Source organism: Nocardia sp. NPDC055002 (assembly GCF_053608825.1).
This window is the reverse complement of record NZ_JBSGWE010000010.1, coordinates 1-113,145: the sequence shown is the minus strand read 5'-3', so window position 1 is coordinate 113,145 and position 113,145 is coordinate 1. Positions and strand designations below refer to the sequence as shown.

Genomic DNA, 113,145 nt, shown 5'->3' with positions numbered 1-113,145 from the left:
GAGGGCGACGGCATCGGCGGCGGGGGAGGTGGGTAAACCGCAGGTGGCGCGGATGTGCCGTGGAATGAGGGCGAGGCCGACGCGGGCGAGGACGGGGTACGCCTGGAACAGGGAAGCTTTGGTGAGGCTGCCGTCGAGGGCGCGTGGATGCAGGATGGCATCGAGCGCGCCGCGGGTCTGGGCGTTGACGCAGATCAGGTGGCGGGAAGCCGCCCATAGCCTGCGGTATTCCTCGCGACTGGCGGGGAGGTGATCGAGATCGAGGGCGTCGGCAGAGAGTCCGTGCTCGGCGGCGGAGGCGCGCAGGGCGTCCTCGTCGACGCCGAGGGTTTCGAAAGCAATCGCTGCTTCTCGGAAGTAGCGATCGGCATCCTCGGGGGTGAGTCCTCCGACCAACGTTTGGTAGGCGTAGTAGACCGAGTGCCAGCTGAGCATGTGGTTGCCCAGTTGCAGGTACGGGTCGAGGGCGCTGTATCGGTTTCCGGTCATGGGTTCGGTGCCGACGATGCGGGCATGTAGCCGGTCGAGACGGAGATTGGCCTTCGCGACGGTGTCGGTATCGGCGAATACGACGGTCAGGAAGTAGTACATGGTCCGGTTGAGGCGTCCCAGGGGATCTTCCCGGTAGCGGCTGTGCTCCTCGAGTGCGGCGGCGCCGTGCGGGCTGGCGACCATGTCGAGCACGAACGAGCGCATGACGCCGGGGATCACGGCCGGGTGCGACCACACCTTCCACGACACCGAATCCGGGCCGAACAGGCCGTCATCGACTCGGGCAGTCGGGACCTCCAGATGAAACTGCTGCTCCACCGCTCGGCCGGCCGACTCGGCGATGTGCCCGCAGGTCGGGGTCGCGCGCTGGGTGTGGTTCGTGGCCACGTTGCCACTCCTCTCGACAAACACAATCAGAAACGCAATGATTCTCTATATGAGAGTACAGCATGTTTCTAGATTGGGTAGGTGGTGGATGTGAGCATCCGCAGGCCGCTGATCGGCTTCGCAGTCTTCGCGCTGACATCGATCCTTGTGACCGCAGTTGTATGGAACACCCTGTCCCGCAACGTGAAAGGTGAAACGGGCACCTATACGGCGACGTTCTCCGACGTCTTGGGTTTGCACGAGGGCGACGACGTACGGATGGCGGGCGTGCGGGTCGGTAAGGTCGTGCGCATCGGGCTCGACGAACACAATCGAGCACTGGTTACTTTCGTCGTGCAACGCGAGCAGACGCTCTACAGCGACACCAAGGCGTTGGTGCTCTACCAGAACCTGATCGGGCAGCGGTATGTAGGTCTGGCGCCGGGCACGGAGTCCGAGGGGGCCCGTATACCCCTGGGTGATCGCGCATCCATCCCGCTCGATCGCACCGAACCGTCGTTCGATATCTCCGGGCTGCTCAACGGATTTCAGCCACTGTTCCAGGCCCTGGCCCCGGAACAGGTCAACGCCATGGCAGAGACCCTGATTCAGGCTTTGCAGGGTAACGGGGTGTCGTTGAGCGCGTTCATCATTCAAGCCGCGACCCTGGCCAGCGACTTCCAGCGTCGAGACGCTGTGCTCTCCGACGTCATCACGAATCTGTCGTCGGTGATGACGGGTCTGGCCGCACGGGGTGACGAACTCGAAACGCTGGTCACCCAGACCCGGGCGCTGATCGGCGGGCTCGCCGAGCAAGGGCAAGCCCTCCAGGCATCGTCGGCCCAGATAGCCGATGGCACCACGGAGTTGTCCGCCATGCTCGGCCGCATCCAGCCACGCATCGCATCGGCGCAGAACAGCACCAGCCTCGCACTGACGCTGCTGCTGACCAACGGCGCAAAACTCGACCAGGCGGTAGTGGATCTGAACTCCGTACTGGCGGGCATCGGCGGAGCCTTCCAATACGGCACCCACGCCACCGGTCACCTGTGCGGCGTCGACATCTCCCTCTACGGCGTGCTGTTCCCCCGTGGAACATTCAGCCAGATCGGCGGAAGCGCGCACTCACCAGAATGTCGGTGATGATCACGCCACCGTTCGCTCACCGCAGCACCGACTACTGTGGCGCTATGCGCAGTACCGATGCCACGGTCTCGCCGACGACCGCCGCCATCGTGTTGCAGTTGCTCTCCGGGTCCACCCCCACGCCGCTGCCGCGGCACCGGCACGATCTCTCCCGCGAAGACGTCAGGGAAGCACAGCGTGCTCGTGTGGTCGCCGCGGCGATCGAGCTGTTCGCCGATCTCGGGTATTCCCAGACGAAGGTGCAAGACATCACCAACAGTGCCGGCGTCTCCCGCAAGACCTTCTACGAGCTGTATGCCAACAAGGAGGACGTCTTCCTCGACGCCTACCAGGCGGTCGGAGTACTGGTCGGCGAGTCCGGTGTCGGGGGAGACGGTGCCGAGGACGTGATCGTCACGCCGGAGACCATGATCGAGTACGCGCAACGCTTGTTGCTGGTGATGGCCTTCGCGCCCGCGGCTACCCGGATGTTCTTCCTCGAAGCACTCGGGGCGGGCCCGCGGGTGCGACTTCGGCGCAACCAAGCGATCGACGAGTTCGTCACCGCCACCGCGCCGACATTGCAAGAATTCCGCGCCCGATACGAACCCGATCTGCCGCCATTGACCATCGAGCAATGCCATGTGGCCGTGGCAGCCTGCATCGAACTCATCACCCAGTACCTCGCCGATCACGAGGCAGCCACCCTCGCACTTCTCGCCCCCCGGCTGGTCGATGCCGTACGTGACATCGTTGTCCCCAACTACCGCCCCGAGTAACTGAACGGCCGACCTCTTTGCGCAGCAGCGCCGGCCGGTCGCCGTGGATGCGTTCCTGAAGTGGGGCTGGGCGAGGTGACCGGCTCGATCGCCGGCCTTCACCGCGCTCTGCGTCCGAAAGTGGCACGTATGCCACAAATCTGTGCGCGAGAGGGGACTTGAACCCCTACGTCCGTGGACACCAGAACCTAAATCTGGCGCGTCTGCCAATTTCGCCACTCGCGCTTGGATGTGTACGACCGTCCAAACTCTACCGGGCGAATCGGGCTTCGCGAAGCGTTGGGGCGGCGTGGCGTACTCGTGGGTAACACGACCTGGGGTTATAACGATTCGGTAACCCTCAATATGAGGGGCACTCATGTTTGAGAACTCGGGTAACAGGCCGGACCTGCGCGTTCAAACATGAGGCTGCATCATGTTTCAGAAGATTTTGGTACGGACGTACAGAAATACTGGGGAGTAGCCCGCTATCGGGCCGGAAACGTGAGGCTTTCCTCATGATTTTGTGCGATTGTGGCTCTCAACAGGCCCGAGGGGCTGCCGGAAACGTGTGCGTGCCGTCGGTGGGCGACACGCCAGGAGAAGGAAGTCGAGCGTCTTGACGATCAACGAGAGCACCGAAATCGGCATGGGAGCGACCGCGAGCGCCAATGGTCGTGGCCAGGCGAGAGGTGTCCGCGCGGCGCTGCTGGAGCAGCTGCGCACCGGGGCGGGATACGCGTTGGCGTTCGGTGGACAGGGTGCGCAGTGGCTGCGCGAGCTCGAGGAGATCGGGCGCGACAGCGCGCTGGAGCCCGAGCTGACCGCGCTGGTCAATGACGCGGCCGTGCTGCTCGAGCCGGTTGCGACACAGTTGCTGGTGGTGCGCCCCGGCGGTTTCGACCCGATGGGCTGGGTGCTCGAGAGCGAGCTCGACGAGCCGGAGGAGCCGTCCTCGGCGCCCTCGGAGTCGGTGCTGCGCTCGGTGGCCGTCTCCATGCCCGGCGTACTGCTGGCCCAGCTGGCCGCGACCAGGGCATTGCGTTTGCAGGGTCTCGACCCGGCCGAGCACGCGCCCGTCGCGATCGTCGGACACTCACAGGGGCTGTTCGCCGCCGCCGCGGTCGAAGCGGGCGGCACGCGTGACGCGGAACTGCTGGCCATCGCCCAGCTCGTCGGCGCCGCTGCCGGGCTCGTCGCGCGCAGGCGTGGACTGATGCCGGTGGGCGAGCGCTCGCCGATGGTGGCGGTGTCGAACGTGGACCCCGAACAGCTGCGGGCGATCGTCGCCGAGGTGGCCGAAGGAGTCGACCCGGCGATCGCCGCGGTCGTGTCGATCCGCAACGGACGCAGGCGCGTCGTGCTCTCGGGTGCGCCCGCGCAGATCGATCGAGTGCGCACGCGTTGCGCGCAGCTGCACGACGAGCAGACCCGTGAGCGCGAGAGCAAGGCCCGCGGTGGCGCGGTCTTCGCGCCCGTGTTCGAGGACATCTCCGTCGACGTCGCCTTCCACCACCCGGCACTCGCCGAGACCGTCGAACTGGTCGCGGGCTGGGCCCGTCAGTGCGAGATCGACGCCGACCTCGCCGCCGCCCTGACCCAGCAGGTGCTCGTCGACCCGATCGACTGGGTCGCCACCGTCGACGCCGTGGTCGACGCGGGCGCGCAGTGGATCCTCGACCTTGGCCCCGGCGACCTGCTCTCGCGGGTGACCGGCGGCTCGCTCAAGGGCACCGGTGTCGGTGTGATCGCCGCCGCCACCCGCGCCGGTCAGCGCAGCCTGCTCACCCCGGGCGCCGCGCCCGAGGCGTCAACGCCGTGGTCGGCGTTCGCGCCGAAGCCGGTGCGTCTGCCCAACGGCCGCATCGTCGTCGAGACCGCGTTCACCAAGCTCACCGGTCGCTCGCCGATCCTGCTGGCCGGCATGACCCCGACCACCGTCGACGCGAAAATCGTCGCGGCCGCGGCCAATGCGGGCCACTGGGCCGAGCTGGCCGGTGGCGGACAGGTCACCGAGCAGATCTTCGCCGACCGGGTGACCGAGCTGCGTCAGCTGCTGCAGCCGGGCCGCGCGGTGCAGTTCAATTCGCTGTTCCTCGACCCCTACCTGTGGAAGCTGCAGCTCGGCGGCAAGCGCCTGGTGCAGAAGGCACGGGCCGCGGGTGCGCCGATCGACGGCGTGATCGTCACCGCGGGCATCCCCGAACTCGACGAGGCCGTCGCCCTGATCGGTGAGCTGTCCGAGGCCGGCATCAGCCATGTCGCGTTCAAGCCGGGCACCGTCGCCCAGATCAAGGCCGTGCTGCGCATCGCCGACGCGGTCCCGGACTACCCGGTGATCATGCACATCGAAGGCGGCAAAGCGGGCGGGCACCATTCCTGGGAAGACCTCGACGACCTGCTGCTGGCCACGTATGCCCAGCTGCGCGGCCAGGCCAACGTGGTGATCTGCGTCGGCGGCGGCATCGGCACCCCCGAACGCGCCACCGACTACCTCACGGGCACCTGGTCCACCGGCTACGGCTACCCGCTGATGCCCCTCGACGGCGTGCTCGTCGGCACCGCGGCCATGGCGACCCTGGAAGCCACCACCGCCCCCGCGGTGAAGCAGCTGCTGGTCGACACCCCCGGCACCCCCGATTGGGTCGGTGCGGGCACGGCCAGCGGCGGAATGGCCTCCGGACGAAGCCAATTGGGCGCCGACATCCACGAGATCGACAACGCCGCCTCGCGCACCGGCCGCCTGCTCGACGAGGTCGCGGGCGATGCCGAGGCCGTGGCGAGCCGTCGCGCCGAGATCATCGCGGCGCTCGACGCCACCGCCAAGCCCTACTTCGGCGACGTCGCCACCATGACCTACCAGCAGTGGCTGGAACGCTACGTCTCGCTGGCTGTGTCGAGCGAGGTGCCGATCTCGTTCGACTGCGGCAGCGATATCGGCGACGCGATCCGCGACGCCACCCGCTCGGACTGGCTCGACATCAGCTGGCGCGACCGGTTCGCGGAGATGATGCGCCGCACCGAATCCCGGCTCAACCCGGCCGACCGCGGCGAGATCGAAACCCTGTTCGCCGACGACGACGCCTTCGAGCACCCGGTGCAGGCGTTGTGCGAGCTGAAGAAGCAGTACCCGACCGTCGCGGACACCGTGCTGCACCCGGCAGACGTGCCGTTCTTCGTCTCCCTGTGCAAGACGCCGGGCAAGCCGGTGAACTTCGTGCCCGTCGTCGATGCCGATGTGCGTCGCTGGTGGCGTTCGGATTCGCTGTGGCAGGCCCATGATCCGCGCTACTCGGCCGATCAGGTGTGCGTCATTCCCGGCACCGTCGCCGTCGCGGGCATCACCCGCGTGGACGAGCCGGTCGGCGAACTGCTCGACCGCTTCGAACAGGACACCGCGTACAGCCTGGTCAGGGCCGGTGTCGTGCCCGAGCCGGTGGACGCGCGCCGCGTCGCCGGTGTGGTGGCGGGAGCGATCGACACCGTGCTCGCCGCCCCCGACGTGCAGTGGGCCGGTCGCACCACCGTCAACCCGGTGCACCGCCTGGGTGACATCTCGGAGTGGACCGTCGAGCAGGGGAGCGCGGTGCATCAGAGCACCGGTGCCACGCTGACCGAAACCACCGGTCCCGAAAGCGAATTCAGCTACGTGGAGCTGTCGGTGCCGCTGGCCCGCGACTCCGTGCGGATCCGCATCACCGTGCCCGCGAGCGTGTACTCCGGTGGCGCGCCGGTGATCACCGACGCCGACGCCGAAACCGCGATGTCGGCACTGCTCGGCGTCGCCGCCGGGAAGTCACTGCCCGAGGTGAAAGCCGGTGTGGCACACCTCAACCTGGCGTGGATGCCGGACCTGATCGCCGACCACGCCGGTGTCACCGGCTCCGGCCTGCCCGACACCCTCAGCACCCTCGGCCGCACCGCCCCCGATGTGCTGGTCGGCGCCTGCTGGCCCGCGGTCTTCGCGGTGCTCGGCGCGGCCCGCACCCCGGTGGGTGGCTGCGTCATCGAGGGGATGCTCGACCTGGTCCACCTCGATCACCAGATCGAACTGCTGAACGAATTGCCCGCCGAGACGAGCATTCTCGTCGTTCGCGCCGAAGGCGGCGCGGTGGTCGACACCGACATGGGCCGTGTGGTCGAGGTCGTGGTGAACATCGGCCTGATCCTGGACCAGGGACTCGACGCCACCCCGCTGGCCCGCCTCGTCGAACGCTTCGCCATCCGCGGCCGCAACGGCGCGGGCGAGCTCACCGATCCGCCGCGTGCGGCCGGTGCGGTGTCCGGCACCGCCACCGACACCCCGCGCCGTCGTCGCCGCGACGTGCAGATGGCCGCCCCGCGCGCCATGCACGCCTTCGCCGCGGTCTCCGGTGACCACAATCCGATCCACACCTCCGACGCCGCCGCCAAGCTGGCCGGCCTCGGCAGCCCGATCGTGCACGGCATGTGGCTCTCGGCCGCCGCCCAGCACGCGGTGGTCGCCGTGGATCCCGAAAGCTCCGTTCCCGCACGCACTCTCACGGCATGGACCACCCGGTTCCTCGGCATGGTGCGCCCCGGCGCGACCGTGGACGTGCGGGTGGAGCGGATCGCGGTGGACGCGGGCGCCGAGATCGTCGAGGTCTCCTGCCGCGTCGACGGTGACCTGGTCATGACCGCGACCGGGCGCACCGCCGCCCCGAAGACCGTGTACGCCTTCCCGGGCCAGGGCATCCAGCGCAAGGGGATGGGCCTGGACGCGCTGACCCGCTCGAAGGCGGCCAAGCGGGTGTGGGAGCGTGCCGACGCGCACACCCGTGACGCCCTCGGTTTCTCGATCCTGGCGGTGGTGCGCGACAACCCGGCCTATCTCAAGGCGCGCGGCGTCGAACACCGGCACCCGGACGGCGTGCTGCACCTGACCCAGTTCACCCAGGTCGCCATGGCCACCCTCGGTGTCGCCCAGGTCGCCGAGTTGCGGGAAGCGGGCGCGTTCGTCGAAGGCGCGATGCTGGCCGGCCACTCGGTCGGCGAGTACAACGCCCTCGCCGCCGTCGCCGGTGTGCTGCCCCTGGAGGCCGTGCTCGAGGTGGTGTTCCAGCGTGGCTCGGCCATGCACGAGCTCGTGCCGCGTGACGCGCAGGGCCGCAGCGACTACCGGATGGCCGCCATCCGTCCGTCGCAGATCGGGCTGCCCGACGCCGAGGTGATCGACTTCGTCAACGGCATCGGCGAACAGACCGGTGAATTCCTCGAGGTGGTGAACCTGAACCTGCGCGGCTCCCAGTACGCCATCGCGGGCACGGTCGCCGGGCTCGAAGCGCTCGAGACCGAAATCGATCGCCGCCGTGCCGAATACGGTGGCAAGCGGGCCTTCATCCTGGTGCCCGGCATCGACGTGCCGTTCCACTCCTCGGTGCTGCGCGACGGTGTGCCGGAGTTCCGGCACAAGCTCGAACAACTGCTGCCCGCCGAGGTGCACCCGGAAGTCCTGGTCGGACGCTACATCCCGAACCTGGTGCCCCGCCCGTTCTCCCTGGACCGCGCGTTCCTCGCCGAGATCGCCGAACTCGTGCCCTCGGAGCCGCTTGTTGCCGTGCTGGCCGACTTCGACAGCTGGGCCACGCGCGATGCCGAGCTGTGCCGCGTAGTGCTGATCGAGCTGCTGGCCTGGCAGTTCGCCAGCCCGGTGCGCTGGATCGAGACCCAGGATCTGCTGTTCACCGATACCGCGCACGGCGGTCTCGGCGTCGAGCGCTTCGTCGAAATCGGCCTCGGCGCCACTCCGACGGTGGCGAACCTGGCCTCGCAGACGCTGAAGCTGCCCGCGTTCGGCGGGGCGACCGTGGAGGTCGTCAACGTGGAACGTGACGCGGCGGTCGTCTACTCCACCGATACCGATCCGGCTCCGGTCGACGACATCGACGAGACTCCGGTCGAAGCCGCGGCCGCGCCGGCCGCGGCGGCACCCGTCGCCGCCGCCGCTCCGGTGGCGACCGGCGGCCCGCGACCCGACGACATCGCCTTCAGCGCCGCCGACGCCACCCGTGTGCTCATCGCGCTGTGGACGAAGCTGCGGATGGACCAGATCGGCCCGGTCGACACCATCGAAGGGCTCTGCGACGGCGTCTCCTCGCGCCGCAACCAGCTGCTCGTCGACCTCGGCGCCGAACTGTCCCTCGGTGCCATCGACGGTGCTGCCGACGCCGACATGGGCGCGTTGGCGGCCACGGTCGAACGCCTGGCCCGCACCTACAAGCCCTTCGGCAGCGTGCTCACCGACTCCATCGGCGACCACCTGCGCAAGGTCTTCGGCCCATCGGGCAAGCGGCCCGCCGCCATCGCCGACCGGGTCAAGAAGGTCTGGGAACTCGGCGACGGCTGGGCGAGCCACGTCACCGCGGAGGTCTCGCTCGGCACCCGTGAAGGCGCCAGCGTGCGCGGTGGTGACCTCGGCGGTCTCGCCGGTGGTGCGCTCAGCGATGCCGCCTCGGTCGACGCCGCCATCGACGCGGCCGTGCAGGCCGTGGCAGCACGGCGCGGTGTCTCGGTCTCGATGCCCTCGGCGGGTGGCGCGGCAGGCGGCACCGTCGACGCGGCGGCGCTCGGCGAGTTCACCGAGCAGATCACCGGACGCGACGGCGTGCTCGCCACCGCGGCGCGGGTGGTGCTCGAACAACTCGGCCTCAGCGAGAAGATCAGTGCTCCCGAGGCGACTCCCGACACTCTCGCGGACCTCGTCTCGGCCGAATTGGGTTCGGACTGGCCGCGTCTGGTCGCCCCCGCGTTCGACGCCCGCAAGGCCGTCCTCATCGACGACCGGTGGGCCACCGCCCGCGAGGATCTCGCGAAGATGTGGCTCGGCGACGACGCCACCACCGCGGAACAGTCGATCGACGGATTCGCCGGCGCGGGTGAAGCCGTGGCCGCCCAGGCGAACTGGTGGCGGCAGCGGGCCATGCACGAGGCCCGTTCGGTGCTGGCCGGGGTGTACGCGCAGATCGCGAAGGCCGCGCTCGACACCACCGAGCCCGGTCTGTGGTCCGACGACCTCGCCGTGATCACCGGCGCCAGCAAGGGCTCCATCGCGGCAGCGGTCACCGGCAAGCTCCTGTCCGGCGGCGCGACCGTGGTGGTCACCACGTCGGGTCTCAACGACGAGCGGCTGCGGTTCTACCGCTCGCTCTACCGCGACAACGCCCGCCACGGCGCGGCGCTGTGGGTGGTCCCGGCGAACATGGCCTCCTACCAGGACCTCGACGCGCTGATCGAATGGGTCGGCACCGAACAGGTCGACAACGCGGGCGGCGCCAAGATCAAGGTCAAGGACGCGATGACCCCGACGATGCTGCTGCCGTTCGCGGCGCCGCGTGTCGCCGGAGACCTCGCCGACGCGGGCGCCCGCGCCGAAATGGAAATGCGCGTGCTGCTGTGGTCGGTGGAACGGCTGATCGGCGGCCTGTCCGCCCTCGGCGCCGACCACGACGTCGACGCGAAACTGCATGTGGTGCTGCCGGGTTCGCCCAACCGTGGCCTCTTCGGCGGCGACGGCGCGTACGGCGAGTCCAAGGCCGCCCTCGACGCGGTGGTCTTGAAGTGGAAGGCCGAGAAGTCCTGGGCCGAACGCGTCACCCTGGTGCACGCGCTGATCGGCTGGGTGCGCGGCACCGGGCTGATGGGCCACAACGACCCGATGGTCGAGGCGGTCGAGAAGGCGGGCGTGCACACCTGGTCGACCGACGAGATGGCCGACGAACTGCTCAAGTGGTGCACCTCGCGCGCGCGTCAGGTGACGATCACCGGCCCGCAGCAGATCGACCTCACCGGTGGTCTGGCGCGTGCCAAGCTCGACCTGCCCGCGCTCGCCAAGCAGGCGCAGGAGGCCGCGGCCGAGAAGGTCGAAGAAGCCGCCACCGCCGCGACGATCGCCGCTCTGCCCGCCCCGCCGACCCTGAGTTCGGCACTGCCGGTGCCGGAGTGGGCCCCGGTCACCGCGGAGCTGAGCGACATGGTCGTGATCGTCGGCGCCGGTGAGCTCGGGCCCTACGGCTCCTCGCGCACCCGCTTCGAGATGGAGGTCGAAGACGAACTGTCGGCCGCCGGTGTGCTCGAGCTGGCCTGGACCACCGGTCTGATCCGCTGGGAGAACGAACCCAAGCCCGGCTGGTACGACACCGAATCCGGTGACTTCGTGCCGGAATCGGAAGTCGCGGAGCGGTACCACGACACCGTTGTCGAACGCTGCGGTGTGCGCCGCTACGAAGACGACGGCGCCATGCTCGACAACGCGGCCCCGCTGCTCACCTCGGTGTTCCTCGATCAGGACCTGTCGTTCACCGTCGCCGGCGAGGCGGAGGCCCGCGCCTTCCACACCGCCGATCCCGAGCACACCGTCATCGCGCCGGTCGCCGATTCCAGCGACTGGACCGTGACCCGTCAGGCGGGCACCGAGATCCGGGTGCCGCGCAAGGCGAAGCTGTCGCGCGTGGTCGGCGGTCAGATCCCGACCGGCTGGGATCCCACCATCTGGGGCGTCTCGGCCGACATGGCCGCCTCGATCGACCGGGTCGCGCTGTGGAACATCGTCTGCACCGTCGACGCGTTCGTCGGCGCGGGCTTCAGCCCCGACGAGCTGATGAGCTGGGTGCACCCGAGTCTGGTGGCCAACACTCAGGGCACCGGCATGGGTGGCATGTCTTCGATGCGCTCGCTCTACGTCGACAACCTGCTCGGCGAACCACGCCCGAACGACATCCTGCAAGAAGCGCTGCCCAACGTCGCACTGGCGCACGTGGTGCAGTCCTACGTCGGCAGCTACGGCGCCATGGTGCACCCGGTCGCGGCCTGCGCCACGGCGGCGGTCTCGGTCGAGGAAGGCGTCGACAAGATCCGGCTCGGTAAGGCCGAGGTCGTGGTCGCCGGTGGCTTCGACGATCTGGGTATCGAAGGCATCGTCGGCTTCGGTGACATGTCGGCCACCGCTGACTCGGCGAGCATGCGCGCCAAGGGAATCAGCGACCGCTACTTCTCCCGCGCCAACGATCGTCGCCGCGGCGGGTTCGTCGAATCGCAGGGTGGCGGCACCGTGCTGCTGGCCCGTGGTGACGTGGCCGTGGAGATGGGTCTGCCGGTGCTGGGCGTCGTCGCCTTCGCCCAGTCCTTCGCCGACGGCGTGCACACCTCCATCCCGGCACCGGGTCTCGGTGCGCTGGGTGCGGGGCGAGGCGGGCGCGAGTCGCGACTGGCGGCCGAACTGCGCAAGCTCGGCGTGACCCCCGACGACATCGCGGTGATCTCCAAGCACGACACCTCCACCGCGGCCAACGACCCCAACGAGTCGGAGCTGCACGAGCGGCTGGCGGGCGCGCTGGGTCGCACCGAGGGCGCACCGCTGTTCGTGGTCTCGCAGAAGAGCCTCACCGGGCACGCCAAGGGCGGCGCGGCGGCGTTCCAGCTCATCGGCCTGTGCCAGGTGCTGGAAAACGGTGTGGTGCCGCCGAACCGGAGCCTGGACTGCGTCGACGAGAAGATGGCGGGCTACCCGCACCTGGTGTGGGCGCGTGAGCCGCTGCGCTTCGGCGAGAAGTTCGCGCTGAAGGCGGGTCTGGTGACCTCGCTCGGCTTCGGTCACGTGTCCGGCCTGCTCGCGGTGGTGCATCCGCAGGCGTTCCTGGCCGCGATCGAACCGGCCGCGCGGGCGGAGTACCAGGAGCGGGCGCAGACGCGTCAGCTCGCGGGCAGGCAGCGGTTCGCCGAGGCCATGTGCGGCGGGTCGGCACTGTACGAGAAGCCGGCCGATCGCCGACTGGGCGCCGACGGCACGCCGGCCAAGCAGATCCGTCAGCTCGAGGCCGACATGCTGCTCTCGCCGCAGGCGCGGCTGGACAGCGACGGCGTCTACAGCGCGAGCGGATGGGGTTGCGGCACCGGGCAAATCACCCCGCAGCCGACCGAAGCGTCGTAGGCTGCCGCTTCGTGACGATTCTCGGTATCGGCTTGGACTTGGTGACCATCTCCGAGTTCGCCGAACAGCTGCAACGGCCCGGGTCGACCATGCTCAGGGAGACATTCACCGCTGGTGAGCGTCGCTACTGCCAGAGCAAGCAGACCGACCCGGCCCGCAGCTTCGCCGCACGCTGGGCCGCGAAGGAGGCGGTGCTCAAAGCCTGGGCATCGTCTCGTTTCGCCCGCAGTCCGCAGATCGGCGACAACCCGTATCCGCTCATCGAAGTCGTCAACGACGCGTGGGGCAGGCCCAGCATCAAACTCCACGGTCTCGCCGCGGAGTTCCTGCCCCGCGTCCGAGTGCACCTCTCCCTGACCCACGACGGTGATACCGCCGCGGCGATGGTGGTGCTGGAGGATCCGGGCGAACTGGCCGATCTGATCGACGGCCGGGGCTAGAAATCGCGAACCGCTACTCTTCGTCGGCGGTTCGCGATTCTTTTTCCGCCACCAGCAGATACGCCACCATGAGGCGCTTGAGTTCGGCGACCGCGTCGGTATTCGACTGATTTTCCTGCACCGAGAAATTCAGCATCGAATACACGACGTGCACCAGCACTTCGGCCATCATCGTGCGCCGGGCGCGTGGGGTGCGCGGTGTCAGCGGCCGCAGCATCTGCGAGACGACCGCGGCGAATTCCTTTTCGTGCAGCGCGCCTGTCGCCCGTGTGGACGGGGTCGACTGCATCGCCAGCCACACTTCGCGCCGTGACGGGTCGGTGGTCCACAGATTCGCCATGTGGTCGACGAACTGGTTCATGTGCCGCAACCAGTCCAGCGAGGGCACTTCACCGTGGAAGTCGGCCAGCTCGCGGGAAACCGCAACCAGGTCTTGCCGATTGAGTTCACAGACGATCACGTACTTGTTGGCGAAGAACTGATACAGCGTGCCGATGGGCACCTCGGCGCGCTGGGCGACCTCTTCACAGGTGAACGACTCGAAACCCACTTCGACCAGCAACTCGCGCGAGGACGCCAGCAGCGCGTCGAATTTGCGCTTGCTGCGCTCCTGCGTCGGCCGCTTGCGCGGCATCAACTCCTGGGGGTCGTCCTGCAATTCCAGCGCAGGGTCCGGACGGCTCTGCGGTGACCGGGCCTGCGCGTGTACTTCCACCCATCCAGGCTAGCGGTATACACAGATCCGCGACACGCCTCTACCGACAGCGTGTCAACAACTGGCCGAAATCCCGACCCATCCATGCCCTGACCGGTGACGAATCATCAGATAAGTGTGCGTCTATCTGCACGCCTATTCGCGGCTAGCCAGCTCACGCCGCACCAGACCTACCGCGAAGTGACGGACCCTGCGTGGTCCCGTCCCGCACCGTTTCGCACAGGGGAAGGCAAGACTTGTGGCAGCAGGATCTGTGGTAACCCTCGGCGTCAGCACCGAACGGGGAGCCGTGCACGCGGTGGCGTTCGCCGAATCGGGCGTCACTCTCACGGATCGGATGCTGCTGCGGCGCACCGTCCGTGCCAAGGGAGACGGTAAGGCCGAAGTGGCGGCAGCGGTACACACCGCCCTCGACGCGATCGCGGCCGAGCTCGATGACGAGCACGAGATCGCCGGGGTGGCAGTGAGTTACCGCGACGCCGTCGAACGGCGCGCGATCGTGACCCGCCTCGCGGAGACGGAATGGCGCACGGCCTCGCTGGTTTCGGCGAAATCGTCGCATCTGTTCGTCGCGGGCGCGATGACCTGGCTCGACGAGTTCGACAATCTGCTCGTCTACGAGGCGGTGCCCGGCTACCAGGCGATGACACTGATCGACCAGGGTCGTCACCGTGTGCTCGCCGCCTACTCGCAGACCGGCGCACCCACACCCGACGCATTGCGCGCCGGTGTGTCGGCGGCGTGGGATCAGTTCGAGGCGGCGTCGGTGAAGCCGGCCGCGGTGGTGCTGGTCGGCTCGTCGTCGGACGCACCCGCGGTGCGCGACGCGGTCGCCGGATTCGGGGTGCCGGTGCTGCCGTGCCGGTTGGCGCCGTTCGCGCCCGCCGCCGGTGCCGCGCTGGTGGCGCTCGGCGATACGGTCGTGGTGCCGATCTCGACCGGGTCGCGGTCCAAGCGGGGGACGGCGATGGTCGCCGCGGCGGCGAGTGTGCTCGCGGGCGGGCTCGTCGCGGGTGGTTCGTACGCGGTGATCAACAGCGGGCCGCCCGCGGTCGACAACACGGCCGTGTCGTCGGAGCCCGGTGCCGCGTCGGCGCCGGTCATTCCGCAAGCCCCCCAGACACACGAAGCCGCCTCGGTGGAGTCCGGGTCGAGCGGCGGTGTGGGTTCCGGTAGCGGGTTGCAGGTGAGCCCGGCGGAAGAATCGCCCACTTCGCCGTACGAAACCGTGTCGCCCAATCCGCAATTGGTGAACCCGGGCGAGTTCCCGCTCGACTACCCGACCCAGCTGTACGGGGACGCGCCACAGGAAGACCCGCTTCCGCTCGAACCCGCCGTTCCCGTGGTTCCGCAGATTCCCGCCGCCGCACCGACCCTGCCCGGCACCGGCATCCCGCTCGGGATGCAGCCCGCGCAGGCGCCCGTGCCCGACGGTCCGCACACGGCGTCCGCCGACTGATCGTCTCCACACCGAAGGGGCAGCGCACGCGCTGCCCCTTCGGTGTTCTCAGACGTTGGTCTGTCGACGGAACAGCGCCCCCGCCGCGATGTACCCGACAAGCCCGATACCGGCACACCACAGCACCGCGAGCACCCAGCTGTCGCCGATCGGTGTGCCCATCAACAACCCGCGCAGCGTCTCGATCACCGGGGTCACCGGCTGATTCTCGGCGTACCAGTGCAGCCACGTCGGCATCGACGAGGTCGGCACGAACGCCGAACTCACATAGGGCAGGAACATGAACACGAAGGTGAAGCCGTTGGCCGCCTCCGGGTTCGGGGCGAGCAGGCCCAAGGCGGCCGCCAACCACGACAGCGCGAACACGAACATCGCCAGCACGCCGAAAACACCCAGCCAGCGCAGTGGATCGGTGGTCGGGCGGAAACCGAGCACCACCGCCACGACGATCACGATCGCGGAGGTGATCAGATTGCGGATCACGCTCTCGGCGACGTGCCCGGTGAGTACCGCCGATCGGGCGATGGCCATGGTGCGGAACCGGTCGATGATGCCCTCGGCGACGTCGGTGGACAGTGCGAGCGCCGTGGTGGACGCCCCGAAGCTCGCACACAGCAGGATGATTCCGGGGACCACGTAGTCGATGTAGGCGCCGGGACCCACGTCCATGGCGCCACCGAAGACGAACACGAACATCAGCAGGATCATCACCGGCAGCACGACCGTCATGACCATGGTGTCGGGGCTGCGCAGGGTGTGGCGGATATTGCGGTCCAGCATGGTGGCCGAATCCTGCAGTGTGCGCGTGGCGTTCATGCCGCGACCTCGGTTCGTCCGGGCTGACCGGTCAACGCGAAGAACACGTCGTCGAGGTCGGGGGTGTGGACAGTGAGCTGCTCGATCGCGATGTCGAGTTCGGCGAAACGGTCGAGTAGCCGCTTGATCTCGTCGGCGCTGCCGTCCGAGGGCACCTGCAGGGTCAGCTGTTCGGGATCGGGGTGGGCACCGGCCGCGGTGTCGAGTGCGTTGGTCGCGGCGGTCAGCAGTCCGCGATCGGCGAAGCGGAACAGGATGTGCCCGCCCGGCACGAGGCGTTTGAGTTCGGCCGGGGTGCCGTCGGCGACGATCCGGCCGTGGTCGAGTACGGCGATCCGGTCGGCGAGCTGATCGGCCTCCTCCAGGTACTGGGTGGTGAGCAGGATGGTTGTCCCCTCGGCCGCCAATTCCCTGATGGCGGACCACAGGTCGCGTCGGCTCCGTGGATCGAGGCCGGTGGTGGGTTCGTCGAGGAAGACCATGCGTGGCTCGCCCATCAGGCTCATCGCGAGGTCGAGCCTGCGCCGCATGCCACCCGAGTAGGAGGCGACCGGCTTGTCGGCGGCGTCGACGAGGTCGAACCGTTCCAGCAGTGCGTCCCCACGGCGTCGGGTCTCGTCCTTGCCGAGGTGCAGCAGTCTGCCGGTGAGGCGCAGGTTCTCGGCGCCGGTGAGGACCCCGTCAACGGCGGCGTACTGACCGGTGACGCCGATCAGGCGCCGGATCGTATCGGGGGCTTGCGCCAGGTCGTGTTCGAAGAGCCTGATGTCGCCGCGATCGGGCCTGCTGAGCGTGGCCAGGATGCGGACCAGCGTGGTCTTGCCCGCACCGTTGGGTCCGAGCAGGGCGAAGACGGTGCCCGCGGTGATGTCCAGGTCGAGGTCGTCCAAGACGACGTGGGAGCCGTAGGTCTTGTGCAGCCGGCGGATCGAGAGGGCGGGCGGTGGTGGGGATGTCATGAGTTCTCTCCGATCGAGAAACTGTTTATGTAATAAACACAGTTTATAGGCTAAACAGTTCTTGAGCGCAAGAGCGCGCGGGTTAGAGTCGAGACGAGCAGAGGAGGCAGATGACGACGTCCGGCGACATGGCGCTACCGAAAGCGGTCGAGCTGATGTGGGGGCGCGAGCAGCCCGGCGGCAGGGGGCCCAAGCGCGGGCTCACCCTGGATCAGATCCTCGACGCCGCGACCGAAGTGGCCGATGCGGAGGGTTTCGCGGCGCTGTCGATGAATCGGGTCGCCAAGCAGCTCGGCTTCACCGCGATGTCGCTGTACCGGTACGTCGACAGCAAGAACACGCTGGTCGACCTGCTGATGGATCGCGTGGTGGGGGCCCCGCCCGAGATCGCCGCGGGAACGCCGTGGCGGGTCGGTCTCGAGCAGTGGGCGCTGGCCGAGTTCGAGCGGCTCGGCCGTCATCTGTGGTGGTTGGACATCCCGCTGAGCCGGCCGCCGATGGGGCCGAACAACATGGCCTGGCTCGAAACCGCGCTGCAGGTTCTCGCCGAGGCGGCCGTGCCGGAGCCGATCAAGCTCCAGCTGGTGATGAACGTGTCGATGTTCGTGGTCGGTAAACGGCGGTTTCTCCGGGATCTCCAGGAGGAAGAGGGCGGCGACTTCGCCTCGGTGATGGCCAGGGTGCTCGACCCGCAGCGCTTCCCCTCGGTGTCGGCCGCCCTCTCCAACGCCGCGTTCGACGATGACGATATCGACTGGGAGAGAGCCGACTTCGAGTTCGGCCTCGCCCGTTTGCTCGACGGTTACGAGGTCTTCATCGCCACCTTCGGCGACTAGACCGACAGGTCGCGGCGCAACTTCGCGACGTGCCCGGTGGCGCGGACGTTGTACTGGGCCACCTCGATCTTGCCCTTCTCGTCGACCACGAACGTCGAGCGGATCACGCCCGTCACGGTCTTGCCGTACATCATCTTCTCGCCGAAGGCGCCCCATTCTTTGAGCACCTCGCGCTCGGGGTCCGAGAGCAGCGGGAAGGTCAGGCCCTCGTTGTCGCGGAACTTGGCCAGCTTGGCGGGCTTGTCGGGAGAGATGCCGAGCACCTCGAGGCCCGCGCCGCCCAGCTCGGCCAGATTGTCGCGGAAGTCGCAGGCCTGCTTGGTGCAGCCGGGGGTGCTGGCGGCGGGGTAGAAGTAGACGATCACCTTGCGGCCGCGGTAATCCGACAGCGACACGTCCTTGCCGTCGGCGTCGGGCAGCGTGAATTCGGGGGCGGTGTCTCCGGGGGAGAGGCGATGGTTGTCGGTCACCACCGCACGGTAACCGACCGGGTCCGCCAGGCGCATGGATAGACTCGGTGACGAGCAGCAGACATATACCTGGAGGTGACGGTGGCCAAGGACGACACCGACCGGATCGAACGCGAGATCGAGATCGCGCGTACCCGGTTGGCGACCACGCTCGACGAACTGGCGGTGCGCGCGGATCCGCAACGGATCGCGGAAGACACCAAGACGATGGTGGTCGCCAAGTTGAACGAGCCGAAGGTCAAATACACGCTGATCGGAGCGGGCGCCCTCGTGGCCGGCCTGGTTCTGATCAAGATCTTCCGCCGCTGAATCAGCCGGCCGGACAACAAAAAACACCCGATGTGCCAACGAGTCACATCGGGTGTTTTTTCTGTCTTTACTGCGTGGGGCAGGCCAGGCCGTCGCCATCGGGATCGAGGTGCGGCGAGTAGCCCGGCTCGCCACGGAACAGCGGCGCGCGTCCTGCGGCCATCGCGTCGTCGCAGCTGCGGAACGCGCCACCGGCCGAGCCGGACTGGACCAGGTTGGCCGAGCCGGTCGCGCCGAGGATGGAGTCGAAGCTGGACGAACCGGTGCCCGCCGAGCCCGATACCGGGTCGGCGTGGGAGACGGGAGCGGCGATCAGGGCGAGCCCTACGGCGGCAAGGCTGACGGTGAGCCGACGAACGTTCATGAATTCCTCTATGTCTGCTGCGGTTCGGGTGTGGTCACGGCCACGATGTGGCCGGTAGCCCCGTCCACCTTTGTGACGGGGCGACCGATTGTCAACCGCACGCGACCCGAGGATTCGCCGGGAGTCTCGGTCGGTTATTCACCCAGTCTGCGCCCGGTCAGGTGTTCGGCCGGGATGGTGCCCATGCGACCCGCGTTGAAATCCTCCATCGCCTCGATGATTTCCTCCCGAGTGTTCATCACGAACGGCCCGTATTGAATCACCGGTTCGCGCAACGGAGTTCCGCCGAGTAGCAGGACCTCGAGGTCGCCGGTGGTGCTGTGCTGGGTGAGATCGGCGGTCAGGGTGAGGGCGTCGCCCTTGCCGAAGACCACCAGCTGCCCGGCGCTGATCGGCCTGCGATCGACGCCGACCGTGCCGCTGCCCGACAGCACATAGGCCATCGCGGTGAAGTCCTTCGGCCACGGCGTCTCCAGCTGGGCGCCGGGGACGAGCGAGGCGTGCGCGTAGGCGATCGGGGTGTAGGTGGAACCGGGACCGGAGAAACCGGCGAACTCACCCGCGATGACGCGCACGAGCGCGCCGCCGTCGTGCGAGCTCACCAGGGTCAGTTCGCTCGCTCGCAGGTCCTGGTAGCGCGGGGTGGCGAATTTGTTCGCCCGCGGCAGGTTCACCCACAGCTGGATTCCGTGGAACGTGCCGCCGGAGATGACGAGCTTCTCCTCGGGCAGTTCGTCGTGCAGCATGCCGGAGCCCGCGGTCATCCACTGTGTGTCGCCCTCGCCGATGACGCCGCCGCCACCTTGGGAATCGTGGTGGACCATGGTGCCGTCGAGCATGTAGGTGACGGTTTCGAAGCCGCGGTGCGGGTGCCACGGCGCGCCCTTGGCCGCATACGGCTCGTAGGCGACCGGGCCCATCTGGTCGAGCAGGATGAACGGGTCGGCCGAGCGCAGGTCGACGCTGGGGAACGGCCGGGTCACCTCGAATCCGGCGCCCTCCTGCTGGCGCGCGGCGGTGACGATCTGGCGGACCGGTCGCTGGGTCTCGGTGACATCGGGACGGGGCAGCCGGGGCAGCACCATGATGTCGTCGACGGTGATAGCTGGCATGGGGTGCCTCCTGGGAGCTTCGACAGGCAGTTGGTTTCCATGTCAACCAACCGAGTCCTAGAATCATTCCCGTGCCCAGATGGTTGTCCGAAGAAGAGCAGCAGACATGGCAGTCCTACATCCTCATGCGTCAGCGACTCGACGCCGTCCTGGCCGCGGGCCTGGGCGAATACGGACTGTCGATGGCCGACTACGAGCTGCTGGTCCCGCTGTCGGCGGCGCCCGACGGATGCCTGCGGGCCAAGGAGCTGGCCGCCCAGGTCTGCTGGGACAAGTCCCGGTTGTCCAAGCATGTGGCCCGGATGGCCGCTCGCGGACTCGTCGATCGAGTGCAGGCCGAGGACGACGCGCGCGGAATCGTCGTGTCGCTGACCGAGGCCGGACGCACGGTGTTGCGCGAGGCCGCGCCCGAGCATGTCGAATTGGTGCGGGAGCTGTTCGTCGACCGGATGACCGACGCGGAAAGCACGGCGATCCGCTCGCTGGCGGGCAAGGTGATCGCGGCGAGTGAGGCCCGAAGCGATTCGGCCGGTTAACGATTCAGGCCACCGACCCGATGCGCAGTAGACAGGGCTCGAACTTCGCACGCAGGGGTGGTGGCATGAAGGCAGCCGGATTCATCGTGTCAATGGGCATGCTGTGTGCGTTGTCGGTCGCGGGATGCTCGACCGAAGACGGCACCGCGCAACCGGCGACGACGACCGCCCGAGGTGGCTCGTGGGGTTCGGGTGTGCCCGCCACCGAACTGCCCGGCACGGGCGGTCCGACGACCGCCCCGGTTCAGCCGCCGGTGATCACCGTCGACCCGACGACGCCGGGCCCTCGCCCGACCGGTCAGGGCGCACCGAGCAGCCTCCCCGGCACCATCGCGCCCCGGCCACCGGTCGCGACCGATGTCGTCTCGCTGGTCGCCGTCGACGCCGCGGGTCAGCCGGTCAACGGTTTCACCTTGACCGACCCCACGCCGGTCGGCGTCCTCGACTGCTCCCACATGTCGCCGAGCCGCTCGGCCACCACCGCGGGCGTCTACGAATGCGGTGCGTCCGCCGACTCGGCCAACGTGTGCTGGGCGGCCCCCGACAAGGCATCCCTGCTGTGCGCGAACGATCCATGGCAGCGCGGACTGCGCCGGTATACCGTCGACCCACCGGTCGCCGATATCGGCGAAACCGCGTCGCCCGAGCCGTGGGCACTCGAACTGGCCGACGGCCGCCACTGCCGCATCCGCGTCGGCGGCGCCTGGGGCGGTCGCTCCGACGGTCTGGTCGGGGCCTACTCCTGCGACGGCGGCAACGACGTCGTTCTCCAGCCGTCCACCGCCCGCACCGCCATCGACACCTCGACCAGCACCTGGCTGGTGAAGATCGGGCCACTCGGATCCGGCGCACCCGACTTCCCCGCTCCCGCGATTGTCGCCGTTCGCACCGCCTACTTCGCCGCGGTGAACTGAGGCGGTTGCGTGGCGGTACGTTGAGATATGCCCATCGCCTCGCTCAACGGCATCCAGCTCAGCTACGACGTCACCGGTTCGGGACCGCTTGTCCTGCTCGTGATGGGTAGCGGGAGTCCTGGACGTGTCTGGCGCACCTATCAGGTGCCTGCCCTGGTCAAGGCGGGGTTCACCGTCGCCACTGTCGACAATCGGGGGATCGCGCCGTCATCGGAGTCCGCTGCGGGGATCACCATGGCGCAGCTGGTCGGTGATACCGCCGCGCTGATCGAGCACCTCGGGGAGCCGGCGCATGTGGTCGGCACCTCGATGGGGTCGCGGATCGTCGCCGAACTCGCGCTGGCTCGGCCGGAGTTGCTGCGCCGGGCGGTCATGTTCGCCGCCACCGCGCGTCCGCATCCGGTGACGAGCACCCTCAGCAAGGGCGAGCAGGCGTTGTTCGACAAGGGGATTCAGCTGCCGCCGGAATACGCGGCCGCAGTCAAGGCGATGATCAATCTGTCGCCACACACCCTGGCCGATCCGGCCAAGGCGCAGGAGTGGCTCGATATCTTCGAATTCACCTCGGGGAAGGGAACTCCCGGCACCCGGGCGCAAGCGGGAATGGATCGGTCGCAGGACCGGCGGCAGGCCTATCGGGGGATCTCGGTGCCGAGCTTGGTGGTGGGGTTCGCCGATGATCAGATGGTGCCGCCGCGGTTCTGCCGGGAGGTCGCCGAAGCGATCCCGACGGCCACCTATGCCGAGATCGAACGGTGTGGGCACTACGGGTATCTGGAGCGGCCCGATGAGGTCAACCGCATCCTGATCGAATTCCTCTCCGCTGCTCGCTGATTCACCACTCACAAGGATCTTCGATGACTGATTCGCCGAACTGCCCCGCCTGTGACGACAAGTTCACCTATCGGGAGATGAACGGAACGTGGGTGTGTACCAACTGCGCCAATCAGTGGGGACTGAGCCTGGTCCCGGATCTCGACGACGCGTGAGCCGGTCAGTTCGTCGCCAGCGCTGACGCGGCGGCCGCGGCGATCGCGGTGGCGACGGCGGCGAGGGCGGGGGAGTGCAGCTTCCACTGCTGCCAGTACAGCGGGACATCGATGTGGGAATCACCGTCGATGTTGACCAGAGTGCCTGCGGTGCGGTCTTTCCCGGTTTGCAGGTCGGGCAGCATGCCCCAGCCGAGGCCGAGCCGCACCGCGTCGGCGAACGCGCTCGACGAGGGCACGTAATGACCCGGCGGATCGACCTGGCGCCGGGTGCGCCGGCGTAGCTGGCGGAACTGGAGATCGTCTTTGCGATCGAAGTGCACGACGGGCGCGTGGGCATACGCGGCGGCGGTCGGGCCGTCGGGGAACCAGGTGCGGACGAACCGCGGTGTCGCCGTGGGGCGGTAGCGCATCGCGCCCAGCGGGGTCACCGTGCAGCCCTGCACCGGTGTGGCGGTGGCGGTGATCGCGGCGGTCACCGTGCCGTCGCGCAGCAACCGGGTGGTGTGTTCCTCGTCTTCGCGGTGCAGGTCGAAGGTGATCCCGGCGGGCACGCTCGCGAGCGCGGGCATCACCCACGATTCGAGGGAGTCGGCGTTGACGGCGATCGGGATGCGAATCGGCCGGTCGGCGGGGCGGTCGGCATCGCCGAGCTCGCGCGCGGTGTCGCCCGCGAGCAATTCCATCTGCCGGGCCAGGCGCAGCACCGCGAGACCGGATTCGGTGGGGCGCACCGGTTTCGAGCGTTGCACCAGCACGCGTCCCGCCGATTCCTCCAATGCCTTGATCCGCTGGCTGATGGCCGACGGGGTGAGATTGAGCCGACGGGCGGCCGCGTCGAACGTGCCCTCGGTGAGGACGGCGTTGAGGGCGCGCAACTGGTCCAGCTGGAAATCCACTTAAGTGACTCTAATGGTTGTGAAGAATCATTAGCTGGACTGAAAATTGACGGCCTCTTAACGTCGAGAGCTGTGACGGCATCATCGGCGGCGTCGGCCGCCCTCTCCGGATTGGGCTTCGGGCTCTCGCTCATCGTGGCCATCGGCGCGCAGAACGCGTTCGTGCTGCGCCAGGGGGTGCGTGGGCAGCACGTGTTGCCGGTGATCGCGGTGTGCGCGGTGTCCGACATCGTGTTGATCGGCGCGGGCGTGGCCGGGTTCGGGGCGGTCGTCGAGTCGTTTCCGGCGGTGCTGACCATCGCCCGGTACGCGGGGGCGGCCTTTCTGGTCGGCTACGCGCTGCTGGCGGCCCGGCGTGCTCTCGGTTCGTCGACCCTGATCGCCGACGCGGCGGGTGCCTCGGTGGCCGTGGGTGCGTCCGTGCTCACCTGTCTGGCGCTGACCTGGCTCAATCCGCACGTGTATCTCGACACGCTGGTCCTGCTCGGTTCCTTCGCCAGCACCTACGCGACGCCCGACCGCTGGTTCCTGGCCGCGGGGGCCATGCTCGCCAGCGTCCTGTGGTTCGGCGCCCTCGGCTACGGTGCCCGTCGGCTCGGTCCGCTCTTCGCGCGCCCGAGCGCGTGGCGTGTCCTGGATTCGCTGATCGCTGTGGTCATGCTCGCGCTGGCCGTCGGGCTGCTGCTCGCCTGAGGCGCGGCGCTAGGACTCCCACGGCTTCACCGGGGGCTTGACCCACAGCAGCTTCTCGTCGGCGTGGGTGCGCACCGCGGCGGCGTGCTCGGGGTTGCGGGCCGCCCAGGCGTCCTTCTGGTCGAGGAGGTCGGCGACCACCTGCCAGGTCTCGCCGGTGCTCGGCGGATTGGTGTCGGCGGCGCGGGCCAGCTTGCGCAGGGTGGCGGCGGGCAGGGCGAGCAGTTCGGCGCTGCGGATATCGCGTGACCACACGTAGGCGGCCATGCGGCGGGCCTTGGCGACGCGGCTGGCGGTGGCCGCGTCGGAATGCGCGTGATCGGGTGCCTGATCGGCGCTGTCTGGCACGACGGCGATTCTACGACGGAACGCCCGCGCTCCGGTCGGCGATGACCGGGGCGCGGGCGTTCACCCGTCAGGTTGCTCAGTAAGCGGAGTTGACGTTGTCCATGGAGCCGTAGCGCTGCGCCGCGTAGTTGCAGGCCGCGACGATGTTGGCCACGGGGTTCCAGACGTCGAAGGGGGTGCCCTCGACGTGGTAGGTCGCGAAGGTGGGGTCGATCACCTGGAGCAGGCCCTTGGAGGGGATGCCCATCGCGGCGTTGGAGTCCCACAGGTTGATCGCCTGGGGGTTGCCGGTCGACTCGCGCATGATGTTGCGGTGGATGCCCTCGTAGCTGCCGGGGATGCCCTTGGCGGCCATGATGTCGAGCGCTTCGGTGATCCAGCCGTGCAGGTTGTCCTCGTAGGACTTCACCTCGGGCATCGGGGCCGGAGCGGCCTCGGGAGCCGGGGCGGCCTCCGGTGCCGGGGCGGGAGCGGCCTGCGGCGCGGGCGCCGGGATGGCCTGGATGGCGGGGGCGGCGCCGACGGCGGGGATGTTCTCCGCCTGCTCGACGACCATGGCGGCACGCTCGGGAACGCTGTCGTCGGCGAACGAGACGGCGGAGGACGCTGCTACGGCGACCAGACCGACCGCGGCGACTGCCACGGTGAACGCCTCACGGCGCGAGCGACGGCCGATAACGGTGCTGAGCTTGTCTTTGTTGAGCATTGCTTTTCTGTTCCTTCATCTCTGTCTGGCGACGCAGGCCCTGCATCAGGGCGCGATGGATCGCGCAGCGCGCACGGGAGTACACGCCGGTCAGGCGATGCGTTGTTTCTGTCTGTATGGGAAGGTGCGACACTGTCGGGGGACGAACGCTCGATGGCAGTTCATCGCTGGCGCCGCACGGTGCTCCACAGCTGGCTGCGGGGAGACCACGCGCTGTTCGGTGCTATCGGAGGTTGGATACTTCCGGGCTAACCAAACCGCAGGTCCGTTTGTGACCTGATGACAGAATGGTCACGACGGGTTAACGCAAGGTGAACGAAACCTGAACGGCAAACGTTGCCGATCTTGGTTCATTGCCGGGCAGTTGCAGAATCGTTATGTATGCAGGAGGTTTGCGACTCTGATCTGCGTGGCGGCCGTCACAGAAAAAGTTTGCCCGAATCAGGTTTTGCGGGGGTTTGCGCAGCTCGAGGCGGTTCGAATCGGGGCCTGAGCGCTAATCTGCCGGATTGTCCATGGCGGTCCGATAACGACGTCGTGACCGTTGCCCGGCGACCGTGGCTACCACCTCTCGCAGACCGGCCATGCGGGGCTCGTCCGCCTCGCTCGAACGCCATACGATGCCGAAAGTGCAGTCGGCAAGTGCGTCGACCGGCACGAAGCGCAGGTCGGGGCGTGGGTACAACTGCGCGGCAGAGGCAGGGACGAAGGCGACCGCGCCGGTCAGTGCGACGGTCGCGAGCATCGACTCGAACGTCGTGCCCGTGGCCGTGGCATAGCGAACCGCTCGGCCGTCGGGCCGCGGGTCGGCGGTCCAATACGCACGTCCCTCCGGGAACGACTCGGGCACCATCGTGACGACCGCATGGTGTGCGAGATCGGCCAGGCGTAGCGACTCTCGTCGCGCCAGCGGATCCGTAGCGGCCAGGCAGGCAACCCGGCGCTCGACCACGAGTGGCACGACGTGCAGATGCGACGGAACAGGCACGTGGACGAACGCCGCATGAATTTCACCGCGCTCCAGCGCTGCCAACTGCTCGGTGAACGTGTCGATCACCTGCACACGAGGGCCCAGTTCCGGAAAACGTGTCGATATTCCATCGATGATCTGGCGGGTCGGGCCGAGTGCCGTAAAACTCTCACATACCCCGATCCGCAATATTCTCGCCTCTGCCGAGGCGTGATTCGCCATTTCTCTCAACTGCTCCGAGGAATCCACTATCGAACGAGCCAGCGGTAGCAATTCCAGCGCGATAGGAGTGAGTTCTACCCGTCTGCTGGTTCGATCGAAGAGCCGAACTCCCAATCGTTGCTCCAGTGCCCGGATTTGCTGGCTGAGTGCGGGCTGGGTCAGGTAGACGCGGCGCGCTGCCCGGCCGAAATGCAGCTCCTCGGCGAGAACCAGCAGCAGGCGGAGTTGGTGGGGTGTGGGGTCGTCGCCCTGCAAGCTCGAGCCTGTCCCATCCATAACCCACACTCTATCGATGACGGCGAGATCCTGATAGTTACACCATTGTGAGGCATCGCCCAGGCTGGCAAGGTTTATTTCGCTGCCGCCACCGATCGATTACCAGAAACAGGAATCATGCGACAAAGTCTTGCCGCACTCGTATTGTGCGTCTTCGGTATTACGACCGGTGAATTCGTGATCGCGGGAATCCTTCCCGACGTCGCGGCTGAACTAGGCGTCTCTATTTCGGCGGCCGGGCTTCTGGTGACCGCTTATGCCGTCGGAATGATCTTCGGTGGACCGGTCGTCACCGCGCTCACCGCGCGTTACTCGCGCAAACCGTTGATCAGCGTGCTGCTCTTGATCGCGGTGGCGGGCAACGTCGCCTCCGCGCTGGCGCCCTCCTATGAGTTCCTCTTCGTTGCCCGCGTTGTCACCGCGTTGGTCACCTCCACGTTCTTCGCGAACGCGATCGTCATCGCGACCTCGACCTCGCCGCCGGACAAGCAGGCGTCCACGGTCTCGAAGCTGGTCTTCGGGATGAACATCGCCATGGTGCTGGGTGCACCGATCGGGACGCTGCTGGGCAATCGGTTCGATTGGCGTACACCGTTTTTCGCGATTGCGGTGGTATGTGCTCTCGGCTTGGTGCTGGTTCTGCGCTCGGTCCCGGAGGTGGCGAACGCCGGCGGGTCGGCGTGGTCGGAATTGCGGGTGTTCCGCGATCGCGACGTTGCGCTGGCCATTGCCGTCACGGCGATCGGCAGTGCGGGCGTGCTGATGGTGTTCGTCTATTTCGCGCCGTTGCTGACCGATGTCGCGTCGTTCGCCTCCAGTGCTGTGGCGGTGATGCTCCTCGTCTACGGCCTCGGCGCCACGGTGGGCAACGTCGTCGGCGGCAGACTGTCCGACCGCTCACCGAAACGTGCGCAGCTCGGTCTGCTCGCGTTGCTGGCGTGTGCGTTGCTGCTGATGTGGGCCGTGAGCGGCCAGATCGTGCTCATCGGCGTGATGGTGTTCCTGGTGGGCGCACTCGGCTTCTCGGTGATCCCGGGAATGCAGGCCCGTGTCCTGAACACCGCGAGGCAGGCCCCGACGCTCGCTATCGCGGTCAACGCCTCGGCGTATCAGCTCGCCGCGGCCTTCGCGGGCTGGTTCGGCGGGCGGGTGATCGACTCCGCCGGACTGCGCGCCGTGTACCTGGTCGCCGCCGCTGTCACGGTCCTCGGTATCGCTGTCAGTGCTGCCGCATGGCGCCGTGACACTGCCGAGAGCAAGCGTGTCGCTCCAGCGGCGACCTCTGCCCCCTCGTGAGAGAGATCACCGAACGGTGACGGCCTATCCCTGGCGGTGAAACGAACGAAGCCTCTGACCGTTGGACCTGGTCAGAGGCTTCGTTGTGGTGCGCCATCAGGGACTTGAACCCCGAACCCGCTGATTAAGAGTCAGCTGCTCTGCCAATTGAGCTAATGGCGCATGTCTTTGTTCTTTGCCCCGTCTCCGGTGCGGAACAAACATTAGCAGGCCGTGGGGCGGAAAGTGAAATCGGGCGCTGACCAGCAACAATGCCGCACATCTGGCGTTGTTAACACCGACGACCTCCGGACCTATCTAACGATTGTGACTTGGTCGTGTCGCGGGGGCTTTCCCGTTGGAACCGGCCGGGCCAGCTGGCAGAATGGGCGAGACGTCGAGTTCGTAACGCCCCCCGCCTACACGGATGGCTCTAGCGATTCGGGTCGGTGGGATCTGCGGCGCACTGTAATCGCGTCGGTACGGAAACGGGGTTGACATGGGTAAGAAGCGGGGGCGACCTCGGTCGCTACGGACGATCGTTCCAGTGGTGCTGTTGGCGGTGTTCGCGCTCGGCGCGTCGGCCTGCTCGGCCGCGGAGGGCACCGGGGTGGAGGTGGCGATCGATCGCAACCCCCTCGCCGAGCTCATCAAGCCGAAGCTCGTCTCGACCATCAAGGACGGGCAGGTCGGCGTCTCGCCCGGCATGCCGATGGCCTTCCAGGTCGAGGACGGCAAGTTCACCGATGTCACGCTGACCAACCAGCAGGGCACCGCGGTGGCGGGTCAGCTGGCCGCGGACGGGCGCTCCTGGTCGACCGCCGAGGTGCTCGGCTACGGCAAGACCTACAAGCTCACGGCCTCGGCCATCGGGCTCGGTGGCGCGAACTCCTCGACGCTGAGCTTCACCACCAGCTCGCCGAAGAGCCAGACCAAGCCGTACCTGCTGCCCGGCGAGGGCGAAGTGGTCGGCATCGGTCAGCCGGTCGCGATCCAGTTCGACGAGAACATCCCCGATCGCCGTGCCGCCCAAGAGGCCATCAAGATCACCACCGAGCCCGCTGTCGAGGGCGCCTTCTACTGGGTGAACAATCGCGAAGTGCGGTGGCGCCCAGAGCATTACTGGACACCGGGCACCAAGGTGACCGTAGACGTGAACGTCTACGGCAAGGACCTGGGCAAGGGCCTGTACGGCCAGGACAACATCCATTCGTTCTTCACCATCGGTGACGCGGTGGTCTTCACCGCCGACGACAACACCAAGCAGGTGGTGGTGGAGAAGAACGGTCAGGTGATCATGACCATGCCCACCTCGATGGGTAAGGACAGCACCCCCACCGACAACGGCGTCTACATCGTCAGCGACCGGCACGAGAAGATCATCATGGACTCCTCGACCTACGGTGTGGCGGTGAACTCGTCCGACGGGTACCGCACGCCGGTCGACTACGCGACGCGAATCTCCTACAGCGGCATCTTCTTCCACTCGGCGCCGTGGTCGGTGGGGCAGCAGGGCTACTCCAATGCCAGTCACGGCTGCCTGAACCTGAGTCCGGCGAACGCGCGCTGGGTGTACGAGAACGCCAAGCGCGGTGACATCACTGTCATCAAGAACACGGTCGGCGGCACCCTGTCCGGTGTCGACGGGCTGGGTGACTGGAACATCGCGTGGCCGGAATGGAAGGCGGGCAACGCCGACGCTCCGTAGGCACGCGACGTACGAAAAACGAAGGGGCACCGGATTTTCCGATGCCCCTTCGTTGTGTCCGTGGACCGCTCAGAGCGGGGTGGGGAGTTCGCTGCAGTCCATCATCGCCTCGCCCGCGACCGCGAGCGCGCTACCGAAGGCGCCGCACAGAATGCGGCCGCCGAACAGCAGGCGGTCGAGGTTGGGCAGGCCGGCCGAGCCGGTACCGGAGGACCCGGTGGTTTCGACGCCGGTGGTGGAGCCGCTCTGCGCCGAACCGGATTCGGGCTGATCGCTCGGCAGGCCGAAGTCGCCGATGGGGGTCTCCGCCGTGAAGTCGGTGAGGGGCAGGCCGGGCGAGGCCGCGGCGGTCCCGGCGACGGGGCCGAGCACGGTGACGGCCGCGAGGACGGCGACGACGGTGGAACGCTTCATCAAGGGGTCTTTCCGGTCGAGCGCTGACGCGATGGCGAGATCTGCCCCACATCTGGGCAGCGGTCCAAAGTGTAGCGGTCAAACGTGACGTTCGTCATGGTGGTGCGAGTTATCCGGCGGCGGCCAGGCCCGGTTCGTCGCGATGGATCTCGGACGCGACGCTCAGGTGGTCGACGACCACCCTGCGCGCGCCGCAGCGGCAGCGTTGGTAGGCCACGACGCCCTCGCTGGTCCGGTGGCGTGACTCGATCTGCCAGGTGTGTGCGGGGTGGCTGTTCATGGTTCGAGTCTGATGTAATGGCATTGTGCATTACAACCATTACGGGCGTGAGCCGGTGCTGCTGGGCGTCGACCTGCTCAACGATCCGTGTTCGAACGCCGCGGAGTTGGCGCGACGCTGCGCGGCGGCGGGCTTGGTGCTGTCCACGCCGGTGTCCGACGGCGATCTGGCGTCGGTAACGGCCTTCCTGGGCCGCTGGCGGGGTGTGGTGGAGTGCGCGGATCGCACCGAACGTGCGGCCCGGCTCAACGTGTTGCTGGCCGAGTACGCCTCCGCGCCCCGCCTGACCGACCATGTGGGCGACGGCTGGCATCTACATTTCCGCGACCCGGGGGTGGCGACGGACCGCCAGATCGCGGCGTTGATCACCGTCGGCACCGCCTTGCACCTGACCGGGCTCGGGATGGACCGTCTGGGCGCCTGCGAGGCCGACGGGTGCGCGCAGGTGTACGCCGACATTTCACGCAACGGCAGACAGCGCTTCTGTAGCCCGGCGTGCGCGAACCGGTCGGCCGTCCGACGGCACCGAGCGAACCGCGCAACCGCCTGACAACCGTCCAGCGGCGTTCACTCCCGTGCCCTTCGCCACTCCGGCGAACACCCTCGACCTGCGCCGTCGGCTGTGGACGGCGCGGATCGGTGGTCAGTTGTGGACGGGGAAGTTGGCGCGCACGACGTTTCGCGGGTCGCGGTTTCGCTTGATCTCGCGGAGGCGGTCCAGGGTGGCAGTGTCGAAGGCGGCCTGGGCCGATTCACCCGGAGCGAGGAAGGTGTACGGCTTCTTGCCGGTGACGTGGGCGCCGAGGTTGTCGACGATAGTGCAGAAGGCTGCCTTGACGTCGTCGATGAGGGGGGGGAGGCCGAGGCCGAGCAGGTAGAGGGCGTAGGGCTCGGTGATCGGGCCGCGTGCTCCATGTTCACCGGTAGGTTCGGCTATCGCGCCCCCGAGGCCGCGGATCTGGATATTGAGCAGGGGCGCGACCGGGGCGTCGATGATCGTTTTGACTACCGCGTCACCCAGGTCGGTGAGCAGTTCGCCGCGCGAGAGCGACGGGCCGGGTTCGGTGGGTTCGGCGGTGATGGTGCCGATCCGGTCGGGGGTCATGGTGGCGCGGGTGTCGACGAGTGCGCCGGTGACAGTGTCGAGGCGGCTGGTCAGCTCGCGGCCACGCGCTTCGTCGCCGAGGTAGGCGAAGTCGATGGCGACTGTGGGTGCGGCGCCGGGGATCTGATAGCGCTGTAGCCACACCGACAGTTCCGGCGGTGCGTCGGTGGTGAGTTCGGTGAACACGTCGAACACCTCGCGGGTGCGCTCGGCCGGCCAACTCACCCGGCCGCCGTAGAGCCGTGGCAACTCGAACAGGTCGATGTCGAGCGCGGTGACGATCGCGAAGTCGCCACCACCGCCGCGTAGTGCCCAGAACAGCTCGGGGTCGGAGTCGGCGCTCACCCGGCCACGCTTGCCGTCGGCGTCGACGATCTCGAACGCCCGGACCGCGTCGGCGGCCCAACCGTGTTTACGGGCCAGCCAGCCGAATCCGCCGCCCAGGGTGTATCCGGTGACACCGACCACGGGGTTGCTGCCTGCCAGGCCGCTCAGGCCGTGTGCGGCGGCCGCTGCCTGGACGGCGCCCCACTGGGCGCCGGAGCCGATGTGGGCCACCCGCTGGGCCGGGTCGATGGCGACGGCGTTGAGTTCGGTGGTGCGCACGAGAATCGCGTCGTCGATGTCGCCGGTCGCGCCGTGGCCGGTCGGCTGGGTGACCACCGCACGGCCCGCGCGGTTGGCGTAGCGCACGACGGCCGCGAGGTCGTCGGCATCGGCGACCTCGACGACGGCGGCGACCGACTGGGCGATCGCGGTGTTCCAGGGACGGGTGGCGAGATCGAAGGTGGTATCACCCGGTAGGAGAACGTTTCCCCGGATATCGGTACGCAGGTCGTTGATGCTCATAGCCAGTAGACGATGCGGGAGCCGCGAGTGTGACATGTGTCCGGATAGCAAAGAAGGCCCGGTCCTTGTGGACCGGGCCTTCTCTTCGGGGTGACCGACGGGACTCGAACCCGCGACATCCAGGATCACAACCTGGTGCTCTACCAACTGAACTACGGTCACCATCACCGGTGAATCACCGGCGCCGTCGATATTAGCGTGTGTGGAGTGTCAACCCCTAATCCGCTGGTAGATGGCTCGAACCGGTGACATCCACGGCCTCGGTGGCCTCCTGGGCGGCCGCCGCGATCTCGGTGGTCGACGGCCCGGGCAGCGGCACGAAGGCGGTACGGCGGTAGTACTCGAGTTCGCGGATGGATTCCTTGATGTCGGCCAGCGCGCGGTGGGCCAGGCCCTTCTCCGGCTGACCGAAGTAGATGCGGGGGTACCAGCGTCGGCACAGTTCCTTGATCGAGCTCACGTCGACCATCCGGTAGTGCAGGTGCGCGTCCAGCTCCGGCATGTCGCGGGCGATGAAACCGCGATCGGTGCCGATGGAGTTACCGCACAGCGGCACCGTGCGCGCGGTGGGCGCGTACTCGCGGATGTAGTCGAGTACCTGCTGCTGGGCCTGCTCGAGAGTGACGGTGGACCGCCGAACCTCTTCGGTCAGACCGGACTTCGCGTGCATGGTGGCGACGACCGGTGGCATGCAGGCCAGGGCGGCGTCGTCGGCGTGGATGACGATGTCGACACCGTCACCGAGAATGTTGAGGTCGCTGTCGGTTACGAGCGCGGCGATCTCGATCAGCTTGTCGCTGTCGAGACGGAGCCCCGTCATTTCGCAATCCATCCAGACCAGGAGTTTGTCTGACACGGGAGCCACCCTAATGGTGGGCCCGTGAACCCGGTCGGCAGGTGTGTCGCGCGGGCGAGGCGGACCGGGTTTGCCGACGACATCCCCGGATGTCTGCCGACCGGGTGACGTGCCCGGATACAGTTTGCCTGGAATTGACCGCAGACGTTTCGAGCATTTCTTGCGTACGTGCCAGTGAGCAGACGGAGGACGCGCGAATGACCACCCCACAGGAGAAGGCGGCAGCGGCACGCAAGGCGGCCGAAGACGCGGCCAGAGTCGCCGCCGAGGCCATGGCGGCCGCGGAGGCCGCCGAGCAGGAAGCCGCGGCGGCGAGCGCGACACCGGCCACGGACAGTCAGCCGGCCGCCGAGGGCAGCGAATCCGATTCTGCGGGTGAGGAATCCGCCTCGAAGCCGGCGGCGTCCGGCGCGGCCGCGCAGATCGCCGAGGGCTACGCCTTCAGCGGACCCGCACTGGAACTCGGCACGGTGATGGTCGACGGCGTGGCTGATCCCGGTGCGCGCGTGCGTATTCCGGTGCGGATGATGAACCGGCACGGCCTCGTCGCGGGTGCGACCGGCACCGGCAAGACCAAGACCCTGCAGGGCATCGCCGAACATCTATCCCGCGCGGGCGTTCCCGTGGTGATGGCCGACGTCAAGGGTGACCTGTCGGGCTTGAGCGAGCCGGGGGCCGACACCGAGAAGATCCGGGCGCGCGCGGCCGAGACCGGCGCGACCGACTGGGCGCCCGGTGCGTTCCCCACCGAGTTCGTCTCACTCGGCACCGGCGGCATCGGGGTGCCGATCCGGGCGACGATCACCTCGTTCGGACCGATCCTGCTCAGCAAGGTGCTCGGCCTCAACGACACCCAGGAATCGACGCTCGGCCTGATCTTCCACTGGGCCGATCAGCGCGGCCTCGCGCTGCTGGACCTGAAGGACCTGCGGGCGGTGATCACCCACCTCACCAGCCCCGAAGGCAAGGAAGACCTCAAGGGCATCGGTGGGGTGTCCTCGCAGACCGCCGGGGTGATCCTGCGGTCGCTGGTGAATCTGGAAGCCGATGGCGGCGACACGTTCTTCGGCGAACCCGAACTCGACCCGGCCGATCTGCTGCGCACCGCGGGCGGGCTCGGCGTGATCACGCTGTTCGAGCTCGGTCAGCAGGCGGCGCGGCCCGCGTTGTTCTCGACGTTCCTGATGTGGGTGCTGGCCGATCTGTTCCAGACGTTGCCCGAGGTGGGTGACGTGGACAAGCCGAAGCTCGTGTTCATCTTCGACGAGGCGCATCTGCTGTTCGCCGAGGCGTCCAAGGCGTTTCTGCAGCAGGTCGAGCAGACGGTGAAGCTGATCCGGTCCAAGGGCGTCGGCGTGTTCTTCTGCACCCAGTTGCCCACCGACATCCCCAACCCGGTGCTCTCCCAGCTCGGCGCCCGCGTGCAACACGCTTTGCGCGCCTTCACTCCCGACGATCAGAAGGCGCTGTCGAAGACGGTGCGCACCTACCCGAAGTCGTCGGTGTACGACCTGGAAGAGGCGCTCACCTCGCTCGGCACCGGTGAGGCCATCGTCACCGTGCTCTCCGAAACCGGTGCGCCGACGCCCGTCGCCTGGACCAAGATCGCGCCGCCGCGCTCGCTGATGGACACCATCGGCGACGAGGCGATCAAGTCCAAGGCCCTGTCGAGCGCGCTGCAGGGCAGATACGGGCAGAGCATCGACCGGGAATCGGCCTACGAGATGCTGCTCGCCAGCGTGGCGGCCGCCGAGCCGGTACCCGAATCCACCCCCGCGCCAGGGCGCTCGACGGCCCAGCAGGACGAGGATTCGGCCGCTGAACGGATCATGGCGAATCCGGCGGTGAAGAGTTTCCTCCGTTCGGCGGCGAGTGCGGCCGGGCGCGAGATCAGCCGCAGCATTTTCGGCACCCGCCGCCGGTGAGCGAGTGCGGCCCGTCGATCGGCGGGCCGCACTCCACGACTCCCGGGTCAGCCAGTCACCGCGCCAGCTCACGCATCAGCAGGTCGGCGGTCGTCTCGCGGCGGAGCAGCTGCTCGGTGCGGCCGTGGGCGACCGCGACCACCGGCGGCCTGCCCGCTGTTCGATATCCGGCCGCGCACGGGTGATAGGCACCGGTGCACGGCACCGCGAGGACCTCGCCGGCACGGAGATCGGCCGGAATCCGGACCTCTGCGGCGATGAGCCGGCCCGCGGCACCGTGCCTGCTCGCGACCGATGCGGCGAGCTGGGGTCCGGCCGGATGCCGGTTGACCACGAGCGCACTCACATCGTCGCGTCCGGCGGTATCCCCGTCGACGATCACGCACCTGCCGCCGGCGACCTCGGTGACGGCGAGCACCCGGTAGAGCGTGACACCCGCCCGCGCGACGATCGCGCGCCCCGGTTCCATCGCGAGGACCGGGCGGGGGAAGTGGTGTCGGGCACAGCCCGCGTCGAGCGCGTCATCGAGGATGTCGGCGAGTTCGCGCAGGTTGAGCTCGGCGTCGCCGCCGCGCAGAGCAACCGCGTGCCCACCGCCGATATCGAGATGGGTCAGCAGGGCGCCGTGTTCGGCCTGGATCCAGGCCATCTCGGCGATCATCCGGCGGATCGCCTCGCCGTACAGGTCGGGGTCGTGGATCTGTGCGCCGAGGTGGCAGTGCAGTCCGGTCAGGATCAGCTTCGGCTGCGCGATGATCCGGGCCACAGCCGCCGCGCAGGAATCGCTGCCGAGCGGGAACCCGAACCGCGAGCTGCCCGGCACCTCGATTCCGGGCGCCACCCGCAACAGCACCTGCTGTGGGCGGGTCACGAGCGAGGCGAGCAGGGTGATCTCGGTGAGCGTGGAGACCACGATGCGGCCGACCCCCGCGCCTACCGCGGCGCGGAGCTCGTCGAAGGGAGCCCCGTTGCCCTGCAGGACGATCCGGCGTGGGTCGATGCCCGCGGCGAGCGCCACCTCGAGTTCACCGGTCGAACCGACCTGCACGGCGAGGCCCTCCTCAGCGACCCAGCGGGCCACTGTGCGCAGCATCAGCGCGGTTCCCGCGTAGACGATCTCGGTGTCGGGGAAGTGCTTGCGGTAGGCGCGGCAGCGTTCCCGCACCTCGGTCTCGTCGATCACGCGCACCGGTGTGCCGTACTGGTCGGCGACGTCGTGCAGGGCCACGCCGCCGAGGGTGATCCGGCCGTCACCGTCGTAGTGGGTGTCGGCGGGCCACACCGCCGGGTCGAGTCGGGGGACCGCACTCGCACGCAGGGACGGGAAGATATCGAGCAACGTCACGGTGGTCTCCTCCAGGAGGACGCCCCCGCACTCGGACGGCGGGGCCACCTCAAGGACTACGCCGCTCGCGGCCGGCCGAACTCGGTCTTTACGGGTCCTTGACCGCCCGGCGACCGTTCCTGACGACTTGCTGACGTAGGTGTCAGCCGCCCAGCTTCTTGTAGAACGCGCCCGCGATCGGTGCGGTGAACGACCGGGGGCCGTAATTGCCCGCGACGCTCATGCCCTTGCTGATCAGGCCGGGGACGATGCGCATCTTGTTGCGGGCCAGCGCGTCGATGGAGACCTTCGCGGTGTACTCGGACGACACCCAGAGGAAGTCGGGGACCATCTTGTCGACGATCGACTGGTCTTCGGGGGCCGGGGTTTCGGTGCGGACGGGACCGGGCGCCAGCAGGGTGACGTTCACGCCGCTGCCCTTGAGCTCGCCGCGCAACGACTCCGAGAAGGTGTTCGCGAACGCCTTGGATGCCGCGTAGGTGGCGTTGTTCGGGATCGGCATATTGCCCGCCGCCGAACCGCTGATCAGGATCCCGCCCGCCTTGCGCTCGATCATGCCGGGCAGCACCGCCAGGGTCAGGTCGTGCACGGCGGTGGCGTTGAGTTCCATCTGCATGCGCTCGTAGGCGAAGTCGAGCTCGGCGACCGGCCCGAACGTCGCGATGCCCGCGTTGTTGCAGAGAACGGCGATATCGCGAACCGCGAGCTCGTCGACGAGGCCGGCCCGCTGGGTGCGATCGGCCAGGTCGACCGCGCGGACCTCGGCGGTGATGCCATGGGCCAGGGTCAACCGCTGGGCCAGCTCGGTGAGGATCTCACCGCGGCGCGCGACCAGGATCAGCGAATAGCCGCGCCCGGCCAGTTCGGCGGCCAGCGCGGTGCCGATGCCGGAGGACGCGCCGGTGACGACGGCACGATTGTCTGCAGTGGGGGAGGGCAAGCTCACGAGGGGAGCTTAGGGGATCGGCTCAGGCCATGCGGTGCCCGCGTCGACGGGGTGGTCGCGGGCCGGGGCCGTCGATACTGGGGCCATGGCTGACGCGCAGGTGTTCGGGATGGGTGACGATCCGCTGGCCGAGCCGACATGGCCCGCGCTCACCGACGACGAGATCGCCCGCGCGGTCGCGGCGACCTGGGGTGGGTCGCCTGCCACGATCGAATGGCGGGGTACGCGACCGTTGTCGTCGACGGTGGGGGTGCGGTTGGACGGTGGGGAGCGGCTCGTCGTGAAGCGGATGCCGGTGCGATTGCGCGACGTGACGGCCTTGGCCGAGGAACACCGCTTCATGGCGCATCTGCGGGATCGGGGTATTCCGGTGCCCGAAGTGCGTGCGACCGTGGGTGATCGGGCTGTGCCACCACCCGGCCACCGCGACGGCGAGCTGAGCCCTGGCTCCGGGGGCAGCGATGAGTTCCGCCGTGTCGATGATCGTGTGCGGGGCGATATGGGTGAGTTCGTCTACGAAGTGCATCGGGTGGGGGCCGGGAAGGACCGGTATCGCGCGGACTTCTCCTGGTCGCCCTACCGCGACAGCGACGATGCGGCTGGTGCCGGGGTGATGCTCGGTCGATTACATTCGGCCGCAGCGGATTTCGATGCGCCCGCTCGACCGGCCAGGCCGTTGCTGGCGAGCATGCACGGTGACGTGGTGAGCGCGTTCGAATGGCACATCGCGCGACGGCCGTCGGTAGCCGGGTTCCTGGGCGAAAGGGACTGGCGTGCTGAGGTTCCCGAGTTCCGGGCTGACTTCTCCGGTGTCGCACCACTGTGGACGCATGGGGATTGGCACGCGACCAACCTGCTGTGGACCGGCCACGAGGTGACCTCGGTGATCGATTTCGGACTGGCCGACCGGACCACCGCCGTCTTCGACCTGGCCACCGCCATCGAACGCACCGCCGTCGACTGGATTTCCCTGCGCGACGGCGGTCCCGCCCACGTGCGCGCGGACCAGGTCACCGCGCTGATCCAGGGATACCGATCCGAGCGAACACTGTCGGCGGCCGAACGCAACCTGCTTCCGAGCCTGCTCCCGCTGGCCCACATCGGCTACGAACTCTCCGAAATTGACTACTTCCTGACCATCGCCGACGATCCACGCAACGCCGAAATCGCCTATCAAGACTGGCTTCTCGGCCACCTACGCTGGTACCAGACAGCAGAGGGCCACGACCTACGCGATGTGATTCGCGACGCCTCCCTACCTTGACCGCGCCAACCATCCACCCGCGGCTACACCCCAAATCCGCCATGACCGCATTCCCGGCCCCGCACGACCCGACCTCGAGGAGGGTCCGCCGCGAAGCGGCGTAGCGGCCCGGCCGCGAGTTAGCCGCCGTTGCGTCCGAGGCGCAGCCTCCAGCAACGGTGGCTAACTCGCGGCCCCCAGGGGCCGCGCTCGAGCGCGCCAGCGCTCCAATAAACACAGCCAGCGCGTCCCGGACTACAAAAACCTCGTGCACCCATGCCGGCTGCCGCACTGGCCATCGCCGCGGCGGGTGGCGTGTGGTGGACCTCGCAAATACCTCACCCCCACAACGAAACACCGCCCCACGCCGGATGCGAGTTCGGCGCGGGGCGGTGCGGGCGGTCATCCGTCGCGTCGGATGACCGGGTCTGGAAGGACTACAGGCGGGCCGCCAGGCGAGTGCCCTGGTTGATCGCCCGCTTGGCGTCGAGTTCGGCGGCCAGGTCGGCACCGCCGATGAGGTGCAGGTCCACACCCGCCGCCCGCAACGGCTCTTCGAGCTCACGCACCGATTCCTGTCCGGCGCAGACGATCACGTTGTCGACCTCGATCACCCGCGGATTCTCGTGCTTCTCGCCGAAGCTGATGTGCAGGCCCGCGTCGTCGATGCGGTCGTAGTTCACGCCGCCGACCTGCTCGACACCCTTGGCCTTGAGGGCCGCGCGGTGCACCCACCCGGAGGTCTTGCCGAGGTCCTTGCCGAACGGGGTCGACTTGCGCTGCAACAGCACCACGTCGCGCGCCGCGGGGGAGGGCTTGGGCTCCTTGAGCTGGCCGGGAGCCTGCTCGTTCTCGGAATCGACGCCCCACTCCTCTTTCCACTCGTCGAGCTTGAGCGTGGGATGTCCTTCGACGGTGAGGTATTCGCTCACGTCGTAGCCGATACCGCCCGCGCCGATCACCGCGACCTTCTTGCCGACCGGCTTCTCCTCCTTCACCAGTTCGGCGTAGGAGAGCACCATCGGGTGATCGATACCGGGGATGTTGGGGATGCGCGGACGCACACCGGTCGCCAGGATCACCGAGTCGTACTTGCCCGCGATCAATTCCTCGGCCGTGACCCGCTTCTCGAGATGCAGGGTGACGCCGGTGACGTCGATCTTGCGGCGGAAGTAGCGGATCGACTCGTCGAACTCCTCCTTGCCTGGGATGCGGCGGGCGATGTCGAACTGGCCGCCGATCTTGTCGTCGGATTCGAACAGGTCGACGTGGTGGCCGCGCTCGGCCAGACTCACCGCGGCCGACAGCCCGGCCGGACCCGCGCCGACGACGGCGACTCGCTTGGCGCGCCGAGTCGGCAGCAAGTTCAGCGTGGTCTCGCTGCCCGCACGCGGGTTGACCAGGCACGACACCTTCTTGTTGCCGAAGGCGTGGTCGAGGCAGGCCTGGTTGCAGGCGATGCAGGTGTTGATCTCGTCGGCCCGATTCTGCTCGGCTTTGTTGGCCCATTCGGCGTCGGCCAGCAGCGGGCGGGCCATGGAGATCAGCGCCGCGTCGCCGCGGGTCAGGATCTCCTCGGCGACCTCGGGCATATTGATCCGGTTCGAGGCGCAGACCGGGATGTTCACCTTGCGCGCGATCTTCGCGGTGAACTCCACGAACGCCGCGCGCGGCACCGAGGTGACGATGGTGGGCACCCGCGCCTCGTGCCAGCCGATATCGGTATTGAGGATGTCGACGCCGACGGCCTCCAATTCCTGTGCCAGGGCGACGATCTCGTCGAACGTCTGGCCCTTCTCCACGAGCTCGGCCATCGACAACCGGAACACGATGATGAAATCGGGGCCGACCTCGGCGCGGATGCGACGGGCGATCTCGACGGGCAGCCGACGCCGGTTCTCCGGGGTGCCACCCCACTTGTCGGTGCGCTTGTTCACCCGCGGTGCGAGGAACTGGTTGAGGAAATAGCCCTCACCGCCCATGATCTCGCAGCCGTCGTACCCGGCGAACTTGGCCAGGCCCGCGCAGCGCGCGTAATCGTCGATCGTGCTCTCGACGCCCTTCGACGACAGTGCCCGAGGCTTGAACGGGTTGATCGCGGACTTGATCGCCGACGCCGAAACGCTGGTCGGCATGTAGGAATAGCGCCCCGCGTGCAGGATCTGGATGGCGATCTTGCCGCCCTCGGCGTGCACCGCCTTGGTGATCGTGCGATGCCGGTACGCCTCGGTCTTGTTGGTGAGCTTGCCGCCGAGCGGCAGCAACCAGCCGGTGCGGTTGGGGGCGTAGCCGCCGGTGATGATCAGGCCGACTCCGCCGCGGGCCCGCTCGGCGAAGTAGGCGGCCAGCTTGTTGGTGTCCCAGGCGCGGTCCTCCAGGCCGGTGTGCATGGAGCCCATGACCACGCGGTTGCGCAGCGTGGTGTGGCCGAGGTCGAGGGGCTCGAACAGATGGGGATAGGCAGTCATGGGCGGTCGTCACCTTTTCGCGGTCGCAGGGCCTGCAGTACTTCGTCGCACCATTCGAGGTAGCCGGACTCCGCGCGGATGCCCGCGCGAAGCACCAGATACTGGTGCAGAGCGGTGCCGGAGAGCTGGTCCGGCACCGGGAAGAATTTCTTTTCGCTGAGTCGGTACTCGTCGAGGCGCTGGGCGTGCTGGCCGCGATGGCGCTCCACCTCGGCGCAGACGGCATCGATGTCGCCGTACGCGGCGGCGCGGATCTTCACGCCCAGTTCGTCGCGGGCGGGGGTGGCGTCGGTGGGCTCGGCGAGCCAGCGGGCGATCTCGGCCTGACCGGCCGGAGCCACCGAGTACACCTTCTTGTCGGGTTTGCCCTGCTGGTTCACCGATTCGACGGTGACCCAGCCGGAGGACTCCATCCGCTTGAGCACCCGGTAGATCTGCTGGTGGGTGGCACTCCAGAAGTAGCCGATCGACTTGTCGAATCGGCGAGCGAGCTCATAGCCCGACCCGGCCCGCTCGGTGAGCGAGACCAGTAGCGCGTGCTCCAGTGCCATGGCACGAGAGTATCCGGAACACTGGGTACTATGCAACCAGGTTCATATGAACTGACGGCGCGGATGTAATAGACGGCGTGGGTGCCGGTTCGCCGTTACTCTTCGGCGTATGACCGAGGTGAACGCGGCCGAAACCGTCGGCGAGGCGGCCGGACGCGGGCAGGTGCTGGCGTGGGGACTCTGGGATTGGGGATCGTCGGCGTTCCAGGCCGTGACGCTGACCTTCGTCTTCTCGGTGTATCTCACCGACAAAGTGGGCGAGGATCTGCCGGGGACGACACCGGCCAGTGCGTGGCTGGGCTGGGCGCTGGCGGGGGCGGGACTGATCGTCGCGCTGACGGCACCGGTCTGCGGGCAGTACTTCGACGCGGTCGGTTCCCGTAAACGGGCCTTGGCGACCCTGACGGCGCTGACGATCGGCGCGATGTCGCTGATGTTCTTCGTCCGGGACGACTATCACGACCTCTGGCTCGGCCTGGCACTGCTCGCGTTCGCCTCGGCCACCTTCGAACTCGCCGGCGTCCCCTACAACGCGATGATGCGGCAGGTGTCGACACCGGCCACGGTCGGGCGGGTCTCCGGATTCGGCTGGGCGATGGGCTATTTCGGTGGCATCGTGCTGCTGCTGATCTGCTACGCGGGGTTCCTCGCCGGGGACGGTGACACCCGCGGCCTGCTCGCGATGCCCACCGATCAGGGCCTCAATGTCCGGCTCGTGATCGTGCTCGCGGCGGTGTGGTTCACCGTGTTCGCGCTGCCGGTGCTGTTCGCGGTGCCCGAGATGCCGCGCACCGGCGCCGACCCCGGCGCCGCGAAAGTCGGCTTCCTCGGTTCCTACCGGGTGCTCGCGCGTGACGTGCGGGAGCTGTGGGGTCAGGATCGGCACACGGTGTACTTCCTGCTGGCCAGCGCGGTGTTCCGGGACGGTCTGGCAGGCGTGTTCACCTTCGGCGGGGTGCTCGCGGTGACGGTGTACGGGTTCGCCGACGCCGATGTGCTGCTGTTCGGGATCGCCGCGAACGTCGTCGCGGGGGCGGCCGCGGTCGTGGCCGGGCGGTTCGACGACCGGATCGGGCCCAAACGGGTGATCGTGGCGTCACTGGTCGGGATGCTCGGGTGCGGCCTCGCGCTGCTGATGGTGTCGGGCTCGACGATGTTCTGGATCTTCGGGCTCGCGCTCACAGTGTTCGTCGGCCCCGCGCAGGCCTCGGCCCGGTCGTTCCTGGCCCGACTCGCACCGCCGGGACGAGAGGGTCAGCTGTTCGGCCTGTACACCACGACCGGGCGGGCGGTGTCGTTCCTGGCGCCCGCCCTGTTCGGGGTGTTCGTCTCGACCTTCCACAGCGACCGCGCCGGCATCGCCGGACTTCTGGTCGTGCTGGCGGTGGGTCTGCTGGTGCTGCTGCCGGTGCGTGCGCCGTCGCGCGCGGTATCCGCCGATATGTGACACCTCACCGGTGGGGCGGCGTCGAATTGTGTGTACGCCCGTACTCTGAGTTCAATCCGCGTTTTTGGGTACCCAGCCCGCGATGCCCAACGCGATCAGGCGCATCTGCATCACGGTGCGCTCCACGATCGCCGATTCCTCACGGGGGGTGGACGCGACGAACGCAGCGATACCGTCGGTCACGGTGGTGACCAGTAGATCCGCGGCGATCTCCAGCTCGGTGGTGCTCCACGAATCCAGTGCACGCAGGCGCGACAGATCGGCGACGATCTCGCGCACGATCAGCTGCATCTCCATCGCGATCGCCTGACGCAGCGGAGCAGGCCCGCCGTGACGCTCGCGAATGAGGAAGCCGAACAGGGCGCGTTTGGCGCGCACCTGCTCGAAGACGAAGCGGACCGTATCGGCCAGATGCGCGTCCGGTTTCCGCCTGACCTCGCGCAATGCCAGCCGCAGCGCGGTGACGCCCTCGTCGACGATCGTCGCGCCGAGGTCGTCGAGCGAGGCGAAGTGGCGGTAGAAGGCGGTCGGCACGATGCCGGCCGAACGGGCGATCTCACGCAGGCTCAATGCCGCGAATCCGCGCTCCGAGGCCAAGGCCAGGGTGCCGTCGAGGAGGGCTGCCCGGGTATGCGCTTTGCGCTCGTTGCGGGTTCCTGCCTGCTCAGTCACATCGGTGAGCATACATCCGTTCACCATAGCGGCCTTCGTCATGATGTTGTCCGCCTCACATTATTGCCGGTTGACAGTGGCCCGGGGTCATCGGGCACACTGGTGAGTGTACAGACGTGCACTGAAATTTGGAGCGTACGTCGAAGGACTTCTCAAAGGGGCAACGCGACATGGTGGGACTGATCGACCTGGTGCAGACGTTGACGACGCCGCACCCGCTGGACCGGTACCTGGAACTCGTCAACCCCGGGCTCACCGCCCGGGAGCTGCGCGCCGAAGTCACCCATGTCTCGCACGCGGTGCCGGGCTCGGTGACCCTCACCCTGCGCGCCTCGCGGCAGTGGCGAGGCCATGCCGCCGGTCAGTACGTGCAGATCGGCGTCTCGATCAACGGCGTGCGCCACACCCGCTGCTACTCGCCGATCGACCCCGAGAGCCAGGGCGAGCGCTACCTGCAGCTCACCGTCAAGGCGCACCCGGGCGGGCTGGTGTCGAACTACCTGCACGCCAATGCCAAGCCCGGCATGGTCGTCGACCTGGCGCCCGCTTCCGGTGTGTTCCACCTACCGCAGCAGCGGCCCGACAAGGTGCTGCTGGTCAGCGGCGGCAGCGGCATCACGCCGGTACTGTCGATGTTGCGGACCCTCGACGCCGAGGGTTACACCGGGCAGGTCACCTTCCTGCACTACGCGCGTCAGCCCGAGATGGTGCCGCATCGGGCCGAGCTGTCCTCGATCGCGCAGCGTCGCGCCAACTTCCGTATCGAGTACCGCTACCCGGTCGAGCCGGGCACGGTGATCGACGGTGAAACCTCCACCGGCAGTGGTTTCTTCGACTACGAGGAGCTCGAGCGGGTCGCACCCTGGTACGCCGATGCACAGACCTTCGTGTGCGGGCCGCCGCCGCTGATGCGGGCGGTCAAGACGATCTTCGAAGCCGAAGGTCTCGAAGACCGGGTGCTCAGTGAGGAATTCACGCTCACCACGGTCCCGACCGATCCGTCCGAGGCCACCGGCACCGTCACCTTCTCCGGCAGCGACGTCGCCGCCGACAACACCGGAGCAACGCTGCTCGAGCAGGCCGAAGCATCCGGCCTGACCCCGGAATACGGCTGCCGCATGGGGATCTGCTTCTCCTGCACCGCGACCAAGGTCTCCGGCTGCACCCGCAACGTCCGTACCGGCGAGCTCGACGCCGACCCCGACAAGCCCATCCAGATCTGCATCAACGCCCCTGTCGGCGACGTCGACATCGCGCTCTAGACCACCGATACCCAGAACCAACAAGGGGAGATACAGCCATGACGATCCTCACCGAAGGCAAAGACGGTCCGGTCATCCTGAGCCCGGATCAGGTCGAAGAACTCGGCGCCGCGCTCGACGCGATCCGCGCCCGCGTCGTCGACGATCTCGGCGAACGCGACCGCGACTACATCTACAACATCATCAAGACCCAGCGCGGCTTCGAGATCGCCGGCCGCGGCCTGATGTACCTGGGCTTCCTGCCGCCGTTCTGGCTGGCCGGCGTCGCCGCCCTCGGTGTGTCGAAGATCCTCGACAACATGGAGATCGGCCACAACGTCATGCACGGCCAGTACGACTGGATGCGTGAGCGCGGCATCAACTCCCGCGAATTCGACTGGGACACGGTCTGCCCGGCCGACCAGTGGAAGCACTCGCACAACTACATGCACCACACCTACACCAACATCGTCGACATGGACCGCGACATCGGTTACGGCATCCTGCGGATCGACGAGGCGCAGAAGTGGAACCCCTACTACCTGGGCAACCCGCTCTACGCCTTCCTGCTGATGACGTTCTTCGAGTGGGGCGTGATGCTGCACGACCTCGAAGCCGACAACATCATCAAGGGCAAGCGCAAGTGGTCCGACATCAAGCCGCTGCTCAAGGGCCAGGGTAAGAAGGCGGGCAAGCAGGTCCTCAAGGACTACGTGATGTTCCCGGCGCTCACCGGCCCGCTGTTCCTGTCGACCCTGGCGGGCAACGTGGCGGCCAACCTGGTGCGCAACGTTTGGACCTACTCGATCATCTTCTGCGGTCATTTCCCCTCGGGTGTGCAGACGTTCTCCAAGGAGGAGACCGAGGTCGAGACCCGCGGTGAGTGGTACGTACGCCAGATGCTCGGCTCGGCCAACATCAACGGCTCGCGGCTGTTCCACATCATGTCGGGCAACCTGTCGCACCAGATCGAGCACCACCTGTTCCCCGATATCCCGGCAAACCGGTACCCGGAGATCGCGCCCGAGGTGAAGGCGCTGGCCGAGAAGTACGGCCTGCCCTACAACACCGGTCGCTTCTCCAAGCAGATCGGTTCGGTCTGGGCCAAGATCTTCCAGCTCGCGCTGCCCGATCGTTTCGTGAATCGGGCGCCCAAGCCCGGTGTTATCGTTATGCGTAATCGGAAGGCAACCGAAGTGGGCGTGTAAATGGTCGGCAAATTCGAAAGCAATAAGGATCTGGTCCAGGAACTGACGTCCTCCGGTGCCCAGCGGGTCGGCAAGATCGCGACTCTGATCACCGGAACGGTCGCCGAGGTCGCTCGGGAGATCGGTGAGTTCGTCACCGACGCGATCGAGATGCGAGAAGCCGCGGCTGCCGCTCGTCGCGATGCGGCGCAGGACCGGGCCGAGGCGGAGTTCGCGAAGGCGCGCGACGTCGAGACCGACCCGGTCGATCTCGACGCCGCGGCCGAGGGCGATCTCGATCCGGCGCCCGTGTTCGCCGAACCGGGCGACAAGGCCTGACGATTCACCACACCGGCAACCGCCTGCGGTGTTCGGTGACATCGGTGATCAGATCCCGGTAGCCGTCGGTCAATTCGGCAAGACGACACCACTGCAGATGGGTGCGAGCCTCCCGCTGCCGTGGTGTCGTTGTCGTTGGGGCCGGTCCTGCGATGGCCTGCTGGGCGGCGATCCATTTCGCCGCCATCCGGTCGATCACCGCGCCGAGGGTCTCGGTGTGCAGCGAGGCGCCGTCGCGGTGTTCCACATGGGCGGCGACCCAGTCGTCGATGCGGGCGATCAGCGCGCCGCGGTCGTTGTCGATATCGTCGACCAGGCGCGCGCACGCCGCGCCGGTGCTGCTCGACGCGGCGGGGTCGCGTGCCTGCTCCAGCACTCTGCGCCGGCGATCGTGACAGCTCGCGAGCCCGCGGGCGGCGTCGAGAACCCGGTGCGGTGTCGGGTCGGGGTGGTCGGTTTCCAGAAAGGCCCGCAACAGCGCTGAAGGAGTCGGCAGCTGTGCGGCATCCGAACGGTGGCCGTGATCGATCGGCATGGGCACGCCCCCTGATAACGCTGTTGTGCATGGATACGCCAGAGCCGAGGAGGACGGGTGTGGGGGTGCACTCCCCGGCACCGGCGTAGCCCCGCCCGGACGTCGACAAGAGTCCGCGACGCTGCGGGTGGAGAAGACGGCCCGGGGGAAATCGGGACCCTTTCAGGAAAGCGCGATTCGGCGCCGACGCGCAATAGTATGGTGTACAAACCCGGTGGTCGGCGGAAATTGTTATCGACCATTACGGCCGGGTCTCCCCGCGAGCACTCCCGGGTAACCGCGGTGGCACATTTCCGGCAATCATTTCGGGGCCGAATGCACTAACCTCGATAATTGTGCCCGCTTACGTCTCATCGCCCGAGCTGACCTTCGGGTTCCTGTTCGCTCTGGAGGACCCAGAGCGCATCGCCGATGTCGTGCGCGGCCTCATGGAACGCCGTGCGGTGTCGGTGTTCCGGCTCGCGCGCCTGTCCGACGACGACGGACCCCCCGAGCGCTACGTCGTGAACTGGGCTGCCATCCCGCAGATTTCGATCACCACCGGCGCCCCGGACGACGAGGAACTGCGCGCGCAGCGGATCATGCTGGTCAACGCCTTCCTGGGGGAGGGCGGCGAGGTGAGCATGTACTCGGGAAACCCGGACGGACCGAGCTGAATTCAGCGGGTCGACTCGTAGATCCGGCGGACCACATCCTCGATATCGGGTTCCTCGATCGACAGATCGCGCACCTGCGCCCGGTCCGACACCGCCGCCAGTAAAGCCGCGGCAGTGGTCTTCTCGGCGTCGAACGCCAGACGCTGGCGCATGCCGCCCGCCTCACTGGAGAGCAACTGTGCCCCACACGGCAGATCATCGAGATCCGGTGTGGGAGCGGCCAGGTCGACCACCAGTACCCGGCGTGCGCCGACGGTGGCGCCGAGCCCGGCCAGTGAACCGTCGTACACCAGCCTGCCGTAATCGACGACGAGCACCCGATCACAGAGTCGTTCGATATCGCCCATATCGTGGGTGGTGAGCAGCAGCGTGGTGCCGCGCTCGATCCGTTCGGCGCGCAGGAACTCCCGTAATCGTTGTTTGGACAGCACATCGAGGCCGATCGTCGGCTCGTCCAGAATCACCAGCTCGGGCGAATGCAACAGTGCGGCCGCAACTTCCGCGCGCATGCGCTGACCGAGCGAGAGCTGGCGGACAGGGGTGTCGAGGGTGTCGGCCATTTCCAGCTGTTCCACCAGTTCGTGGGTCCGCTTGTCGGCGATATCGGGATCGAGGCGATGGATCGCGGCCAGGATCGCGAACGATTCGTGCAGCGGCAGGTCCCACCACAGCTGCGAACGCTGCCCGAACACGACGCCGATGCGCGAGGCGAGTTCCTTACGCTGACGCACCGGCTCGAGGCCGCAGGTACGCACGGTTCCGGTGGTCGGCACCAGGATGCCGGTGAGCATCTTGATGGTCGTCGACTTGCCCGCGCCGTTGGCGCCGATATAGCCGACCGCCGAGCCGCGTTCGATCCGGAAACTCATCCGGTCGACGGCGGTGATGGTGTCGCGATGTCGGCGCCAGCGGCTGCCGTTCTTGCGGTACACGGTGAATTGCCGGGTGAGGTCATCGATGTCGATGATCGGATCCTGGTGCTCGTGCTCGTCCATCGTTATCCCCCTCCTCCCTGATAGTGCCTCGTACCGATCCGCCATGCCGCCGATGCGAGCAGCCACACCCACGCCGCGGCGAGTGGCGTCAGCCACGCCGACCACGCGGGCAACAGTGGTGGGCCCGGCAGACCGAGCAGGGCGATCGTCGGCACGTATGCCGTGAACGCGACGGGAATCGCGAACCCGAACAACAGTTTCAGCGGTGTCGGGAACACCGAGGCCGGCTGCATCGCGGCGAACGAACCGCCGTAGGTGAAGCTGTTGGTGAGCTCGGCACCGTCGATCAAGAAGAACTGTAGTCCGGCCGCGCATACGAAAAGGCCACAGAACAGCGCGATTCCACTGATCAGGGTGATCACGATCAAGGTAACCGGGGCGATGCCCCAGTCGATATCGTTGCGCCACAGCCCGATCCCGAGCACGATCACCGCGACCGCGGCCCGCGCGAGTCTGCGTAACGAGATGTCACTGGTCACCAGCTGCAACAGCAACGGTTGTGGGCGAAGGTGATACGCGTCGAGGGTGCCCATCCGGATCATCGAGGGCAGGGAATCCAGATGCCCGACCGCGACCTGGGCCAGCGCGAACGAGGTGTTGGACAGCCCGAACAGCAGCAGCGCCGCATCCACATCGAGGCCGCCGAGGGTCTTCACGTTGTGGAAGATGACCCATACCTCGGCGAACTCCACCAGCCCGATCAGGAAGGCGCTGAACACTTCGGTGGCGAACGAGAGGCGGTACACCTGCTGTGCTTTCACACGCGAACGCAATACTGCGAGATAGGGAGTGAACCAGGTCCCGGCAACAACGCGCGCGGAATCCGGTTCAGCCACCCTGTACCTCCAGCCTGCGTTGTCCCGCCCGCAGCAACACCCTGCCGAGCAGTCCGATCACCAACACCCAGAAGCCTTGTACCGCAACGATGATCAAGGCATCCGACCCGGCGGCCCGCCCTGACAGCGTATCGATCGGGGCCTGCAGGATGGAGGGAAACGGCGTAGACATGGCGACGACACGCAACCAGTCGGGGAACATGTGCACCGGGACGAAAAGCCCGGCCAGGAACGTTCCGACGATCTGGTACAGCACCCGGATGCCGCGGATCTCGACCACCCAGAACCCGATCAGCGCCACCGCGAACAGGCACAGAAACGACAGGGCCACCGCGAGCAGCACACTGATCAGGCCGAGCAGATAGGCCACCGGCGTACTCGGCATCGACAAACCGAAGGTGGCGGCGCCGATGACGATGCTCGGGACACCGCGCGGCAGGATCGTGCAGGCGGCGCGGCCCATGTCGGTGGCCAGGTAGCCGAGTTGCACGTCGATCGGACGCAGGAAGTCGATCGCGACGTCACCGGACTTGATCCGGTCGACCAGGTCGATCTGCGGTCCCATGAACTGAGTGGCGCCCAGCAACGCCTGCGACAACCACACATAGGCCCCGATGGTGCCCTCGTCGTACCCGCCGAAATCACCGGCGGCACGCACCGCCGCGACCATTACCGCCGCACGAACGAACCCGAACACACAGTTGGTGAACAGCCCGGCGAACATCGCCAGCTTGTATTGGGCCTGCCGCTTGAATCCCGCCCGCGCCAGCGTCCAATACACCCGGAAAGCCCCAGGCTTGCGACGTCGCCGCACCGCGAAGGCAAGCCCACCATCCCCCGCCACATTGCCCCGCACAATCAGTCAACTCTAGGCCGATCGCCACGAATCAGGACGAGAACGGCACGGATCGCCGACGCCCGCCGCGCACAGGGCTATCGGCACATGCTCAGTCCTTGGGGAAGCCCGTCGCGAACAAGATCGCGATGGCGACCGAGCTGACCACGGAGATGGCAAGGATGATCCACATGGGGCGAAAGATTACCCGGCCCGGGCCACCACCCCGGCATCGCACCGCCGTGACCGGCATCAGTGCAGGTCACGGCGGTGTCTGAGAGTCCGGCGGCAGCCCGCTATTCGTCGACCACCGTGATCGCGGCCTCGTTGGCGTCGATCTCCGGGTCGGAGGGATTCGCGTCGGACTTCACCGTGATGCGCGACTTGTCGATACCGTCGCCCTCGAGCGCGGCCGCGATGTTGTCACCGCGTGCCTCGGCCAGGGATTTGGCCGAGGCGATATTCGAATCCTCGGCGTAGGTCGTGATCTGGATCTCGGTGTCGTTGCCCTGCAACGGGACGGCTACCGCTTTGAGCGTCGCGACGGCGGCCGCGCTGAGATCGGAACTACCCGCGTCGAAGGTGATCGGTGCGGCAGCCAAGACCGTGTTGATCGCGTCCTGCACCGCTTGCTCCGCGGTATCGCGCACCGTGCTCATCATCGACGACGCGGTCGCGGCGACACTGCTGCGCATGGTGTCGGCCTGGGTGGTCGAGGTGGTTGCCGGTGCGGACGAGTCGTCATCGGAGCTACACGCCGCGGTCATCAACAGAACCACCGCGATCGATGCGATCCCACAGACGCTGTTTCTGATCTTCATCGGATTCTCCTTGTTCGTGAGTGCCGGACAGTGGGTTGTGCGGGAGAGTTGTGCTTCGGTCAGTTCGCTGGATCGGATTCGCCTTGCGGGCGCCGGGGTATCCGCCCGGTGCAGAACAGCGCCGCGATGGCGAGCAGCGCGGTGACGAAGAACGCGACGCGCAGAGCGTCCAGGCGCGCCGCCTCGTTGAGGTCGAGGATCTCGGCTGCCCGCTGCTCGGGGACTGCGTTCTCGCCCAACACCTCCCGCAGCTGGGTGTCGGACAGGAAGGGGACACCTGCGGCCAATTCGGTGGAGGCCTGTTGTTTCACCGCGGGCGCCACATCGGGGTGGTCGTTGATCCCCGCGATGACCGAGGTGCTCAGTGTCGCGATGAGTACCGAGCCGACCAACGCCGTTCCCAGGGACGCACCGAGATTGGAGGCCGTGTTCTGCAGCCCGCCGACCTCGGCGCTCTGCGAGTCCGGCACGGCCGACACGGTGACCGCGCCGAGCTGAGAGGCCAAGGCTCCCAATCCCAGCCCCATCAACACCATGGGGACGGCGACCACGCTCGCGTTGGCGCCGGGATCCATGCCTGCCACGAGGAAGAGGATGCCGACGATCATGGCGGTCATCCCGGCGCGCACGACGCGGCGCGGGTCGGCCCGCGGCCAGATCTTCGGTATTCCGGCCGCGGCCAGCAGCAATGCCACCGAGAGCGGAACCAGGCGCAACCCGGTCTGCAGAGCGTCGAGCTCGAGGACCACCGTCAAGAACAGCGGGACGGTGAAGAACACCCCGGCTTGCACGGTGAACTGGCCGAGAAACATCGTGAGGCCGCCGGTGAGCTGGCGATTGCGGAACAGCGCCGGGTCGACCAGCGGTTCGCCACCGGTCTCGGCGAGATGGTTCTGCCAGCGCGCGAACACATACAGCAGCAGCAGTCCGCCCAGCAACAGCCAGACGACCGGCGAGAGCCCGCCGAGCGCGGTGCCGCCCGGTTTGGGTTGGACCCAACCCCACTCACTCGAACGCAGGACGCCGTAGACGATCATGCCGAGGCTGAGCACCGAGAGCACGGAACCGAGCAGGTCGATCCGGACCTTCGCCGGCGCGACGTCGTCGATCCGCCGTAGCGCGACAAGGATGACCACGACGAGAACCGCCTCGCCGGCGAACACATAGCGCCACGACGCGAACGTCGTCACCGCACCGCCGATCAGCGGGCCCGCGGCGACGGCCATCGCACCGGCTGACGCGACCAGACCGTAGGCGTAGCTGCGGCGTTCGGGCGCGAAGTTGCCCGCGACCAGGGCGACGATCGCGGGCATGATCAACGCGGCACCGATGCCTTCCAGCAGCGACCAGCCGATCAGCAACACGAGCAGGTTCGGCGCCGCCGCGGTGGTGAGCGAACCCACGCCGTAGATGACGAGCCCGAACGCGAACGCTCGACGCCGGCCGATGACGGTGCCCACCTTGCCGCCGGTGATCATCAATGTCGCCATGACGAGCGTGTACAGCGTGATCGCCGTCTGGATGCCGGTGATGGGGGTGTCCAGGTCCTCGGCGACGTCGGCCATCGACACGTTCATCACCGAGCTGTCCAGCGTCATCAGGAACTGGCCGGACGCCAGTACGAGCAGCACCAGACCGGATCCGGCGGCCACTGCTTTCGACGGGCCGCTCGAACTCATGAGCCAGTGTTCCCGGGCATCAGGGCCTCACTTCTGCGACCAGGGCGAAGGTGTGGACGACAGTCAGCGTCACACACCGGCAGCGGTCGCGGCTCACCCGAAAAGGGTGAGTCGGCGAACACCGCTCGACACGGTCGCTGTCGGCCGCTCCTTGCTCCAGGACACGGAGCGGTGTCCGAAACCAGGCAAATGCGTCGCCATTGCGCACGCTGTTCCGCAGCGGTCGGGCCGGAGGTAGATTCGATATGCGGCAGAGGCTGAATTGCGTGTGCGGTCGTCGCCGCGACGGCATCGAACAGCTGTCAGGTGTGGCGCCGGAAGAATATTCCGTGTGCCTGTCAAGTACGTCCGATCCACAATTCGAGGTGCAATACCTATGACACCGGATGAACTCATGGAAGAGGCATGCAGGCTGGCGAAAGAGTCTGTCGACAACGATTGGGGTGGACCGTTCGGCGCCGTGATCGCGAAGGACGGAGTGATCGTCGCGCGCGGGCAGAATCGGGTGCTGCTCACCGGTGATGCCACCGCACACGCCGAAATAGAAACCATCCGCAAGGCGACCCAGGTACTCAACGGCGAGGCTCCGAGTATTTCCAAAGAGCACCAGAACGAGTCGACGCTGGAATTGGTCCCGCGACCCGAGGGATCTCCCGACAAGGTTCCGGAACGCGCGAGAATGTTGATGGGGATGGAGATATTCATCAGCGGCGCGCCCTGTCCCATGTGTATGAGCGCAATCTATTGGTCACGTCTCGACGCCGTGCATTTCGCGAGCGATCTGGCGGACACCAGCGAAATCGGCTTCGACGACGCGTATCAATACGAAGACTTCACGAGGCCGCTGCCCGAGCGGTCCGTGAAAATCGAACAGTTCCGCAGGGATCTGGGCGCCGAAGCGTACAAGACCTGGGCCGAGAAGGCCGACAAGCACCCGTACTGACATGACGGCCTCGAAGGCACCGTCGCCGAGGCCCGCCGCGGCGACGGTGGTCATCACTCAGCAGCCCCGTGTCGGCCGCGAGGACGAGTTCCGGCGGTGGCAGGCGGAGGTGAACGACGCGGCGGCGGCCTTTCCGGGATTCCTCGGCGCCGACGTGACGCCACCGGGTGACGCTCGGTCCGACTGGTCGGTCGTGTATCGGTTCGACGACATCGTCAACCTCAAGCATTGGCTCGCCAGTGATACCCGGGAAGAGCTTCTCGCGCGCGGAACCGCGCTCTTCGAGCGGCCGTCGACGCAGCATGTGCTGGTCGACGAGCCGGACGAGGAGGTAGCGACTGTCGTCGTCTCGCACCCCGTGGCGGCCGGACGCGAGACGGAATTCATCGCGTGGCAGGACCGGATGACCGAGGTCGAACGGACTTTTCGAGGCTTTCGCGGATCCGGGCTGCACCGGCCGATCCCCGGTGTCCAGAGTGACTGGACGATCATCTATTCCTTCGCTTCGGCCGAGCATCTCGACCACTGGCTCGAATCGCCCCAGCGCAAGGCCTTGCTCGAGGAAGCGCCGGACTTCCGGGATTTCGAGGTCCACCGAATCGCCAACCCCTACGGGTCGTGGTTTCCGCCGAGCCAGACGGGCGAGGACGGCGGTCCGGCGTCGTGGAAGACGGCCTTGTCGGTCCTGGTAGGGCTGTATCCGACGGTCGTGATCCTCACCGTGATCATCGCCGAGATCTGGCCGGGCGCGCAGCTGTGGATCAGCCTGCTGGTCGGGAACATCCTGTCGGTCAGCCTGCTGACCTGGGTGGTGATGCCGGTCGTCACCCGCGCGCTGGGATTCTGGATGCGATCGAGCCCACGCCCCGACCCTCGCACCGACCTGGCCGGTCTCGCCTGCTCGGTGGGTTTCCTGACACTCGCCGCGATCTTCTTCTACTTGGTGACGCGGGTGTTCTGGACGCTTCCGTGACGTCGTCTCCGCCGATGCGAAAGTCCCTGGCCGCTAGAGCGTCGCGCTCGGAACCCGTGGCGGCCCTGACCTAATGTTCATGCAGGTCAGGGCCGCTTTGCGCCCCCGGCAGGAATCGAACCTGCGACCTAGGGATTAGAAGGCCCTTGCTCTATCCAACTGAGCTACGGAGGCAGTCGCATCAACCTTGGCCGAAGTCGGCCACGCTGTCCAGCTCGAAAAGTATAGCGACCGACCGGATCGTCGAGCGCAGGCTCGGGTGAGCGCCCCCTCGGGGCGTCGCCGGGCACGTCGAACTACCCTCGTTGTCATGTCGTTATCGCAGGACCCCACCGCTGGACCCGCCGTCGACGGCGGACCGCCGGCGGATACGGGTCCGGCGGCGCCGTTCGGTGTACTCAGCGTCGTGGCCGGGTGTATCGCCGCGGTTGTCGCGGCCATGGTGGTCGGGTTGTCGGCGGCGCACGCGCTCAGTTTGCTCGGTATACCCGATCCGGGGGCGTTGACAACATATGGATTGCCCGCGTTGCGCGCGGTGGCCGATCTGGCCGCCGCGATGACCGTCGGCTCCCTGTTGTTCGCGGCGTTCCTGCTGCCCCCGCGCGACGGCGGTCTGCTCGAGGTCGGCGGTTATCGGGCGGTGCGCCGAGCCTCCGACGCCGCGCTGGTGTGGGCCGCGAGCGCGGCGCTGTTGGTGCCGTTGACAGTGTCGGATACGACCGGTCAGCCGGTGAGTGCCATCTGGCGACCCGAAGTGCTGTGGCCGGTGATCACGCAGGTCGAGGTAGCGGGAGCCTGGCGGACAACGGTGTTGTTCGCGCTGATCGTGGCGATCGGCTGCCGGTGCGCGTTGCGCTGGGGCTGGACGCCGGTGCTGCTGGCAGGCGCGTTGGTGACCATGATGCCGCTGGCGCTGACCGGGCACTCGTCCTCCGGTGGCTCCCACGACGTGGCGACCAACTCCCTGATCCTGCACATGGTGTCGGCCTCGGTCTGGGTGGGCGGGCTGATCGCGGTGCTGGCGCACGCGATGCGTGGCGGCGCGAACACCGATGTCGCCGCCCGCCGGTTCTCGGTGGCCGCGACCGTCTCGATCGTGGTGATCGGCCTCAGCGGCGTCGTCAATGCCTGGGTGCGAGTGCCCGTTTCGGACCTGTTCACCACCACGTACGGCAGGCTGGTGCTCGCGAAAGCGGCCGCGCTGCTGGTGCTGGGCGCCATCGGCTACCTGCAGCGCCGGGCCGCGCTGCCCGCGCTGGCCGCCGATTCGCGCGACCGCGGCGCGCTCATCCGTTTCGCCGGCGTGGAGATGCTGATCTTCGCGGCGACCATCGGCCTGGCAGTCGGCCTCGGCCGCACCCCGCCACCGCCACCGACCGCGGTGCCGACGCCGGTCGAAGTGGAGCTGGGCTACACCCTCGCGGGCCCGCCGACCGTGAGCCGCCTGCTGTTCGACTGGCGCTTCGACCTGATCTTCGGAACCCTGGCGATCGTGCTCGCCGCGCTCTATCTGCTCGGCGTCCGCCGGTTGCGCAAGCGCGGCGATGCCTGGCCGGTCGGGCGGACCATCGCCTGGTGCAGTGGCTGCCTGGTGCTGTTGCTGGCCACGTCGTCGGGGGTCGGGCGCTACGCGCCGGCGATGTTTAGCGTGCACATGGGCGCGCACATGGCGTTGTCGATGCTGGCGCCGATCCTGCTCGCCCTCGGCGGCGCGGTGACCCTGGCATTGCGCGCGCTCCCGCCCGCGGGCCGCGGTGGTGTGCCGGGGCCACGCGAGTGGATTCTGGCAGCCGTGCACAACCCGGTCTCGCGGTTCCTCACCCAGCCCGTGGTGGCGTCGCTGATCTTCGTCGCCGGGTTCTACGCGCTGTATCTGGGCGGAATCTTCGACACCTATGTCGACTCGCACGCCGCGCACCTGATGATGAACACGCACTTCCTGCTCAGCGGCTACCTGTTCTACTGGGTGGTGATCGGCATCGATCCCAAGCCGCGCGAGGTCGCGCCGCTGACCAAGCTCGCGATGGTGTTCGGCACGCTGCCCTTCCACGCGTTCTTCGGCATCGCGCTGATGAGCATGACCACCGTGCTGGGCGACTGGTTCTATCGCACCCTCGACCTCGGCTGGAACATCGACCTGCTCGCCGACCAGCGCAACGGCGGCAGTTTCGCCTGGGCCAGCGGTGAGGTGCCGCTGGTGGTGGTGATGCTCGCCCTGCTGATCCAGTGGTCACGCAGTGACACCAAGCTGGCCAAGCGCACCGACCGGGCCGCCGATCGCGACAACGACGCCGACCTGACCGCCTACAACGCGATGTACGCCGAGCTGGCGCGGCGTGACGGCGAGGTCCGCCGGTGAGCGGATTCGGTGTGCCGTCGAGCGAATCGACCGAGCGGGCCGAACCGGTGCGGGTGCTGCGCACCGATGTGCGGGCGGCGCGGCGGCGGCTGGCCGGGCGGGTACGCAAGACACCGGTGTTCCACACGAGTGTGGACGGGCCGAACGGGCCGGTGCCGGTGTCACTGAAAATGGAATTCCTGCAGCACGGCGGCACATTCACGGTGCGTGGCGCGCTCAACGCGCTGTTGTCGGCCGACAGCGGCACCGACCATGTGGTTGTCGCCTCGGCGGGCAACGCGGGCATCGCGGTGGCGCTGGCCGCGGCACAGCTCGGCAAGGAATGCACGGTCGTCGTGCCGGAATCCGCGCCGCACACCAAGGTGGCCGCGATGTGGGCGCACGGCGCCGAAGTGCTGTGGCACGGAACGACGTACGCCGAGGCGCAACGCCGGGCGCTCACCCTGGCCGCCGAGCGCGGTGCCGACCATCTGCATGCCTACGACATGCCCGCGGTGGTGGCGGGCGCCGGCGTCATCGGGCTCGAGCTGGAAGAACAGGTGCGCGGCAGGCCGCCGGTGCTGGCCGCGGTCGGCGGCGGCGGGCTGATCGCGGGCCTCGGGGCGGCACTGGGCAAGCGCAGGGAGATCGTCGGCATCGAATCCGAGCACATACCGGTGCTCTCGGCGGCACTCGCGGCGGGCGCGCCGGTCGATATCGACGTGGCTTCGTACGCCACCGAGCTGCTGTGCGCGACCAGGGTCGGCGATATCGCCTTCGATATCGCCCAGCGGCACCAGATGCCCGCGGTCGCGGTGGCCGACGACGCGGTCGCCGCCGCCCGCGAATACCTCTGGCGGGAGTTCCGCGTGGTGGTCGAGCTCGAAGGCGCCGCCGCGCTGGCCGCCGTGCAGAGCGGTGTGTACACGCCGGAGCCCGGCGTACGGCCGATCGTGGTGCTGTGCGGAGCGAACACCGAGCTTCCCGTGCTCTGACACCGGCGTTGTCCACAACTGCCCGCTTCATCCACAGATTCACTGCGCGCCGCCCACACCCCCGTTCGCCGGGTCATTCTTGGTTGGTCAGAGCGATAACGGTGGATTCGAGCGGGGGGCGAGCACGATGTACGAGGCACACGCGACGGTGATCGGGACCGTCATCACCCATCCGATGCGGCGCGATCTCAGCAACGGTGAGCAGATGCTCACGTTCCGGATGGCGAGCAATTCGCGGCGATTCGACGTCAAAACGGGGGAGTGGACCGACAACGGCACGTTGTATCTCACGGTCTCGTGCTGGCGCAGGCTGGTGGCAGGGGTGGATCGATCGTTGCACCGCGGCGACCCGGTGATCGCCTACGGGCAACTCCGCTCGCACGAGTACCGCGGCAAGGACGGAACCGAGCGGCGGGATCTGGAGATGCGCGCGGTGGCGGTCGGGCCCGATCTGGCGCGCTGCCACGCGAGCGTTGTCCGCCGGTCCGAGGGCCTGCGATCACTGCCGCATGCGACGGTGCGGAATATTTCCGACCCCCGCGGCGCTGCCCTACCGAAGGCCGACGACGCTGCCACCGGGTATGCGTCCGCCGAAGCCGTTGCCGTAGCCTGTACGACCGTGGCGGATCCTGTCCCCGCGCGATCGCCGGACGTGGTGTCGAGCACCAACGGTGCCGAGCAGGTCGACGCATGAGGGTCGTTTCCGCGGCACTCGACCCTTCCGTATCCCGTCCCCGTTTCTCCCACCGATAGGCTTCCGCGTATGGCTGAGTTCATTTATCAGATGATCAAGGTTCGCAAAGCGCACGGCGACAAGGTCATCCTCGACGACGTGTACTTGAACTTCCTTCCCGGCGCCAAGATCGGTGTGGTGGGTCCCAACGGCGCGGGTAAATCCAGCGTGCTGAAGATCATGGCGGGACTGGACCGGCCGAACAACGGTGAGGCGTTCCTCGGCGCGGGCGCCACGGTCGGCATCCTGCAGCAGGAGCCGCCGCTCAACGAGGAGAAGACCGTCCGCGGCAACGTGGAGGAGGGCCTCGGCGAGGTCAAGGTCAAGCTGGATCGGTTCAACGAGATCGCTGAACTGATGGCCACCGAGTACTCCGACGAGCTCATGGACGAAATGGGCAAGCTCCAGGAGTTCCTCGACCACGCCGACGCCTGGGATGTCGACTCCCAGCTCGAGCAGGCCATGGACGCGCTGCGCTGCCCGCCGCCGGACGCGCCGGTCACCAACCTCTCCGGTGGTGAGCGCCGCCGCGTCGCGCTGTGCAAGTTGCTGCTGAGCAAGCCCGATCTGCTGCTGCTCGACGAACCGACCAACCACCTCGACGCCGAGAGTGTGCTCTGGCTCGAGAAGCACCTCGCCGATTACCCCGGCGCCGTGCTGGCCGTCACCCACGACCGGTACTTCCTCGACAATGTCGCCGAGTGGATCCTCGAGCTCGACCGTGGGCGTGCCTACCCCTACGAGGGCAACTACTCCACCTACCTGGAGAAGAAGGCACAGCGTCTCGAGGTCCAGGGCAAGAAGGACCAGAAGCTGCAGAAGCGCCTCAAGGACGAGCTGGCCTGGGTGCGGTCCGGCGCCAAGGCCCGCCAGGCCAAGAACAAGGCTCGACTGGGTCGCTACGAGGAGATGGCGGCCGAGGCCGAGAAGCACCGCAAGTTGGACTTCGAGGAGATTCAGATCCCCGCGGGTCCGCGACTGGGTGACATCGTGGTCAACGTGTCGCACCTGGACAAGGGCTTCGGCGACCGTCAGCTCATCAAGGATCTGTCGTTCACGTTGCCGCGCAACGGTATCGTCGGCGTCATCGGACCCAACGGTGTCGGTAAGACGACGTTGTTCAAGACCATCGTCGGTCTCGAATCACCCGACAGCGGTGAGGTGAAGGTCGGCGAGACGGTCAAGCTGAGCTATGTCGACCAGAACCGCGGAGGCATCGACCCGAAGAAGAACGTCTGGCAGGTCGTCTCCGAAGGTCTGGACTTCATCCAGGTCGGCAACCAGGAGATGCCCTCGCGCGCCTACGTCAGCGCGTTCGGCTTCAAGGGGCCGGATCAGCAGAAGCCGGCGGGTGTGCTCTCCGGTGGTGAGCGCAACCGCCTGAACCTGGCGCTGACCCTCAAGGAGGGTGGCAACCTGATCCTGCTCGACGAACCGACCAACGACCTCGACGTCGAAACCCTCAGTTCGCTCGAGAACGCGCTCGATCAGTTCCCCGGCTGCGCCGTCGTGATCTCCCACGACCGGTGGTTCCTCGATCGCACCTGCACCCACATCCTGGCGTGGGAGGGCGACAACGACAATGACGCCAAGTGGTACTGGTTCGAGGGCAACTTCGAGGCGTACGAGGCGAACAAGATCGAGCGTCTGGGCGCCGAAGCCGCTCGCCCGCACCGTGTTACGCACCGCAAGCTGACGCGCGACTGATACGCGCGGCCCGCACGACGGCCCGGTGGAATGATCTGTGAACGGTCGCTCCGCCGGGCCGTCGGCGTTGTGCCGATCGGTGCTCCCGTCGTTCACCCAGCATTCCGCAAGTTACCGGCGCGGCAAGCCCGAATTCCCTCAGCGTGTTCGAGTAGCCGGAGCTAGTCTCGAAAATGCGTCACCTGCGTTGCGAAATCGAAGCGAACCACAATCCATGGGAGTGGGCTAAACGATGACGGTCTCGTCGGAAATCTCCAGCGCGGCGTGGGCCGCGGGAATGCCGCAGAGCTTGCGCGGCGATCTCGCGACTCTCGAGGAGGCGTATTTCCGACACGTCGATGCCGGTGACGTGGACTTCCCGATCCCCGGAATCACCCAGATCTTCCGGCACCACATGGAATTGGCCGCCGTTCGGATGCCGGGTAAGGCCAGCGTGCGAGTGCATCATCCCGACGACGGGACCGGGATGGGCGCCGCGGTGCAGGTCGTCACCGACGACATGCCGCTGCTGGTGGAGTCGATCACCGCGGCGCTGGGCCGGATGCAGGTGAGCGTCTCCGAGGTGATCCACCCGATCTTCGAGGTCGTCCGCGACGAGAAGGGCCACCTCACCGGCGCCGCGGCGCACGAGGTGGACGGCCACGGCGCGACCGGGCTCACCGAATCGTGGATGCACCTGCAGCTGCACCCGTCGACCGGCCGGGCCCAGCTCGATCACATCGAACGCACCATGCCCGAGGTGATCGACGACGTCCGCCAGGTGATCGACGACACCGAGGCCATGGCCGCGGTGCAGAGTTCGCTCGCCGACGCGCTCGACCGTTCCGCCGCCCAGGGCTCCACGCCGTTCCCCGCCGTCGATGTGGCCGATTGCGCCCAGCTGCTGCGGTGGCTGGCCGCGGGCAACTTCACCCTGCTGGGTTATGCCCGCTACCGACGCGGCGTCGAGGACGGCCACACGGTGTCCACCGTGGTGCCCGGTGCGAGCCTGGGTGTGCTCCGTCCCGATGTCGGCACCGATTTCAAAGTGCCCATCAACGGTGAAGACCGCCCGTTGCTGCTGCTCACCCAGGGTCTGGTGCGCGCGACCGTGCACCGCTCGGTGTACCCGTACTTCGTCGGTGTCGCCGATGTCGACGAGACGGGCGCCGAGGTGGGTGTGCACCTGTTCATCGGCGTGTTCACCGTCAGCGCGGTGCACGAGAACGTGCTCGACATCCCGGTGATCAACCGCCGGGTGCGGACCGCGATCGAGGGCGCCGGGTTCGACAAGGACTCCTTCTCCGGGCAGGCGATGCTCGAGGTGATCGAGTCGTTCCCGCGCACCGAACTGTTCTCGGCCGACACCGAGACCATGCGCCGCACCGCCGTCGCGGTGCTCGGCGTCGGCCTGCGCAGGCAGGTCCGGCTCTTCCTGCGCAGCGATGGCTACGGCCGCTTCGTGGCCTGCATGGTGTATCTGCCGCGCGATCGCTACACCACTGCCGTACGCCTGGAGATGCAGGAGATCCTGGTCGCCGAACTCGGTGGCGTGGATATCGACTACTCGGCGCGGGTGAGCGAAAGTGAGCTCGCCAGTGTGTATTTCACGGTGATGATGCCCGCCGAGTCCACCGGCGAGGCAGGACCCGACACCTCGGAGGACAACCGGCTGCGTCTGCAGGGCCTGCTCAACGCGGCCAGTCACACCTGGGACGACCGGATCGGTGACGCGGTCGCCTCTTCCACCGTGCTCGATCCCGCTGTGGTCAAACGGTATTCGGAGGCGCTGCCCGAAAGCTACAAAGAGGACTTCGCGCCCGCCCGCGCGCTGGCCGACATCGTGCGCCTCGAGCGACTCACCGAAGGCGGCATCAGGCAGCACCTCTATCGCAGGCCCGAAGCGGCGCCCGGTTCGTGGCGCTTCAGCCTCTACATCGCCGGTTCCGGTGTCTCACTGAGCCAGGTCCTCCCGGTCTTGCAGAGCCTGGGTGTCGAGGTGGTCGACGAACGGCCCTACCAGCTCGAACACGAAGGCGGCACCGAGCGCTGGATCTACGATTTCGGTTTGCAGGCTCGTCCGGAGCTGCTGCGCAACGCACTGGGCGGCGATCTCGACGCCGCACTGCTCGAAGCCCCCGGCCAGCTCGACGCCCTGCGTACCCGGTTCACCGATGCCTTCGAGGCGGTCTGGTACGACCGGGCCGAAGCCGACGGTCTCAACGAACTCGTGCTGCGTGCCGGCCTGCCGTGGCGGTCGGTCGCGATCCTGCGCGCGTACGCGAAATACCTGCAGCAGGCCGGATTCCCGTACTCCCAGGTCAATATCGCCCGCGTGCTGCTGGCCCATCCGGAGGTCGCGCGCGATTTCGTCGACCTGTTCGCCGCCCGGTTCGATCCGGCCATCGTCTCCGCCGAGGCCGCCGCCGAGCTCGAGACGCGGGTGCGGGCCGGGATCGACGAGGTGGTCAGCATGGACGCCGACCGCATCCTGCGGGCCATCCTCGGCCTGATCAAGGCCACGCTGCGAACCAACAACTATGTTCTCGACGACGAAGGACGCCCACGCGACTACCTGGCGCTGAAGGTCGAGCCGCGCGAGATCGCCGAACTGCCCAAGCCGCGACCGCAATTCGAGATCTTCGTGTACTCGCCGCGGGTCGAGGGCGTGCACCTGCGGTTCGGCTCGGTGGCGCGTGGCGGCCTGCGCTGGTCGGACCGGCTCGAGGACTTCCGCACCGAGATCCTCGGCCTGGTGAAGGCGCAGGCGGTGAAGAACGCGGTGATCGTGCCGGTCGGCGCCAAGGGCGGTTTCGTGGTGAAGCGTCCGCCCGCCCCGATCGGTGACCCGGCCGTCGACCGCCAGGCGAGTATCGCCGAAGGCGTCGCCTGCTACCGCACCTTCATCTCCGGGCTGCTCGACGTCACCGACAATGTCGACCTGGCCACCGGCGCGGTGCTGCCGCCCGATCGCGTGGTCCGCCGCGACAGCGACGACACCTACCTGGTGGTCGCCGCCGACAAGGGCACCGCCAGCTTCTCCGATATCGCCAACGATGTGGCCACCCGCTACGGCTTCTGGCTCGGCGACGCCTTCGCCTCCGGCGGCTCGGCGGGCTACGACCACAAGGCGATGGGGATCACCGCCAAGGGGGCGTGGGAAGCGGTCAAACGCCACTTCCGTGAGATGGACATCGACACCCAGAGCCAGGAATTCACCGTGGTCGGCGTCGGTGACATGAGCGGTGACGTGTTCGGCAACGGCATGCTGCTCTCGCCGCACATCCGGCTGGTCGCCGCGTTCGACCACCGGCACATCTTCCTCGACCCGAACCCCGACGCCGCGAGTTCCTTTACCGAACGTGAGCGGTTGTTCGCGCTGCCGCGATCCTCGTGGGCCGACTACGACCGGAGCCTGATCAGCGAGGGCGGCGGGGTGTTCGAGCGGACCGTGAAGTCGGTGCCGATCTCGCCGCAGGCACGAACGGCGCTCGGCCTGCCCGACTCGGTGCAGACGCTCTCGCCGCCAGAGTTGGTGCGCGCGATCCTGCTCGCACCGGTGCAGTTGCTGTGGAACGGCGGGATCGGCACCTACGTGAAGGCGAGCACCGAATCCAATGCCGAGGTGGGCGACAAGTCCAACGACGCGGTGCGCGTCGACGGAAACCAATTGCGGGTCAAGGTGATCGGCGAAGGTGGCAACCTGGGGGCCACCGCGCTCGGCCGGATCGAGTTCTGCCGTGCGGGCGGCAAGATGAACACCGACGCACTCGACAACTCCGCGGGCGTCGACTGCTCCGACCATGAGGTCAATATCAAGGTCCTGCTCGACGGCGTGGTCAGCGCGGGTGGTCTCGCGCCCGCCGACCGCAACCCGCTGCTGGCCTCGATGACCGACGAGGTCGCTCGAATGGTGTTGCAGGACAACGTCGACCAGAACACCTTGATCGGTATCGCCCGCACCGACGCGCCCCAGATGCTCAATGTGCACGGTCGCGTGATCGCCGACCTCGAACAGCGACGCGGTCTCGACCGGGAGCTCGAGGCGCTGCCGTCGACCGCCGAGCTGGCTCGCCGTGGCGAGGAGGGCGCCGGGCTCGCCTCACCCGAGCTGGCCAACCTGCTCGCGCACGTGAAGCTCGGCCTCAAGGCCGACCTGCTCGACACCGATCTGCCCGACAGCGCCTATTTCGCGAGGAAGCTGCCCCTGTACTTCCCGACGCCGCTGCGGGAACAGTTCGGCGCCGCCATCAAGAAGCACCGGCTGCGCCGCGAGATCGTCACCACGATGATCGTCAACGAGGTCGTGGACTACGGCGGCATCACCTACGCCCACCGCCTCAACGAAGAGGTCGGCGCCACCACCACCGATACGGTGCGCGCGTTCGCCGCGGCCACCGAGATCTTCCAGCTCCATGACGTGTGGTCGCGCATCCGCGGCGCCGACGCCGCCGCCGGAGTCTGTGACCTGCTCGAATTGGAATCCAAGCGGACGCTGGACCGCGCATCGCGCTGGTTGCTGAGCAACCGGCCGCAGCCGATCGCGGTCGGCGCCGAGATCAACCGCTATCACCGCCGGGTGCAGGAACTGGCGCCGCAGGTGCCGGGCTGGTTGCGCGGGCACCATGTCACCTCCCTCACCCAGGGCGCCGCCGAGCTGATCGCCCGCGGCGCGCCGACCGACCTGGCCACCGAGGTGTTCGGGCTGCTCGGGTTGTTCCCGCTGCTCGACATCGTCGACATCGCCGACATCACCGATCGCGACGGAGCCGAGGTGGGCGCCCTGTACTACGCGCTCAACGATCATCTCAAGATCGACTGGCTGCTCGAGGCGGTGAGCCATCTCGAACGCGGCGATCGCTGGCACGCGCTGGCCCGGCTCGCGCTGCGCGACGACATGTACGGTTCGTTGCGTTCGCTCACCCTCGATGTGCTGTCCGCGGGTGACCCAGAAGAAACTCCCGACGAAAAAATTGCATACTGGGAGTCGAAGAACCAGTCCCGGCTGGGCCGTGCGCGCGCGGCACTGTCGGAACTGTTCGAGTCCGGGACCCACGACCTCGCCACACTGTCGGTTGCCGCGCGACAGGTGCGGAGCATGGTGAGCGGGGTGGGCGCCCAATCGGAGGTACCACGGTGACGAGTTCGCCGAACGGCAACACCGCCACGCCCGCACCGGAGCTGGTGTTGCCGCAGCGTTTTCACGCGAAGGTCGAGATCCGCTGGTCGGATATGGACGTATTCCAGCACGTCAACCACGCTCGGATGGTGACCCTGCTGGAAGAGGCGCGGATTCCGTGGCTGTTCGACGACGACAAGCCGACGGCGTCGATGGGGCGGCAGGGGTGTGTGCTGGTCGACCTGCATGTGAAGTACCGCGGGCAGTTGCGGCACGAGGACACCCCGCTCGACATCGCCATGTGGGTCAAGCAATTGCGCGCGGTCGATTTCACCATCGGTTACGAGGTGCGGGCCAACGGCGCGGCCCCCGATTCGCCGCCCGCGGTCATCGCGACCACCCAGCTCGCCGCGTTCGACATCGACACCCAGCGGCTGCGCAGGCTCAGCGAGACCGAACGCGACTACCTGACACTGTGGCGGGCCTGATTTCGTGAGCTCCTCCGAACAGCGGGTGCTCCACACGCCCGACCCGGCCGAACGCGAGAACCTGGCCACCTTCCTCGGCCGTGCCCTCCGGCTGGACCCGGCCGCTGTCGTCCGATTGCGGCGGCGTGGATCCAGTCTCGTATCCGCGTGGGTGGCGACGGGGTTCGAGACTCTGGCGGTACGAACGATCACCGCGGAACTCGGTGTCGACGATGTCACCGTCGGTGCGGACTCGGTGCTCGCGGGACTGGGTACCGGCCATCCGATCGACCTCGGTTACTCGATGGACTCCGCCTGGCGCGGTGCCCTTCCACCGACCGACGGCTTTTCGCATGTGGATGACGTTCCGGCGCGCACCCTGGTGGAGCTGGCTGAACGTGGCGCGGATGTGGCGCGCGAACACGGCGGTCCCAAAGGCCCGCCCGCGTCTCTTCTCGACCAGTCGGTTCTCACGGTTACCGGGGCCGGTGATCTCGAGGTGCAGGTGCCGATGCGCGTTGTCTTCGCGCTCACTGCGATGGATTTCATTCCACACGCGGGGGAGAAGGCGGAGTCGCGTCGGATTCAGCCGTCGGAGCTGGTGCGGGTGCGGACTACTCGGACGTGGTTGCGGTTGGATGCCCGGTACGGGTCTGTCGCGCGCCGGTTGGGTGGCGGGATTCCGTTGTCGCCCAGCTGAGTTGGGCGGATCGGGGTCTCGGGTGCGGTAACCCCGCACCCGAGAGGTTGCGGGGCGGCCTGGGAGTACCGTCGTGGCGGTCATGGGTGGACAGCGTGGTGGCAGTGCGGTCGCTCGGCGGTCAGTGCACGCCGATTAGGCGTAGCAGAGCGGTTGTCGTGGCTGCTGCCAGCACGGTGACGAGTAGAGGGGCGCGCCGCCACGCGAGGACTCCGCCCACACCGACACCGGCGGGTAGGGCGATGCCCAAGTGGCCGGAGCCGGTCGGCAGCGTGGCTGTTGCCACCAGTGCCGCGAGCAGAATGAGGGCGCCGGTGTCCAGGAGATGGATTGCCCTGGGGGACAGCCGCAGCCGATGGCGCATCGCGGGGCCGGTCCATCGCAGTGCGTAGGTTCCCACGGCGAGCGCCAACATGGCGGGCAGCAGATACGGCGCGTTCATGCGGCTGCCTGCTCGGCGGCGGGGGCCGGTGGGCGCAGGGCGAAGGCCAGTCCGCCCAGGGCGATCAGCACCGGAAGCCCCGCTGGAACGAACGGCGCGACCGACACGGCCAATCCGGCGCCGACCAGTACCGGGCGCAATGTCGCCCGATCGCGCAGGGCGGGCAGGATCAGCGCCAGCAGGATCACGGGGAACACCGCGTCCAAGCCGAGCGCCGAGGTGTCGGGCACGAGCGAACCCAGTGCCGCGCCGAGGGTGGCGCCCAGCGGCCAGCACAGTGCGACGCCGATACCGCAGGCCCAGTACGCGGCGCGTTTGCGTTCCTGATCACCGGGGGCCGTGGCGAAGGCGACCGACTCGTCGTTGAGGACGTGGATGCCGAGCACTCGCTTCCAGCCGCGCCCGAACACCTCGGGCGCCGACAATCCGTACGGCAGGTGGCGCGCATTGAGCAGCAGTCCGGCCACCACCGCCGCCAGCGGACTACCGCCGGCCGCGACGATCCCGAAGAACAACAATTCCGAGCCGCCTGCCAGCACCGTGACCGCCATCACGATCGGCATCCACATCGGGAACCCGGCCGCGATCGTCGACGCGCCATAGGACACACCGAACAGGCCGACGGCAAGGCACGCCGCGGCTACGGCAGCCACGGTTCTCCGGTCGAGTGTTCGCCAAATCGAACGCATGTTGTTTATATTGAACGCACGGGGTGGGTAAAGTCAACGCGGTATCGCCAGCCCTCAGGAGGCGTAGATGGACCGGCAGGACCCCGTCGTCGGACCGCCCCAGGCGGTGATCGCCGCGGCGCTGCGTCGTGAGCGCGCCCGCGCCGGTCTCTCGCTCACCGAGGTCGCTCATCGGGCGGGCGTCGCGAAATCCACACTGTCGCAACTGGAATCGGGCACCGGCAATCCCAGCCTGGAAACCCTGTGGGCGCTGTGTGTCGCACTCGAAATGCCGTTCTCCCGGCTGCTCGATCCGCCGCGGGCCAATGTTCAGGTGATTCGCGCCGACGAGGGTGCGCCCGTCCCCTCTGCTGATGCTGACTATCGGGTGACATTGCTCGCAGCGGGCCAGTCACACACGCGCTGTGATGTGTACCGCATCGCGGCCGAACCCGGCCACACCCGTCGCTCCGATCCGCACAGCCCCGGCGTGGTCGAGCATGTCGTCCTGGCGGCGGGCCGCGCCATGGCGGGCCCGGCGGACGAGCCCGTGGAGATGCGCCCCGGCGACTACATCCGCTACCTGGGCGATCTTCCCCACATCTTCGAAGCTCTCGAGCCGGGAACGTGGGCGACGATGGTCATCGAGAGCGCCTGAGCCGATCGAGCGCGGTGTCAGGCGGCCCCTTCGCCGAGGTACTGCAACCAGATCGGATCCAGATCGGCGGTGGTGGACAGCAGCCGCCAGTGCGGGCCCTTGGGCGAGACCAGCGGGTGGCGCAGGTGCCAGCCCAGGTCGGCCAGCATCTTGTCGGCCTTGCGGTGATTGCAGGGGGCGCAGCTGGCGACGCAGTTCTCCCACGAGTGCTCGCCGCCGCGACTGCGGGGGATCACGTGGTCGATGGTCTCGGCCTTGCCGCCGCAGTACCCGCACCGGTAGTGGTCGCGATGCATGAGCGCGGCGCGGGTCATCGGCACGCGGGCGCGGTAGGGCACCCGCACGTAGGTGCGCAGGCGGATGACAGACGGAATCGCTACTTCGGAGCCCGCGGAATGCAGGACCGGTCCTTCGGGATCGTCGTGGACGGCGTCTGCTTTGGCACAGATCAGCAGCACGACGGCGCGGCGCGCGGACAGCGCGGTGAGCGGCTCGTAGGTGGCGTTGAGGAGGAGGACCCGGCGTTTGCGCCATGCGGCGGCGTCGTGGTCTCCGGCGAGATGCAGAGGCGCGGGGAGATGCGGCAGGTCGTGAAGACCGTGTGCGCCCGGATGGTGATCGGACAGGATATGCAGCGGAACAGCCCCCGAGCCACGATTGTGGACGTCGGCGGGCTGGAGTTGTCGGTGCGTGCGCGCCTCGTGTGAACGGGCGCTCGGTCGCTGCTTCATCCTCTTGACCTCAATTTCATGATTGGCAGGATCATGTGGTATCTGGGGCCGATACTGACCTCAGTTGACCATGGTTCCGGCGGTATTGCACGGCTATTTTTCAAACTTCCGGATGAACTGTGGTTGAAGGGCAGCGCGTTCGTGACCGTGGTGATCGGGGCACAATGGAGCTCGTGACTTCCGGTGAGCAGACAACGACCTCCTTCTACGAAGCCGTGGGCGGCGCGGAGACGTTTCGCCGACTGGTGTCGGTGTTCTATCGCGAGGTCGCGGCCGACGAGATCCTGCGCCCGCTGTACCCGGAGGAGGACCTGGGTCCGGCCGAGCGCCGGTTCCGGATGTTCCTCGAACAGTACTGGGGCGGGCCGCGCACCTACTCCGACGAGCGCGGGCATCCGCGGCTGCGCATGCGCCACAATCCGTTCGTCATCGGGCCGCTCGAGCGCGACGCCTGGATGCGATGCATGCGGATCGCGGTCGGTGAGATCGAACCGTCGATCCTGGACGACGAACACCGCAAAGCCCTGCTGGACTACTTCCAAATGGCAGCGGCCTCCCTGCAAAACGCGCCGTAGCGGTACGAGAGCCCTATTAGGGCTCACCTGAGCCTACGGGTGCCCGCTGTTCGCTGATGACCAGCAGATGGCCGCCCGGTTTCGCATCGATGCCGCCCTTTACCACGATGTTTCGCTGTGGCGTGGCGAACGCTGGTGATTTGCCGGATTCGCAGAAAGTCTCGCCCCGCATGAATATTGCGGGCGATCTTTGGCAATATTGCGGGTGTGACACAGACACCTGCCTCGCCGGTGCCGGGGGAAGCAAGCACCGCTCCGTGGTGGAAAACCGCCGTGTTCTATCAGGTCTATCCGCGTTCGTTCGCCGACTCCGATGGTGACGGTGTCGGTGACCTGGGCGGGGTACGCGAGAAGATGGGATACCTGGAGCTATTGGGCGTCGACGCGCTGTGGATCTGTCCGGTGATGCGGTCACCACAGGCCGACGGTGGTTACGACGTGTCCGATCCGCGCGATATCGACCCGCTCTTCGGCGGGCTGGGGGCGCTGGACGAGTTGATCGCCGAGGCGCACGACCGCGAGATCAAAGTGACGATGGATCTGGTGCCCAACCACACCAGCATCGAACACGCGTGGTTCGCCGAGGCGCTGGAGGCTGCTCCGGGCAGCCCGGAACGGGCTCGCTACATCTTCCGGGACGGTCGCGGCAAGGACGGGCAGGAGCCACCCAACAACTGGCCGAGCATTTTCGGCGGCCCCGCCTGGACCAGGATCACCGAACCCGACGGCTCTCCAGGACAGTGGTACCTGCATATCTTCGCGCCCGAACAACCCGACCTGAACTGGGACAACCCGGAGGTCGCCGACGATTTCGAGAAGACCCTGCGCTTCTGGCTCGACCGTGGCGTCGACGGTTTCCGCCTCGATGTCGCCCACGGGATGGCCAAACCCGAGGGCCTGCCCGACATGGACCGGGTCGAGACCAAGATGCTCGTCCACGACGACGACGATCCCCGCTTCAACAACCCGGGCGTGCACGCCATCCACCGCCGCATCCGCACGGTGCTCGACGACTATCCGCACGCGGTGTCGATCGGCGAGGTGTGGGTCGACGACAACGTCCGCTTCGGCGAATACGTCCGTCCCGACGAGCTGCACCTGGCGTTCAACTTCCGCCTCGCCGAGACTCCCTTCACCGCGCAGGGCGTCCACGACGCGATCACGCACTCCCTCGACGCGGTCGCCGACGCGGGCGCCCCGCCCACCTGGACGCTGTCCAATCACGACATCGAACGTGAGGTGACTCGATACGGCGGCGGCAGGACCGGCGTCGCGCGGGCACGGGCGATGATGATGGTCGAACTCGCCCTGCCCGGTGCGGTGTTCATCTACAACGGCGCCGAACTGGCCCTGCCCAACGTCGACGACCTGCCCGAGGAGGTGCTGCAGGATCCGGTGTGGGAGCGCACGAACCACAAGGAACGTGGGCGTGACGGTTGCCGGGTCCCGATGCCGTGGGAAGGCCCGACCACGCCGTTCGGTTTCACCGTGGGCACGCCGTGGTTGCCGATCCCGGCCGACTGGGCCGATCGCACCGTCGAGGCGCAGCTGGAAACCCTGCACTCGACGCTGTCGCTGTACCGGCTGGCGATCGACCTGCGTGCCACCCGGCCGGAGTTCGCGGGCCAGCGGATCGAGTGGTACGGCAGTCCCGACGGCTGCCTCGCCTTCCGTCGGCCGGGCGGGCTGATCTGCGTGCTCAACGCCTCGGACGGCCCGATCCAGCTGCCGCCGGGGGAGGTGCTGCTGTCGAGCGCTCCGGTCGCCGACGACCGGTTGCCACCGAACGCGGCGGCCTGGTTGGTGTAGCCGCGCCGGACACGCGGTGCGGGAACTGCCAGCCGGAGGATGAACTACTACACAGCATCGTCTACCGTTGGTGCGTGAGCATTCTCGAGACAGTGCTGATCTTCGTCGGCATCCCGGCCGCGATCTACTTCGCGATCGCGGGTTTGTCCTATCTCGGTAAGCCATTCCCCGGTGAGAAGCCGGCCCACTTCGCACTCGGGCAGAAGTGGACCCACCGGCCGGTGCTGTGGAGTGCTACCGATGAGGTGACCGCCGCGGCGGGGCACCACACCGCCGAGCCGCATGGCAGTCATGCGGCTCTCGAAACCGCGCATGCGGAGCTGATCGGAGGCCGGGCAAGTGGCAAGTTCTAATTGGCCCGCGGTGGTCGAGGCCGACCTGCCGCACGGGTTCGCCCTCACCAGCAGCGGCCGTGTGTCCGGTGTGCACGAGCCCGGCACCGTGTTCGACGAGGTGCCGTTCACCGATCATGAGCGCATCTCCCTCGACAACGCGCTCACCGAGGCGACCCGCGCCACCAAGGTCCGCTTCAACATCTACCTCGGCGACCTCGGCTCCGATCCGGCGGCCGGTGCCGACGCGATCCTGCCGAACACCCCGGAGTCGGCCGATTCGGTGCTCATCGCCGTGTCCCCGAACCAGGGTGCGATCGAGGTCCGTTCCGGTGCGAACGTGGCCGAGCGCGCCAACGACCGCATCTGCCAGCTCGGCGTCACCGCCGCACTGGCCTCGTTCCGTCAGGGCAACCTGATCGACGGCCTGATCTCGGCCACCCGCGTGATGGCCGCCGCGATCGGCCGCTAGTTCGTTCTCGTCCGAACGGCGCGTTCACCTCTTGGTGAACGCGCCGTTCGTGTGTCACGCGCCGGACGCGCGGCGAAAGATGCCGGGGGACTGGTCGTTCCAGCGCCACGTCGATTCCGTGACGATGCGAGCCGGACCGTCGGCGATACCCGCCGGATCCGGGCCCGCGGCGAATCGATTCCCGACGACTGAACTTCCCGAGAAGGGAATGGGGCCGGACATCTGCCTGTTATAACCGTTCAAATAACGATAGACGGTTAGGGGTGGTGAGCATGCGACGTGAGCATCTTGCCTGGGCGGGGCTGACGGCGATGACCGTCTCGTTCGGGCTCAACTTCACGATGGGTGTGTTCTTCGCGCCTACGGCCGCGTCGTACGGGGTGTCGGCGACGGCGCTGGCCGTGGCCGCCGCGCTGGGCACCACGGTCACCGGCCTGGCGCAGCAGGGCATCGGCAGGCTGCTCGATCTCCTCGGGCCCAAGCTCGTGCTGATCGGCGGCCTCACGCTGATCTCGAGCAGCTATCTGGTGCTGGCCACGGTGACCGAGACCTGGCAGTTCGTCGCGGCCTACATGGTGCTCGGCGGATTGGGGTTCGCGTCGTCGTCGACCCTCGCCGTGACCACCCTGCTCGGGCGGGCACACGGTCCGCAGGTGGGCCCGGCCATGGCACGCGCCGCGATCGGCATCAACCTCGGCCAGCTGATCACGCCCTGGGCGGCGACCGCGCTGTTCGACCCGATCGGTGTGCGCGGCGCCTTCGCGCTGCTCGGCGCGGTCGGTCTGGGTGCCACCGCTGTGCTGTGGCTGGTGCTGCCCGCCGATCAGCGGGCGACGACCAGCGGCGGCGCCGGCGAATCGCTGGCTGATCGGTGGAAAGTGCTGGTGTCCTTCGGTTTCCACGCGGCCACCCTGTACGTGGTCGTCTTGATGCTGCCCGAACACGCGGTGGAGCAGGGCTGGTCGGTGGCCGGTGCGGGCAGGCTCGTGGCGCTGGCCGCGCTGGCGGCCGGACTGACCTCGGCCGCGATGGTGCGGCTGCTGCGGCACTACCCACCGGAATCACTACTGCGGGTGCTGTATTCGGTGCGCCTCGCCGCGTTGCTGCCCGCGGTGCTCGTGCCGGGGCCTGGGGTGCTGGTCGCGGTCGCGGTGTTGTTCGGTATCGCCTCGTTCCCCGTCATCCCGCTGACCATGGCCATCCTGTCGCGTGGTCTCGACCCCGCGTGGATGGGCCGCACGCTGGCGCCCGCGTGGGTGATCCACCAGCTCGCCGCCGCCACCGGGCTCGGCGTGGCCACCGTCGTGCACGCCCTCACCGACAGCTATCGCGGCTACTTCGCTCTCGGCCTGGTATTCACCGTCGTTGCCGTCGGCCTGATCGCCCCGGTTCGCCGTCGCGCACCGGTCACCGTCTGAATGCCGCCCCGGCCGAGCCTCCCGGGCTCGGCGCGAGTATCACCCACACAGAAAGAGATCCATGATGAACCAGGTAAGCCACCACACCGTCGAGATCCAGGGCCGGTCGGTCTTCTACCGCGAAGCCGGCGACTCGGCCAAGCCGACTCTGCTTCTGCTGCACGGCTTCCCGTCCAGCTCGGCCATGTTTCGCACCCTGATTCCCGCGCTGGCCGACGACTACCACGTGATCGCGCCCGATCACCTCGGCTTCGGCCAGTCGGCGATGCCGTCGGTCGACGAATTCGACTACAGCTTCGACACACTCACCGAGATCACCCTGGAACTGCTCGACACCCTCGGCATCGACCGTTTCGCGCTCTACATCCAGGACTACGGCGCCCCCATCGGCCTGCGCATCGCCTCGCGCAATCCGGAGCGGGTCACCGCGATCATCACCCAAAGCGGTAACGCCTACCTCGACGGCTTCACTCCGTTCTGGGAAGTGTTGTTCGCGCATGCGAACGACCGCGCGACCCACGAACCCGAAGTGCGCAAGCTGCTCGAGCTCGACGCGACGAAATGGCAGTACACGCACGGTGTTCCAGCCGACCGGATCGCACTCGTCAGCCCGGACAGCTGGACCCTCGATCAGGCCTACCTCGACCGCCCCGGCAACAAGGAGATCCAGCTGCAACTGTTCTTCGACTACAAGAACAACCTCGACGGTTACCCGGCCTTCCAGCAGTATTTCGCCGAGCACCGCCCACCGACGCTCATCGCCTGGGGTGCCCACGACGAGATCTTCGGCGCCGACGGTGCCCGCGCGTATCTGCGTGACCTGCCCGACGCCGAACTGCACCTGCTCGACGCGGGCCATTTCGCGCTGGAGACGCACGGACCCGAGATCGCCGCGCTGATTCGCGACTTCCTCGGCCGGGTACTGGGCTGAGTCCGGTGGACGGCTGGGGGTCGTGGGGCGCCCAGCCGTCCGGGCGGCATCGAGTAACCTGGTCGGCGGTTTATCGGCCACGTCATGGGCCGTCGGCGTATCGGGGGAAACTTGCACGCACGTATTGCTCGGGTGATCGCAGCGGGTTGCCTGGCGCTGACCGCATCGGCCTGCGGCCAGGACAGCAGACCTGCCGAATTCGCCGCGGCCGCACCGCTTTCCGCGTTCTACAACCCCAGCGCGGAATCGATTCCGGGACAGCGTGGTTCGGTGATCCGCGCGCAGCCGCTCACCGGTGCGCAGGCGGTGCCCGGCGCCCGCAATTTCCTGACGCTGTACCGGTCGCTGGACGCGCAGGAGAAACCCGTCGCGGTATCGGGAACACTCGCGGTACCCGAGGGCGTCGCGCCCGCGGGTGGTTGGCCGCTGATCTCCTGGGGGCCGGGAAGCACCGGGGTCGCCGACGTGTGCGCGGCCTCGCGATCCGAAGGCTCCTCGCCGAGCCGGGACGAACAGGCTCGCTGGGTGGCCAAGGGGTACGCCGTGGCCAGGACCGACTATCAGGGCTTGGGGACGCCGGGCGGTCACGGGTACATGATCGGCGAGACCGAACAACGTGCGATGGCCGATATCGCCACGGCGGCAAGGGAAATCGACAAGACGGTCGGTTCACGCTGGGTGGCGATGGGGCATTCGCAAGGTGGCCACGCGGCCCTGTTCGCCGCCGTCGACGCCGCGGGGTGGACGCCGAACACGCCGCTGCTCGGCGCCATCGCACTGGCGCCCGCCTCACACCTGGGCGAACAGGTGCGGATGGCGAAGTGGGCGGCGTCGAATCCGCTGGGCAAGCTGGGTACGGGCGAGGTGTCGGTGTACCTGCCGCTGCTGGTGCGCGGCGCTCAGACGGTGACCGATGTGGACCCCGCCCGATTCCTCACCGGCCGGGCGCAGTCACTGCTGCCGGTCGCCGACTCCGAATGCACCGGCGGGCTGCGCGACAAGAGCAAGTGGGGCGGTCTGTCGGCGAAGGACGTGTTCACCGCCGACGGCGACGTCTCCGGGCTGCTGCGAGTCCTCGACGACAACGACCCGAGCGGCCTGCGATTCACGGTCCCGGTTCTCGTCCTGCAAGGCCGATCCGACCTCACCGTCCCGCTGCAGTCGACCGATGCGATGGTCGCCGAACAGCAGGGGCGGGGCGAGTCGGTCGACTACCGCAAATACGACGACGTCGACCACAGCGAGATCGTCTCCGCGTCCTTTGCCGACGCGCTCGGCTGGGCAGACACCCGCTTCGGCATCACCCGCTGAGCTTGTGGAGCGCTGGCGCGCTCGAGCGGGGCCCTTCGGGCCCCTGATCTTCCCTCCCTCCGGGTACTCCTTCGTCGCACCCTCCACTCAGTCCAGATCAGGGCGGGCCCCTTGTGCGTTGGTTACGCCCAGAGCAGAAGAGCCGGGTGTTTCGGTCCGGGGGTCCCTACGCTCGGAGTATGGGCGAGCACAGCGGGTTGCGGGTGATTCCAGGCGGACGCGGCGAACAGCAGTCGCGGCCGGAACCACTCTGGCGGGAGGCGCTGGGTGAACGGCTGCGCGCGCTGCGCCTGGAACAGCGCTCTACCCTTGTCGACACCGCGGGGCGGGCGGGCATCTCGCCGCAGTACCTCTCCGAGGTCGAGCGCGGTCGCAAGGAGCCGTCGAGCGAGATGATCGCGGCCCTGGCCGGCGCCCTCGGTACTTCGCTGGGGGATCTCGTCGCGCAGGTAGCCGAATCCATGCGCAGGCACGCCCTCGTTCCGACGCGCGCGGTCGTGCTGGGCGGGCAACGCCAGATCGCCCCCTCGAGTTCCGCTCCTCTCGCGCTGGCCCCGAACGCCGTTCTGCTCGCCGCCTGATCGGCCCGCACCGGGGCGTGGTGATCAGCCGTCCACTGCCGCGCTCGTGCGGCCGGCGGCGATCTGGCTGCGGAGTAGGTCGACGATCGCGCTGACGGGAAGTTCGGGGTCGATCGCGCGCTGCACGCCGAGGCCGATACCGAGCGAGAGTAGTTGCAGCGCCGCATCTTCGGCGGGAAGTGGGAGTTCGAGGCCGAGTTGATCGGCCTGCGTCTGGATCACCGAGGCGAGCATCGCCGTCAGAGTGCGTCGGCGCTCGGCGAGTTCGGTGCGGATCTCGGGCATGTGCCGGGTGCTCGTCGCGAACTCGACTTCCAGCGCGGTCCAGCCGACATCGCCGATGTTCTCGTCGGCCCATCGCGCGAATCCTTCGATCCGCTCCGCCATGGTGTCGTGCGTCAGCATCGCGTCCACGAGCGACTGGGCGCGCTCCACGTGGACGACGTCGAGCACGGCCAGGCCCAATTCGTGCTTGGTGGCGAAGTTGGAGTACACCGCGCCCTTGGAGAATCCGGCCTCGGTAGCCACCTTCTCCAAGGGGGTCACGTTGTAGCCGTCGGCCATGAACAGCCGCTTGGCGGTCTCGACCAGTCGTTCACGCGTGAGAGCGTGCGACTCCTTGCGCGTCATCCTGGCCATGTGCAGGAGTTTAGCAAAATGGGCTACCGCTGGAATTCAAATACCGTTAGTATTCGAAATATGACTACACGACGTGGCGTAGCGATCGGCTGCGGTGGCCTGCTCGGCTTCGCCTGGACCGCCGTAGCCCTCGACGCCGTCGAACGCGCGCTGAACTGGGACATTCGCACCGCCGATGTTTTGATCGGCACCTCCGCGGGCGCGGAACTGGTAGCTGCCCTCGGCTCCGGGCGCGCCCCCGCCGACCTGCTCGCCGCACTCGACGCGTCCCCGGATGCCGACCCGATTCTGGCCGCGCACGTCGCCGTCGACCCCGGCAGATTTCCCCCGCTCCCGCGGCTCGGATTCCCCGGCTTCGGCCTGGTCGGCGCCGGTCTGCGCGCTCGTTCGCCCTACACCGCGCTGGCCGGACTCCTGCCGCGCGGCGGCGGCGACGCCGACTGGTTGCGTTCCTTCGGTCATGCGCTGGCCGGCCCGAGCGGCTGGGTGCGCCACCCCGCGACCTGGATAGTCGGCGCCGACGCGGCAACGGGTGCGCGAGTTGCCTTCGGAGCGGGTGACACTCGCATCGCGACGGCCGCCGGATCGGTCGCCGCCGGTACGCAGGCGGTCGATCTGGGTGATGCGATCGCCGCGTCCTGGGCCATCCCCGGTTGGTTCCCGCCCGTGCGGATAGGCGGCAAGAATTACGTCGACGGCGGTTCGGTGTCGTCGGTGTCGGCCGATCTGCTGGTGCCGCTGGACCTCGACGAGGTGGTGGTCATCGCCCCGATGACGTCCGAGGGCGGTGCACCGGCCACCGGCCTGAACCGGGTCGAACGCCTGCTCCGCACGCAGATGACCCGCGGCCTGGATCGCGAAGTCGCTCTGCTTCGCGCGGCGGGCACCCGCGTGATCCGCGTCGAGCCAGGTCCCGAGGAACTCGCCGCCATGGGCCCGAACTTCATGGATTCGGCCCGCCGACCGGCCACCATCGCCGCCGCCCGTCGCGGCGTCGCGGCCCGAGTCACCGAGGCGCTGCGCGTCTCCACCCTCGCGGGCCGACCCACATGATCCGCCCGACGCACCAGTTTTCGTTCGAAGGAGAAGTCGTATGAGCCGCCATCACGAGGTTGTTGTGATCGGAGCGGGGGTTTCCGGGATCTGTGCGGCGATCAAGTTGATCGAGGCCGGGGTCGAGGACGTGGTGATCGTCGAGAAGGCCGAAACCTTCGGCGGCACCTGGCGGGCCAACACCTATCCCGGGTGCGCGTGCGATGTTCCGTCCGGCCTGTACTCGTTCTCCTTCGCGCCGAACAGCGAGTGGTCGCGGCTGTTCGCGACCCAGCCCGAGATCCTCGACTACGTCGACCGGGTGGCGCGCGAGCACGGGCTGGCCGAACACACCCGCTTCGGGGTGGAAGTGGTCGGTTCGCGGTTCGATGAGACGGCGCAGCTGTGGCGGCTGGAAACCAGCGAGGGCCCGCTGAGTGCGCGCTTCGTCGTGTCGGCCGCGGGTCCGTGGAACGAACCACGCCTGCCCGAGATTGCGGGTCTGGCCGAATTCCCCGGCGAGGTCTTCCACTCCGCGCGCTGGAACCACGACTACGACCTGCGTGGCAAGCGGGTCGCGGTGGTCGGGTCCGGTGCGTCCGCGGTGCAGTTCGTGCCCGCGATCCAGCCCGAGGTCGCCGAACTGCACCTGTTCCAGCGCACCGCGCAGTGGGTGCTGCCGAAACTCGATCACCGCGTGCCCGGCTTCGAGAAGAAGGTGATGCGCCGATTCCCGTTCGCGCACAAGGCCTTGCGCGCGACCGAGTACGCGCTGATGGAAGGACTCGGGGTGGCGTTCCGGCATCCGCGGCCGCTGATGCAGACCGTGCAGGCCGTGGGTTCGGCGTATCTGCGTGCCGTGGTGCGTGATCCGGCACTGCGGGCGAAGCTGCGGCCGGACTATCTGCTCGGCTGCAAGCGAATCCTGTTCTCCAACAGCTATCTCCAGTCGCTGACCAAGAGCAATGTCGACGTACACGCCACCGGGGTCGCCGAATTCCGTGGCAACACCGTGGTCGGCGCCGACGGCACCACCGCCGAGGTCGACGCCGTCATCCTCGGCACCGGCTTCCACATCCTCGACACCCCGCTGGCCGACATCGTGCGTGGCGCCGACGGCCGCACGTTGGCCGAGCACTGGAAGGGCTCGCCCGAGGCCTACCTCGGCACCGTCACCACCGGTTTCCCGAATGCCTTCACCGTGCTCGGCCCCAGCCTCGGCACCGGCCACTCGTCGGCGTTCGCCATTCTCGAAGCCCAGGTCGCCTTCCTCGTCTCGGCGATAGAGCGGGCCCGCCGCGAAGGCTGGGCGGGGCTGGACGTGCGTCCCGAGGTGCAGGCGCGCTACGTCGACCAGGTGCAAACCGCGCTGGCGAGCACCGTCTACAACGCGGGCGGTTGCCACAGCTATTACATGGATGCCAACGGCCGCAACAGTTTCAGCTGGCCCTGGTCCACCGGGGAGCTCACCACTCGGGTCAGTGCGTTCGACCCGGCCGACTTCACCATCACCCACGACGCGACAGTGCCCGCATGAGCGACCGCGCGAACAACCGACGAGAGGCCACGACATGAGCTACCCACGGATCGACCTCGATGGCGCCACTATCGCGATCACCGGCGCCGCGCGCGGCATCGGACTCGCCACGGCCAAAGCCTTTGTCGAGCAGGGCGCCTACGTCGCGCTCGGTGACCTCGACGAAGCGCTGGCCGTGCAGGCCGCCGCCGAGATCGGTGACCACGCGATCGGCCACGCGCTCGATGTCACCGACAAGGCCTCCTACGCGGCGTTTCTCGATGCGACTGCCCAGTGGCGCGGCCCGCTGGACGTGCTGGTGAACAACGCCGGCGTGATGCCCAACGGCCCGTTCCTCGACCAGTCCGACCGCATCGACCAGCTCACGATGGACGTCAACGTCTACGGCGTCATCCACGGCATGCGCCTTGCCCTGCCCGCGATGGTCGCGCGGGGCTACGGCCACGTCGTGAACGTGGCTTCGCTGGCGGGCAAGTTCCCGATCAAGGGGCTGGCCGTGTACAACGCCAGCAAGTACGCGGTGGTCGGCCTGACCGCCGCCACCAGGCTGGAGATGGACGCCACCGGAGTCAGTGTGAGCGCGGTCCTTCCGTCGGCGGTGCGCACCGAACTCAGCTCCGGTATCGACTACGGCATCCTGCCCGCCGTCGACCCCGAAGACATCGCCGCCGCCGTGGTACGCACGGTCCGGACCCGCGCGGCCGAGACCGCGGTGCCCGGGTATGTCGGCGCGCTGGCCAACGCGTCCGGTCTCGTGCCGGAGCCGGTGATGCGGGCTTTGCGCAAGGTGGCCAACGACGACGCCGCCATCACCCGCGTCGACGACAACGCCCGTCGGGTGTACCTGGACCGCATCGAAAAGCAGTGAGGTAACCACCACTCGGGTGTCCGGCGGGGCGAACCGGAACTGCCACGCTGGACCATCACTGGTCGGGATTCGGATCGGATCCGGTCGACAGTGACTGTCCAGCGTGGTCGGCGAAGCGGGAGCGGGCGATCACTCGCGCTCGTGCAGGACCTGGTCGACCAGACCGTATTCGAGCGCGGTCTCGGCGGTGAAGACCCGGTCCCGGTCGGTATCGCGGCGCAGGGTTTCCGGAGTCTGGCCGGTGTGCCTGGACAGGATCGCCTCGATCGCCGCGCGCATCCGGACGATCTCGTCGGCCTGCAGGATCAGGTCGGGAATGGTGCCCTGGCCGCGAGTCGCGGGCTGGTGCAACACGATTCGGGTGTGCGGGAGCATCGCCCGATGACCGGCCGCGCCACCCGCGAGGAGAACCGCGCCGACCGCGATCGCCTGGCCCACGCAGGTGGTGTGCACCGGCGCCTTGATGAATCGCATGGTGTCGTAGACGGCGAGCATGGCGGACAGGTCGCCGCCTTCGCAGTTGATGTAGAGGCTGATCGCCTGGCCGGGACTGTCGGATTCCAGGTGCAGCAGCTGGGCGATGAGCGCGTTGGCGACGCCGGAGTCGATGGGGGTGCCCAGGTAGACGATGCGTTCGCTGAGCAGGTGCGAGTAGATGTCGGTGATCCGCTCGCCGCCGCCGCGATGCTGGGACACGACATTGGGAATCGTATAGGTCATGAGAGTGCCTTCCGGACGGTGCGGAACGAGGTGGAATGGGGCCGCGCGGCAACAACTCTCATGCGGTGATGCCGATGCGGTGGCGGTTCGGGACGACCTGATCGAAGGATTCGACGATGTGGTCGATGAACCCGTACTCGAGGGCCTGGGGTGCGGTGAACCAGCGGTCGTGCAGCGAGTCCTCGTAGACGCGGTCGAAAGGCTGGCCGGTGTCGTCGGCGATGAGGCCGAGCACGGTATCGACGGTGTAGCGCAGGTCATCGGCTTGCACCTCCACTTCCACCGCACTACCGCCGATGCCCGCCGATCCCTGGTGCATGAGGACGCGGGCGTGCGGCAGGGCGTACCGCTTTCCCGGTGCACCGGATGAGAGCAGGAATTGCCCTGCGCTGCAGGCCAATCCGAGCGCCAGGGTGGACACCTCGCACGGAACGAGCCGCATCACGTCGCGGATCGCCAGCATCGACGGCACCGAGCCGCCGGGAGAGTGGATCCACAGCGAGATCCCGGCCTCGGGGCTCTGGGCGCCGAGGGTGAGTAGTTGCGTGATGAGCAGGGTGCCGTTGTCGTCGTCGAGCGGGCCGTCGAGGACGAGGATCCGGCGGCCGAACAGTTGTTCGCGGGCTCGCCAGCTGAACATCGGGGTCTTGTCGTCGTGTGCCATGGGTCCACGGTGCCTCGCGCACACCCCCGCGCGCCGCCGTTGCTGCCCCCAGCAGATCCGCTCACAGCAGCAAGGCCGGCCGCCCGAAGCTCCACTGCAGGCACGGGCCTCGGAAGGCTCCGGACAGGGAAAGGGCCCGGTGGCGAAATCGCGCCACCGGGCCCTTCGGTCGAACTACTTGGCGTCGAATTCCCGTGCGCGCAGGGAGCGTTCGATGCCCGCTCGGCCCTCGGAGACCAGGCGGTACAGGGCGGGTGGGTGGTCGCCTGCCAGGAACTCGTCGGCCTTGGTGACGGCTTCCTCGCTGATCGCCCAGTGCGGGTACAGGCCGATCACGACGGTCTGGGCGACCTCGCTCGAGCGGCGGTCCCAGACGGCGGGGATCTCGGCGAAGTACTTGTCCACGTACGGTGCGAGCACTTCACCCTGGCCGGCGGGAGCGAACCCGCCGACGATCGCGCGGGCGGTGATGTTGGGCACCGAGTCGTCGCCCATCACCGTGTCCCAGGCCTGCGCCTTGACCTCGGGGATCGGGCGTGCGGTGGCCGCGGTGGCCGCCTGGCGTTTGCCCGCCGCGGTCGGGTCGCCTTGCAGTTCGGCGTCGATGGTCGGGGAGGCCGGACCGTCGGCGTCGATCCGGCCCGCGGCGGCCAGCGCGGTGATGACGCGCCAGCGCAGGTCGGTATCGACGGTGAGACCGGGCAGACCGGCCGCCGCCGGGTCGGCGTCGAGGAGCTGCGCCAGCACCTCGACGTGGCGCGATTCCAGCTTCGCCCCGGTCAGCGCGTTGACGAAGGCGAGCTGATGGTCCGAACCCGCCTCGGCGGCGCGGGCCAGCCCGAGCAGCCGGTCGGCGTAGGCCGCCCAGCCTTCCTGCTCGGCCCACACCGGATCGGCGTAGCTCGAGATGGCGGTGTTGGCCTGCATGAGCAGCCGCTGCACCACCCCGATCTCGGATTCGGAGCCGATCCCGCGCTGCACGAGTGCCACGAAATCGCGGGCCTTCATCTCGGCCTGGCGGGTCATCTCCCAGGCGGCCGACCAGGCCAGCGTGCGCGGCAGCGAGTCGGCGATGTCACCGACGCGCTGCACGACCACGTCGAGCGAATCGGCGTCCAGACGCAGCGAGCAGTAGGTGAGGTCGTCGTCGTTGACCAGCACCAGCGCACCGCGCGGCACGCCGACCAGCTCGGGCACCTCGGTGCGCCCGGTGGCGTCGAGGTCGAGTTCGACCCGGTCGGTGCGCACCAGCCTGCCGTCGACATCGTCGTAGACACCGATCGCGATGCGATGCACGCGGTACTCGCCCGCACCGGGCGCGGCACCTTCCTGCACGACCGCGAAGCTCGAGAACGTGCCGTCCGCCGCGACGGCGAAATCGGGGCGAAGGATGTTGAGGCCGGTGGTCTTGAGCCACTGCGCACCCCAGTCCGACAGGTCACGACCCGACGCCTTCTCCAGCGCCGCGAGCAGATCGTCGAACGTGGCGTTGCCGTAGGCATGTTCGGCGAAGTAGTCACGCAGGCCCGCCAGGAACGGCTGGAGTCCCACATAGGCGACGAGCTGCTTGAGCACCGAAGCGCCCTTGGCATAGGTGATTCCGTCGAAGTTGACCTCGACCGCGTGCAGGTCGGGGATGTCGGCGGCGATCGGGTGGGTCGAGGGCAGCTGGTCCTGGCGGTAGGCCCAGGACTTCTCCACATTCGCGAAGGTGGTCCAGGCGCTGGTGTATTCGGTGGCCTCGGCCTGGCACAGCACCGAGGCGAAGGTCGCGAACGACTCGTTCAGCCACAGGTCGTCCCACCACTTCATGGTGACGAGGTCGCCGAACCACATGTGCGCCATCTCGTGCAGCACGGTCTCGGCGCGACGCTCATAGGACGCGCGGGTCACCTTGGACCGGAACACGTAGTCCTCGAGGAAGGTGACAGCGCCCGCATTCTCCATCGCGCCCGCGTTGAACTCCGGCACGAACAGCTGGTCGTACTTGCCGAAGGCGTACGGCACGCCGAAGTTGTTGTGGTAGAACTCGAAACCCTGTTTGGTCTCGGTGAATAGCCGCTCGGCGTCCATGTGGTCGGCCAGCGACGCACGGCAGTACAGGCCGAGCGGGATCTCGCCGCTCGCGTCGGTGAAGGTGTCGGACCACTTCGCATACGGACCCGCGATCATGGCGACCAGGTAGGTGCTCATCCGCGGGGTGGTGGCGAACGTGTGGCGCACAACCGCGCCGACCTTGTGCTGTTCGATGTCGGCGCCGTTGGAGATGACCACCCAGTCCTCGGGCGCGGTGGCGACGATGTCGAAGGTGGCCTTGAGATCGGGCTGATCGAAGCAGGCGAACATCCGCTTGGCATCGGCGGTCTCGAACTGCGAGTACAGGTACACGTTGTCGTCGGTCGGATCCACGAAGCGGTGCAGACCCTCGCCGGTGTGCGAGTACTCGCAGTCGGCCTCGACCACCAGCTCGTTGTTCTCGGCCAGCTCCGGCAACGCGATCCCGGTCGACTCGTCATAGGAGCTCACATCGAGCGCGACGCCGTTGAGCACCGCCGATCGCACGCGCGGCGCGACCAGATCGATGTAGGTGGCGGCACCGGGGGTGGCGGTGAAGCTGACAGTGGTCTTCGACCCGAAGGTGTCCGACACCTCGGACCCCGCTCCGCGCGGCTGATCGGTGAGGTCGAGTTCGATCCGGTAGTTCTGCACGGCCACTACGGCCGCGCGTTCGACCGCCTGGTCGCGGGTGAGATTCGGGGCGGACATTGATCTCCTTCGTCGTCGACGAACACGGCACGGTAGTTCGGCGTCCACAATGCCACTTGCCGTCGGCGCCCGCTCACGAGTTTCCGCCGACGGGTGGGCCGGGTAGGCCTGATACCGGTTCCGGGCGGGCCGGTAGAGTTCGGGGAAACCCGCAGGTACCGCACCGGAGATTCGGAGGCTCGACGTTGAAGCATGTGCACGCCGGGAAAGTTCGTGACCTCTACGAGGACGGCGACACCCTGCTGCTCGTCGCGTCGGACCGGGTTTCGGTCTACGACGTGGTGCTGCCGACGCCGATTCCGGACAAGGGCGCGCTGCTGACGCAGCTGTCGAACTGGTGGTTCGAGTACTTCACCGGAATCCCGAATCACGTGGTCTCGGCGACCGACGTGCCCGCGGAGTTCGCAGGGCGCGGGATCCGGGTGAAGCCGTTGAAGATGCTGGCTGTCGAGTGCATCGCACGGGGGTATCTGACCGGGTCCGGCCTCGAGGAGTACCAGCGGTCGGGGACCGTGTCGGGGATCGCGCTGCCCGCGGGATTGCGTGACGGGGACAAGCTGCCGGAGCCGATCTTCACGCCGTCGACGAAGGCGTCCGAGGGACACGACGAGGCGATCAGTTTCGCCGACGTGGTGAACCAGGAGGGCCGTGAGGTCGCCGAGAAGCTGCGCGATCTGACCCTCGAGATCTACTCGCGCGGGGCCGAGCACGCGGCGAAGGCCGGCGTGATCGTGGCCGATACGAAGGTCGAATTCGGGTGGGACGGTGACGTTCTCACCCTCGGTGACGAGGTGCTGACCTCGGACTCCTCGCGCTTCTGGCCCGCCGACGAGTGGGAGCCGGGTCGCGCCCAGCGCTCCTTCGACAAGCAGTTCGTGCGCGACTGGTCGACCTCGACGGGCTGGAACAAGGAATACCCGGGCCCCGAGATCCCCGCCGACGTCGTCGAAGGCACTCGCCGCAAGTACGAAGAGGCCTACGAGCGGATCACCGGGCAGAAATGGGCAGGGATCCAGGCCTGACCCGAGGCGGGGCGCGTCCCGGCTGGGAGGACGCCGCCGGCCGCGCGGGTGCGGTGGCGGAGCACGTCAGTGCACGGGTGTGCCGACACCTTTGACCGCGCAGATGTGTTCCATGTTCTCGTTGCCCCAGGCCCCGAGGGTGACCAGCGCCGCGTTCAACGACACTCCGCGGTCGGTGAGTGAGTACTCGACCTTCGGGGGCACCTGCGCGTAGACCTGGCGGGCGATGATGCCGTCGTGCTCGAGTTCGCGTAGCTGCTGGATCAGCATCTTCTCGGTGACGCCGGGGACCAGGCGTTTCAGGTCGCCGAAGCGCTGGGTGCCGGTGGACAGGGCCCACAGGATCAGCGCTTTCCACTTGCCGCCGACGACGTCGAGCGCGGCATCGATACCGCAGGAATACGGACGCTCTCGCTGCTTCATGCACGCCTAACTTACTTTTTGGTAGGTATTGCACTTCATAGTCGGTACTTGTGAAGTCAAGCGTAACCCACGAATCTGGAAGAGCGTTGCCGACCGGCATCGAACGCTCTTCGAACGAGGGAAATCATGACCAACATGAGAGTGGTGCAACGGGTTTCGGTGATCGGCCTCGGTGCTATGGGCACCGCGCTGGCCAAGGCATTGCTGGCGGGCGGTCATGAGGTGACTGTCTGGAACCGCACCTCGGCGCGGGCCGAAGCGTTGGCGGCCTACGGCGCGAAGGTGGCGGCGAGCTCGGCCGAGGCGATGGCGGCGGCGGATCTGGTGATCCTGTGCGTGCTCGACGATGCCGCCGTGCGCGAGCACCTCGAACCGGCGGCGGCACAGGTGCGGGGCAAGGTGGTGGTGAACCTCACCACCACCTCGCCGGAGCAGGCTCGCGCGCTGGGCCGCTGGGCCGTGGCTCAGCAGGTGGAGCTGATCGACGGCGGCATCATGGCGGTACCCGAGATGATCGGCGGAACCGCGGCATTCGTGCTCTACAGCGGTGCGTCCGCCGGGTTCGAGCGCTTCCGCGCGGTGCTGGAGTTGTTCGGTCGCGCCGAATTCGTCGGCACGGATCTCGGCGCCGCCGCCATGTACGACGTCTCGATCCTCGGCGGCATGTACGCCATGTTCGCCGCATTCCGGCAGGGCGGCGCGATGGTTCGCTCCACCGGCGGCTCGGCGGCTCGCTTGGCCGCGTTGATGGGGCCCTTCCTGCAGGCGATGGCGAGCTTGCTCGAGGGGTACGCGCCCGGCATCGACAACCCGGCGGACTATGTGCAGCAGCAAAGCGACGAGTTCACCGCCGCCGCTATCGACCTGATCGACAAGTCCGCCGCTGAATCCGGCAACCCCACAGAGCTCTACGCAGTCCTGCGCGGGGCTCTCACCGGCCTGTGAATTGTCGTTGTATGCGGTTGGACCGGAAGCCGCGTTCGGGCCACCGGCCCGAACGCGCGGTGACCGGCGAGATGGTCACCGCGCGACGGCGCGGCACTTCGCTGATCAGGCGCTGACCAGGGCAGCGGCGAGCAAGTCGTCGACGAAGCTCTCGGCTTTCGCGTCGAAGGCGGCGTAGTGAGTGGTTCGCGCATCGCCGCTGATCGCCTCGCCGATCACGAGATTGCCTTCGGCGTCGAGACTTTGGGGCTGCTCCTCGGCATCGGGCAGCAGCCCGACGCGGGAGTCCGCGAAACCGCTGTAGTAGGCCAAGCCCTCGTTGAGCTGGGCTTCCAGCAGTTGCTGCATGCCGGGGATGATCGCGTCATCGGCGGTCGCACCGGCCAATCCGAGCCACAGGATGCGCTTGCCTGCCAGCCGCGGCTTGCTGCGGCCGTAGGCGAAACCGTAGTTCCATACGGCGTCGATCCAGCCCTTGAGCAGGGCGGGCACACTCTGCCAGTACACCGGGAACACCACGACCACCGCGTCGGCGGCCAGCATGCGCCGCATGTGCGCCTCGGCGGTGGGGGAGTAGACCTTGTCGCGATTGCCCCACTCGGGCTGGTCGGCCACGGTCATCCGCGGGTCGAAGTTCTCGGCGTGCAGGTCGAGGAAATCGACCGTGTACCCGGCGGCGGTGAGGCGGCCGACGGCGCGGTCGGCGACATGGGCGGACAGCGAGTCGGAGCGATGGTGGCCCAGGACCACGAGCGCGGTGGGGCCCGGCGCCGAGGTATCGGTGGCGCTCGATCCGGTGGTGGTCAGTTCGGCGGTGGCAGTCGTGGTGGCGGCGGACTGGGTCACGGTGAGCTCCTGTTCGATCGGGTGCGGGCTGGTCGGCCCGGTCGCTTCAGTCAACCGTGGATCGTGTGGACGATCTATGGGTGATCATCTCCAGTCGATAGGAATTCGTCTACGCTGGTGGCGTGGACCCGTTGAGTTCGTTGCTGAGCGGCATTCGTGCCGAAGGATCGGTCGTGGCCCATGCGGTCCTGCGACCACCCTGGACGATTCGTTTCGCCGACCGTGCGCCCTTGATCATGGTGACAGTGCTGCGTGGCGGCGGCACGCTGGTGCTCGCTGATGGATCACGCACGAGTCTGATCGCCGGTGACACCGCGCTCGTGCAGGCGGGTGAACCCTTCCACCTGGCAGACACGCCCGCCGCGCTCGACCGTCCACACGAGCGCTACGAGCTGTCCTGTTTCGTGCCGGACGGGTTCGGTCCCACCGACATCAGTTGTGCGACATCGGAATTGATCGTCACGCCGGCGACAACCGGTGCGCCAGGCGAGACTTCGCTGCTCGTCGGCGCCTATCGGGCATCGGGGCGACGCCACGAACGGCTGTTGCGAGCGCTACCGCAGGTGATGGTGGTCCACGAGGACCCGGAAATGTGTTTGTGGCTGGAACAATCCGCCGCCGACGCGGTCCGGTTCAGCGCGGGCTCGCAGGCGCTGATGGACCGGCTGCTGGACTGGGCGCTGGTCTGCACGCTGCGCTCCTGGCTCGCCGAACAGCAGCATTGCGCGCCCGCCTGGTACCGGGGGATGGCCGACCCGATCGTCGGCCCGGCGCTCACCGCCATCCACGACCGGCCGTTCCACCGCTGGACGGTGGCGAGCCTGGCCACCGAGGCGGCGGTCTCGCGCGCCCTGTTCGCTCGGCGCTTCACCGAGGTGATGGGCGAACCGCCACTGGCCTACCTCACCGAATGGCGCATGGCCGAAGCCGAAGAGCTGCTCGCCGACCCCGCGCGCAGCGTCGCCCAGGTGGCCACCACGGTCGGCTATTCCGACGCCTTCGGCTTCAGCGCGGCCTTCAAACGACTACGCGGCACAAGCCCCACCGAGTTCCGGGCCGCGCTGGTGTAGGACGGGCATCGTGTTCGATGCCCGCCCTGTGTGCCCGCCGGCAGGTGGGTCAGTTCCTCGGCGTGAGCAGGACCAAGGGGATCTCGCGCGTGGTTTTCGTCTGATAGTCGGCGTAGCCCTTGTAGGCCTCGGTGACCCGGGGCCACAGTGCCGCGCGTTCGTCGGGGGTGGCGACGTGGGCTGTCATCGGGCGCACGGGGCCGTTGCGCAGTGACACCTCGACGTTCGGGTTGTCGCGCAGGTTCACGAACCAGGCGGGATGGGTGGGGTCCCCGCCGCGGGAGGCGACGACGACGATCGTGTCGCCGTCGATGATCGGCGCGGTCAGCATGACCTTGCGCGGCTCGCCGGATTTGCGGCCGATCGTGGTGAGTTGCAGGGACGGCATTCCGAAGAACGAGTTGCCGATGCGTCCGCCGGTCACCGTGAGCAGGGTGCGGTGGACTCTGTTCATGATCTTCAGCTGCAGGTCGCTGGGCATAGCTGAAATCTACCCCGATCTCAGTGCAGTTGATCGGTGAGGCGGTCGAGGAAGGGGCGCTGGCCTTTGCCGAGCTTTTCCTGCGCCGTGGCGGGGGCGAACCAGTCCGCCCGGTCGATCTCGGGGAATTCCGCGACCTTGCCCGACCGCGGCGGCCACTCCATCTCGAAGGTGCCCGGCACGACATCGGCCGGGTCGAGGTCGCCCTCGACCGCCCACACGGTGAGGTACTTGCGCTTGGTCCCGCTGCGATAACTCACCTCACCGAGGTCCATCCACTCGCCCTCGGGCACCGGCAGCCCGAGTTCCTCGGTGAACTCCCGCCGGGCGGCCTCGCGCGCGGACTCTTCCTCGGACAGGTACTCGCCCTTGGGGATCGACCATGCCGACGCGTCCTTCTTCGCCCACAGCGGCCCACCCATATGCCCGAGCAGGACCTCGATTCCGGCCTCGACGCGGCGATACACCAGCACGCCCGCACTGAAAACGTCCGTCATCAAAGCGAGTCTGCCAGGCACCGGCTCGCTCGACGCCGCCAGCCTGGGTGACGTCGAAAACGGGCTGTACCACCGGCGAATTCGGGGTCGGACGACAGCTCCTGAGGTCACGCGCCGCCCGCTCGCAGACGTGCGGCGCGCAGCAACAGGTAGTCGCGTTCGGGCACGCTGGCGGTCTGTCTGGCCGCCCGCTGGTATTCGCGCACGGCCGCGGCCTGCTCGCCTGCCATTTCGTGAAGATGCCCGCGCACGGCGGCGAGGCGGTGCGAGCGTGCCAGCGGTTCGGCGACGCTGTCGGCCACCGCCAGCCCCGCGGCCGGACCGTGCACCATCGCGGTGGCGACCGCGCGGTTGAGGGTGATCATCGGGTTGGGGGTCAGACGTTCGATCATGGTGTAGAGCTGCAGGATTCGCGTCCAGTCGGTGTCCTCGGGGCGTCGGGCCTGCGCATGCAGAGCCGCGATGGCGGCCTGCATCTGGTAGAGACCCGTCAGCCCGGCGGGCATGGTCGCGGTGAGCAGGCGAAGACCCTCGGTGATCTGGGTGCGGTCCCAGCGGGAGCGGTCCTGTTCGGTGAGCGGGATCAGCTCGCCGTGCGGACCGGAGCGGGCGGCGCGGCGGGCGTCGGTGAGCAGCATCAGCGCGAGAAGACCGGTGACCTCCGCGTTCTCCGGGAGCAGCGTGCGCAGCGCGCGCGTGAGCCGGATCGCTTCCGCCGACAGGTCCCCGCGACGCAACCCCGTTCCGGCGGTGCTGGTGTGCCCCTCCGTGAAGATCACGTACAGCACCTGCAGCACCGCACTCACCCGGGTGCTGTCGTGCGCGCCGTCGGCGAACGGCCGATCCGATTCGGCCAGACGCTTCTTCGCCCGCGAGATACGTTGGCCCATCGTCGATTCCGGGACGAGGAAGGCCGCCGCGATCTCGGCGGTACTCAGGCCGCCGACGGCCCGCAGCGTCAGGGCCACCGCTCCGGCGGGCGGCAAGTCGGGATGGCAGCACAGGAAGTACATGTCGAGGGTGTCATCGCTACCGACTGCCTCGACGGGAACATCCCGCACGAAAACCGTGGTCTCCCTGCGTCGCCGCGCCACCTCGGCGCGCACCGCGTCGGCCATCCGCCGCTGCGCGACCTGGATCAGCCAGCCGCGCGGATTGTCCGGAAGTCCGTCGCGATCCCACTGGGTCGCCGCCGCGAGCAGCGCGTCCTGCACCGAATCCTCGGCGAGGTCGAAATCGCCGAAGCGGCGGACCAATACGCCGAGGACCTGCGGCGAGAGTTCACGCAGCAGGTCCTCGATACGCGGAGTCAGCGTCTCGCCTCAGGCCACGTCGGGCGCGCTCATGATCTGGCGCACCTCGATGTATTCCCCGATCGGCTTGCCGCCGGGGCCCGGCGCCGCGGAGGCCTGCGCGGCGATCTCGACCGCGCGCTCGACAGAATCGACATCGACCACCCAGAAACCGGCCAGGAACTCCTTGGTCTCCGGGAAAGGCCCGTCGGTCACGACCGGCGCCGAGCGACCGTCGGAGCACACGATCATCGCCTGATCGGGTGCCGCCAGGCCCTGCGCGTCGACGAGTTCGCCCGCGGCGGCGAGTTGTTCGCCCAGTGCCCGCTGGAAGTCGATGTGGGCAGCGATGTCCTCGGGCGCCCACTCCGGCAGCGGGATGTCGCAGTAGGCGGTCTCGGAATAGGTCTTGACCAGCATGAATTTCATGGTTCGGCTCCTGTTCGCTGCGCCCTTGCGGCGCGTTCGACGGTTGGTCGGAGCCGATGAGCAGTCTTCGACACAACGATCGCCGTGAAGTGGATCACAGCGGGATGCTCGTGTCCGCCAGCCGGTCCGGGTCGACGGGTTCCGCCGATTCGATCAGCTGCTTGATCCGGTCGGTCACATCCCACACATTGACGTTCATCCCCGCGCGCACCCTGTTCTGCGCGTCCAGCCAGAACGCGACGAATTCGCGCTCATCGAGATCGCCGCGCACCACCACCCGCACGTCGTCGCCGCGTCCGACATAGCCGGAGTACTCCATCCCGACGTCGTACTGATCGCTGAAGAAATACGGAAGCCGGTCGTAGACAGCCGCTTTGCCCAGCATCGTCTTCGCGGCGACGGCGGGCTGATTCAGCGCGGTCGCCCAGTGCTCGATGCGGATCGGCCGGTGCAGCAGCGGATGGTCCTGTTCGGCGATATCGCCCACCGCGACCACATCGGGGTTGCTGGTGCGCAGGGCGGCGTCCACCAGCACGCCGCCGTCGACCGCCAGCCCGGCCGCCGTGGCCGCCTCGATATTGGGCTGCGCGCCCACCGCGACCAGCACCGCCTGCGCGGGCACCACGGTGCCGTCGCCGAGCTGCACACCGGTCGCCTCGTCCTCGTCGGTGAGGATCGCGTCGACGGAGGTGTTCGTGCGCAGGTCGACGCCGTGCGCGCGATGCAGATCGGCGTAGAACGCGCCCATCTCCGGGCCGAGCACCGTGACCAGCGGCAGGTCGGCCGTCTCGATCACCGTCACCTCGACACCCTTGGCGCGGGCCTGCGCGGCGACCTCGAGACCGATCCACCCGGCCCCGATGATCACCAGGCGCCGGTCCGTGCGCAGTATCTCGAGCAGCGCGTTCGAATCGCCGATCGTGCGCAGCGTGTAGACGTTCGGGGCATCGGCGCCGGGAATGTCGAGCGTGCGGGCTCGCGAACCGGTGGCCAGAGCCAGTTTGTCGTAGTCGAGCGTGGAACCGTCGGGCAGTGTCACCGTCTTGGCGATCGGATCGAACGCGGTCGCGGTGGTGCCCAGTCGCAGGTCGACGTGGTGATCGCGGTACCAAGCGGCCGGATCGACGGTGAAATCGGGCAGTTGCTGGGTGCCCGCCAGGTGCTGTTTCGACAGTGGCGGACGCTCGTAGGGCAGCTCCTCTTCGGCGGCCAGCAGAGTGACGCGGCCGTCGAAATCGTTGGCGCGCAGGGCTTCGGCGATTTTCGCTCCGCCCAGACCTCCACCGATGACGACGAAATGCTGATTCGAGCTCATGAACGGACCCCTTCTCGCGGACGACCGGGACTCCTCGCAACCCGAGCTTAGTGCGCGTTTTCACCCACGGGAACGATTCCGGCGGTGACGCGGTTGCACCAATCGGTGGGGCGACCCGGCCCACCACAGCTGACCCGAGAGGAACCCATCGTGAGCGAACAGGCCACCAAGGATGTCGCCGATTTCTGGTTCGACCCGCTGTGCCCGTGGTGCTGGATCACCTCGCGGTGGATCCTGGAAGTCGAAAAGGTGCGCGATATCGAAACGCGCTTCCACGTGATGAGCCTGGCGGTGCTCAACGAGGGCAAAGAGGGCCTGCCGGAGCGGTATGTCGACATGATGGCCGCCGCGTGGGGCCCGGTTCGGGTCGTCACCGCCGCCGGACAGAAGTACGGCGACGAGATCCTGTCCCCGCTCTACACGGCGCTGGGCACCCGGATCCACGACCGCAAGGCCGAGTACGAGCGCGAGACGCTGCAGGAGACCTTCGACGCGGTCGTCGCCGACGCGCTCGCCGAACTGAACCTGCCCGCCGAACTCGCCGAGGCCGCGAACAGCACCGACTACGACGAGGCGTTGCGGGCCAGCCATCACGCGGGTATGGACAAGGTCGGCCCCGATGTCGGCACGCCGACCATCCACATCAACGGGACTGCCTTCTTCGGGCCGGTACTCTCGCGCATCCCGCGCGGCGAGGACGCGGGCAAGGTGTGGGACGGCGTGGTCGCGCTGGCCTCGTACCCGCACTTCTTCGAGCTCAAGCGCACCCGCACCGAGGACCCGGTCTTCGACTGATCATGCGGTCGGGGGTGCCCGCACCGGCACCCCCGACCGATCAGACCGGCTTCGGCGGCAACGCGGGCGGCGTCGAATTCAGCGGATACCCGCCGTGCGGCGGGATCATGCCGGGATGCGGTGCACTCGGACGCCAGAACATCGGGCCCGGCCTGCTGCGATCGCGCAGCGCCCACATCCGCCAGGTGAGCACCGGGTGACTGGCCATCGCGTTGACCAGCCAGACGAAACCACCCCGGTCGAGCGCGGCACGGTCGGCCATCTCGTCCACACCGACATCGGTATTGAGGTACTTGCCGGCAGCGAGCGTCGCCATCGCGGTGGACGCGCCGTGCGGCCGGAAGCAGAAGCCGTGATTGTCGGCGGTGTACTCCTGGGCACGGATCAGCGACGACCCGAGCAGTGGCAGCCACGGCGCGACGAACATGCCCAGCTGGCGCCAATAGGAGACGTGACCAGCGGCGATATGGCCGACTTCATGCCCGATGATGAACGCGAGTCCATCGGGTTCACGCGCGGCGCCGCCGATTTCGAACAGGTCGCTGTAGACCACGACGAACCGGCGGAACCCGTGGCCGGAGGCGAACGCGTTGATCTGGCCGTTGCCCAGGATGACGTAGGCGTCCGGCGCCTTGTGCATCCCGAATCGCGCCGCCGCCTCCTGCACCATCCGGTAGCCCTCGGGGAACTGGGTGGGCGACATCTTCACCCCGTTCACGCGCTGGGTCGCGAGATTCAGACCACGTCCGGCCCACAGCAGCACCGGCGCGAACAACAGCAGCAGTACATACGGACTGGTGACGATCGAACCGGTCTGCTCCACACCGCGCTCGTCGACGATGGGATCGGCGAACAGCTCGACCGTCATGAGCAGGAGCGCGAGCAGGTACGCGACCGCGGTGATCATGATGACGACGATCAGCAGCGGGATCTCCCACGGATGCCGGGCGGGGCGATCCCACGGCATGAGTCCGCGCGGTCGATGCTGCGGCGGTGCGGGCGGACCGCTCGGCGGGTAGTAGCCGGGCGCGTACTGGCCAGGGGCGACCGGCGGATACGGGCCTGCCTGCGGCTGTGGTGGGGCGTCCTGCGCGGGGAAACCGCCCGTCCGTGGATCGGGCTGGGCCCACGGCGACGGCGGCGCGGTGTCTTTGTCCAGTGACGGTGTTCGGTCGGGCTGCTGGCCGGTGTGCTCCGGCGGGGAACCTGCTGAATGCGGGAAATGCGGTTCGTGCGGGTGCATGAAACGACTCTAAGCGGGCCTGCGACAATCGCAGCCATGCGCGTTTACCTGGGTGCCGACCATGCCGGTTTCGAACTGAAGAATCACGTCAAGGCTCATCTGCAGGAGGCCGGAGTGGAGGTCGTCGACTGCGGCGCCCTCGAATACGACGCTCTCGACGATTACCCCGCCTTCTGCATCGAGGCGGCCCGACGCACCGTCGCCGACCCGGGCTCGCTCGGCCTGGTCTTCGGTGGCAGCGGCAACGGTGAGCAGATCGCCGCCAACAAGGTCGCCGGCGCTCGCTGCGCCCTGGCCTGGAGCGTCGAAACCGCCGTGCTGGCCCGCGAACACAACAACGCCAACCTGATCGGCATCGGCGGCCGCATGCACTCCACCGCCGATGCGCTCGCCATCGTCGACGCGTTCCTCGCGGCCGCGTGGTCGGACGAGGCGCGTCACCAGCGTCGCATCGACATCCTCGCCGACTACGAGAAGACCGGCATCGCGCCAGAGGTCCCCGCGTACTGAGCTCACCAACTGATTTCGTGAGTACATGGGTAACTCGCCGGGTACGGGCCGACCCGACGTGCACTTCACCGTCGGCCGCATCGCCGACGGTGAACGCACCGAGGTCTGGCCGACTACCCGGAGAGGCAGCCTGAGGAGGGTGTGTTTCTTTGCCTGAGGGGCACACTCTCCATCGGATAGCGCAGCTCCATCACCGACGGTTTTCCGGTGGGGTGGTGCGGGTTTCGAGTCCACAGGGGCGGTTCGCCGACGGGGCCGCACTGGTGGACGGGCAGGTGCTCGAGCGGGCCGAGGCCTATGGGAAGCATCTGCTGCATCACTATGCGTCCGGGTTGACGGTGCATGTGCATCTCGGGCTGTACGGCACTTTCAGCGAGGTCGAGTTGCCGATGGCGGCGCCGGTGGGGCAGGTGCGTATGCGAATGCTGGGGGCCGCAACGGATTTCGGCACCGATCTGCGCGGGCCCACGGCGTGCGAAGTGCTGATGCCGCCCGAAGTGGACGCGCTCACCGCACGCCTCGGCGCCGATCCGTTGCGCGCCGACGCCGACCACGAACGAGCGGGTGCGCGAATCCGGCGTTCCCGCAGGGCGATCGGCGCACTGCTGATGGACCAGGCCCTGATCGCCGGCGTCGGCAACGTCTACCGCGCGGAAGTCCTGTTCCGCCACGGCATCTCGCCCTTCCGCCCCGGCACCTCGATCACCCCGACCGAATGGGACGCCCTCTGGGCCGACCTGGTCGACCTCATGCCGGTCGGCGTCACCACCGGCCGCATGCACGTGGTCCGCCCCGAACACGACACCGGCGCACCGTCTTACACCAAGGACCGCCCCCGCACCTACGTCTACCGCCGCCAAGGCGAACCCTGCCGAGTCTGCGCCACCCCCGTCGCACACAAGGTCATGGAAGCCCGAAACCTCTTCTGGTGCCCCACCTGCCAGCCCCGCTGACAGCGCCGGAGCGATTCCCGCCGGTGTGCGAGCGTTCTGGCGGCACTGCACCATTTTTCGGCTCGGCGGCGTTGCTCAGTGTGCTCCACTGATCGTCGTGGTGCGCCGATGCGACACCCCCGGCCAGGCTGCGGTCAACTATCTCGAACACTGAGCGCACGGCCACGATGCGGGCCGTCGACGAGCCGTAGCCGGCAGGTGCCCCCGGTGCCGAGTACGGACTCCATCGATGTCACGAGTCGACCGGTCGAAATCGGCTGAGCCGGACCGCGAAGTGCAGGCTTCGCGATCCGACTCAGTCGGCGACCGCCGTTCCCAGTTCGGGGTCGCCCGATTCAGCGAGCGCGAAACGCCGCCCGCCCGCCGATTTCGCCGAGTACATCGCGCGGTCGGCGCGACGCAACAGGTCGGTGAAATCGCACGTCTTTCCCGGTGGGCAGAAAGCGGTGCCCACGCTGGCCGAAACCGGCACGGGGCCCGCGCTCGACCACACCGGGTCGCGCAGTGCGGCGACCACGCGGTGTGCCAACTCGCCGAGGGTGTCGCGGCGGGGGTTGGCCGCCACCACGAACTCGTCGCCGCCGTATCGGCAGATCACCGTGTCGGGCGGGCACACCTCACGCAAGCGGTTGGCCAGTTCGACCAGTACCTCGTCGCCGATCGCGTGTCCGTAGCCGTCGTTGATCTGTTTGAAGCGGTCCAGGTCCACCACCAGCACACCGACACCGCGGCTCGGGTCGGCGGCGAACGCGCGCACCCGTTCTTGCAGCAGCGTGCGGTTCGCGAGATCGGTGAGGGCGTCGTGGGTCGCCTCGTGGCGCAAGCGGTGCTGCAGCGCGGCGATCTCCTGTACGCGCAGTGACACTTTCGCCGAGATGTTCTGTTCCTGTTGCGCCAGAGCGCGTTCCTGCAGAGCCTGCGCGTAGCTGTCGATGGCCTGGCTGGCCACCAGCGGCCAGCGGGTCGCCACCAGCGAACCCGGAACCCCCGAGGGGAAACCGAGCAGCCAGCGACTGGCGTGGGCCAGCATCCTGGTGCGTTCGAACGGCGCCTCGGCCAACCGCGCGCCGAGCTTGCGCGCCTGTGGAACCGGGAACGGTTCGGTCCGCGCCAGGTGCAGCAGCCGCTCGACGATGTCGACGAGCACCGGCTCCAACTGGTGCGGCGCCGTGGAAGAGCCCGGTTCGGCGCATACCGCGCGGGCCCAGGCGCGGGCCATCGCGGCAACCGGTGGCTCGATGTGGACAGTCATCGACATCACCGGCGGTCGGTGGCGACGAACTTGCCACCTCGATCATTCGCACTGCTACGCGGTTGGGTCCACCGAGTTCGGCACACGCTCACCGCCCCCTTTCCAGATACCCCCGTCCGGCAAAAAGGATCCTAGCAAGCCACCCGAGACTGAAAAGTCACGTTCTGCAACGCGTTCTCCGGTCTCTCGCGAATGGCGATTCGGTATGACATCGCTGCAGCGTCTCCGGCGTTACACATTTTCCGAAAAGAAATTTCGGGAGCCGAAACGTGCAGCGTGATGCCCTCCGCTGGGCGGTGGACGTTGCGTCGCCATGGGTCCCTCCTGGCACGGGGTGCGAGTCGTGACGATGTGGCAGTAGTCGTCACGCGCACTCTCATGGTGGCCTACTCGCCGCCCACGTGCCGGGTTTTTAAGGAAAATTCTCCTATTTAATCCCCCGGTGGAGCAGGCGCCGGTCCCCATGGGCGCATCAACCATCGTCGCCGGGAGGGGGTTTCGGGGATAGGGTCATTAGGCCCTAATCGGGCACAGCGAGGGTTGGTCGCGTGGGGAGTGGGGTACACCGGCAGCCGACACGCATCAATCGGGCAGGCAGGGGCCGGATTGGCATTTTTCGCGCGGGGTTCGGTACAGTCGTGGCGCACACGACATCGTGGCGATCCCATCGATGTCGTATGCCTGCGGGTGTAGTTCAATGGTAGAACCTCAGCCTTCCAAGCTGATGGTGCGGGTTCGATTCCCGTCACCCGCTCAAACATGTATTGCCTCCACGGTGCTCTCGCCGGTGAGGTATCGGGGTGTAGCGCAGCTTGGTAGCGCATCCGCTTTGGGAGCGGAGGGTCGCAGGTTCAAATCCTGTCACCCCGACCATCACCATTCGCCCAGCTCAGGCTTGTAGGAGACGGATGCCCACGCAACGCAAGGTCGCGATCGTCACCGGAGCCGCCCGTGGCATCGGCGCCGCGGTGGCCACGAAGCTCGCCGCCGACGGATACGCCGTCGCCGTCCTCGATCTCGACGAAGCCGCGTGCGCGGGCACCGTCGCCGCCATCGAGGCCGCCGGGGGCGCCGCCCTCGCGGTCGGCGCCGACGTGGCCGACGAAGCGGCCGTCACCGCCGCGGTGGAGCGGATCGCCACCGAGCTCGGCGCGCCGACCGTACTGGTCAACAACGCGGGCGTGCTGCGCGACAACCTGCTGTTCAAGATGTCGGCCGACGACTGGGACACCGTCATGAACGTGCACCTGCGCGGTGCCTTCCTGATGACCCGCGCCGTGCAGAAGTACATGGTCGAGGCGAAGTTCGGTCGCATCGTCAATCTGTCGAGCACCTCGGCGCTGGGCAATCGCGGCCAGGCCAACTACTCCGCGGCCAAGGCGGGCATGCAGGGGTTCACCAAGACCCTCGCCTTCGAACTCGGCAAATTCGGCGTCACCGCCAACGCGATCGCGCCCGGCTTCATCGAAACCGAGATGACCGCGGCCACCGCCGCCCGGGTCGGCGCGGACTTCGAGGCCTTCAAAGCCGCCGCGGCCGCGCAGATCCCGGTGAACCGGGTCGGCACACCCGAAGACATCGCCAACACCGCCGCGTTCTTCGTGAGCGAGGGCGCCGGCTTCGTCTCGGGCCAGGTCATCTACGTGGCCGGTGGCCCGAAGGACTGAACGTCGGTCAGGCGCAGCCGAACCGGAAGTCCGCCCGCGCCTCCGTGCCCGCGGCCACGGTGACCCGCACCGGCTCGGTGACGGCCAACCCGCAGCCGCCGGGCACAGTCACCACCTTCGCCTCGTAGCACCCCGCGGGCAGCGCCACCGTGGCGCGCCCGTCGGCCCCGCTGACCAGCGTCGCGACCACCTGCTTCGCATCGCACGGCGTCACCTCGATATCGGCCCGGTTCACCGGAACCGGCTCCCGTCCGGTGAACGTCCACGCCGTCAGCGTCCCCTGCGGTGCTGGATCGGCGCTCGCGACACCGTTGACCATGAGCGGAGCGAGTACAGACAGAGCGAGAAATGTACGGCGCATGAACCTCTCCTCGTCGATGAGTCGGGTCGTCCGCTGCTGATGGTAGGCCCATCAGGATGGAAATCCGCACGTCACACCCGGGTTCGACGTTGACGATTCGGCGACGGATCCCCGCGCCCGGCGTTGCGTGTCCCGTCGACTGGCTCAGTCGGGCACGGGCGTGATGCCCGCGCGTTCACTCCAGACCTGCTCGGCGGGGACGGAGATCGTGGTCATCTCGGGGTAGCGCAGGGCGGAGAGGGTGCCGCCGAAGACTGCGCCGGTGTCCAGGCAGAGGGTGTTGTTGACCCAGTTCAAGGTGTGGACCGGCGTGTGGCCGTAGAGGACCGTGGCGGTGCCTCGATAGTCCTGGGCCCAGTCGTAGCGGACGGGGTAGCCGTGTTCGTCGAGCTCACCGGTGGGGGCGCCGTAGAGGGCGAAGGAGCGGGCACGGGCCGACCTGCTGCCGTGCAGGCTCTCGGGCAGACCCGCGTGGGCCACGACCAGCTTGCCGCCGTCGAGGAGGTAGTGGCTCGGCAGGGTGGCGAGGAAAGCGTGTGCGGCCGTACGGAATTCGAGGTCTTCGTCGGCCAGCTGGGACAGCGACTGTTCGAGGCCGTGCGCGATGCGGACGTTGCGGCCGTCGAGGGCGCGCATCAGCTTGTGATCGTGGTTGCCGGTGACGCACAGGGCGGTTCTCCCGGCCACCATCCCCATCACCAGGCGCAGCACGCCGGGGGTGTCGGGGCCCCGGTCGACGAGGTCGCCGACGAAGATCACGGTGCGCTCGCCGGGGTGGGCGGCACCGATCGGGCGGCCGCGACGGTCACGGTCGAGGACGTAGCCGAGTTCGCCGAGCAGGGTCTCCAATTCGGAGCGGCAGCCGTGGACGTCGCCGATCACGTCGAACGGTCCGGTCAGATCGCGGCGATCGCGGGGGAGGAGCTCGGTGCGGCGGGATTCGGTCATATCCCTTCCATCGTCGTGCAGGGCGGGCCCGCGCCGCAACCGCGTTACCGCGCGGTGGGGATCGCCGAGTCGGGCCAGACCCAATCGGCCACGACCGGAATGTCGGCGCCCTGCTCGCGGGTCCAGCGGCGCGCGATCAACCGGGCGTCGACGATCTCCTGGCGCAGACCCGCCGCCCGCTCGCGCAGCCCGGGTACCCGGTCGATCACATCGAGTACCAGATGGAAGCGGTCCAGATCGTTGAGCATCACCATGTCGAAGGGTGTGGTGGTGGTGCCCTTCTCCTTGTAGCCGCGCACGTGCAGATTGGCGTGGTTGGTGCGGCTGTAGGTGAGCCGGTGCACCAGCCACGGGTAGCCGTGGAAGGCGAAGATCACCGGGCGGTCGGTGGTGAACAGGGCGTCGAACTCGGCGTCGGGCAGGCCGTGCGGGTGCTCGCCTGCGGGCAGCATGCGCATCAGGTCGACGACATTGATGAACCGAATCCGCAAGTCGGGCAGCCGATCTCGGAGGATCGCCACCGCGGCCAGCGTTTCCAGGGTCGGCACGTCGCCCGCGCACCCGAGCACGACATCGGGGGTGGTGCCGGGGTCGTCGTTGTGACACGCCCACTCCCAGATCCCGAGACCGCGCGTGCAGTGCAGCCCCGCCTCCTCGGCCGAAAGCCAGTCCGGCCCCGGCTGTTTGCCCGCCACCACCACGTTCGCGTAGTGCAGCGATCGCAGGCAGTGGTCGTAGGTCGACAGCAGGGTGTTGGCATCCGGCGGCAGATACACGCGGACGATATCGGGGCTCTTGTTCGCCACCACGTCGAGGAAACCGGGATCCTGATGGGTGAACCCGTTGTGGTCCTGGCGCCACACGTGCGAGGTGAGCAGGTAGTTCAGGCTGGGGATCTTGCGCCGCCACGGCACCGCCGAGCTGGCATCGAGCCACTTGGCGTGCTGATTGAACATGGCGTCGACGATGTGGATGAACGCCTCGTAGCAGGTGAAGACGCCGTGGCGGCCGGTCAGCAGATAACCCTCCAGCAGGCCCTCGCACATGTGCTCCGACAGCACTTCGACCGCGCGCCCGACCGTCGACAGATCCACATCCCAGCGCCCGACTTCTTCCTGCCAGTCGCGCCCGGTCACCTCGAGAATGTCCTGCAACCGATTGCTGACCAGTTCGTCGGGAGCGAAGGTGAGGAAGTTGTGCGGATTGCGGGCGGTGACATCGCGCAGCCAGCCGCCGAGGACCCTGGTGGCCTCGTGCTGACCCGCACCTGGCGACACCACGTCCACGCAGTAGTCGCGCCAGTCGGGTAGGTCGAGATCGCGAATCAGCAAGCCGCCGTTGGCAACCGGGTTCAGGCTCATCGGATTCGCCGGCACCTGCTCGAGCAGGGCCCGCACCGGCGACCCGTCCTGATCGAACAGTTCCTCCGGCCGGTACGACCGCAACCACAGCTCCAGCACCCGCCGGTGCTCGGAGTCGGTGCGCGCGTTCGGCAGCGGCACCTGATGGGCGCGGAACGTGCCCTCGACCCGTTGGCCGTCGACCACCGGGGGACAGGTCCAGCCCTTCGGCGTGTGCATCACGATCATCGGCCAGCGCGGCCGTTTCGTGTCCCCGTCCTCGCGGGCCGCCCGCTGGAACCGCGCGATCCGGTCCATACAGGTGTTCATCGCAGCGGCCATCGCCTGGTGGACCGGTGCGGGGTCGTTGCCCGAGACGATCAGCGGTTCGTAGCCGTAGCCACGGAGCAGCTCGATCAGTTCTGCCTCGGGAATGCGGGCGAGGATCGTCGGATTGGCGATCTTGTACTCGTTGAGCGCGAGGATCGGCACCACCGCGCCGTCGCGCCCCGCGTTGAGGAATTTGTTCGCGTGCCAGCTGCCCGCCAGCGGACCGGTCTCGGCTTCGCCGTCCCCGACCACGCAGAACACGACGAGATCGGGGTTGTCCAGGGCGGCGCCGTAGGCGTGCAGCAGGGAGTAGCCGAGCTCACCGCCCTCGTGGAACGACCCCGGCGTCTCCGGCGCGCAGTGGCTCGGCACACCGCCGGGGAAGGAGAACCGGTGGAAGAATGTGCGCATGCCGTCGACGTCGCGGGGGATGTCCGGTTCGAGCTGGGCGTAGGCGTCCTCCAGCCACGCGCAGGCGTTGGGACCAGGGCCGCCGTGACCGGGGCCCGCGACATAGACCGCGTTCAGGCCGCGGTCCCGGATCACCCGATTGGCGTGGGCCCACACCAGATTCAGGCCGGGCACGGTGCCGAAGTGGCCGAGCAGGCGCGGCTTGATGTCGTCGGGGACCAGCGGGGTGCGCAGCAGCGGATTGCTCATCAGATAGATCTGGCCGACCGCGAGATAATTCGACGCCCGCCACCACGCGTCGACGGCGACGAGTTCCTCGCGCGAGAGCGGACCGGGCGCGTCGGTGAGGACGTAGGGCTTCGGGGCGATGGTCTCGCCCTGACCGTCTCCCACATTGTCCGCCGCGGTGTCGCCCACGGTGGTTTCGGTCATCGCGGACTCCTCGAACTCGATGAGGTCACGGCGCCGTCCGCGCCGCGGGGGCCTGCACGGGCGCCGATCGAGGACCGGCGGCACCGGTGGAGAAACGCACCGCCGAGCCTACCGTCGTGCCGGTTCCCGACGCCGCAACGGCGGTCGATTACTCTGCGGGCCATGCATTCTCTCGGCAGGATCATCGGAATCGGACTCGTCGCGGCCGCCGCGATCACGACAGCGGCCTGCGGCTCCGACACGGATTCGAGCAGCGCGCCGAGCTCGAGCGTGGCCGGCGGGAGCTCCGCGAGCAAGGGTCGCGAATGCACCGCCGACGACGTGAAGGTCAGCGGTGGTTACGGCGAGGCGCCCAAGATCACCATCCCCGACAGCTGTGACCCGCCCAAGACCCTGATCACCAAGGACCTGGTGGTGGGCACCGGGCCGGGCGCGGTGGCCGGACAGCCGCTGACGATGAACTACGAGCTGGTCCCCTGGTCGGACAAGCAGGTACTCGACAGCTCCTTCCAGCGCGGCAAGCCGTTCGGGCTCACCCTCGGCGCCGGCCAGGTCATCCAGGGCTGGGACGAGGGGCTGATCGGCGTGCAGCAGGGCACGCGCAGGCTGCTGATCGTGCCGCCGAACCTCGGCTACGGCGAGGGCGGCAACGGTGTGCCGCCGAACGAGACGTTGGTCTTCGTGACCGACGCCGTGCAGGTCGGCCGCTAGCGGCACCCTCAACCAAACACCGATTGCGCGACCGCGCGGGCGGTCAACTACCCTGGTCGGGATGCGCATTGTGCGCCGCACCTGGCTTAGCCGTGCCTGACTATGGCGCGTCGCCCCCTGTGGGGACACCACCATGAACTACGAACCAAGGAGTATGTCCGTGAAGAGCACCGTCGAGCAGCTGAGCCCGACCCGGGTCCGGATCAACGTCGAGGTGCCCTTCGAGGAGCTGAAGCCCGACTTCGACAAGGCCTACAAGGCGCTGGCGCAGCAGGTCAAGATCCCCGGCTTCCGTCCCGGCAAGGCTCCGGCCAAGCTGATCGAGACCCGTGTCGGCCGCGGCGCCGTGCTGGAGCAGGTCGTCAACGACGCGCTGCCCGCCCGCTACGCCGAGGCCGTGCAGGCCACCGAGGTCAAGGTCATCGGTCAGCCCGAGATCGAGATCACCAAGATCGAAGACGGCGAAGAGCTGGCGTTCACCGCCGAGGTCGACGTGCGCCCCGAGATCGCCCTGCCCGACTACTCGGGCATCGAGGTGACTGTCGATTCCTTCACCATCGCCGACGACGACATCGAGGAGCAGCTCGCCTCGCTGCGTCAGCGCTTCGGCACCCTCACCGGCGTCGAGCGTGCCGTGGCCGATGGCGACTTCGTGTCGATCGACCTGTCGGCCACCGTCGACGGTGACGACGTCCCCGAGGCGGCCACCACCGGGCTGTCGCACGAGGTCGGTTCGGGTCAGCTGATCGAGGGCCTCGACGAGGCCGTCATCGGCCTGAAGGCCGGCGAGTCCGCCGAGTTCACCTCCACCCTGGTGGCGGGCGACCACGCGGGCAAGGAAGCCGTGATCACCGTCACCGTGCAGTCGGTCAAGGAGCGCGAGCTGCCCGAGGCCGACGACGAGTTCGCCCAGCTGGCCAGCGAGTTCGACACCATCGACGAGCTCAAGGAAGACCTGAAGGGCCGCGTCGAGCGTGTCAAGAAGGTCGAGCAGGCCGGTTCCATCCGTGACAAGGTGCTCGACACCCTGCTCGAGACCGTCGAGGTCCCGCTGCCCGAGGCCGTCGTCAAGGCCGAGGTCGACGCCGTGGTCCACGACGCCGTCCACGGTTTCGACCACGACGAGGCCAAGCTGGCCGAGGCGCTCGAGGCGCAGGGCTCCTCCCGCGAGGAGTTCGACAAGGACACCCAGGAAGCCGCCGAGAAGTCGGTGAAGACCCAGCTGCTGCTGGACGCCATCGCCGAGGCCGAGAACACTCAGGTCGGCCAGCAGGAGCTGACCGAGCGAATCCTGTTCCAGGCGCAGCGTTACGGCATGTCGCCCGAGCAGTTCATCCAGCAGGTCCAGCAGGCGGGTCAGCTCGGCGCGGTCTTCGCCGACGTGCGACGCGGCAAGGCGCTGGCCGGAGTTGTCGGTCAGGTGAAGGTTACCGATTCCGACGGCAATGTGGTCGACACCACCGAAATGTTCGGTGACCCTGCGGATTCCGCTGAAATCGAGCTGGACGAAGCCGCTGCTGAGTAGGTTTCGGCGGCGTGATTTGATTGCGCTGTGAGCGAAGAAGGGCGGTACCGGGAGTTCGGTGCCGCCCTGCTTCGTTAGTGTTTGTGACGACGAACCGTATTCGTATGGCCGTAGCAATCGGTGAGAAGAGAAGGCAGGTATCCGTGACGATCAACCAGGCAGGGGTCATGACAGCCGCTACCGCTGGACTCAACCTCAGTGATTCCGTATACGAACGGCTGCTTCGCGAGCGCATCATCTTCCTGGGCACCCAGGTCGACGATGAGATCGCGAACAAGATCTGCGCGCAGATCCTGCTGCTCTCGGCCGAGGACGCGACGAAGGACATCGCGCTCTACATCAACTCGCCCGGTGGCTCGGTCACCGCGGGCATGGCCATCTACGACACGATGCAGTTCGCCGAGTGCGACATCAAGACCGTCGCGATGGGTCTGGCCGCATCGATGGGACAGTTCCTGCTCACCGCGGGTACCAAGGGCAAGCGTTTCGCGCTGCCGCACACCCGGATCATGATGCACCAGCCGTCGGCGGGCATCGGTGGTTCGGCGGCCGATATCGCGATCATGGCCGAGCAGTTCGCCCACACCAAGCGTGAGCTCAACGAACTGCAGTCGCTGCACACCGGCAAGTCGGTGGAGCAGGTGACCGAGGACGCGGACCGCGACCGCTGGTTCACGGCGAAGGAAGCCCTCGAATACGGCTTCATCGACCACGTGGTCGCCCACGCGAACCAGGCGAAGTAACCGCCGCCGTCCCCCCTCACTCGAGACAAGCTTGGAGATAAAGATGGCCAACCTCTTCGACCCGCGCGCTGGACACGGCGGCTCCGCAGCGGGCCTTCCCCAGTCGCGCTACATCCTGCCGCAGTTCACCGAGCAGACTTCGTTCGGCGTCAAGACCTCCGACCCGTACAACAAGCTGTTCGAGGAGCGCATCATCTTCCTGGGCAACCAGGTCGACGATGTCTCGGCCAACGACATCATGGCGCAGCTGCTGGTGCTGGAGTCCCAGGACCCCGACCGCGACATCACCATGTACATCAACTCGCCGGGTGGTTCGTTCACCGCGCTGATGGCGATCTACGACACCATGCAGTACGTGCGCCCCGACGTGGTGACGGTCTGCCTGGGTCAGGCGGCCTCGGCCGCCGCGGTGCTGCTGGCCGCGGGCGCTCCCGGCAAGCGTGCCGCGCTGCCCAACGCGCGCATCCTGATCCACCAGCCGTCCTCCGGCGGTGTGCAGGGTCAGGTGTCCGACCTCGAGATCGCCGCGGCCGAGATCGAGCGGATGCGTCGCCTGATGGAAGTCACCATCTCGCGCCACACCGGCAAGCCCGAGGAGCAGGTGCGCAAGGACACCGACCGTGACAAGATCCTGACCGCCGAGGAAGCCAAGGAATACGGCATCATCGACCAGGTCTTCGATTACCGGAAGCTCAGCGGACAGAAGTGACACGCCCGGGCCCGCTGTCCTGATCTGGGCGGCGGGCCCGGCTTTTTCACCCGCGGTGGCTCACAATGGTGAGGACCCGCACAACCCTTCACATCGAACATGCGCGAGTTGTCGACCTGTCTCGCGCACACCAGGTACGGTCGACTCAGGGACCATTGCTCTGATTGACGGCACCGAGACGTATTTCCGGCCCAATCGGGGGACGACGGTCGCACTCGGACAAGGAAGTAGGGACCTACGAGATGGCGCGCATCGGAGACGGCGGCGATCTGCTGAAGTGCTCGTTCTGCGGAAAGAGCCAGAAGCAGGTCAAGAAGCTCATCGCGGGCCCTGGGGTGTATATCTGCGACGAGTGCATCGACCTGTGCAACGAGATCATCGAAGAAGAGCTGGCCGAGTCGAGCGAAGTGAAGCTCGACGAGTTGCCCAAGCCTTCGGAGATCCGGGATTTCCTCGAGAACTACGTGATCGGCCAGGACACCGCCAAGCGGACCCTCGCCGTCGCGGTCTACAACCACTACAAGCGCATCCAGGCGGGTGACAAGGGCCGCGACAGCCGCGGTGAGGCCGTCGAGCTGATGAAGTCGAACATCCTTATGCTCGGCCCCACCGGTTGCGGCAAGACCTACCTCGCGCAGACCCTGGCCAAGATGCTGAACGTGCCGTTCGCCATCGCCGATGCCACCGCGCTCACCGAGGCGGGCTATGTCGGTGAGGATGTCGAGAACATCCTGCTGAAGCTGATCCAGGCCGCCGACTACGACGTCAAGCGCGCCGAGACCGGCATCATCTACATCGACGAGGTCGACAAGATCGCCCGCAAGAGCGAGAACCCGTCGATCACCCGCGATGTGTCGGGCGAGGGTGTGCAGCAGGCGCTGCTGAAGATTCTGGAGGGCACCCAGGCGAGTGTGCCGCCGCAGGGCGGTCGCAAGCACCCGCACCAGGAGTTCATCCAGATCGACACCACCAACGTGCTGTTCATCGTGGCGGGCGCGTTCGCGGGCCTGGAGAAGATCATCTCCGACCGCACCGGTCACCGCGGCATCGGCTTCGGCGCCGAGGTGCGCTCCAAGGCCGAGGTCGACACCGACGACCACTTCGCCGACGTGATGCCCGAGGATCTGATCAAGTTCGGTCTGATCCCCGAGTTCATCGGCCGCCTGCCCATCGTCGCCTCGGTGACGAACCTGGACAAGGAATCGCTGGTCACTATTCTCTCCGAGCCGAAGAACGCACTGGTCAAGCAGTACGTTCGCCTGTTCGAGATGGACGGCGTCGACCTCGAGTTCACCGCCGACGCCCTCGAAGCGATCGCCGATCAGGCGATCCTGCGCGGCACCGGTGCTCGCGGCCTGCGCGCCATCATGGAAGAGGTCCTGCTGCCGGTGATGTACGACATCCCCGGCCGTGACGACGTCGCCAAGGTGGTCGTGAACGCCGACACCGTCATCGACAACGTCCTCCCGACGATCGTGCCGCGCAAGGCGCAGCGTCCCGAGCGTCGCGAGAAGTCGGCGTAACAAACCAACGGCAAAGGGCCCCTTCGGATCTGATCCGGAGGGGCCCTTCGCTGTGTGTCGGTGGAAGCTAGCTGACGGCCGGATTACCCAGGCTCGGCGCGGCCAGGGGATCGTCGGCGTCGTCGGCCGGGATCTCCGCGCTGGCACGGACGATCGCGGTGCTGTAGCGGGCGCTGGCGGCGTTGTGGATGAGCAGGGCGACACCGATCATCACCGGGGCCACCGCGTGCACAGCGGCGTCGTACCAATGCTGTGCGCTCAGGTGTGGATAGGTGTTGAGGGCGATGGTCAGCGTGAGCAGGAACAGCTCGGCGATCAGCACCTGGTTGCGGTTGCCCATCACGCCCCACTCGGCCACCCGTGTGGTGCCGATCATGATGATGATCAGGCACACGCTGATCATCGCCTCCAGGCCGAAGCTGGCCCAGTAGAGCGGGTCGGTGGGTCCGCCGGGGGCGATGTTGTGCTGGACGTTCACCGCCGACCACAGCATGCCCGTGATCACCACGCCGGCCAGTGCCCGCAGCGACCAGGTGCGGTGCTGATAGAGCGAGGCGAGGCGAGCGCGCGGGTTGGACTCGCGACGTTGCGCGGCGATGGCCTTGCGGGCCAGCATCAGGTCCGACATCTCGGCCCGCTCGAGCTCCGCGGTGGTGTCACGCAAGCGGTCGGCGTGCGAGGAGGCGGCCTTGATGTGCTTCCAGCGCTGATCGCGCTCGTAGGTACGGATCTTTTCGGCGAGTTCGCGCTCGGCGCGCAACTCGTCTTCGGACAGCGCGTCGGTCAGTGCGGGGTCGGACTGATAGGCGATGCGACGCCTGGCCCGTTCCACCCGCACGGGCAGAGCGGTGACCTCGTGGTCGAGCGGGTGTTCCTCGCGCATCGCAACTCCAGGTAGCAAAAGGGTTCGCCGGGTCGCGTCATTGTTGCGCATCGAGCGGGGAGAGAACACCCGCGGGCCCGAATTGCTCGGCCCGCAGGCGCTGAAAATGTCTGGCGCACAACTGTGTAGCTGTCTGTGCAGCGATGCGGGAGACGGTGACGACCGTTCGAGAACGGGTCGCGCCCGGGCCGAGGAGCGTCGTTGATCCTCCGTGGTTCGCCGTTGAACCTTCATCCCGTAAAAGTGCTTCTGATGATGTTTCGCTGCTGGTCACCGCGGTGTTACGCCGGCCTGCGCCGCCCGTCCTTTCGTCCGTTTGGTCCGTCTTGCAGGGCCGTCACTGAATACGACGGGTTCGGCACGCAAAACTCATCGGCGTATCCTCGCGGTGTGTCGGACTGGTGCTGCCGATTTCGTGCTGTTTACTCGGTCCGTCAATCAGATGTTCGAGTGACGAGTGGAAGCGGAGGAGACATGGCACTGCCTACGATGACCGCCGAACAGCGCACCGAGGCGTTGGCCAAAGCGGCTGCCGTGCGCAAGGCGCGCTCGGAACTGATCGGCAAGGTGAAGGAGGGCAAGGTCACCGTCGCCGATCTGCTCAAGAAAGCCGACAGCGACGACCTGGTGAAGAAGACCAAGGTCGCTGCCGTGATCAAGGCACTGCCGGGCGTTGGTCCGGTCAAGGCCGCCAAGCTGATGGACCAGGCCGAGATTCCCGAGGATCGCCGTATCGGCGGCCTGGGTGCTCGTCAGCGCGCGGCCCTGCTCGACGCCCTCGAGGCCTGAGCCGATTCGCGATCCGACGCCCGTGGAGCTGAATGCACGGGCGTCGGGATGGTCTGTGTTTCGCAGTAGGTGATTTACACGCAGTAGGTCAGCAGGAAGTCGTTGATCCGCAGGCGCCATCCCGGTTGCAACTCGATCGGGAGGGTGCCGACGCGAGACCAGCGTTCGCTGTCGGGGGCGGCGAAGAAAGTTCCGGAGGTCGCGGGGGCCTCGCGGACGAACACCTTGCCACGGTCGGGGGCGACGAAGGCATGGACCCGCGAGACGAGCCGATCGCGTTCGATCAGTATCGGCGTCGCCGCGGAAGCGCGAACCGATTCTTCCCCCGAGGGGTTGCGGCCGAGGACGTAGGGCCGATCCAGTGGGTAGCTCAGCCCGTCTTCGGTGACCAGGGCGCCGCGCGAACCGCTGTGGGGCGGCGCGCTCTTGCTCAACGCGACCGGTTCGGCGCGTTTGGCGGCATCGAGTGCTTGGGACCAGGCGCGGGGCGCGTTGGCGGCGGGTGAGCTGCGCGGGCCGGTGCTCACGGTGACGCCGTCGGAGTTGCTCGATCCGGTGCCTGCGACATCGCCGGTGGCCGGTCGGCTGCCCGTGCTCACCGTCTCGCTGTCGGGTCGGCCGGCGTCGGGCTGGAAACCGGAGGTCGCGGGCTGGTCGGGTGTCGGCGCCGGGAATCCCGCGGTGGCCGGGAGCGCGTCGCTGGTGTCGGTGGGTCGCGCGGTCGGTGGGCGCAGGGCTTGGAAGCCGGTGGCCTCCGTCGGTGCGGGCTCGTCGACGGATTCGACCCGGCGCGGCGGGGGATTGCGGCGCCGGCCCAGGTTGAGCACGAAACCGTTGCCGGTGACGATGCCCGCGCGCAGGTCGGTGCGGGGATTGGCGCTGGTGGGGTCGGCCATCTCGGCGCCGACCGCGATCCGGCGGACAGGTTCGCGGATGATCTCGTCGACCCAGGTGAAGGCCCGGTCGCCGGCGAGGCGGCGGTTGCCCTCCGCGCCGGAGATCTCGGCGATCACCGCGCCGCGCAACAGGATCAGCATCCCGTCGGCGGTCGGGGCGAGCACGCCGAAAGGCGGTGGGGCAGAAGCGCCGCCGAACACCACGCCCGCCAGGCGCTGCGCCAGGGCCGCACCGGGTGCGCTCGCCGCGGTGTTGTTGGCGACGGTTTCCACCGCACCGAGTAGCCGATCGGTCGACGGTGTCTCCCCGGCCAGATAGACGACGACATCGCCGAATCGAGCGACGATCCCGGTCCCCGGCACGATGGCCACGGTGGACGAATGCGCGTGCATCAACGCCTCCTTGTCGGACTGGCCTTCACCGCTGCCTCGGCCGACCCCGCTGTGCGGCAGACCGCGACCTTGGTCTCCGCCGCCAGCATAGATGGACGGACGCCCGGGGATAAGGTCCGAAGGTAAATTTCGAACGGCGTTCGTACCAAACGATGTTCGTCGGCCGCGTAGGATCGGCGCATGAACGCCGCACCCGTCAGTCGCCGGGCCCGACCGGCGAAAGTCCCGTTGAGCCGCGATCTCGTGATCGAGACCGGACTGCGGATCCTCGACACCGAGGGCGCGGCCGCGCTCACCATGCGCCGGGTCGCCAAGGAACTCGACACCGGCGCCGCGTCACTGTACGTCTACGTCGCCCATCGCGACGACCTGCTGACCGGCATGCTCGACCACGTTCTGTCCCAGGTCCAGGCGCCCACCGAGGGTGCCTGGCGTACCCGGGTGACTCAGCTGGTCGAGTCCTCGATCGAGGCTCTCGGCCGCCACGACGGTCTCGCGCTCGTCGCCTTCGGCCGATTCCCCACCACCGAACACGCCCTCGGGCTGATCGAGCAGTTGCTGCCCCTCCTGCGCGACGGCGGCCTCGATCCCGCGACCGCGACCTGGGCCGCCGACCTGATCTACCGGCATATCGCCGTGGAGTCCGTACAACGCACCGCCGGTGACATCCGTGCGCGCTGGGCCCTGCGCGCGCTACTCAACGGGATCATCGCCACTCCGGTAGCCGGTGGACCTGCCCGGCTCGCGCGCGAGGACGAGATCGCGGCGCTGCAGGAGATCGAGCGACGGGCCGGTGCGCCGTTCGCCGAGGTGGGCATGACCGCGATTGCCGAGGACGAGCCGCCGTCGCGAGAGGTGTTGCGGGCCTTCGTCGTCGAGGGGCGGGCGTGGGTGTGGCCGGACGACAACGATCAGCCGGTCGGCTACCTGGTTCTCGGGCTGGTCGACGGGCAGCCTCATATCGATCAGGTTTCCGTCGACCCGGCTCACGCGGGGGCGCGGATCGGCAAGCGGCTGATCGACCATGCGGTCGCGTGGGCCAGGGACAACGGACTCGAGGAGATCACGCTCACCACGTTCACGCAGGTGCCGTGGAACGGTCCGTACTACGAGCGCCTCGGGTTCAGTTACATCCCGCCCGCTGACGAAACTCCTGGCTTGCGGGCGATACGTGCCAGCGAGATCGCTCATGGGCTCGATGAATGGCCGCGTGCTTGTATGGGGGCTGAGCTGGCTGCTTGGAGAAGTGACTGATCAGGGGTTCTGGTAGTCCCTGACGGTTTGACGCTGTGTTTGTTGGCGCGCTGGCGCGCGCGTGTCCGCGGCCCTGAGGGGCCGCCGGTCAGGCGCCGCGGAATCGCTCCTTCGTCGCATC

103 protein-coding genes, 6 tRNA genes and 2 pseudogenes (1 of these 111 only partly in view) are annotated in these 113,145 nt (G+C 67.7%); 59 read left to right on the top strand and 52 right to left on the bottom strand.

Annotated elements, in window-relative coordinates; all coding sequences use genetic code 11:
- Positions 1–879 carry the 5' portion of an oxygenase MpaB family protein gene (locus ACWF99_RS30255; RefSeq protein ID WP_452538041.1) on the bottom strand. 123 nt of this gene lie to the left of the window's left edge, so only the first 879 of its 1,002 coding nucleotides appear in the window; its start codon is at positions 877–879; its stop codon lies off the left edge, out of view.
- A gap of 90 nt (positions 880–969) precedes the next feature.
- Between ACWF99_RS30255 and ACWF99_RS30250 the strand changes: the two genes are divergently transcribed.
- Together ACWF99_RS30250 and ACWF99_RS30245 are read left to right on the top strand one after the other, a co-directional pair.
- Positions 970–2,001: an MCE family protein gene (locus tag ACWF99_RS30250; protein WP_452538098.1), complete on the top strand. Its 1,032-nt coding sequence runs from the start codon at positions 970–972 to the stop codon at positions 1,999–2,001.
- Positions 2,002–2,048: 47 nt separating this feature from the next.
- Complete coding sequence (locus ACWF99_RS30245) at positions 2,049–2,762, top strand: TetR/AcrR family transcriptional regulator (RefSeq protein WP_452538040.1); 714 nt, start codon at positions 2,049–2,051, stop codon at positions 2,760–2,762.
- 143 nt (positions 2,763–2,905) lie between these two features.
- Here the strand turns inward: ACWF99_RS30245 and ACWF99_RS30240 are convergent.
- Positions 2,906–2,987: transfer RNA gene (locus ACWF99_RS30240), tRNA-Leu, on the bottom strand.
- A 373-nt stretch (positions 2,988–3,360) separates the two neighbouring features.
- Here ACWF99_RS30240 and ACWF99_RS30235 point away from each other — a divergent pair.
- The gene (locus ACWF99_RS30235; RefSeq protein WP_452538039.1) at positions 3,361–12,687 is read left to right on the top strand and encodes a fatty acid synthase subunit beta domain-containing protein; all 9,327 of its coding nucleotides are present in this window, start codon (positions 3,361–3,363) and stop codon (positions 12,685–12,687) included.
- An 11-nt stretch (positions 12,688–12,698) separates the two neighbouring features.
- On the top strand, positions 12,699–13,127 hold the full coding sequence (gene acpS / locus ACWF99_RS30230; RefSeq protein ID WP_378629835.1) for a holo-ACP synthase AcpS: 429 nt from the start codon (positions 12,699–12,701) through the stop codon (positions 13,125–13,127).
- 13 nt (positions 13,128–13,140) lie between these two features.
- Here acpS and ACWF99_RS30225 read toward each other — a convergent pair whose 3' ends face one another.
- Positions 13,141–13,761 carry a TetR family transcriptional regulator gene (locus ACWF99_RS30225; RefSeq protein ID WP_378630031.1) on the bottom strand — a complete coding sequence of 207 codons (621 nt, stop codon included), beginning with the start codon at positions 13,759–13,761 and terminating at the stop codon, positions 13,141–13,143.
- 319 nt (positions 13,762–14,080) lie between these two features.
- On the opposite strand from ACWF99_RS30225, the gene ACWF99_RS30220 reads away from it, so the two are divergent.
- Complete coding sequence (locus ACWF99_RS30220) at positions 14,081–15,301, top strand: hypothetical protein (protein ID WP_378629838.1); 1,221 nt, start codon at positions 14,081–14,083, stop codon at positions 15,299–15,301.
- A gap of 48 nt (positions 15,302–15,349) precedes the next feature.
- Here the strand turns inward: ACWF99_RS30220 and ACWF99_RS30215 are convergent, their stop codons facing one another.
- A complete protein-coding gene (locus tag ACWF99_RS30215) occupies positions 15,350–16,117 on the bottom strand; it encodes an ABC transporter permease (RefSeq protein ID WP_452538038.1) in 768 nt (255 codons plus the stop codon).
- The gene (locus ACWF99_RS30210; RefSeq protein WP_378659569.1) at positions 16,114–17,076 is read right to left on the bottom strand and encodes an ATP-binding cassette domain-containing protein; all 963 of its coding nucleotides are present in this window, start codon (positions 17,074–17,076) and stop codon (positions 16,114–16,116) included. Before ACWF99_RS30210 ends, ACWF99_RS30215 begins: the two co-directional genes overlap by 4 nt.
- Before the next feature lie 110 nt (positions 17,077–17,186).
- On the opposite strand from ACWF99_RS30210, the gene ACWF99_RS30205 reads away from it, so the two are divergent.
- Complete coding sequence (locus tag ACWF99_RS30205) at positions 17,187–17,912, top strand: TetR/AcrR family transcriptional regulator (protein ID WP_378659566.1); 726 nt, start codon at positions 17,187–17,189, stop codon at positions 17,910–17,912.
- Here ACWF99_RS30205 and bcp read toward each other — a convergent pair.
- Positions 17,909–18,382 carry a thioredoxin-dependent thiol peroxidase gene (bcp, locus tag ACWF99_RS30200; RefSeq protein WP_379225838.1) on the bottom strand — a complete coding sequence of 158 codons (474 nt, stop codon included), beginning with the start codon at positions 18,380–18,382 and terminating at the stop codon, positions 17,909–17,911. The two genes, ACWF99_RS30205 and bcp, sit on opposite strands and share 4 nt — an antisense overlap.
- A gap of 75 nt (positions 18,383–18,457) precedes the next feature.
- Here bcp and ACWF99_RS30195 point away from each other — a divergent pair, with 75 nt between their 5' ends.
- On the top strand, positions 18,458–18,691 hold the full coding sequence (locus ACWF99_RS30195; RefSeq protein WP_378629848.1) for a DUF3618 domain-containing protein: 234 nt from the start codon (positions 18,458–18,460) through the stop codon (positions 18,689–18,691).
- A 67-nt stretch (positions 18,692–18,758) separates the two neighbouring features.
- On the opposite strand, the gene ACWF99_RS30190 is transcribed toward ACWF99_RS30195, so the two are convergent.
- Both ACWF99_RS30190 and ACWF99_RS30185 read right to left on the bottom strand, forming a co-directional pair.
- Positions 18,759–19,055 carry an excalibur calcium-binding domain-containing protein gene (locus ACWF99_RS30190; protein ID WP_378629849.1) on the bottom strand — a complete coding sequence of 99 codons (297 nt, stop codon included), beginning with the start codon at positions 19,053–19,055 and terminating at the stop codon, positions 18,759–18,761.
- A gap of 134 nt (positions 19,056–19,189) precedes the next feature.
- Complete coding sequence (locus ACWF99_RS30185; protein WP_378629850.1) at positions 19,190–20,167, bottom strand: pirin family protein; 978 nt, start codon at positions 20,165–20,167, stop codon at positions 19,190–19,192.
- Between the two features lie 71 nt (positions 20,168–20,238).
- Here ACWF99_RS30185 and ACWF99_RS30180 point away from each other — a divergent pair, with 71 nt between their 5' ends.
- The 4 genes from ACWF99_RS30180 (at position 20,239) to ACWF99_RS30165 (ending at position 22,606) form a co-directional block, all read left to right on the top strand.
- Positions 20,239–20,703: a MarR family winged helix-turn-helix transcriptional regulator gene (locus tag ACWF99_RS30180; protein WP_452538037.1), complete on the top strand. Its 465-nt coding sequence runs from the start codon at positions 20,239–20,241 to the stop codon at positions 20,701–20,703.
- Between the two features lie 65 nt (positions 20,704–20,768).
- Entirely contained in the window at positions 20,769–21,617 is an 849-nt protein-coding gene (locus ACWF99_RS30175; RefSeq protein ID WP_452538036.1) for a hypothetical protein, read from the top strand.
- A 27-nt stretch (positions 21,618–21,644) separates the two neighbouring features.
- Positions 21,645–22,451 carry an alpha/beta fold hydrolase gene (locus tag ACWF99_RS30170; protein ID WP_452538035.1) on the top strand — a complete coding sequence of 269 codons (807 nt, stop codon included), beginning with the start codon at positions 21,645–21,647 and terminating at the stop codon, positions 22,449–22,451.
- A gap of 23 nt (positions 22,452–22,474) precedes the next feature.
- Positions 22,475–22,606 (top strand): hypothetical protein, encoded by a 132-nt coding sequence (locus ACWF99_RS30165; protein ID WP_378629857.1) that lies wholly within the window; start codon positions 22,475–22,477, stop codon positions 22,604–22,606.
- A gap of 5 nt (positions 22,607–22,611) precedes the next feature.
- Here the strand turns inward: ACWF99_RS30165 and ACWF99_RS30160 are convergent, their stop codons facing one another.
- Positions 22,612–23,505: a LysR family transcriptional regulator ArgP gene (locus ACWF99_RS30160; protein ID WP_452538034.1), complete on the bottom strand. Its 894-nt coding sequence runs from the start codon at positions 23,503–23,505 to the stop codon at positions 22,612–22,614.
- Positions 23,506–23,577: 72 nt separating this feature from the next.
- On the opposite strand from ACWF99_RS30160, the gene ACWF99_RS30155 reads away from it, so the two are divergent.
- A complete protein-coding gene (locus tag ACWF99_RS30155; RefSeq protein ID WP_378629861.1) occupies positions 23,578–24,198 on the top strand; it encodes a LysE/ArgO family amino acid transporter in 621 nt (206 codons plus the stop codon).
- A gap of 9 nt (positions 24,199–24,207) precedes the next feature.
- Here the strand turns inward: ACWF99_RS30155 and ACWF99_RS30150 are convergent, their stop codons facing one another.
- The 3 genes from ACWF99_RS30150 to ACWF99_RS30140 form a co-directional block, all read right to left on the bottom strand.
- Complete coding sequence (locus ACWF99_RS30150) at positions 24,208–24,546, bottom strand: hypothetical protein (RefSeq protein WP_378629863.1); 339 nt, start codon at positions 24,544–24,546, stop codon at positions 24,208–24,210.
- A gap of 76 nt (positions 24,547–24,622) precedes the next feature.
- Positions 24,623–25,252 (bottom strand): transglycosylase SLT domain-containing protein, encoded by a 630-nt coding sequence (locus ACWF99_RS30145; protein ID WP_378659547.1) that lies wholly within the window; start codon positions 25,250–25,252, stop codon positions 24,623–24,625.
- Positions 25,253–25,748: 496 nt separating this feature from the next.
- Positions 25,749–26,720: a LysR family transcriptional regulator gene (locus tag ACWF99_RS30140; RefSeq protein WP_452538033.1), complete on the bottom strand. Its 972-nt coding sequence runs from the start codon at positions 26,718–26,720 to the stop codon at positions 25,749–25,751.
- 117 nt (positions 26,721–26,837) lie between these two features.
- Here ACWF99_RS30140 and ACWF99_RS30135 point away from each other — a divergent pair, with 117 nt between their 5' ends.
- Positions 26,838–28,016, top strand: coding sequence for an MFS transporter (locus ACWF99_RS30135; RefSeq protein ID WP_452538032.1), 1,179 nt, complete (start codon positions 26,838–26,840; stop codon positions 28,014–28,016).
- An 86-nt stretch (positions 28,017–28,102) separates the two neighbouring features.
- On the opposite strand, the gene ACWF99_RS30130 is transcribed toward ACWF99_RS30135, so the two are convergent.
- A tRNA-Lys gene (locus ACWF99_RS30130) sits at positions 28,103–28,178 on the bottom strand.
- 316 nt (positions 28,179–28,494) lie between these two features.
- On the opposite strand from ACWF99_RS30130, the gene ACWF99_RS30125 reads away from it, so the two are divergent.
- Positions 28,495–29,703 carry a L,D-transpeptidase gene (locus ACWF99_RS30125; protein WP_452538031.1) on the top strand — a complete coding sequence of 403 codons (1,209 nt, stop codon included), beginning with the start codon at positions 28,495–28,497 and terminating at the stop codon, positions 29,701–29,703.
- Positions 29,704–29,772: 69 nt separating this feature from the next.
- Here ACWF99_RS30125 and ACWF99_RS30120 read toward each other — a convergent pair whose 3' ends face one another.
- Both ACWF99_RS30120 and ACWF99_RS30115 read right to left on the bottom strand, forming a co-directional pair.
- On the bottom strand, positions 29,773–30,117 hold the full coding sequence (locus ACWF99_RS30120; protein ID WP_378629871.1) for a hypothetical protein: 345 nt from the start codon (positions 30,115–30,117) through the stop codon (positions 29,773–29,775).
- 109 nt (positions 30,118–30,226) lie between these two features.
- The gene (locus tag ACWF99_RS30115) at positions 30,227–30,397 is read right to left on the bottom strand and encodes a hypothetical protein (protein WP_378629872.1); all 171 of its coding nucleotides are present in this window, start codon (positions 30,395–30,397) and stop codon (positions 30,227–30,229) included.
- A 25-nt stretch (positions 30,398–30,422) separates the two neighbouring features.
- Here ACWF99_RS30115 and ACWF99_RS30110 point away from each other — a divergent pair, with 25 nt between their 5' ends.
- Positions 30,423–30,947 carry a CGNR zinc finger domain-containing protein gene (locus tag ACWF99_RS30110; RefSeq protein ID WP_378659540.1) on the top strand — a complete coding sequence of 175 codons (525 nt, stop codon included), beginning with the start codon at positions 30,423–30,425 and terminating at the stop codon, positions 30,945–30,947.
- Between the two features lie 93 nt (positions 30,948–31,040).
- Here ACWF99_RS30110 and ACWF99_RS30105 read toward each other — a convergent pair whose 3' ends face one another.
- From ACWF99_RS30105 to orn, 3 genes are all read right to left on the bottom strand, one after another.
- Positions 31,041–32,351: an FAD-binding oxidoreductase gene (locus ACWF99_RS30105; protein ID WP_452538030.1), complete on the bottom strand. Its 1,311-nt coding sequence runs from the start codon at positions 32,349–32,351 to the stop codon at positions 31,041–31,043.
- Positions 32,352–32,440: 89 nt separating this feature from the next.
- A tRNA-His gene (locus ACWF99_RS30100) sits at positions 32,441–32,513 on the bottom strand.
- Positions 32,514–32,568: 55 nt separating this feature from the next.
- The gene (orn, locus tag ACWF99_RS30095) at positions 32,569–33,207 is read right to left on the bottom strand and encodes an oligoribonuclease (RefSeq protein WP_266298291.1); all 639 of its coding nucleotides are present in this window, start codon (positions 33,205–33,207) and stop codon (positions 32,569–32,571) included.
- A 197-nt stretch (positions 33,208–33,404) separates the two neighbouring features.
- Between orn and ACWF99_RS30090 the strand changes: the two genes are divergently transcribed.
- A complete protein-coding gene (locus ACWF99_RS30090) occupies positions 33,405–35,132 on the top strand; it encodes a helicase HerA-like domain-containing protein (RefSeq protein ID WP_452538029.1) in 1,728 nt (575 codons plus the stop codon).
- Positions 35,133–35,187: 55 nt separating this feature from the next.
- Here the strand turns inward: ACWF99_RS30090 and ACWF99_RS30085 are convergent, their stop codons facing one another.
- A complete protein-coding gene (locus ACWF99_RS30085) occupies positions 35,188–36,477 on the bottom strand; it encodes a diaminopimelate decarboxylase family protein (protein WP_452538028.1) in 1,290 nt (429 codons plus the stop codon).
- A 142-nt stretch (positions 36,478–36,619) separates the two neighbouring features.
- The gene (gene cmrA / locus ACWF99_RS30080) at positions 36,620–37,423 is read right to left on the bottom strand and encodes a mycolate reductase (protein ID WP_378629878.1); all 804 of its coding nucleotides are present in this window, start codon (positions 37,421–37,423) and stop codon (positions 36,620–36,622) included.
- 85 nt (positions 37,424–37,508) lie between these two features.
- Between cmrA and ACWF99_RS30075 the strand changes: the two genes are divergently transcribed.
- Positions 37,509–38,687: a phosphotransferase enzyme family protein gene (locus ACWF99_RS30075; protein WP_452538027.1), complete on the top strand. Its 1,179-nt coding sequence runs from the start codon at positions 37,509–37,511 to the stop codon at positions 38,685–38,687.
- A 416-nt stretch (positions 38,688–39,103) separates the two neighbouring features.
- Here ACWF99_RS30075 and ACWF99_RS30070 read toward each other — a convergent pair whose 3' ends face one another.
- Together ACWF99_RS30070 and ACWF99_RS30065 are read right to left on the bottom strand one after the other, a co-directional pair.
- Positions 39,104–41,134, bottom strand: coding sequence for an FAD-dependent oxidoreductase (locus ACWF99_RS30070; RefSeq protein WP_452538026.1), 2,031 nt, complete (start codon positions 41,132–41,134; stop codon positions 39,104–39,106).
- Positions 41,131–41,685 (bottom strand): PadR family transcriptional regulator, encoded by a 555-nt coding sequence (locus tag ACWF99_RS30065; RefSeq protein WP_378629883.1) that lies wholly within the window; start codon positions 41,683–41,685, stop codon positions 41,131–41,133. The genes ACWF99_RS30070 and ACWF99_RS30065 overlap by 4 nt, the downstream gene beginning before the upstream one ends.
- 109 nt (positions 41,686–41,794) lie before the next feature.
- On the opposite strand from ACWF99_RS30065, the gene ACWF99_RS30060 reads away from it, so the two are divergent.
- A complete protein-coding gene (locus ACWF99_RS30060; RefSeq protein WP_378629886.1) occupies positions 41,795–43,132 on the top strand; it encodes an MFS transporter in 1,338 nt (445 codons plus the stop codon).
- Positions 43,133–43,183: 51 nt separating this feature from the next.
- Here ACWF99_RS30060 and ACWF99_RS30055 read toward each other — a convergent pair whose 3' ends face one another.
- A complete protein-coding gene (locus ACWF99_RS30055; protein WP_378630033.1) occupies positions 43,184–43,831 on the bottom strand; it encodes a TetR family transcriptional regulator in 648 nt (215 codons plus the stop codon).
- A 143-nt stretch (positions 43,832–43,974) separates the two neighbouring features.
- On the opposite strand from ACWF99_RS30055, the gene ACWF99_RS30050 reads away from it, so the two are divergent.
- From ACWF99_RS30050 to ACWF99_RS30040, 3 genes are read left to right on the top strand one after another with little or no spacing between them, the layout of a single operon-like run.
- Positions 43,975–45,066: a ferredoxin reductase gene (locus ACWF99_RS30050; RefSeq protein ID WP_378629887.1), complete on the top strand. Its 1,092-nt coding sequence runs from the start codon at positions 43,975–43,977 to the stop codon at positions 45,064–45,066.
- 38 nt (positions 45,067–45,104) lie between these two features.
- Positions 45,105–46,253: a fatty acid desaturase family protein gene (locus ACWF99_RS30045; RefSeq protein WP_378629890.1), complete on the top strand. Its 1,149-nt coding sequence runs from the start codon at positions 45,105–45,107 to the stop codon at positions 46,251–46,253.
- On the top strand, positions 46,254–46,571 hold the full coding sequence (locus tag ACWF99_RS30040; protein WP_378629891.1) for a hypothetical protein: 318 nt from the start codon (positions 46,254–46,256) through the stop codon (positions 46,569–46,571).
- A 4-nt stretch (positions 46,572–46,575) separates the two neighbouring features.
- Here ACWF99_RS30040 and ACWF99_RS30035 read toward each other — a convergent pair whose 3' ends face one another.
- Positions 46,576–47,106 carry a DUF4254 domain-containing protein gene (locus ACWF99_RS30035; RefSeq protein WP_452538025.1) on the bottom strand — a complete coding sequence of 177 codons (531 nt, stop codon included), beginning with the start codon at positions 47,104–47,106 and terminating at the stop codon, positions 46,576–46,578.
- Between the two features lie 335 nt (positions 47,107–47,441).
- Between ACWF99_RS30035 and ACWF99_RS30030 the strand changes: the two genes are divergently transcribed.
- Entirely contained in the window at positions 47,442–47,762 is a 321-nt protein-coding gene (locus ACWF99_RS30030; RefSeq protein ID WP_378629895.1) for a hypothetical protein, read from the top strand.
- 2 nt (positions 47,763–47,764) lie between these two features.
- Here the strand turns inward: ACWF99_RS30030 and ACWF99_RS30025 are convergent, their stop codons facing one another.
- The 5 genes from ACWF99_RS30025 to ACWF99_RS30005 form a co-directional block, all read right to left on the bottom strand.
- Entirely contained in the window at positions 47,765–48,757 is a 993-nt protein-coding gene (locus ACWF99_RS30025) for an ABC transporter ATP-binding protein (protein WP_452538024.1), read from the bottom strand.
- 2 nt (positions 48,758–48,759) lie between these two features.
- A complete protein-coding gene (locus ACWF99_RS30020) occupies positions 48,760–49,593 on the bottom strand; it encodes an ABC transporter permease (RefSeq protein WP_266298325.1) in 834 nt (277 codons plus the stop codon).
- Positions 49,586–50,449, bottom strand: a complete 864-nt coding sequence (locus ACWF99_RS30015) for an ABC transporter permease (protein WP_452538023.1) — start codon at positions 50,447–50,449, stop codon at positions 49,586–49,588. The genes ACWF99_RS30020 and ACWF99_RS30015 overlap by 8 nt, the downstream gene beginning before the upstream one ends.
- A gap of 275 nt (positions 50,450–50,724) precedes the next feature.
- The gene (locus ACWF99_RS30010) at positions 50,725–51,249 is read right to left on the bottom strand and encodes an OmpA family protein (protein ID WP_452538022.1); all 525 of its coding nucleotides are present in this window, start codon (positions 51,247–51,249) and stop codon (positions 50,725–50,727) included.
- Positions 51,250–51,308: 59 nt separating this feature from the next.
- Positions 51,309–52,928 (bottom strand): MFS transporter, encoded by a 1,620-nt coding sequence (locus tag ACWF99_RS30005; protein WP_452538021.1) that lies wholly within the window; start codon positions 52,926–52,928, stop codon positions 51,309–51,311.
- Positions 52,929–53,304: 376 nt separating this feature from the next.
- Between ACWF99_RS30005 and ACWF99_RS30000 the strand changes: the two genes are divergently transcribed.
- Complete coding sequence (locus ACWF99_RS30000; RefSeq protein ID WP_452538020.1) at positions 53,305–53,871, top strand: nucleoside deaminase; 567 nt, start codon at positions 53,305–53,307, stop codon at positions 53,869–53,871.
- A 1-nt stretch (position 53,872) separates the two neighbouring features.
- The gene (locus ACWF99_RS29995; RefSeq protein ID WP_452538019.1) at positions 53,873–54,844 is read left to right on the top strand and encodes an antibiotic biosynthesis monooxygenase; all 972 of its coding nucleotides are present in this window, start codon (positions 53,873–53,875) and stop codon (positions 54,842–54,844) included.
- A gap of 100 nt (positions 54,845–54,944) precedes the next feature.
- Here ACWF99_RS29995 and ACWF99_RS29990 read toward each other — a convergent pair.
- Positions 54,945–55,018: transfer RNA gene (locus tag ACWF99_RS29990), tRNA-Arg, on the bottom strand.
- A 136-nt stretch (positions 55,019–55,154) separates the two neighbouring features.
- Between ACWF99_RS29990 and ACWF99_RS29985 the strand changes: the two genes are divergently transcribed.
- The 7 genes from ACWF99_RS29985 to ACWF99_RS29955 all read left to right on the top strand — a co-directional run bounded on the left by ACWF99_RS29985 (position 55,155) and on the right by ACWF99_RS29955 (position 66,882).
- Positions 55,155–57,203 carry a cytochrome c oxidase assembly protein gene (locus tag ACWF99_RS29985; RefSeq protein ID WP_452538018.1) on the top strand — a complete coding sequence of 683 codons (2,049 nt, stop codon included), beginning with the start codon at positions 55,155–55,157 and terminating at the stop codon, positions 57,201–57,203.
- On the top strand, positions 57,200–58,177 hold the full coding sequence (locus ACWF99_RS29980; protein ID WP_452538017.1) for a serine/threonine dehydratase: 978 nt from the start codon (positions 57,200–57,202) through the stop codon (positions 58,175–58,177). The genes ACWF99_RS29985 and ACWF99_RS29980 overlap by 4 nt, the downstream gene beginning before the upstream one ends.
- Positions 58,178–58,304: 127 nt before the next feature.
- Entirely contained in the window at positions 58,305–58,871 is a 567-nt protein-coding gene (locus ACWF99_RS29975; RefSeq protein WP_378629913.1) for a single-stranded DNA-binding protein, read from the top strand.
- Between the two features lie 69 nt (positions 58,872–58,940).
- Complete coding sequence (gene ettA, locus ACWF99_RS29970) at positions 58,941–60,617, top strand: energy-dependent translational throttle protein EttA (protein WP_378629915.1); 1,677 nt, start codon at positions 58,941–58,943, stop codon at positions 60,615–60,617.
- 232 nt (positions 60,618–60,849) lie between these two features.
- Entirely contained in the window at positions 60,850–65,736 is a 4,887-nt protein-coding gene (locus tag ACWF99_RS29965) for an NAD-glutamate dehydrogenase (protein ID WP_452538016.1), read from the top strand.
- Positions 65,737–65,777: 41 nt separating this feature from the next.
- Complete coding sequence (locus tag ACWF99_RS29960) at positions 65,778–66,203, top strand: acyl-CoA thioesterase (RefSeq protein WP_378630034.1); 426 nt, start codon at positions 65,778–65,780, stop codon at positions 66,201–66,203.
- Positions 66,204–66,207: 4 nt separating this feature from the next.
- A complete protein-coding gene (locus tag ACWF99_RS29955) occupies positions 66,208–66,882 on the top strand; it encodes a hypothetical protein (RefSeq protein WP_378629918.1) in 675 nt (224 codons plus the stop codon).
- Positions 66,883–67,003: 121 nt separating this feature from the next.
- Here the strand turns inward: ACWF99_RS29955 and ACWF99_RS29950 are convergent, their stop codons facing one another.
- Positions 67,004–67,324 carry an AzlD domain-containing protein gene (locus ACWF99_RS29950; protein ID WP_358068729.1) on the bottom strand — a complete coding sequence of 107 codons (321 nt, stop codon included), beginning with the start codon at positions 67,322–67,324 and terminating at the stop codon, positions 67,004–67,006.
- Entirely contained in the window at positions 67,321–67,977 is a 657-nt protein-coding gene (locus ACWF99_RS29945) for an AzlC family ABC transporter permease (protein WP_452538015.1), read from the bottom strand. The genes ACWF99_RS29950 and ACWF99_RS29945 overlap by 4 nt, the downstream gene beginning before the upstream one ends.
- A 103-nt stretch (positions 67,978–68,080) precedes the next feature.
- Here ACWF99_RS29945 and ACWF99_RS29940 point away from each other — a divergent pair, with 103 nt between their 5' ends.
- Positions 68,081–68,650 (top strand): helix-turn-helix domain-containing protein, encoded by a 570-nt coding sequence (locus ACWF99_RS29940; protein WP_101464034.1) that lies wholly within the window; start codon positions 68,081–68,083, stop codon positions 68,648–68,650.
- Between the two features lie 17 nt (positions 68,651–68,667).
- On the opposite strand, the gene ACWF99_RS29935 is transcribed toward ACWF99_RS29940, so the two are convergent.
- A complete protein-coding gene (locus tag ACWF99_RS29935; RefSeq protein WP_245914276.1) occupies positions 68,668–69,381 on the bottom strand; it encodes an HNH endonuclease in 714 nt (237 codons plus the stop codon).
- 164 nt (positions 69,382–69,545) lie between these two features.
- Here ACWF99_RS29935 and ACWF99_RS29930 point away from each other — a divergent pair, with 164 nt between their 5' ends.
- The 4 genes from ACWF99_RS29930 (at position 69,546) to ACWF99_RS29915 (ending at position 72,569) form a co-directional block, all read left to right on the top strand.
- Positions 69,546–69,956, top strand: a complete 411-nt coding sequence (locus ACWF99_RS29930) for a globin (RefSeq protein ID WP_378659486.1) — start codon at positions 69,546–69,548, stop codon at positions 69,954–69,956.
- A 207-nt stretch (positions 69,957–70,163) separates the two neighbouring features.
- Complete coding sequence (locus ACWF99_RS29925; protein WP_378629925.1) at positions 70,164–71,765, top strand: glycoside hydrolase family 13 protein; 1,602 nt, start codon at positions 70,164–70,166, stop codon at positions 71,763–71,765.
- Positions 71,766–71,839: 74 nt separating this feature from the next.
- The gene (ctaJ, locus tag ACWF99_RS29920; protein ID WP_194829561.1) at positions 71,840–72,118 is read left to right on the top strand and encodes an aa3-type cytochrome oxidase subunit CtaJ; all 279 of its coding nucleotides are present in this window, start codon (positions 71,840–71,842) and stop codon (positions 72,116–72,118) included.
- Positions 72,105–72,569: a DUF5130 domain-containing protein gene (locus ACWF99_RS29915; RefSeq protein WP_378629927.1), complete on the top strand. Its 465-nt coding sequence runs from the start codon at positions 72,105–72,107 to the stop codon at positions 72,567–72,569. The genes ctaJ and ACWF99_RS29915 overlap by 14 nt, the downstream gene beginning before the upstream one ends.
- Before the next feature lie 54 nt (positions 72,570–72,623).
- Here ACWF99_RS29915 and ACWF99_RS29910 read toward each other — a convergent pair whose 3' ends face one another.
- Positions 72,624–72,791 (bottom strand): hypothetical protein, encoded by a 168-nt coding sequence (locus ACWF99_RS29910; protein WP_378629929.1) that lies wholly within the window; start codon positions 72,789–72,791, stop codon positions 72,624–72,626.
- A 50-nt stretch (positions 72,792–72,841) separates the two neighbouring features.
- Here ACWF99_RS29910 and ACWF99_RS29905 point away from each other — a divergent pair, with 50 nt between their 5' ends.
- The 4 genes from ACWF99_RS29905 to ACWF99_RS29890 all read left to right on the top strand — a co-directional run bounded on the left by ACWF99_RS29905 (position 72,842) and on the right by ACWF99_RS29890 (position 76,810).
- Positions 72,842–73,987, top strand: a complete 1,146-nt coding sequence (locus ACWF99_RS29905; RefSeq protein WP_452538014.1) for an MFS transporter — start codon at positions 72,842–72,844, stop codon at positions 73,985–73,987.
- Between the two features lie 64 nt (positions 73,988–74,051).
- Positions 74,052–74,918, top strand: coding sequence for an alpha/beta fold hydrolase (locus tag ACWF99_RS29900; protein WP_452538097.1), 867 nt, complete (start codon positions 74,052–74,054; stop codon positions 74,916–74,918).
- 132 nt (positions 74,919–75,050) lie between these two features.
- Complete coding sequence (locus ACWF99_RS29895; RefSeq protein WP_452538013.1) at positions 75,051–76,229, top strand: alpha/beta hydrolase family protein; 1,179 nt, start codon at positions 75,051–75,053, stop codon at positions 76,227–76,229.
- Between the two features lie 179 nt (positions 76,230–76,408).
- Positions 76,409–76,810, top strand: a complete 402-nt coding sequence (locus tag ACWF99_RS29890) for a helix-turn-helix domain-containing protein (protein ID WP_378659471.1) — start codon at positions 76,409–76,411, stop codon at positions 76,808–76,810.
- Positions 76,811–76,834: 24 nt separating this feature from the next.
- On the opposite strand, the gene ACWF99_RS29885 is transcribed toward ACWF99_RS29890, so the two are convergent.
- Positions 76,835–77,449: a TetR/AcrR family transcriptional regulator gene (locus ACWF99_RS29885; RefSeq protein ID WP_378629935.1), complete on the bottom strand. Its 615-nt coding sequence runs from the start codon at positions 77,447–77,449 to the stop codon at positions 76,835–76,837.
- Between the two features lie 60 nt (positions 77,450–77,509).
- Here ACWF99_RS29885 and ACWF99_RS29880 point away from each other — a divergent pair, with 60 nt between their 5' ends.
- From ACWF99_RS29880 to ACWF99_RS29870, 3 genes and pseudogenes are all read left to right on the top strand, one after another.
- Positions 77,510–78,502: a patatin-like phospholipase family protein gene (locus ACWF99_RS29880; protein ID WP_452538012.1), complete on the top strand. Its 993-nt coding sequence runs from the start codon at positions 77,510–77,512 to the stop codon at positions 78,500–78,502.
- 40 nt (positions 78,503–78,542) lie between these two features.
- Positions 78,543–79,202, top strand: a pseudogene (locus ACWF99_RS29875) (flavin-containing monooxygenase); the annotation flags it as partial.
- Positions 79,203–80,052: 850 nt separating this feature from the next.
- Complete coding sequence (locus ACWF99_RS29870) at positions 80,053–80,886, top strand: SDR family oxidoreductase (protein WP_378659462.1); 834 nt, start codon at positions 80,053–80,055, stop codon at positions 80,884–80,886.
- A gap of 129 nt (positions 80,887–81,015) precedes the next feature.
- Here the strand turns inward: ACWF99_RS29870 and ACWF99_RS29865 are convergent, their stop codons facing one another.
- The 3 genes from ACWF99_RS29865 to pepN all read right to left on the bottom strand — a co-directional run bounded on the left by ACWF99_RS29865 (position 81,016) and on the right by pepN (position 85,036).
- Positions 81,016–81,606: a ClpP family protease gene (locus ACWF99_RS29865; protein ID WP_378659459.1), complete on the bottom strand. Its 591-nt coding sequence runs from the start codon at positions 81,604–81,606 to the stop codon at positions 81,016–81,018.
- A gap of 58 nt (positions 81,607–81,664) precedes the next feature.
- Positions 81,665–82,270: a ClpP family protease gene (locus tag ACWF99_RS29860; RefSeq protein WP_378629942.1), complete on the bottom strand. Its 606-nt coding sequence runs from the start codon at positions 82,268–82,270 to the stop codon at positions 81,665–81,667.
- A 174-nt stretch (positions 82,271–82,444) separates the two neighbouring features.
- The gene (gene pepN, locus ACWF99_RS29855; RefSeq protein WP_452538011.1) at positions 82,445–85,036 is read right to left on the bottom strand and encodes an aminopeptidase N; all 2,592 of its coding nucleotides are present in this window, start codon (positions 85,034–85,036) and stop codon (positions 82,445–82,447) included.
- Positions 85,037–85,221: 185 nt separating this feature from the next.
- Here pepN and ACWF99_RS29850 point away from each other — a divergent pair, with 185 nt between their 5' ends.
- Positions 85,222–86,058 carry a phosphoribosylaminoimidazolesuccinocarboxamide synthase gene (locus ACWF99_RS29850; RefSeq protein WP_452538010.1) on the top strand — a complete coding sequence of 279 codons (837 nt, stop codon included), beginning with the start codon at positions 85,222–85,224 and terminating at the stop codon, positions 86,056–86,058.
- Positions 86,059–86,124: 66 nt separating this feature from the next.
- On the opposite strand, the gene ACWF99_RS29845 is transcribed toward ACWF99_RS29850, so the two are convergent.
- Complete coding sequence (locus tag ACWF99_RS29845; RefSeq protein ID WP_452538009.1) at positions 86,125–86,481, bottom strand: winged helix-turn-helix transcriptional regulator; 357 nt, start codon at positions 86,479–86,481, stop codon at positions 86,125–86,127.
- Between the two features lie 126 nt (positions 86,482–86,607).
- Here ACWF99_RS29845 and ACWF99_RS29840 point away from each other — a divergent pair, with 126 nt between their 5' ends.
- Entirely contained in the window at positions 86,608–87,426 is an 819-nt protein-coding gene (locus ACWF99_RS29840) for an NAD(P)-dependent oxidoreductase (RefSeq protein WP_452538008.1), read from the top strand.
- A 105-nt stretch (positions 87,427–87,531) separates the two neighbouring features.
- On the opposite strand, the gene ACWF99_RS29835 is transcribed toward ACWF99_RS29840, so the two are convergent.
- Positions 87,532–88,326 carry an NAD(P)H oxidoreductase gene (locus ACWF99_RS29835; RefSeq protein ID WP_378629950.1) on the bottom strand — a complete coding sequence of 265 codons (795 nt, stop codon included), beginning with the start codon at positions 88,324–88,326 and terminating at the stop codon, positions 87,532–87,534.
- Positions 88,327–88,394: 68 nt separating this feature from the next.
- On the opposite strand from ACWF99_RS29835, the gene ACWF99_RS29830 reads away from it, so the two are divergent.
- Positions 88,395–89,342 (top strand): AraC family transcriptional regulator, encoded by a 948-nt coding sequence (locus ACWF99_RS29830; RefSeq protein ID WP_378659444.1) that lies wholly within the window; start codon positions 88,395–88,397, stop codon positions 89,340–89,342.
- 49 nt (positions 89,343–89,391) lie between these two features.
- Here ACWF99_RS29830 and ACWF99_RS29825 read toward each other — a convergent pair whose 3' ends face one another.
- The 5 genes from ACWF99_RS29825 to ACWF99_RS29805 all read right to left on the bottom strand — a co-directional run bounded on the left by ACWF99_RS29825 (position 89,392) and on the right by ACWF99_RS29805 (position 93,356).
- On the bottom strand, positions 89,392–89,823 hold the full coding sequence (locus tag ACWF99_RS29825; protein ID WP_378629953.1) for a nitroreductase family deazaflavin-dependent oxidoreductase: 432 nt from the start codon (positions 89,821–89,823) through the stop codon (positions 89,392–89,394).
- Between the two features lie 20 nt (positions 89,824–89,843).
- On the bottom strand, positions 89,844–90,320 hold the full coding sequence (locus ACWF99_RS29820) for an NUDIX domain-containing protein (protein WP_452538007.1): 477 nt from the start codon (positions 90,318–90,320) through the stop codon (positions 89,844–89,846).
- 107 nt (positions 90,321–90,427) lie between these two features.
- The gene (locus ACWF99_RS29815) at positions 90,428–91,576 is read right to left on the bottom strand and encodes an RNA polymerase sigma factor (RefSeq protein ID WP_452538006.1); all 1,149 of its coding nucleotides are present in this window, start codon (positions 91,574–91,576) and stop codon (positions 90,428–90,430) included.
- A 66-nt stretch (positions 91,577–91,642) separates the two neighbouring features.
- Complete coding sequence (locus tag ACWF99_RS29810) at positions 91,643–92,041, bottom strand: YciI family protein (protein WP_266298409.1); 399 nt, start codon at positions 92,039–92,041, stop codon at positions 91,643–91,645.
- Positions 92,042–92,135: 94 nt separating this feature from the next.
- Positions 92,136–93,356, bottom strand: coding sequence for an NAD(P)/FAD-dependent oxidoreductase (locus ACWF99_RS29805; protein WP_378629959.1), 1,221 nt, complete (start codon positions 93,354–93,356; stop codon positions 92,136–92,138).
- A 150-nt stretch (positions 93,357–93,506) separates the two neighbouring features.
- On the opposite strand from ACWF99_RS29805, the gene ACWF99_RS29800 reads away from it, so the two are divergent.
- Complete coding sequence (locus tag ACWF99_RS29800; RefSeq protein ID WP_452538005.1) at positions 93,507–94,151, top strand: mycothiol-dependent nitroreductase Rv2466c family protein; 645 nt, start codon at positions 93,507–93,509, stop codon at positions 94,149–94,151.
- Between the two features lie 40 nt (positions 94,152–94,191).
- On the opposite strand, the gene ACWF99_RS29795 is transcribed toward ACWF99_RS29800, so the two are convergent.
- Positions 94,192–95,394, bottom strand: a complete 1,203-nt coding sequence (locus ACWF99_RS29795; RefSeq protein ID WP_452538004.1) for a M48 family metallopeptidase — start codon at positions 95,392–95,394, stop codon at positions 94,192–94,194.
- Positions 95,395–95,430: 36 nt separating this feature from the next.
- On the opposite strand from ACWF99_RS29795, the gene ACWF99_RS29790 reads away from it, so the two are divergent.
- Both ACWF99_RS29790 and ACWF99_RS29785 read left to right on the top strand, forming a co-directional pair.
- The gene (locus ACWF99_RS29790) at positions 95,431–95,904 is read left to right on the top strand and encodes a ribose-5-phosphate isomerase (protein WP_378629965.1); all 474 of its coding nucleotides are present in this window, start codon (positions 95,431–95,433) and stop codon (positions 95,902–95,904) included.
- 149 nt (positions 95,905–96,053) lie between these two features.
- Positions 96,054–96,857 (top strand): Fpg/Nei family DNA glycosylase, encoded by an 804-nt coding sequence (locus tag ACWF99_RS29785; protein WP_452538003.1) that lies wholly within the window; start codon positions 96,054–96,056, stop codon positions 96,855–96,857.
- Positions 96,858–97,152: 295 nt separating this feature from the next.
- On the opposite strand, the gene ACWF99_RS29780 is transcribed toward ACWF99_RS29785, so the two are convergent.
- Complete coding sequence (locus ACWF99_RS29780; RefSeq protein ID WP_452538002.1) at positions 97,153–98,109, bottom strand: diguanylate cyclase domain-containing protein; 957 nt, start codon at positions 98,107–98,109, stop codon at positions 97,153–97,155.
- Positions 98,110–98,792: 683 nt separating this feature from the next.
- On the opposite strand from ACWF99_RS29780, the gene ACWF99_RS29775 reads away from it, so the two are divergent.
- The 3 genes from ACWF99_RS29775 to fabG all read left to right on the top strand — a co-directional run bounded on the left by ACWF99_RS29775 (position 98,793) and on the right by fabG (position 99,776).
- Positions 98,793–98,863, top strand: a tRNA-Gly gene (locus tag ACWF99_RS29775).
- Positions 98,864–98,905: 42 nt separating this feature from the next.
- A tRNA-Pro gene (locus ACWF99_RS29770) sits at positions 98,906–98,982 on the top strand.
- Between the two features lie 35 nt (positions 98,983–99,017).
- Complete coding sequence (gene fabG / locus ACWF99_RS29765; RefSeq protein WP_378629972.1) at positions 99,018–99,776, top strand: 3-oxoacyl-ACP reductase FabG; 759 nt, start codon at positions 99,018–99,020, stop codon at positions 99,774–99,776.
- 7 nt (positions 99,777–99,783) lie between these two features.
- On the opposite strand, the gene ACWF99_RS29760 is transcribed toward fabG, so the two are convergent.
- From ACWF99_RS29760 to ACWF99_RS29750, 3 genes and pseudogenes are all read right to left on the bottom strand, one after another.
- On the bottom strand, positions 99,784–100,137 hold the full coding sequence (locus ACWF99_RS29760) for a hypothetical protein (RefSeq protein ID WP_452538001.1): 354 nt from the start codon (positions 100,135–100,137) through the stop codon (positions 99,784–99,786).
- Between the two features lie 174 nt (positions 100,138–100,311).
- Positions 100,312–101,058, bottom strand: a pseudogene (locus ACWF99_RS29755) (metallophosphoesterase); the annotation flags it as partial.
- Between the two features lie 71 nt (positions 101,059–101,129).
- A complete protein-coding gene (locus ACWF99_RS29750) occupies positions 101,130–103,598 on the bottom strand; it encodes a phosphoketolase family protein (protein WP_452538000.1) in 2,469 nt (822 codons plus the stop codon).
- A 162-nt stretch (positions 103,599–103,760) separates the two neighbouring features.
- Here ACWF99_RS29750 and ACWF99_RS29745 point away from each other — a divergent pair, with 162 nt between their 5' ends.
- The 5 genes from ACWF99_RS29745 to clpX all read left to right on the top strand — a co-directional run bounded on the left by ACWF99_RS29745 (position 103,761) and on the right by clpX (position 108,809).
- Positions 103,761–104,309 (top strand): FKBP-type peptidyl-prolyl cis-trans isomerase, encoded by a 549-nt coding sequence (locus tag ACWF99_RS29745; protein ID WP_452537999.1) that lies wholly within the window; start codon positions 103,761–103,763, stop codon positions 104,307–104,309.
- Between the two features lie 160 nt (positions 104,310–104,469).
- On the top strand, positions 104,470–105,834 hold the full coding sequence (gene tig / locus ACWF99_RS29740; protein ID WP_452537998.1) for a trigger factor: 1,365 nt from the start codon (positions 104,470–104,472) through the stop codon (positions 105,832–105,834).
- Between the two features lie 167 nt (positions 105,835–106,001).
- Entirely contained in the window at positions 106,002–106,577 is a 576-nt protein-coding gene (locus tag ACWF99_RS29735) for an ATP-dependent Clp protease proteolytic subunit (RefSeq protein WP_056821854.1), read from the top strand.
- A gap of 43 nt (positions 106,578–106,620) precedes the next feature.
- Positions 106,621–107,286 (top strand): ATP-dependent Clp protease proteolytic subunit, encoded by a 666-nt coding sequence (locus tag ACWF99_RS29730; protein ID WP_101463989.1) that lies wholly within the window; start codon positions 106,621–106,623, stop codon positions 107,284–107,286.
- Positions 107,287–107,528: 242 nt separating this feature from the next.
- Positions 107,529–108,809 carry an ATP-dependent Clp protease ATP-binding subunit ClpX gene (clpX, locus tag ACWF99_RS29725; protein WP_378629984.1) on the top strand — a complete coding sequence of 427 codons (1,281 nt, stop codon included), beginning with the start codon at positions 107,529–107,531 and terminating at the stop codon, positions 108,807–108,809.
- A gap of 67 nt (positions 108,810–108,876) precedes the next feature.
- Here clpX and ACWF99_RS29720 read toward each other — a convergent pair whose 3' ends face one another.
- Positions 108,877–109,692: a hypothetical protein gene (locus tag ACWF99_RS29720; protein ID WP_378629985.1), complete on the bottom strand. Its 816-nt coding sequence runs from the start codon at positions 109,690–109,692 to the stop codon at positions 108,877–108,879.
- 474 nt (positions 109,693–110,166) lie between these two features.
- Between ACWF99_RS29720 and mihF the strand changes: the two genes are divergently transcribed.
- Complete coding sequence (gene mihF / locus ACWF99_RS29715) at positions 110,167–110,481, top strand: integration host factor, actinobacterial type (protein WP_019045768.1); 315 nt, start codon at positions 110,167–110,169, stop codon at positions 110,479–110,481.
- A gap of 74 nt (positions 110,482–110,555) precedes the next feature.
- Here the strand turns inward: mihF and ACWF99_RS29710 are convergent, their stop codons facing one another.
- Complete coding sequence (locus tag ACWF99_RS29710; protein ID WP_452537997.1) at positions 110,556–111,770, bottom strand: FHA domain-containing protein; 1,215 nt, start codon at positions 111,768–111,770, stop codon at positions 110,556–110,558.
- Between the two features lie 180 nt (positions 111,771–111,950).
- Here ACWF99_RS29710 and ACWF99_RS29705 point away from each other — a divergent pair, with 180 nt between their 5' ends.
- On the top strand, positions 111,951–113,024 hold the full coding sequence (locus tag ACWF99_RS29705) for a GNAT family N-acetyltransferase (RefSeq protein ID WP_452537996.1): 1,074 nt from the start codon (positions 111,951–111,953) through the stop codon (positions 113,022–113,024).
- The last annotated feature ends 121 nt before the right edge of the window (positions 113,025–113,145 follow it).

Bases quoted from the DNA above. Each gene is read 5' to 3' on its own strand.
- ACWF99_RS30245 (WP_452538040.1), top strand. From the start codon at position 2,049: ATGCGCAGTACCGATGCCACGGTCTCGCCGACGACCGCCGCCATCGTG.
- ACWF99_RS30225 (WP_378630031.1), bottom strand. From the start codon at position 13,761: ATGCCGCGCAAGCGGCCGACGCAGGAGCGCAGCAAGCGCAAATTCGAC.
- ACWF99_RS30215 (WP_452538038.1), bottom strand. From the start codon at position 16,117: ATGAACGCCACGCGCACACTGCAGGATTCGGCCACCATGCTGGACCGC.
- ACWF99_RS30210 (WP_378659569.1), bottom strand. From the start codon at position 17,076: ATGACATCCCCACCACCGCCCGCCCTCTCGATCCGCCGGCTGCACAAG.
- ACWF99_RS30205 (WP_378659566.1), top strand. From the start codon at position 17,187: ATGACGACGTCCGGCGACATGGCGCTACCGAAAGCGGTCGAGCTGATG.
- ACWF99_RS30190 (WP_378629849.1), bottom strand. From the start codon at position 19,055: ATGAACGTTCGTCGGCTCACCGTCAGCCTTGCCGCCGTAGGGCTCGCC.
- ACWF99_RS30185 (WP_378629850.1), bottom strand. From the start codon at position 20,167: ATGCCAGCTATCACCGTCGACGACATCATGGTGCTGCCCCGGCTGCCC.
- ACWF99_RS30175 (WP_452538036.1), top strand. From the start codon at position 20,769: ATGAAGGCAGCCGGATTCATCGTGTCAATGGGCATGCTGTGTGCGTTG.
- ACWF99_RS30170 (WP_452538035.1), top strand. From the start codon at position 21,645: ATGCCCATCGCCTCGCTCAACGGCATCCAGCTCAGCTACGACGTCACC.
- ACWF99_RS30165 (WP_378629857.1), top strand. From the start codon at position 22,475: ATGACTGATTCGCCGAACTGCCCCGCCTGTGACGACAAGTTCACCTAT.
- ACWF99_RS30145 (WP_378659547.1), bottom strand. From the start codon at position 25,252: ATGCTCAACAAAGACAAGCTCAGCACCGTTATCGGCCGTCGCTCGCGC.
- ACWF99_RS30140 (WP_452538033.1), bottom strand. From the start codon at position 26,720: ATGGATGGGACAGGCTCGAGCTTGCAGGGCGACGACCCCACACCCCAC.
- ACWF99_RS30135 (WP_452538032.1), top strand. From the start codon at position 26,838: ATGCGACAAAGTCTTGCCGCACTCGTATTGTGCGTCTTCGGTATTACG.
- ACWF99_RS30125 (WP_452538031.1), top strand. From the start codon at position 28,495: ATGGGTAAGAAGCGGGGGCGACCTCGGTCGCTACGGACGATCGTTCCA.
- ACWF99_RS30120 (WP_378629871.1), bottom strand. From the start codon at position 30,117: ATGAAGCGTTCCACCGTCGTCGCCGTCCTCGCGGCCGTCACCGTGCTC.
- ACWF99_RS30115 (WP_378629872.1), bottom strand. From the start codon at position 30,397: ATGAACAGCCACCCCGCACACACCTGGCAGATCGAGTCACGCCACCGG.
- ACWF99_RS30105 (WP_452538030.1), bottom strand. From the start codon at position 32,351: ATGAGCATCAACGACCTGCGTACCGATATCCGGGGAAACGTTCTCCTA.
- ACWF99_RS30090 (WP_452538029.1), top strand. From the start codon at position 33,405: ATGACCACCCCACAGGAGAAGGCGGCAGCGGCACGCAAGGCGGCCGAA.
- ACWF99_RS30075 (WP_452538027.1), top strand. From the start codon at position 37,509: ATGGCTGACGCGCAGGTGTTCGGGATGGGTGACGATCCGCTGGCCGAG.
- ACWF99_RS30070 (WP_452538026.1), bottom strand. From the start codon at position 41,134: ATGACTGCCTATCCCCATCTGTTCGAGCCCCTCGACCTCGGCCACACC.
- ACWF99_RS30065 (WP_378629883.1), bottom strand. From the start codon at position 41,685: ATGGCACTGGAGCACGCGCTACTGGTCTCGCTCACCGAGCGGGCCGGG.
- ACWF99_RS30060 (WP_378629886.1), top strand. From the start codon at position 41,795: ATGACCGAGGTGAACGCGGCCGAAACCGTCGGCGAGGCGGCCGGACGC.
- ACWF99_RS30055 (WP_378630033.1), bottom strand. From the start codon at position 43,831: ATGGTGAACGGATGTATGCTCACCGATGTGACTGAGCAGGCAGGAACC.
- ACWF99_RS30050 (WP_378629887.1), top strand. From the start codon at position 43,975: ATGGTGGGACTGATCGACCTGGTGCAGACGTTGACGACGCCGCACCCG.
- ACWF99_RS30045 (WP_378629890.1), top strand. From the start codon at position 45,105: ATGACGATCCTCACCGAAGGCAAAGACGGTCCGGTCATCCTGAGCCCG.
- ACWF99_RS30040 (WP_378629891.1), top strand. From the start codon at position 46,254: ATGGTCGGCAAATTCGAAAGCAATAAGGATCTGGTCCAGGAACTGACG.
- ACWF99_RS30035 (WP_452538025.1), bottom strand. From the start codon at position 47,106: ATGCCGATCGATCACGGCCACCGTTCGGATGCCGCACAGCTGCCGACT.
- ACWF99_RS30025 (WP_452538024.1), bottom strand. From the start codon at position 48,757: ATGGACGAGCACGAGCACCAGGATCCGATCATCGACATCGATGACCTC.
- ACWF99_RS30010 (WP_452538022.1), bottom strand. From the start codon at position 51,249: ATGAAGATCAGAAACAGCGTCTGTGGGATCGCATCGATCGCGGTGGTT.
- ACWF99_RS30005 (WP_452538021.1), bottom strand. From the start codon at position 52,928: ATGAGTTCGAGCGGCCCGTCGAAAGCAGTGGCCGCCGGATCCGGTCTG.
- ACWF99_RS30000 (WP_452538020.1), top strand. From the start codon at position 53,305: ATGACACCGGATGAACTCATGGAAGAGGCATGCAGGCTGGCGAAAGAG.
- ACWF99_RS29995 (WP_452538019.1), top strand. From the start codon at position 53,873: ATGACGGCCTCGAAGGCACCGTCGCCGAGGCCCGCCGCGGCGACGGTG.
- ACWF99_RS29985 (WP_452538018.1), top strand. From the start codon at position 55,155: ATGTCGTTATCGCAGGACCCCACCGCTGGACCCGCCGTCGACGGCGGA.
- ACWF99_RS29975 (WP_378629913.1), top strand. From the start codon at position 58,305: ATGTACGAGGCACACGCGACGGTGATCGGGACCGTCATCACCCATCCG.
- ettA (WP_378629915.1), top strand. From the start codon at position 58,941: ATGGCTGAGTTCATTTATCAGATGATCAAGGTTCGCAAAGCGCACGGC.
- ACWF99_RS29965 (WP_452538016.1), top strand. From the start codon at position 60,850: ATGACGGTCTCGTCGGAAATCTCCAGCGCGGCGTGGGCCGCGGGAATG.
- ACWF99_RS29950 (WP_358068729.1), bottom strand. From the start codon at position 67,324: ATGAACGCGCCGTATCTGCTGCCCGCCATGTTGGCGCTCGCCGTGGGA.
- ACWF99_RS29940 (WP_101464034.1), top strand. From the start codon at position 68,081: ATGGACCGGCAGGACCCCGTCGTCGGACCGCCCCAGGCGGTGATCGCC.
- ACWF99_RS29935 (WP_245914276.1), bottom strand. From the start codon at position 69,381: ATGAAGCAGCGACCGAGCGCCCGTTCACACGAGGCGCGCACGCACCGA.
- ACWF99_RS29930 (WP_378659486.1), top strand. From the start codon at position 69,546: ATGGAGCTCGTGACTTCCGGTGAGCAGACAACGACCTCCTTCTACGAA.
- ACWF99_RS29910 (WP_378629929.1), bottom strand. From the start codon at position 72,791: ATGTCCGGCCCCATTCCCTTCTCGGGAAGTTCAGTCGTCGGGAATCGA.
- ACWF99_RS29905 (WP_452538014.1), top strand. From the start codon at position 72,842: ATGCGACGTGAGCATCTTGCCTGGGCGGGGCTGACGGCGATGACCGTC.
- ACWF99_RS29900 (WP_452538097.1), top strand. From the start codon at position 74,052: ATGAACCAGGTAAGCCACCACACCGTCGAGATCCAGGGCCGGTCGGTC.
- ACWF99_RS29890 (WP_378659471.1), top strand. From the start codon at position 76,409: ATGGGCGAGCACAGCGGGTTGCGGGTGATTCCAGGCGGACGCGGCGAA.
- ACWF99_RS29885 (WP_378629935.1), bottom strand. From the start codon at position 77,449: ATGGCCAGGATGACGCGCAAGGAGTCGCACGCTCTCACGCGTGAACGA.
- ACWF99_RS29880 (WP_452538012.1), top strand. From the start codon at position 77,510: ATGACTACACGACGTGGCGTAGCGATCGGCTGCGGTGGCCTGCTCGGC.
- ACWF99_RS29870 (WP_378659462.1), top strand. From the start codon at position 80,053: ATGAGCTACCCACGGATCGACCTCGATGGCGCCACTATCGCGATCACC.
- ACWF99_RS29865 (WP_378659459.1), bottom strand. From the start codon at position 81,606: ATGACCTATACGATTCCCAATGTCGTGTCCCAGCATCGCGGCGGCGGC.
- ACWF99_RS29860 (WP_378629942.1), bottom strand. From the start codon at position 82,270: ATGGCACACGACGACAAGACCCCGATGTTCAGCTGGCGAGCCCGCGAA.
- pepN (WP_452538011.1), bottom strand. From the start codon at position 85,036: ATGTCCGCCCCGAATCTCACCCGCGACCAGGCGGTCGAACGCGCGGCC.
- ACWF99_RS29845 (WP_452538009.1), bottom strand. From the start codon at position 86,481: ATGAAGCAGCGAGAGCGTCCGTATTCCTGCGGTATCGATGCCGCGCTC.
- ACWF99_RS29840 (WP_452538008.1), top strand. From the start codon at position 86,608: ATGACCAACATGAGAGTGGTGCAACGGGTTTCGGTGATCGGCCTCGGT.
- ACWF99_RS29825 (WP_378629953.1), bottom strand. From the start codon at position 89,823: ATGCCCAGCGACCTGCAGCTGAAGATCATGAACAGAGTCCACCGCACC.
- ACWF99_RS29820 (WP_452538007.1), bottom strand. From the start codon at position 90,320: ATGACGGACGTTTTCAGTGCGGGCGTGCTGGTGTATCGCCGCGTCGAG.
- ACWF99_RS29810 (WP_266298409.1), bottom strand. From the start codon at position 92,041: ATGAAATTCATGCTGGTCAAGACCTATTCCGAGACCGCCTACTGCGAC.
- ACWF99_RS29805 (WP_378629959.1), bottom strand. From the start codon at position 93,356: ATGAGCTCGAATCAGCATTTCGTCGTCATCGGTGGAGGTCTGGGCGGA.
- ACWF99_RS29795 (WP_452538004.1), bottom strand. From the start codon at position 95,394: ATGCACCCGCACGAACCGCATTTCCCGCATTCAGCAGGTTCCCCGCCG.
- ACWF99_RS29790 (WP_378629965.1), top strand. From the start codon at position 95,431: ATGCGCGTTTACCTGGGTGCCGACCATGCCGGTTTCGAACTGAAGAAT.
- ACWF99_RS29780 (WP_452538002.1), bottom strand. From the start codon at position 98,109: ATGACTGTCCACATCGAGCCACCGGTTGCCGCGATGGCCCGCGCCTGG.
- fabG (WP_378629972.1), top strand. From the start codon at position 99,018: ATGCCCACGCAACGCAAGGTCGCGATCGTCACCGGAGCCGCCCGTGGC.
- ACWF99_RS29760 (WP_452538001.1), bottom strand. From the start codon at position 100,137: ATGCGCCGTACATTTCTCGCTCTGTCTGTACTCGCTCCGCTCATGGTC.
- ACWF99_RS29750 (WP_452538000.1), bottom strand. From the start codon at position 103,598: ATGACCGAAACCACCGTGGGCGACACCGCGGCGGACAATGTGGGAGAC.
- ACWF99_RS29745 (WP_452537999.1), top strand. From the start codon at position 103,761: ATGCATTCTCTCGGCAGGATCATCGGAATCGGACTCGTCGCGGCCGCC.
- ACWF99_RS29735 (WP_056821854.1), top strand. From the start codon at position 106,002: ATGACAGCCGCTACCGCTGGACTCAACCTCAGTGATTCCGTATACGAA.
- ACWF99_RS29730 (WP_101463989.1), top strand. From the start codon at position 106,621: ATGGCCAACCTCTTCGACCCGCGCGCTGGACACGGCGGCTCCGCAGCG.
- clpX (WP_378629984.1), top strand. From the start codon at position 107,529: ATGGCGCGCATCGGAGACGGCGGCGATCTGCTGAAGTGCTCGTTCTGC.
- ACWF99_RS29720 (WP_378629985.1), bottom strand. From the start codon at position 109,692: ATGCGCGAGGAACACCCGCTCGACCACGAGGTCACCGCTCTGCCCGTG.
- mihF (WP_019045768.1), top strand. From the start codon at position 110,167: ATGGCACTGCCTACGATGACCGCCGAACAGCGCACCGAGGCGTTGGCC.
- ACWF99_RS29710 (WP_452537997.1), bottom strand. From the start codon at position 111,770: ATGCACGCGCATTCGTCCACCGTGGCCATCGTGCCGGGGACCGGGATC.
- ACWF99_RS29705 (WP_452537996.1), top strand. From the start codon at position 111,951: ATGAACGCCGCACCCGTCAGTCGCCGGGCCCGACCGGCGAAAGTCCCG.